We start from the raw sequence: 115,343 nt of genomic DNA, 5'->3' as shown, positions 1-115,343 counted from the left end.
TCCCGTCCGAACGGACGCAGGTCATCCAATCCTCCGACATGGTCATAATGTTCGTGTGAGATCAGGACGGCGTCCAGGTGGTATGTTTTACTTTGTATCATTTGCCAGCGGAAATCCGGTCCACAGTCCAGCAAGATACGCTTCCCCTCTGTTTCTACTAATACTGATGTACGCAGGCGCCAGTCGCGGGGATCTTTGCTTGTACAAACTTCACACTGACAGCCTATTTCGGGAACCCCGGTTGAAGTTCCCGTTCCCAGAAATGTAATTTTCATTATCCTACATATTTAACCTCAGGCATTATCTCGATGCCAAAACGATCTTTTACGGCAGTACGGATACTTTCCGCCACCAGAGCAATCTCGTGTCCCCGGGCTTCTCCCAGGTTGACCAGGACCAGCGCCTGTTTTTCATATACACCGACCGGACCATGCGATTTACCTTTAAAGCCGCATTGTTCGATCAACCAGCCGGCAGGAACTTTCACTTTCCCCTCACCAGCCGGATAAGAAGGCATACCGGAATATTGCTCCTTCAGTTTCTCAAACTGTGCAACAGGAATAACCGGATTCATAAAGAAACTGCCGGCATTTCCCAGCTTGTCCGGATCGGGCAGCTTCTCCTGACGGATCGCGATCACGGCCCGGCGGATTGCTTCCAATGTTACTTCCGGACATTTAGCCAGCTCTTCCTTCAGGTTTCCATAGTTAATGGAAAAGGATGGGCGTTTATCCAACCGTATTATTATATATGTAACAATGTGCGGGTCGTTATGTTCGTTTTTGAAATAACTGCTGCGATAGCCATACTGGCATTCTTCGTTCGTAAATATCCGCTTTTCAAAAGTCAACTGGTTGTATGTTTCCACACTTTCTATCACATCTTTTATCTCCGCCCCGTAGGCTCCGATGTTCTGGATAGCGGCAGCGCCAGCTTCACCCGGGATCAGGGAAAGATTTTCTATTCCTCCCCACCCGTTGGCAACGGCATGCGCAACAACATCGTCCCACCTTTCGGCGGCACCGACACGCAGCCAAATATGTTCGTCGGTTTCCTTCTCCACACGGATACCTTTGATGGCCGAGTGCAGGATGATACCGTTGAAGTCATTTATAAACAGCAGATTGCTTCCGCTGCCGATATGCAGCGACAAACACTCCTGAAAATACTCGTCCCGTAGAACCCGTCCTAATTCTTCTTCATTCGTATATTCCATGAACCACCGCGTCTTAACCGGCAGGTGAAATGTATTATGCTTCTCCAGGGAGTAATTCTCTTCTATCCTCATAATATCTGTTTATTTATTGCGGGACAAAAGTAGTAATAATGTGCTAATATGCCAATGTGCCAACATGCCAATTGAGAAATATCTTTATAATTGGCACATTGGCATATTATTATAAGGTATCTACGATTTCACGCTGTTTCGTGAAAAAGATCATCCGCTGTATCTCTCCGCTCTGCGAGATTAAAGTAGAATAGCGTTTCAACGACTGGATCCATTCTTTCTGGGCACGGCAGATTTCCGGATGTTGCGAATCCATATAGTTGATAGCATAAAGACGGAACATGCACAACTGGAAGCTCCCTTTTTCCAGGAATGTATATGTAGCCTCAAAATTAATATTGGAAAGATACAAATAAACTTTGTTACCGTTCGGATATTCCCCCCGGGCAGCAATCTGTTCCATTTCATCCAATAAACGATTCAGCTCCTGTTTCATCACTTCGATATCATCATCGCTCAGCATGTTCAGCCCTGCAAAATACTTGATCTCCCTAACCAACGACTGGAAAATATTATTATCAAGAATCGTATAGGTAGACGGAACCTGGCGGCACTCCTGCATCAGTTTACGCTGGGACTCCAGTATTTTCTCCGTCACAACGATATCCGACATACTTGCAGTGATCTTCATCCCGTTATTCTGATGCATCCACCGGCAAAGACGGAATTTGGTCAGACGCTCATACGGAGAATAAAATGTAAACGGAACGATATTACAAGCGGCACTGAGTACCGATTTGGGATCTTCCTTGGCAAATGTAAATAATTTATGATAACGTTTGAGTATATCATGGTAACTTTCCATCTGACTCATATTATTAGAGACATTCAGATTAAAAACGGCTCCTTCCGCCCGGTTGGTTCCAACGATCTGGTCCAGGGAAATCCCCAGACTCTGAGACAATAATGATACTTCATAAAATGTAAACGGAACCTCCCCACGCAACCGGCGATAAACGGCTTCCTTACCTATAGATATAATATCCATAATATAGTTAGCCAAATTTGTCTCCTCCGGGAGATGTTCCCTCATGGCTTTTATCAGCCCGTTATTCAATGCATCTTTCATAATTATTAGTGTGTTATTTACTATTTCTACTCATATATTCTTCTCACAATACAATAAAAATAAAGTGTGGTCAAATAGCATTAACGCCTTTCTTCGTTTCGATTATCGCAAACCAATGTGAATTAACGTTTTTTGTTTCTAAAATCGTAACAAAAGGCTACAGCTATTGTTTAATAAGAAATGCAAGCAAATTTTGTTGTCTGAAAAAAGACACCATATAAAAAAATCAATGCTTACATTTGCAATGTATATAATCATTAAAAAGAAACACTCATGAACAAAGCAGAACTTATCGAAGCCTTAGCAGATAAGGCAGGGTTACAAAAGCAAAAAGCAAAAAAAGTATTAGATGCTTACATCGAGATTGTAACCGAAAAAATGTCGCAAAAAGAGGAAATTACTCTTATCGGTTTTGGTACTTTAATACCTAGACCGCAAACTAGTCGCCTGGCTCGTAATCCTAAAACGGGTACTCCGGTACAGATTCCAGCTAGAACAACGGTAAAGTTCAAACCCGGTAAATTCTTGCTGGAGGCTATGAACGGCACTGGCGAAAAAAATAATATGATTTATTTCTTTAACTTCCTTCTTGCTTCGGCAGGAAGGAAGTTTTTTACACCTCCTTTTTCTGTTTACTTTATCATATCTGCAAAAATACATACAGAAATCCACTAAAAAGGGGTGTTTTTAATGAATATCGAAACCGTAAGGTTCTAATTAAACAACCGCAAGCATGTCCCCAATTCAATTATCGCAATTTTAGAATCCGAACAGCACCTCTTGTTTCGGAATGTGAAACTTTTGCCCTATACCTGGAATTTTACAGAGAAACATTTGTATGATGCTCTAATTATATCTAATTTCGACACCGGAAATTTTAGTCTGCATATACAATATAATACACATGAAAATAGTTAATCTCGGAGAGTCAAACTCCATACTGAACAGGTTCGTATCCGAACTTAGAGATGTAAATATCCAGAAGGACAGCCTTCGTTTTCGTAGAAACATTGAACGCATCGGCGAAATCATGGCTTATGAAATCAGCAAAGATTTTGCCTACAGCCAAAAAGATATTCAAACCCCTTTAGGAGTCGCACCGATGAATACACCCGACGACCGGATAGTAATCAGTACTATATTACGTGCAGGACTTCCTTATCACCAAGGATTTTTAAGCTATCTCGATTATGCCGAAAATGCCTTTGTCTCTGCCTATCGCAAATATAAAGACCGTCTGAACTTTGACATTCACATCGAATATATCGCATCCCCGAGACTGACAGAGAAAACATTGATCATCACCGACCCGATGCTAGCCACCGGAAGTTCCATGGAACTGGCCTATGAAGCATTGTTGACCAAAGGACATCCTTCGCATATCCATGTGGCCTCCATCATCGCCAGCAAACAGGCAATAGAATATCTGCAAAGAAAAATGCCGGATGACAAAACAACGATTTGGATCGCCGCACTGGATGACGAACTGGACGATCATTCCTACATCATCCCCGGCCTGGGAGATGCCGGAGATCTTGCTTACGGAGAAAAAGAATAAAAGAATATTTTATCGGGGTAAGGAGAACCAAAAGCAGGAACCTTTTCCAAGCTCAGAGCTTACTCCGATTTTTCCTTTCTGCTGTTCGACAATACTTTTGCAGATAGAAAGTCCTAACCCTGTACCTTGCTTAAAGTCATTTCCCTTATAAAAGCGGTCGAAGACATGGGCCTGCACTTCTTCACTCATCCCCTCTCCCGTATCCGTCACCGTAAAGACAACTTCATCAGGCTTTATTTCATAACCCAACATGATAGAACCTTTATCCGTGTGCTTGATCGCATTGTTTATGAAGTTGGAAAACAACTGGTTCAGGCGCACAGGATCGAAATCAAAAGTACAAGGCGACAAATCCGGCTGACTGCCAAGCACAACCCCCTCATGAAGTTTGATACTCAGCGACTTCACCAGATCATCCAAAAATTCTTTGAGCTCAATACGACTCGGTTTGAACTCAATTGTATTCGCTTCTATCTTAGCCAGATCCAGCACATCAGAGATCAACTGCAACAAAAGTTCATTATTCTTCTGAATAATCTCTACAAACTGCGACTGTTCCTCTTTATCATCCGTATCGACCAGTAAAGTAGAAAAGCCGACAATCGCATTCAGCGGAGTTCGGATCTCATGGCTCATATTTGCCAGGAAAGCAGACTTCAAGCGATCCAGTTCTTCTGCCTTTTCACGCTGTTGTTCAGTTTCTTTCAATTCCGTGATATCATAATTCACACAGATCATTTCCAGTTTATCCGGATCATTCGACTGAGGGTTACGCATCACATTTACACGTATCCACTTCCAACCGGAATCCGTCTTGATACGCAATTCCTTGCGGATACTGGTTGCCTCCCCTCTCTTAACCCGGTCAAAGAAGTCCATCATCACTTTACGGTCTTCCGGATGCACGGCGCTATATACACCAATAATCTGCTCCAACGGCGTGCCATCTTGTTCCCCCAGATTTTGATACCACTGGCTGATGGCATATCCTTCGCGTGTCAGCAAATCGAATTTGGCATATCCTACTTTCGCATAATGACTAACCAGGGTGAAGAAATATTCAAACTCCTCAATACGGTTATAAGCGACCATCTTATCCGTATTATCCAGATTAATGAATAGGTAATTGATCAGTTCACCTTTACTGTCATAAAGCATACTAACCTTGGTTATCAAGTCTATAACTCCGTTTTTCTTCGTCGGATAATACCCATTGGATATAATATCGCTAAAAGAATAAGTCAGGCGGAAAGAGACAGGTTTCCTCTTTCTCATCTTTTCCAGCACGTCAGGGGGAATCTGAGGATTATCAAAGATGTTAACACCTAGGGCCTCTTTTTTCGAACCGAGTCCAAAAATATCTACATCCTTATTATTCATATCGACAAGATATCCGTCCTTATCATACAACTCTATGCCGACCGGTATATTCGTATAAATATTACGCAACAACTTTCCACTATGGTCGAGCGCTTCGTTGATTCTCGCCATTTTTGTAATAATACTGATAATATTGGCGATGGACGAAAGCCATTGATAGTCTTCCAGCGTCCATATGCGATATTTATCTACAATATCGATCCCGATATATCCCAAAGCTTTTTTCTTTATGATCAAAGGAATCAGAACAAACGAAAGCACTCCTCTCTTCTGCAAATACATTTTTTCAGATTCCGCATCTTCCGGCAACTCGTTCAGATTGTTTATCATCACCGGATAAAGATTCCGTATTTTCCGTGTCGACCAAACCAGCGTGGAGACCGGTATATTCTGCAATGAGGAACGGACAGCGGCAACACCTTTGCTGCAAACTTCATACGTACAACTAAGCCTCTGCTTGTCATCACTGTATTCCATGATACAGGCACGCCCCTTTGTATCGATCGAAAAGAGAATTTCAGTCAGCACCAACTGGATAGATTCAACCAAATCGTTTGTCTGGATAAAAGAATGTAAGGCACGCGAAATACTCCCCAAATGCCTTAACAAACCATCTACCTGGCTGCCTTCCGTTGCCGGTTTATTCGTTTCTTCCTCGCTATATGGCACCAACTGAAGAATGCCTAACACATAAACACGTCCGGAAGGTTCGATCTCCCGCTTGCAAATTTTAGAACGAACAAACTTAAAGCCATAACAAGTCTTGATCGGAAATATCTGTTCGTAAATACCGACCTCCCTGAAATAAGCAAATTCATTGGCAATCCGGGCTCTATAATCTTCACGTATCAACTGGAGGAAATCTCTGGTCGGAATAATTTTATCTTTCAGTTCCAACAAACTGACCAGATAATCCGAACATATATAGACTCTCTTATCAAAGTCAATTTCCCACCAACCGACTTGCGCCGTATCCAGCAATAACTTATATTGAGCTGTATCCATTTTTTTAATACTAGTAAGCAACAAAATTCGTTATAATAAATCAGACCAGCAAATTTTATTTCTGTTTATATTCAACGGTTTTCAAAGATTCACACAAAAAAAGCGGAGACCAGTAAAAACCGATCCCCGCTTCCTTTCAGACTATATAGTCTGTTATTTCAATTCTTTTATACGGATATTACGGAATTTCACAGGAGAACCATGTCCCAGGAACCCGATATGTCCTTTCTTATTGAACAAGCCCGGATGTTCCTTACCGTCAGGAGTACCGTTCTTTACAGCGTCGCGAATGTTACCTTCCAATATCACTACACCATTAACTGTTACCTTGATATTATCTCCGTTTGCAACAATCTCTTCCTCATTCCATTCACCGACAGGCTTAAACGCTTTGTGGTGATCGGCATTCGTCGGGATGATGCCATAAACAGAACCATGATGCTGATATTTGGTAATATTCTTATAGATCGGATGTTCACAATCCAGAATCTGGATTTCCATACCTACATAAGCGGCATCACCTTCCATCGGAGTACGGATACCGACTCCGTTATTGGCTCCCGGTGTCAGCTGGAACTCGAAACGATAAATAAAGTTCCCGAATTCGTCCTTTGTATACAGGTTCCCACCATAGCTCTTGCTCGGTATCATGGAAATACAACCATCTTCCATCGTATAATCTACCGTGTTACCAGTCCACTGATGCATATTTGTTCCGTCAAACAATAGTTTGAAACCTTCTTTCTGTTCTTCGGCAGATAATTTGTAAGGTTCTTTACGTTCCAGTTCCTTTACATATATATTACGGTAGTAAACCTTGCTACCATGAGCCTGCAATTCAATCTGTTCAACCGGGAAGATCGGCTGCTTGCGATCCCAATAGTTTTCAAGGATCACATCATCCACCACCTTCTCTCCGTTCAGAATAACTGTTACGCGGTCACCAACCATCTTGATATAGAAGCTGTTCCATTCGCCCAGCTTGTTATCAGCCACTTTAGACGGCTTGCTTTCATTTACCGAGTTATTATACAGACCACCTGAACCTACCTGGGCACCCACATTCACACGTGAAGTATCCCAGATCTGCACCTGAGGCGTTCCGCGCAAATAGATACCGGCATCGGCTTCAGGACCTGCGGGGTCAAGCATCCAGTCTACGTACATTTCAAAATCACCATATTGTTTATCCGTACACAGGTTATCACCTTTACCGTTGAAGACAAGCATACCATCATTCACACTCCAGCCGCTACGCATAATCTCGTCAGCCTTTTCCTGAGCTTTCTCCAATTGGGCCGGTTTCATTTTCGCACGGGCAATCGGGTTCTGTACCAATCCTTTCCAGCCCGACAAATCTTTGCCGTTAAAGATAGAAATGAAACCTTCTCCCTGCGGCATTTCAGCCAGATGCTTCTTGATCGCTTCCTTCTGATAACCGGCATCCGGATTGTCGAGTACCTGCATTACCTTGTTCAGCAATTCACGCACATTGGCTCCATAATATTCCTTATTACCCAAAGCTATATTCATAACAGCATTGGCGGCAGCCTGCTGAACAGGTTTCTGATTCAGGAATTCGCCGGCATAGAGCATACCCAGGAAGGTGCCTGTCCGTTCAACCTGTTTCAGAATTATATTTTTCTGTTCGTCTGTCTTTGCCACTTCCATCGCTTTGCGCAAACTCAGCAGACGATTCTCACCTGTAAATGCAGGATTTGAAACCAGCTTAACGTATGCTTTCAATGCACGATCCAAATAAGCGGAAGAAGAAGCATCTTTACAGATAGCATACAATTCGTCGGCAGCCTCAATACCTTTCCAGTTCAACAACGCTTCGAAAGCAGCATCGCGAGCAGCGCCCGATCCCTTATGGAAACCGTCTACGATAGTAGCCAATGCATCTTTCTCACCGGTTGTCGCCAGAACGATATAATACAAATATTTCTTGCTCTCGCCAGCCTGAAGCATACGGCGGGTGATCGTTTCTTTTTGTTTCGCAGGAGACATGGAAGAAATAGCAGAGATAACAGCCTGTTGGATCGGAGCAACGGCCGATGCATCCGCTGTTTCCAGCATACCGCACAGATTAACCAGATCGCCTTCCGACACAACATCTTTCAACGCTGTATAAGCAGCTTTTTTCACTTCCGGTGAACCGGACTTGATCAGTTCGAGCACTGTAGTCAGGTTAGCAGTCGCTTTACGCATCGCCAACAACTCAGCACCGGCAATCTTACCGGCATCCGTAGCAGACGGAATGGCACGGGCAACAGCCTGGTCGATATCACCATTGAATGCAGCCAAAGCATCCTGTCCCAGCAGGATTACATCTTTATTGTCGCTGGTCAGCAGTTCAGCAAGCACAGGTATCACCTGTTTGTCACCGATCTTCACCAATGTCCATACGGTTGCCTGTTTTACGTCGAAGTTGCTGTCTTTCAACTGAGCCAGCAGCACCTGCATGGCAGTCAGGTCAAAACGGAGTTCCAAACTCTTGATCACATCATGTTTTGACGGGCATTTGGCTTCGCGGCCGATCCAGTTGATAATATCGACTTTCACTTCCGGTTTGGCCTTCTGCATCGCTTTCATGACTTCGATATAAACTTCCTTATTGGCAAAGTCGGAAGCAAAGTTCAATGCTGCATTCCGATATTCCTTATTGCCATCCTTCAAAGCGGAAAGCAACAATTTGGTACTGTTTTCTTTCTTCAGTGACAAAAGAATTTGCAAAGCAGCGTCGCGGGTCTGCGTCTGATTAGCCTTGGTAGCCTTCTTCAGCAGGTCGTTGGCCGCTTTTTCCACTTCTTTCACATCGCCCTGTGCGGCAACACGTTTCAATAAAGCGATATAGGCTTCGTTCGCATTCGTTTTGGTCATTGTGTAACCCGATGCGGCGGCAGCTTCAGCCATATCTTTGATGGAAGCCTTGCTTCCCACACGGCTTAATGAGTGCAGGACAGCCTTTTGCATATTTTCATCGCCCGAACCCAGCAGCGCCTTCAGCAATTCTTCCGAATCAGCCACCTGCGCTTCGCCGATTGCTACGATGATATCTTTTTGTGTCTTCGGAGTACCCATACGGCGCATCAGACCAGCCTTCAACGCTTTGCCGGCATTTTCAGAACCGATAGCAGCCAGTGCACGTGAAGCCGGGCCACTCAGACTTTCATCACCCAGGTAAGCCGACAACGCATCGATACATTCATCCTGTCCCAATATCTGTAACTGGCGGATGATAAACGCTTTCGTTTCGCGTTCAGTCACCAGGTCAAGCGCTTTCAGATAAGCGTTAGCCGTAGCCAAACGGGCGCTTTCTTCCCCTTTCGCCATCACATAATGGGTCAGGCCGCTCAACGCGTAATCCACTTGTGCATTGCTTCCCTTTCCGGGAGCATTTATCATGTTGACCAACATCAGTACCCCTTCTTCGCCGGTACCTTTCAGGTCATTGATCATTTTATTGTATTCAGCCTGTTTCTCAGCAGGCATCTGTGCCAATACGTCAGCCGCAATTGTTTTAGCTGTACGGTTCGCCGGAGATTGGGCCATCAGTACGCTGCCGAATAATAGCAAGCTGGCAATCGATATATATGCTTTTCTCATTGTCTATAATTTTATAATTCTCCCCTAATTTTCAATTCTCAATTTTCAATTTTCAATTATTAATTATCAAATGTTCCAGGGTGAACGCATCGGCTGATCCAGCAGACGGTTAGCGGCCTCGTCATTGATAAATTCCAGTTTCACAGGATCGAACTCTAATGTACGATTCAGACGAAGTGCCGTAGCACCCATATTCACGATCGTAGCCGAGCGGAAACCATTCCGTTCATTCAGGGCAAAAGGCTGGCGTGTTTTCACACATTCGATAAAGTCTGTCACCTGAGGTTCAGGTTCCGGATAATCGGCCAGTTTCTTTTCCCAATCAGGGATATCACATACAAAATTCTTATAGACATTACCGTTCGGACCGGAGATATACGGAGTATTAGGATCTCCGAAGTCGCCACCCCAAAGGACGATCTGGCAACCGTCATCATAGGTATAGGTAATAGAGCGCCATGTTCCTACGGCATCCGGATGCTGTTGCGGAGCATCCACTTCCACTTTCACAGGGCTTGTGTTGTCTTTTCCGAGGAAATACTGTACCGGGTCGATATAATGCTGTCCCATATCACCCAGTCCGCCACCATCATAATCCCAGTATCCGCGGAATGTCTGGTGCACACGGTGTGCATTATAAGGTTTATAAGGAGCCGGGCCTAACCACATGTCATAATCCAGTTCGGAAGGAACTGTTTGCGGTTCGAGATATTCTTTACCTACCCAGTAGAATTTCCAGTCGAAACCGGTATGTTTACTGATCGTCACCTTCAACGGCCAACCGAGCATACCGCTCTGAACCAGTTTTTTCAACGGTTTAACGGGAGTACCCAATCCATAGAAAGGGTCAGCAAAACGGAACCAGGTATTCAGACGGAACATACGTCCGTTCTGCTTCACCGCTTCCATCACCCGTTTACCTTCACCGATCGTACGTGTCATCGGCTTTTCACACCAGATATCTTTTCCCGCCTTGGCAGCCTCTACCGACATGATTCCATGCCAATGAGGAGGTGTAGCGATGTGTACGATATCTACGTTCGGGTCCAGAATCAAATCGCGAAAGTCATGATAAGCGGCAATTTTTTCCTTTACCAATTGTTTTCCTAATTCAAGATGTTTCTTGTCAACATCACAAACGGCCACCAAGCGTGTTCCGGCATAGTTCACGTGACCGCGTCCCATCCCGCCTGTACCGATAATACCTTTAGTCAACTGATCGCTTGGAGCGATAAAGCCTTTCCCAAGCACGTGGCGCGGCACAATCGTAAAGGCCGCAATTCCTCCAAGGGTTTTAAGGAAGTCCCTTCTGTTTGTTCTCATAGTACAAATTAATATAATATTGATTAGCAATTTTATTGATTTTTTCCGCTTAAAAAAGACGTTAGAAAGATTAATTGCCTCCTAACGTCTCACAAAGATATTATTTATCCCATAATTTTCGCAAATATTTACGAGTTTTTATGACATAATCGTTCAAGACTGTTCATTCCATAGTCGGGTTGAACTTTCCTCCCCAATTGTTATTTTGTTCGAGATTAGGATTTTCCAATATTTTACTTTCCTGGATCGGGAAAAAATAATACGATTCCTGAATCAAAAATTTATTCTCGGCTATGGCACTGATCGGCACCATTCTAAGAATATATTTAAAATTATCGGGAGTCAACGAATATGTCTTGGCTTTCCGGGTAGCTTCGGCAATATCCATTTCTGAACCGTCTTCATTGATAGCAATGGCCTCGACTCCATATTTTTGCAGTCCGTTTAACTGCATCATATTACGGGTTCTACGAAGATCCATAAAACGATGCCCTTCAAAACATAATTCTACATTGCGTTCATCAAGAATAGCCTGCCGGATCTCTTCACGATTAGCAACTTTCAATCCATACAACCCATTTTCGCCGGCTTCGATACCTGCACGTTTACGAATTTGCTTCAGCATATCTACAGCCACATCCTGATGGTCCGTTTCATTGGCCGCCTCCGCATAGATAAACATGACTTCAGCCAATCTCATAAACGGATAATCATGATCATACGTAGATACCAAATCCTGACTCAAAGACAAATCAGATCCTTTACGCACATACATGCCGCTAATAGCATCATTCTGTGTAGCAGTGCTGCCCACATTGGGATTGATTCCATATGAATCTTCTCTGACAGCTATACCGACCGAAGTATATTGGCGATATCCTGAAGCCGTTCCCGACACCGGATATAAATCCGCATTATACAGGATACAATCCTCAAATCGGGGATCCCGATTTTGCCAGAATTTCTGTAAAAAGTCAGATTCAGCACCTGCATAATATTTACCGGCCGGATCATCAAACCGCTTTCCATCCAACATCGGAAACGCTTTTACCATATCCCAGGTCGGAGTATTACCGGCATTACTACGACTCAAAGAAGAGGGACGAATCGTGTTTTCCCAATTGGCCGTTTTATCCGGATTACTATAGATAATAGGAAAAACGACCTCGGAGTTGCCGTCCACCAACCAGTTATCTGCATAATTCGCAGTCAGTTTAATCCCCTGAGCTATACAGAAATCGTATGCCTCCTTCGCCGCCGTATAAGCTTCGTTCCAATATTTATTATCATACATATTACTTGGGTTAAACTGCGGAGAAGCCTTATAGAGCAACATCTTTGCCTTATAAGCCTTAGCAAAACACTGGTCTATACGCCCATAATCGTTACCGGTTGCTTTGGCCGGAAGCAACGCAATAGCATCATCCAGGTCCTTAATTATTAAATCAAAACACTCTGCCGTGGAAGTACGAGTCACATACAAATCATCTTCATCCTTATCCTGGGCTTTTGTAATATACGGCATACCTCCATGATAAACAACCATTTCACCATACTGATATGCTCTCATAAACAGCATTTGTCCCGTCAGGCTATTCTTAACAGATTCGGTACATCCTCCTTCTGCCAGATACTCAAGTCCTAAATTTATATTACGGATATTGGTATAATTCCATCGCTTATAACCACTGCCCGACGTTGTAATAGTACTCAACATAAAAGGAATACCCGTTTGCTGCTCAGCTGTATTATCCGCACTTGTAGACCAACCGCTAAAGATATCGCCATAGAGATCAGTCACATAAGCAGTTGCTAAGTTGTCATCATTCCAAACCAGGTCTGCATCATAGTTCCACAAGTTCGAGATATCCAAACTATTGCATCCATTGACCAGCAATATAGTTGCCAAACCAATCGATAATTGTTTTATTTTATTCAGTTTCATATTTTTTTAATTTTAGAATGAGAAGTTAAGTCCGAATGTAAATGATCTCATCAAAGGGAATGAATCATAGTATTTCTGTTCAGGGTCCATGAACTCATTCATCGCCGAGATAGAAAATAAGTTAGTTGCATTCATAAATACCTGGGCACGAGTCAATCCTAATGGACGAAGAACAGCCATAGGCAAATCATATCCTACATTCAGGTTTTTTAAACGAACATAGGCTCCATTCCGCATCCAGAAATCAGTATCGCCATAACCTGATTCATACTGGTTCTTACCGATTACACGGGGATAAATACCATCAGGATTCTCCGGACTCCAGCATTTTTCACTTGTCCAGATAGGATAATACGGACGTGTGTTACCACCATACTGCGGCATTCCCTTGGTTGCCTCACATCCGACCAACCGGTCATAGTTGCCAACACCCTGAAAATGCATATCAACAGTAATACCTTTCCAACTGAAGCTACCACCGAAACCATAGTTAATACGGGGAGTCCCGTTTGTGGACAACAAGTTATACGCGTCATTTCCATCAATCTTTCCGTCCGGCCCCGGAGCATAACCATCACCACGGGTATCCTGGAACAAAAGACCGCCAAGATACGGATCGCGTCCATACTGTTTGAATCCTTTGGCAATCAATTCATCTACTTCCGCCTGATCGGTCAACAAATGATCGACTTTCAACCCCGTGATACGCCCGGCCGACATTCCGACCAAAGACAAATCTTTCAGGTTACCAGTCATATAAATCACCGATTCATCCAATACGTCCCAACGATCTTTCGAGTAACCGATATTCATATAAAGAGAATAATTTATTCCATGTTTAGCCTTATCTCTCCAACCCAGCGTCACTTCACCACCTCTCCATGAACGTTCAGCATAATTTTCAGGAGCCAACGATGCCCCATAAGTACTTGGCAAAGTAGATGTTCTTGAACCTAAAATATCGGTTTCCTTTCTGTAGAACCCATCAACTGTTCCACTCAATCGATTATTCAAAAAGGTAAAATCCAAACCACCATTGATAGTCGATGAAGTAGCCCAGGTCAAATTATAAGTTGGCATACTGCCTGTCTGTATACCGTTTGCCAATCCATTTCCAAACATATAACTGCTACCGGAAGTATATCTTTCTATATACTGGAAATATCCAATCGACGCATTCGATGTATTCAAATCGTTACCGGTTGTACCATAAGAAGCACGTATTTTTAAGTCGTCAAGCCAATTAGAAGCGCTCTCCATAAAGGCTTCTTTACTGATACGCCATCCAAGTGAGGCCGAGGGGAAAAAGCCCCATCTGCTTTCTTTAGGAAACTTATTATTTCCATCATAACGGAATGAGAACTCTGCTATATACTTGGAATCATAATTATATGTAGCACGTCCGATCCACGACAAATGCGAACCTAAGTTCTCCGATTCATTTACTGAAACTGTCCGTCTTTCCGGATCGGTTGAAAACACGAACCATTGGTCATAAGCCGTCAGCGGATCATTCGCTGTTGCATAGATGGCTTCACCCTGACTTTGAGCCTGCTCAAAAGTGATCATTCCGCCTACTTCATGCTTACCGAACTTATTTTTATAATTCACCGTCCAGTCAAACTGTTCATTCCAGAATTGGCGGGAACCATAAGTCAGATTCTCATAATTGGAACCAAACGTGAAGATATTATATTTATTCAAATCCAGCGGTCCCGGAACAAAACGGTTATTAGGATCAGCCGATTGAAAATTGTAGGCCTTCTGATGAGTAAGATATTTCTTGCGGGCATAGTCATTGATTATGTAATTTCCGGTTACTTTGGTTGATAATCCGGGTAAAAGCTTGCTCAAATCGATGTTTAATGATAAAATACCATTTACATTACGTCTGCGGGTTTTGATATAACGATCACCCAATATCACATCTGCGACATTCCAACCTTTAAAATTACTGACATCCGGATAAACAGGATAATCAGTCTTTTCGTTTGCCGGAGTACCATCCAGATACGCATAAGACGGAACCGTCCTCAAACAATTAAACGTAGTTCTGTAAAAGTCGAATATATCCTCACTGTCATCACCACTACCAGACCAATTAAAGCGTCTGTCATCTTTCTGATAACCGGAAACATTCGCATTCAAGGATATATATTTACTCAGATTCACTGTCAGATTGGATCGAAATGAATATTTATTATTTTCCAGATTCTTATAAGATCCTTCTTCCCTGATAAAACTACCTAAAACATAGTATTTGACTTTTTCCGTACCACCTGTCGCACTAATAGAATGCTTTGTATTCCATGGATTTTGCCAGATCAGATCATTCACATTATAATCATGTGTCTTGGCATACTCCATCTCTTCATCGTTGTTAGGCCGGGCAAGTCCGTTAGCCTCAGCCACTAAATTTTGATACACCAACTCTTTGTAAGCGCTCATATCATCCGTGAACAGCTTGCGGGTAGGTCTGTTGAACGTATATGATCCCTGATATTCAAATTTAGGTTTCCCCATGCTATCCGCGCCCGACTTAGTCGTTACCAGGACAACGCCATTACCGGCTTTAGAACCATAAACAGAAGCTGTCGCAGCGTCCTTCAAGAAGCTCAACTGATCGATTTCGTTCGATTCAAGCGCATCGAATGCCGCCTTGTCCCGAATGATTCCATCGATAACAAATAACGGGTCACCGAATCCGCCACGCATACGGATTTCCGAACTTGCTCCCATGAAACCGGAACTACCGACAATTGTCAATCCCGGTGCACGCCCCGCCAAAGTATTAGATAAGTTGGTAGTCGAAATGCTAGATAACTCCTCTGTTTTTACATTTGTAATAGCACCGGTCATATTTATCTTTTTCTCTACCCCATATCCGATAACGATTACCTCATCCAGTTTTTGGGTATCTTCATGCAATGTAATCTGATAAGAACTCTTACCATCCTCCACCTGTACTTTCCGTTCCAAATAACCGATATAAGAAACAAGCAAAGTCGCCCCGGCCGGAATCTCGCTCAAGATGAATTTACCTTCGGCATCCGTCACCGTTCCGACTCCTTTGTTTCCTTCAAGAGTAATGTTTGCACCGATAACCGGTGTCCCTTCCTCATCGACAATAACTCCTGATATCTTCTTTTTATTCTGCTGAATTTCATTTACGATCAGCTGTTCTACCGTCCGAACATTCTTCTTTACATTATTATCTTTTAAAAACACACGGTTATTTACGATCTTATAAGAAATACCGGTATTCTTAAAAACCTCTTTGAGCACTTTTTCGATGTGTTCATTTTTAAAATTAACAAATACGTTGGAGATTTTCTTATTCAACAAGGCTTCGTCATAAGAAAATTCATATCCGGTTTGTTCACTGATACTCTGTATAACTGCACCGACCGTTGTGCTATTCAACGTCAGTTCCAGATTCACATACAAAGAATGCGCATCGCTTATTGCCATGGCGGGCGATGCAGAAGTCAAAAACATTGCTAATGTAGCAATAGAAACTTTTTTAATCATACATGTGATTTAATAATGTTAGTACTATTTTTTAGTTACATTTCTGTGTGTGTCAGTTTTTTCAATCATTTTCTCATAGGCATTACTTTTTAAATTGTTCGTATATGAAAACTTCGTTTTCTTCTATCTTATAATGTATTGGAGCCAGGTATTCCAATAATTTCAGGATATCGACCAACTCTTCATCATCATTAATCACACACCGGAATTTACGTTGTGCAAGAGCTGAAGACTCGATATTTATGTTTACATTAAATTTTACGGATAGTTTATTGACTATTTCACGCAGGGTCGCGTTTTCAAAGACAAACTGTCTCAGTCGCCAGGCTGTCAGAATATTCACATCGACAGTTTCTGTAGTATATTCATTCTTGTTTTGGTTATAAGTTACTTTTTCTCCGGGGGATACATCCAGCAGTTTATTACGGTTCGCATCCAGCAATTCTATTTCTCCGCTGACTAAAACAGCCTCTACTCTTTTATTTTCTACATCGGTCTTTACATCAAAAGAAGTACCTTTTACCTGGATATTCACATATCCGGTAAAGACATTAAATAGAGAAAATTGTTTCTGCTTTCTTTGAGACTTCAAAGAAAGCTTCTCCTTGCAAGGAGACCTGACGATTCTCGTCAGAGAAAGATTCCGGGTATTTCAATGTCGATCCACCCTTCAACCAAACGGAAGTTCCGTCAGCAAGCACGACCTTTTTCACGTCTTGCCCGGGTTTGACCACAATACTTATATATTTTTCAGGCTTTAAATATTCATAGCCCCCATAAAAACAGGAAAACAATATCAAAAAGACGGCAGCATACTGCAACACGTTACGCATTAACTTAAAACGGTTGGAACGATTGATCTTCACATTCAGTTTTTCCAAAGCCTTTTCAATATGGTCCGAACTTTTATAATACATCATATTATAGGAAACACGAAGACGCACCACTTCAGATAATATCTTTTTATTATCCTGTGACAAGTTACTCCACTCCTCCATCTTCTGCATTTCATCGGAAGAGATATTTCCTGCCAGGTATTTTGCCAAAAGTCCGTAATCAAATTCCATTTTTCATCTTTTATACAAGCTAAACGTATGAGAGGTAAAAACTACGGAGCAATCATTCATTTTTTTTAATTTCACTGACGAAAAAAATAAAGAAGAGATAATATGTAGAAATCATTTTTAGATAAATGTGCCCTAAGATACTTAATCGCCAGGTAAATATGACTCTCTACCGTGCGCTGTGGGATTTGGAGACGCTCGGATACTTCCTTTGCCTTTAAGCCTTCAATATAAGTAAGAATAAATACCTCACGCCGCTGGGTTGGCAATTTTTCCAGTAAATTATGTAGTTGCTCGTAAAAATCTTTTGAATAAATTTCTTCCAGGACAGACGCATCTGAACGTAATAAGGCATTATACTCTTCCAGATATGCGCCCTCCATATGAAGATTATACTTGTCGGCTGACTGTGTTTTTCTATAATAATCAATACAGCGGGTATAAGCCGCCTGAAACAGATAAGAATGAAACCCTTCTCCGGCGTATAGCTTTTTTCGATTTTCCCAAACATGCAAGAAAACATCCTGAACGACATCTTCCGCCACTTCCTGTTCCACCATAGCTGCGACATACGCCATAACACGGGGATAGTAATGACGAAACAAGCTGTTGAAAGCCTCACGGTTCCCTTCTCTTAACTGACTTAATAAAGAAACATCAAACATAAATATATTCAATTTATAAAGAAAGCTCTAAGTTTGCAGTAGCGTGAAGCATACTGGATAATATATAACACTTCTACGTTTTTAGTACGCCTGACAAAGGTAATATCAAAATAAATAAAAATAAAGGTTGCATAAAAAATATTCAGAATCTGTTTTGAATTTATTGTCAGATTTCATTGTTGAAAGATTTGGACTATCAAAACGTGTATTTCATGCAACTCTTCTTTAGCTCACATCTCCCCGAAATATCAATTTGATCTATTAAGTCACAATAATCTATCACAAAGTTTATCATATAGCCATTTTAGTATCTGATGTATTTGACAGATTGATTGAATCAGAAAAAGAATAATTACAATATTTAACACATTTACCATTAATATCAATTCCAAGATCTCGTTTTAAATAAATTTGAACTTCGTTTAAAACGAAAATATTTTCCTTTTAAACAAAATAGAGGTTCGTTTAAAAGGAATTTTTTGTTAATTGCAGTTGAATTTAGCCGTTTTTGGATGGTTTTATCACTTGAAATGCATGTTTTTTAGCAGAATTATTTTCTGGAAGAGATAAAAACACACATACAATTCAAACAACATATTTACATGTATACAACTTTATTCACTCACTTTATCTATTTTATATCGATAAAACAAAGCAAAAAGGCACACCAAAATCATAAAAATCAAAATAAAGACACTTTCAATCCTCTTTAGAATCGAATAAAAAACAATATACCCAAGCCCTGACACATACAACCTGCTGACAACAGAGGTAAAATGACATTTTGATAAACAGAGTCAAGGATGACGGTAAAGACAATTGAATCCGGATATAAAGGATATTATACAAAAGATCATTTAACCTATTAAGAAAAGACGTATATTTGTCATAACAAAGAAAGATGATATGGAAAGAATTTCAGTTACTGATTTTGGGCCTATTCAACATGCGGAGATAGAGATAAAACCGTTCTGCATTTTGATTGGGCATACTTCAAGTGGGAAAAGCACGGTGGCGAAGCTGCTGGATTTATTTAATAGTCAGGAATTTTATTTCATTGAGCCGAAAGACAATCTCGTTCCTTTTATTTCTTTGCTGAAAAAATACGATATCGACTTTGATTTTAAAGAGCATACATGTATTGTGTATAAAAAAGGTGAATATACATGGACTATATCAAAAAAAGGGATAGAAACGGATTATCCTTTTACAGATATTGCCAATGAATGGTATCATGGGAATGTCCTATTTACAAAAAGCCATAGACCTTTTAGAGCACGAATAATCAAACTGCTGAATCTCTTAAATGAGGATATCCGTTTACCGGAGTTGCAGAATTTTGAACATATCGAACAATTTCCTGATGAAAAAATACGGGATAATCAATACATTCAATTCTATTCCCGATTAATGCATACTTATGTTTATAACGAAATCCCATCTGTTTATATTCCTGCAGAACGAATATTAATGTCAGTTCTTTCCAAAGCAATATTCAGTTTTTATGAAAAGGGAATAAATATCCCGGATTGCTTAAAAATATTTGCAAATAAGTATAGCTTGGCTAAAGACAATCAGGAACAGTACAAAATAAATTTTCTTAATTTGGAAGTGCATTTTGATAGTACTACCAATGATAAAATCAGACTGGAAAATGGAGAAGAGATTGAATTGACCCAGGCATCGAGCGGTTTGCAATCAATTATCCCATTATTGTCTGTTTTTGATCTTGGTTTAGATACAGATACCTGCACTATCATCGAAGAACCCGAACTCAATCTGTACACCCAGGTACAGAAGGACCTGACAGAATATCTTGTCAAACGAACAAAAGAGATGAAGGCGAAGTTATTCATTACCACCCATAGTCCTTATATATTAAGTACTGTCCAAAATCTTTTGCAAGCCGGCAACGTTGCCGCAGAAAGTCCGGAAAAAGCAGAACAGGTTGCTAAACTCGTCAGTCCTGATAAATGGATCGATTACAAGGACCTGACTTGTCAGTTCTTTTCCAGCGACGGTACAAGCCACAATATTCTAGATGATGAATACCACACAATAGGTATTAATCAGATGGATGATGTTTCTGCCGAATTATCCGAAATTTACGATTCGCTTTTAGATATAAAATACAATGAGTAGCTGTAAATGTTTTAACCAAGAAGTAACTGGAAGAAGTTTAATAGAACGCCTCCCGGCAAGTACATGCCAATGCACATCAAAAGCACGTTTGATGGTTGAAGAGAATGGGCGCAAGTTTGTTTTGATTGTTTCAGACTGGAAGAATGTCGAAAAGATTAAAGTCGATGGTGCCCTTATCTGCAATCAGGAAAAAGAGAAATGCGATTATATTTTCTTTTATTATCCTTCGGGAAAAACGAAAAATGATCGTCATGCTTATTTTGTGGAGCTGAAAGGTAAGAATATCGGTAAGGCGATGAGCCAGATCATTTCAACGATTCAATGCTTTATGCAAGAAGGGTTGCTCAAGAATATTTCTTTGCAAAAGGCGTTTATTGTCAGTTCGCGTTTTCCTCAAAAAGACCGGACAACCGAAAAATTGCAGGAAGATTTAAGAAAGAAATATAAATGTCCGCTTGTCATTAAGAACAATATGATAGAATATCGACCATAACGACCTGTCTATGCATACCTACTTTCTTATCCTGATTATATTTTCTTAAATATATTCGATACCTTTGTCCCCAAACGAATAAAAAGTAAAGAATATGAATTATTACGAACTGAAATTCACCTATGAATCGCCTATCGAGGCAACAATCATCAGTGATGTACTGGCGTCCGAACTGGGCGAAATCGGTTTCGAGAGTTTTACCGAAGACGAAGACGGCTTGCTGGCCTATGTATCCGACCAATTATATAATGTAAAAGCATTACAGGATAAACTGAATGAATTTCCGCTGGAAAACGTAACCATCCGATACACCGAACAACTGGTGGAAAGCAAGGACTGGAACGAAGAATGGGAAAAAAACTATTTCAAGCCCATCCGTATCGGTAACGACTGCATCATCCGCGCTTCTTTCCACGAACCGGAACCGGGTTATACATATAATATTATAATAGACCCGAAAATGGCTTTCGGTACAGGCAATCACGAAACGACTTACCTGATGATCAGCGAAATGCTGAAACTCGACCTGGAAGGCAAAGACCTGCTGGATATGGGATGCGGAACAGCCGTACTGGCCATCCTGGCAAAAATGAAACACGCCAATAAAGTAGTCGGAATCGACATCGACGAATGGGCTTACAACAACGCGCTGGAAAATACCCGGTTGAACCATACGGAAGATATACAGATTGCCTTGGGCGGTGCCGAACAAATCCCCGCATTCGGCACATTCGATATTGTATTCGCCAATATCAACCGCAACATCCTGCTGAACGATATCAACCAATACGTCGGCTGCATGAAACCGGGAGCCACCCTTTTCATGAGCGGATTCTACACTGAAGACATTCCCGCCATCCAGGCAGAGTGCGAACGCAACGGATTGAAATTCATTTCCCACGCAGAGAAAAACAATTGGGTTGCCGTTAAGACACAGAAGCCATAACTTTATTTAACAGTAAAAGTTAACACAGAAGTAAACTATCATTCGAATAAAAGCGTTATTTTAGTAAACACATTTAAATATAAGAGTTATGAAAAATGTAGATTCTAAATTATTGCTAGGTTTGGTAGTTGGAGCAGCAGTTGGTGCAGCAGTCGGATATCTGGCAGCTACCGATAAGAGAGAACAGTTACTGGAAGAATTGAACGGTGTAGTTGGAAAAGTAAAAGAAGGCTTTAATTCCGCTCTCGCCAAGTACAAAGAAGGTAAAACTGAAGTTGTAAAAGCTACCGAAGAAATCGTAGCTGAATAATTATTTATGGAAAAAGATTCAGGAAAAATCTTTCGTGAGCTGAAAGATGATGTTTCAACTTACGTAGAATTAAAGCTTGAACTTTTAAAGTTAAGCACATACGAAAGAAGCGGCCAACTGATCGCAACTCTTTCGTATGGCTTAATTTTATTGTTTCTGGCTTTCTTTGCCATCCTGTTCATATTCCTGGCATTAGGGTTCTTTATGGGGGATATCTTCGGTTCGATGGGAACCGGCTTTGCTTTCGTGGCAGTGTTATATCTCCTATTGATCGGGCTCATTATAATGAATAAAGGCAGAATCTGCAACACGGTATTGAACGTAGTGATTGCAGCATTAAACGGTAATGACGAAAAAGATGATGCAACAGATACAAAACAAGCCACTGACGCCACTGGAGAAACTGATTTCTGACAAGGAAAGAATCCGGAAGCAATGTGTTATACAGGAACAAAAGCTGAATGACGACTTTTCTTATATCCAGGAAAATGCAGGCAGCCTTTTGATATCCGGTTTCACCACCTTACTATTTCCCAACACTAAATCAAAAAAAACAGAATCTACAGAAACAGCAACAACAGCCAGCCAGCCGGTAACCCCGATCGGCTTCTCGGATTATCTGAGTATCGCACAAGGCCTGCTGCCGGTAGCCTGGGATGTAGTCCGCCCATTCTTGCTGACATGGGGAATCAGAAAGGCTCAAAGCTGGTTTACAAACCTTCTGTTTAAGAAAAAGAAATAACTCCTAACATTTAATTTATGTTAGAGGGCATATTTTTCTCACATTAATAAAGGCAGAATAAAAAAACATGACTAAATTTGCAGTCGTTAAAAACAAGGATAAAATGAAACGTAATTTGATTCTCTTTATGGCATTCACCGCAATGCTGACGATATTGGCTTCATGCGCAACTCCTTGTGGCTGTTAAATGGATTTTATGTAATATTTTTAATAAACCCATAAAAGTTTTATTACAATGATTAAAGTAGGTATTAACGGTTTCGGCCGTATCGGACGTATGGTGTTCCGCGCTGCAGTTAAAAACTTCGGCAATGATATTCAGATTGTAGGTATCAACGACTTGTTGGATGCTGATTACTTGGCATACATGCTGAAATATGACTCAGTACACGGTCGTTTCGATGGTACAGTTGCTGTAGAAGGTAACAACCTGGTTGTAAACGGTAACAAAATCCGTTTGACTGCAGAAATGGATCCTGCTAACCTGAAATGGGACGAAGTTGGTGCTGAAGTTGTAGTTGAATCTACAGGTTTCTTCCTGACAGACGAAACTGCTCGCAAACATATCCAGGCTGGTGCTAAGAAAGTTATCATGTCTGCTCCTTCTAAGGACGCTACTCCTATGTTCGTTTATGGTGTTAACCACACAACTTACGCAGGACAGGACATCATCTCTAACGCTTCTTGTACTACTAACTGCTTGGCTCCTATCGCTAAAGTATTGAACGACAAGTTCGGTATCGTTAAAGGTTTGATGACTACAGTTCACGCTGCTACTGCAACTCAGAAAACAGTAGACGGTCCTTCTAAGAAAGACTGGAGAGGTGGCCGTGGTATCCTTGAAAATATCATCCCTTCTTCTACAGGTGCTGCTAAGGCTGTAGGTAAAGTTCTGCCGGTATTGAACGGTAAACTGACTGGTATGGCTTTCCGCGTTCCGACTTCTGACGTTTCTGTTGTTGACCTGACAGTAGTTCTGGAAAAGGCTGCTACAATGGACGACATCAAAGCTGCTATGAAAGAAGCTTCTGAAGGCGAATTGAAAGGTGTACTGGGTTACACAGAAGATGCTGTTGTTTCAACTGACTTCCGTGGTTGCTCTAACACTTCTATCTTCGACGCTAAAGCTGGCATCTCTTTGGATGACAACTTCGCTAAGATCGTTTCTTGGTATGACAACGAATGGGGTTATTCAAACAAAGTTTGTGAAATGGCTCGCGTTATCGCTGGTAAGTAATCAAATACAAATCAGTATATGGAAGCCGTCCTCCGCAAAGGGGACGGCTTTTTTTATTATCTTTGCACTAATGCGAAGACAGGCTGCATCTCGGCATAAAAAATGAACGAGTTCATTTTATTCTGCACTCAGTTTGCACTATCTTTGCTCCATAATGAGAACATATCAACTTATAACGATACTAGGCCCGACCGCTTCCGGCAAAACGCCTTTTGCCGCAGCATTGGCCGACCGGCTGGATACGGAGATCATCAGTGCCGATTCACGCCAGATTTACCGTGGCATGGATATCGGTACCGGGAAAGACCTCGCCGATTATACAGTGAACGGTAAAGCAATCCCCTATCATCTGATCGATATCTGCGATCCGGGATATAAATATAATGTATTCGAATATCAGCACGACTTCTTCCGTGCTTACCAGGCCGTACAGGAAAAAGGCAAGCTCCCTATCCTTTGCGGTGGAACCGGCATGTATATCGAAGCGGTATTGAAAGGATACAAGCTGTTGGATGTTCCCCAAAATCCGGAGTTAAGGGAATCTTTGCAAGGCAAGTCGCTGGAAGAACTGGAAAAAATACTGGCCGGTTACAAAGTATTGCATAACAAGACAGACGTAGATTCCGCACAAAGGGCGATACGGGCTATCGAGATTGAAGAATATTATAAAACCGAGGCCCCCGATGCAAACGAATATGATCCGATCAACAGCCTGATCATTGGCATAAACATCGACCGGGAACTAAGGCGCGAAAAAATATCCAGACGTCTGCGTGCCCGTCTGGAGGAAGGCATGGTAGACGAGGTAAAAGGCATCATTGCCTCCGGCGTCAAACCGGAAGACCTCATTTATTACGGATTGGAGTATAAATATCTCACACTATACATCATTGGTGAACTTTCTTACGAAGAAATGATTTCCCAATTAGAGATAGCCATCCACCAGTTTGCCAAACGTCAGATGACCTGGTTCCGCGGAATGGAACGCCGGGGTTGCACGATCCATTGGATAGATGCCACGTTACCGACAGAGGAAAAGATCAGGCAAACATTGGAGTTGTTGGAACAAAACAATATATAACAATTATGATAACAGTTAACGATTTTAAGAATAAAGATAATTTCTTCCTGATGGCGGGTCCTTGTGTGATCGAAGGGGAAGACATGGCGCTACGTATCGCCGAAAAGGTTATCGGCATCACCGAGAAGCTGAATATTCCATATATCTTCAAAGGCTCATACCGCAAGGCAAACCGCTCCCGTCTCGATTCATTTACCGGGATCGGCGATGAGAAAGCCTTAAAGATTTTACGCAAAGTAAGCGAAACATTCAACGTCCCGACCGTTACGGATATACACGAAACCCATGAAGCCGCCATGGCTGCCGAATATGTAGATGTTCTGCAAATCCCGGCTTTCCTTTGCCGTCAAACGGACCTGCTTGTCGCCGCCGCACAAACCGGAAAGATCGTCAACATCAAGAAAGGACAGTTCCTTTCTCCCGGAGCCATGCAATTCGCCGTACAAAAGGTTGCCGATGCTGGAAATGACAACGTCATGATCACCGAGCGGGGAACTACATTCGGTTATACAGACCTGGTTGTCGATTACCGGGGCATCCCGCAAATGCAGGATTTCGGCTATCCGGTCATCATGGATGTAACCCACTCATTACAACAGCCCAACCAGACATCCGGCGTAACAGGCGGTCTGCCGGCATTGATAGAAACAATAGCCAAAGCCGCTATTGCTGTCGGCACCGACGGTCTCTTCATCGAAACCCATCCGGAACCTTCCAAAGCGAAATCCGACGGAGCCAATATGCTACAATTAGATTTGCTCGAAGGCTTATTGACACGTTTAGTCCGCATCCGTGAAGCAATCAAATAAATGTCATGACTTTTGAAAACAAAAGAAGGGACTTTCATTTGCGAAGGTCCCTTCTTTTGTTTTCAAAAGTCATATCTTCGTTATCCCATCTTACTTATCTTTCTCAGCTTATCCTCATCTATCAACTTGATCTTTCTACCGTCGATAGCAATGATACGCTCAGTTACAAATGTCGATAAGGTACGGATAGCATTGGAAGTAGTCATATTCGACAAGTTTGCCAAATCTTCACGAGACAGGTAAATACTCAATGTAGCCCCGTCTTCTTCCAGACCGTAACTATCTTTCAGGAATAATAAAGATTCCGCCAGACGACCCCGGATATGTTTCTGGGTAAGATTAACGGTACGTTCATCCGCCACTCCCAAATCAAACGACAACTGACGAATAAAGAACATTGCCAGATTAGGATTACCCATCAGCAAGTCCGTCACTATTGTCATCGGTATCAGACAAACAACAGATGCTTCAAACGCCGAGGCATTTGTCAGGTAATTTTCCTGAGCGAAATTAGCACGGTAACCAAAATACTGCACGGGTTTGATCATGCGGATGATTTGGCTGCGACCGCCGACACCTTCCTTAAAAATCTTTACCTTACCTCTCAGCAAACACATCATGTCCCTTGGTTCGTCGCCCTCGCAATAGATCAACTCGTTACGTTTGAAATGCTGGATCGTCGAATTATTACGGAGAACTTCCCGCTCTTTGTCGGTCAGTACTCTCCATACTTCTGCTAAACTGGCCGATAGATCGACCTCTTCTTTTTGTTGCTTAACCACGACTGTTTTATAACATACTTATGAAGCACAAATGTACAACTTTTCTTTTGAAATAATAAAATGTTTAATACGATAAATTGTATTTATAATTACATTTTACTTTCTTTTACTACTAATTTGAATTTTATTCGTTACGTTTGTAGCAAAAGGGGTGATATTTTGTTGAAAAGGTACGTTTTGATATTTGCTCTGATTTTATTGACTATAAATGCTGCCGCCAAACAGGAAAGCACTTATAGAAGTAAAGTGTTGCCTGATTTAAAAGAAAAAACAGAATCGTCCGTAAAGGCCGATTCCATTATGAAAGAGGTAATTAAAAACGCTGAAAAATACCAGCATGTCCTTTCAAAGTACGAAGCGGAAATATATATAAAAGGGCGTACGGAAATACTGAAACAGAACTTTCTGATACGTTTCGCACATCATCTCTTCCCGGTCGACAGGAAAAACAAGGATATGATCTTCGAAATGGTAAGTGAGTCGAAATTCAATGCTCCCAACAATTTCCTGCACAACTTCCAGGCCGTAAACGGAAATAGTATCCCCAACAACAAGAAACAGCAGGAAGCATTGAGTTTTCTGAACCTCAATGTCTATTCTTCTACCATATATAATGAAGGTATCATCACTCCTATGACCAACCAGGCTTCCAAATTCTATACATTCGACCTGGAAAGTGTCAGTGACACCAGCGGGCTCAGGATCTATAAGATACGGTTCATGCCCAAATTATGGAGCCAGAAGCTAATCTGCGGCGACCTGTATATCCGCGACCAATCCTGGATCATCGACAAGATAGATGTGAACGGACGTTTCGATTTTGCCGAATTCAACCTGATCATGACTTTCGGACGCGATTACCGCCGCTTTATCCTTCCGGATAAAGCCAGCCTGTATCTGCGCTACCATGTCCTGGGAAATGCCATTGCCACCAGCTACCATTCTTCTTTCAAATACAAAGCGGTGGAATGGGTAGAAGAAGATAACGAAACGCAAAGAAAAAGATCACTGGACCTGACCGGATATTATAAATTATCCTCAGATACGGTTCCCATCATTTCAGACACGACATTCTGGAACAAAAAACGCGATATTCCTTTGACAAAAGAAGAAGAGAAATTATATCATGTCGCCAACAATACGAATGAACAGAAAATAGATTCTGCGAATATCACCAAATACCTGAAACTGACAGAAAAGTTCACGAATACCATCAGCATGGACTATAAAACGACCCGCCTCAAATATTCGGGAATATTCAACCCGTTCCAACTGGGATATTCAGGGCATAACGGAATAACGTACAGGCAACGTCTGCGCATCAGCAAAACTTTCGACAAAGATCGCCAGCTCCGTTTCCGTCCGGACGTCGGTTTTGTATTTAAGCGGAAAGAAATCTTTTTCACCGTGTCCGGAGACTGGGAATATCTGCCGGAGAAAAAAGGCATATTGAGCCTCTCGATCGGTAATGGTAACCAGAGTTATTCTTCAGCCATTATGAAAGAGATAAACGAGCAGTTGAAAGACTCTACATTTAATTTCGATGACCTAAATCTGGAATATTTCAAACACTACTATGCTGAAATACGCAACAACATCGAACTGTTCAACGGATTCCAACTATGGACCGGCGTTTCCTACCACCGCCGGATACCGGTAAAAAAGAAAAGTGATATTTCAAATCCCGGAGAAGGGATAGAAGAAATCATCAATGATAACTATCATGACTTTACTCCCGTCGTCGGCTTTTCCTATACGCCACGCCAGTATTACTGGATGGACGGATATCGCAAAGAATATCTGTATTCCTACTATCCGACCATTTCAGTCGAATTTGCCCGTGCAATCCCCGGAGTAGGTAAAAGTTCCGGTGATTACGGACGGATCGAAGCGGATATTCACCAAAGCATCGCACTCGGTTTGTCCAGAAAACTCAATTATCACATCAGCGGAGGCATTTACCTGAATCCCAAATCTATTTACTTTGCCGATTTCCGTTATTTCTCACGCCGCCAGTTCCCTGAATCGTGGGGAGATGAATTCGGAGGAGTCTTCAACCAACTAAGGAGTTTCTGGTTCAATGCATCCGACAAATATGTGCAAGGACATATTATGTACGAAAGTCCCTTCATCCTGTCACAACTTTTCAAGAAGAAAACATCTAAGTACATTCTGTCTGAACGCTTTTATTTCAGTCAACTGTGGACACCCGTTTTGCCGAGTTACACAGAGGTAGGATATGGTTTCGGTAACCATATTTTCAATGTTGCCGCCTTTGCCGGATTCGATAGATGGAAATACCAGAATATCGGCCTCAAGTTTGCCTTCGAATTATTTTAATAGGACATTTGGGCGAACGATCATTATACCGCTGTTACGCTTGATACTTTCCACGTATTCCTGTAAAGGAGCGTCGTTGACTATCACTTTCTTTTGCGTAGTAGAGGCATGGATAAAGGTCAGTTTATCCCCTACCCGGCAAACGACACCGACATGAGATATATCCAGACCTTTGATTGTTGTGACAAAACAAACGATATCTCCGTCTTTTATGCCTGTTGCGTTCCGGTTTATCTCGGTTTCCGGTATATAATAATAAGGACGGGCGTTGATCTCTTTCTCTTTCGCGGCAATCCGGGCTGTCAATTCCGGATTTTCTTTCAATGGCTTATAACTATCGGGATGCGTCGACATAAAAGAGACATTCACCGGCAGGGAGACGCCTCCGGCTGCTGAAGTAACATCTTTCACTATTCCTTTGCGCTGGTTCTCGAAAATCCAGTCGGTGGTATAATGCAAGCGATCGGTATAGTCATGAATCTCTCCATTCCGGTAACGAAGTGCCTGTAAATTCTTACAAAAGGTTTCAAACGAAGGGTTCTCACTTTGAATTGTCCGTGTCAGGGCAACTACATTCTCCACCAATGTCATGCAATCCATCTCACGCAGGTTGACAACCAACCTTTCCGGCTCCATCTCTAATGTTGCAGCCACATAAGGAGTGCCTAAAAAGAAACGTGCCGTTTTAACCATCAATTCACCGGTGGACAAAGATTTATTTGCTTTCATCTCTGAAACATACCGGTCAAAGACAACCCGGTCAGCCTCTGTATAAGAAACCTTATCCGCCGCTTGCCCACAGAAACAAATTAAACAGGCTAAGAATGTCAAGAAAATCGTTTTCATAAATTCAATATTTATCAGGTTTGAATGTTACTTTTCTCTTGATAGAAAAGTAACCAAAAGATCAAGGCTGCACTTTCGTTTTCAACAATTCCTCCAACTTAATCAACTCGTCCCTGAACTGAGCGGCCTCAATAAAGTCTAACTTCTTGGCAGCTTCCGTCATTTGCTTTTTGGTACGTTCGATTGCTTTTTCCAGCTGCGGACGAGTCATATACTTAACAACAGGATCGGCAACCAGACTTGGTTCCGGTTCGACATAAGCATACGGTTCGGCTGTAGCCGGCTGTTTCTCACCCAGAAGAGAGACGCTGGTCTTGACAACCTGCCGGGGAGTAATGCCATGCTTTTCGTTATAGGCAAGCTGCTTTTCTCTGCGACGGGTCGTTTCGTCCATTGTCAGTTGCATACTGGCGGTTATCTTATCTGCATAAAAAATAACCTTTCCATTCACATTACGGGCAGCACGTCCGGCAGTCTGCGTCAGGGAACGGTGAGAACGAAGGAACCCTTCTTTGTCTGCATCCAGAATAGCCACCAGAGAGACTTCCGGTAAATCCAGTCCCTCACGAAGCAAGTTTACCCCAATCAGCACATCAAACAAACCTTTCCGCAAATCATCCATAATCTGGATACGTTCCAGAGTATCCACATCACTATGGATATAATTACAACGTATTCCCATCCGGGTCAGATAAGCGGTCAACTCTTCCGCCATACGTTTAGTCAGCGTCGTGACCAGGACACGTTCATCTTTAGCCGAACGCTGCGTTATCTCTTCCATCAGGTCATCGATCTGATTCAATGTCGGACGAACCTCGATAACCGGATCGAGCAATCCGGTCGGACGAATCACCTGGTCGACAACAATCCCCTCACTCTTCTCCAGTTCGTAATCAGCCGGAGTCGCACTGACATAAATAGCCAACGGGGTCATCGATTCAAATTCATCAAACATTAGCGGACGGTTATCCATCGCCGCCGGCAGACGGAAACCATATTCTACCAGGTTCTTTTTACGGGAATAATCTCCCCCGTACATGGCCCGTATCTGTGGGATCGTGACATGGCTTTCATCGACTACCAACATAAAATCTTTCGGGAAATAATCGAGCAGGCAGTAAGGACGTTCACCGGCCATCCGGCCGTCAAAATAACGGGAATAGTTTTCTATACCCGAGCAATGTCCCAACTCGCGAATCATCTCCAGGTCGAAGGTTACACGTTCATACAAACGCTTCGCCTCATAATGCTTGCCAATCTCTTTCAGGAAATTCACCTGCGTACCGAGGTCGACATCGATCTGGCCGATAGCCATATTTATACGTTCCTGGGTGGTGACAAATAAATTGGTCGGATAAATATTCAGTTCATCCTGCTCATCAATCTCCTGTCCGGTCTTCGGGTCGAAAGAAGACAGACGGTCTATTTCATCGCCCCAGAACTCGATACGGTAAGCCACTCCGTCAAACGATTCGATTGCCGGAAATATATCGACCGTATCTCCGTTTACCCGGAAACATCCACTGTTAAACTCCAACTTATTGTTTACATATAAAGCATCGACAAAACGGCGTAACAACTTGTCGCGGTCAATCTGCATTCCTTTTTCCAGATGGGTCACCTTTTCGGCAAACGCCGTCGGATCGGCCATACCATACAGGCAGGATACGGAAGAAACAACAATCACATCCCTTCTCCCCGACAACAAAGAAGCTGTCGTACGAAGACGGAGTTTATCTATCTCTTCATTAATCTGCAAATCCTTCTCGATATAGGTATCCGTAATAGGCAGATAAGCCTCCGGCTGATAATAATCGTAATAGGAAACAAAATATTCTACGGCATTATTCGGAAAAAAGGCTTTGAACTCGCTATACAACTGCGCAGCCAGCGTTTTGTTATGACTTAATATTAAAGTAGGACGTTGTACCTCCTTAATCACATTGGCAATAGTAAACGTCTTTCCCGAACCTGTTACTCCGAGGAGCGTCTGGAAAGGCACACCACTCTGAATGCCCTCCGAAAGAGCCGCTATTGCTTCCGGCTGATCTCCCGTCGGGCTGAATGGTGATGATAACTCAAAATTCATTATTCGTATAGTCCTTTTTTAGGTATAACTATCCAGAGTATCAAATAAGCTATAACCCCGGAAAACACAGTAAATATACTCAACAGTATATAGCCGACACGTACCAGCGTCGGGTCCCAACCAAAGTAATCTGCAATACCGCCGCATACTCCGGCAATCATTCCATTATTCGAACGATAAAGTCTTCTTGGTGCTTCTTCTTCCATGATGTCTTATTTTTTGTTTCGTAAAGATAGTATATATATCTATATGGCAGAAGTAATCCGGTTACAAATTGAACCAGTAATTCATCTTCAGCATAAAAGTATTCGTTGCCGGAAGGCCGAACATACGGTCCAGGTTATTCCCCCAGCCTGTCACCCGGTGGTTGTCCTGGTTAGACATGCGATGCTCCCAGACAAAATAGATCGTAGAACCCGGCAAATATTCCCAACGGGCCACCAGGTTGGAACGGAACTCATTAAAACTAAAGTCCGGATTCCTGAAGGATGCTTCTCGTCCCCCACTTTTTAGATGATAGCTTCCGTCCGAATAACCGATTTCATCTCCGGAAAAGAGATGGAAACGTTTGTCATACGTACGGGATTCCGTATCCGCTGCCTCTTTAAAATCAGAGAACTTCGCGGTCGAGGTAAACGGGGAACCATAGAACTGTATGGAGATATCCGGAGTGAGATTGACCTGCAAACGCATTGTCAAGCCATACGTTTTCTGGTCCATATGCCCCATCAGATAGATCAGCGAAGGGTCTGTCCGGGCGGGAGATGCCGATGCCGTTAATGTTCCGACATACTGCATATTGTCCGTATTCCAGGCATAATCCACCTGCCCCGACAAATACACATGGTTTCCTAAGCGGAAAGTCAGGCTGGGCGACAACGTATTAAAACGGTTATACCCGTCCAGATTATGATTTCCTTCATATTTCAACATGAACATCATCCGCTTTGCCTTATCCGTATTCACTTTAACCGAAGTCTGGAAATAAGGATTCAACCGCATATCCCAGCCTCCGCGAAGCAAACGGCTATCCAACCGGTTCCAGACGAAAGTTTCCTTCATATCCATTTCATAACGGCTCATTGTCATACTCTGCCAGCGAAGGGCGACATCGTTGCTGAAAGGAGTTCCCCCATAATTCCACTGGTTTTTCTGGGTAAACGTAAAGGCATTATAACGGAATAACTTCCAGATATCCGTTTGCCGGTACACCACTTCCGTTTCATTCGTCCGGTTATCCGCTTCTTTCATATACCCCATGTCATTCAGGTCGAAACCGGGAGACGACCAGCTAAAGGTTTCCGAGAAAGCCCACTTGGCATTTCCCTTCCGTCCGACTTTCACATAACCGCCGGTTCCGTTCAGAGAACGGCGGTCAGGGTCCACTCCCAGATAACCGGATGCCGATGCACGCTGATAATAATGAACCGGGCTGGTTTGCCGGACAGCTATCGCCTCTTTGCTTCCGTTCAGGGAACTGAACATTCCCTTTACATCTATATAATAAAGACGGTTCTTGAAATACTGGGTAAAATCTATTCCTGCCGTAAAAGCGTTACGAACCATAAAGTCTTCCAGATAAGGCTGGTCCAATGCCCGATTGACGGATGTGACCATTCCTCCAAGCAGGCTATTTCCTTTCCAGTTTTTCTGTACGCGGGCTACTGTATAGTTTGTCAGCGGCTCCACTACTTCAACATCTTCAATCCCGTTACGGGTCACGTTAGCGGAAGAACGGGCCGTTACGCTCTGCACCACGCCTACTGTCACTCCGCGTCTGTTCGTCCCGGTCAGCTTCAGGGCACCGATGATAGGAACATTGTCTTTGCTGTCCGCAAAACTGTTGATATTGTCGATTCCCTGCGGAGTATATGAGGGAGCGGCACCGATACGACGGGTATAAAACATCATGTCACTGCCATTGGCAAAATCAAGGATATGTTTTCCCTCCAGGAAGAAAGGACGTTTCTCGTCATAAAATGTTTCGTAAGCCGTCAGGTTCATCACCGAAGGGTCCAGTTCCACTTGGCCGTAATCCGGATTGACCGTCAGGTCCAGCGTAAAATCCGAAAGGGCGAACTTCGCATCCAGGCCGACATTTCCACCCCAGCTATGTCCTTTCTGATAAGGACTTCCGGCAACCTTCGGTTCATTCCGGTATTTTCCCATCACATACGGAAGAAATTCAATGCCACGAGGTTTCGGCAAATCGTCCATCCCGTGCATCTCTCCGAAAGAAAAGACATGTCCGTTATTCTTCAGAGGAATCATGCTCCAGTTCTGAACCTCATTATTCTGACGTCTGATACGGCGGACATGAAGTCCCCAGATGCCATCATCGGAATGCTGGTTATATCGTAATTGGCTGAACGGGATACGCAATTCCGCCGTCCAACTGGAATCAGCCATGTCAATATGAGTCTTTCCTTCCCATACGGCATTCCAGCTTAAATTGACATTCAGCTTATCGGTCACGACCAGGTCAGTCTTGTTTCCCCCCAGATTGATATTAAACTCCGGAGCGGCCCGGTAATCATGATACGTATCAAAGGCAACACTGATAAGGTCGCCCATGCTGTTATCGTCGCGGTTGCCGATAAAGCGGTTCATCTTTTCCGGATGGCTTTCCTTACAATAGACACCGACATAGATATACTTATTGTCATAGAATAGTTTCACACGGGTAGGCGCATCCGGCATTTGCCGTTCATAAGGAATAATCTGAACAAAACGGTCGGACCACTCGCCCTGCTTCGTCCAGAAATCTTCATCCAGGCGCCCATCCATAACCGGCTTCGCCCCTGTCACTTTCGTTATATTATAAACACGTTTGTATGCCGCTTCAAAAGGGACAATAGAATCTTGTTGCGCCTTACCCAGGGCACAAGACAACAACAAGGTAACAAAGGACAATCGGTATTTCATCTCATCAGTTACAAATAAGCAGCCACTTTATTCCGGTCGGTTTCTACCGTTTCAAACTCCGAAGAGACAATACTGCTTCCCATCGGCACATTTTCATTCCGGTACTCCATTTTACTGTAAACGATGCTACGGGCGGAAGTATGAAACTCCTTCGCTCCTGTTTCCGCTTCGAGTTTCGCGATATTGCTTTCACGGACACCGCATCCCGGCATGATAATGATGCGTCCGTCAGCACGCTTCACCAATTCGGCAATCAGAGGAATACCTTTAACGGCATCCGATTGCTGGCCGGAAGTCAGGATACGGTCGCATCCGAGTTCAATCAGTTGTTCCAGTGCCGCAAACGGGTCACGGCAGACATCAAATGCCCGGTGGCAGGTTACCGACAACGGTTTGGCAGCCTCCATCAGTCTGCGCATCAACGGAACATCTATATCTCCCTCTTTAGTGAGGCATCCGAAAACGACGCCGTGTACTTTCAGTTGTTTACATAATTCAATATCCAGCAGCATAGCATCTATCTCCGCCGGAGTATACAGAAAATCGCCGCCACGCGGACGGATAATGACATTTATATCAATGGTAGAAGTCAATGCCTGCGCTGTTTTAATCTCACCATAACTGGGAGTCGTTCCCCCTTCAGGGATACCGGCACAAAGTTCCACACGTTTGGCCCCTCCGGCTTCGGCCTCTACACAACTTTGTGCCGAGTTGGCACATATCTCGATTATACGGGTTGGTTTCATAGGTTTGTCTTTATGTTTGTTTTCTTCCATACATTAATTATAATGATACAAAGGTACGATAAATTCATAAGACGATTGGTTTTGTAGGTGTCATTATTTATCCTATCGGATTACGACATTTATTAAAAAATTGTATTTTTGCACCCATGATACCGGTGTTTCCAGACTGGTGTCATTACATATTAATTATGCCAACGTTAAAATGATTATTCAAGACACTCAGGCTGCTGGTGCTTGAAGCACTTTGATTAATCTAATAAAACGTCTGGTATGAATTTCTTAAAAAGAAAACGGGAGCTACAGCGCTTACAAAGCCTTCCCTCCCTGACTAAAATTGAAGTCTGCGACAATCTACACCCCTTTGTCGTGCAGCTTGGGTTAACTTTTACGGAAAACGAAATCTGTTTTCCCCAACCTATCTGTTATATACAACACCGAATAAATGCCTCTGCTTATTGTGAGGAACTGTATGCAAAAAGTATCCGGTTTACCGATATTATCAACATAAAAAAGAAAAATGACGGTACATATTTCACATTAAGAACCGGACATATATTCTATTTTTCAGACAAATACCAGTATTGGTGTATCCGTAATCCACTAAGCTATAATAAGCCAGCCATTATCACCGGATGGTGGTGGATGTTCACCGGATGGCTCGCCGGTTGGTGGAGAAAACTGTTTCACAACAATGACTCACCACAAAGAACATAAATATCAATAGTGGGAATAAGGATAGAAAAAATCATGTATCTTTACCGGTGTATAACATAAAATTTGAAGTGCTTCATGAAAACGTCTTACTCCCACTTACCCGAATACGCTAAAAACGATTTGAAACAGATCGTCAACCTAGTACTGGAGAAAGTACCTCATTGCGAAATGATTATCCTGTACGGAAGTTATGCCAGGGGTACATTTGTGGAATATGATGAACGGGATGAATTTGGTATACTTACTTCATTTATGAGTGACTACGATCTGTTGGTAGTTACCAGCAACATGGATGTACAGGAAGTGGGACATTTGCTGAATACTGTGGACGACAAATATTACAAACGTCCTGACTACCAAGTTCCTATTCAGTTCATCAACGACGATATAGAAAAATTGAACTCAGACCTGTCGGAAAGGAGATATTTCTATACCGGAATTAAAAAACAAGGAATTATGTTATACGATAGCGGAAACTATAAACTGGAACGTGCTCGGAAGCTAAACTTTGAGGAGATCAGGGAACAAGCACAGGAGTATTTTGATGAGAAGTTCAATTATGCAAATGATTTTCTGTCTGGTGCAAAATATTATTATGGATTAGAGAAGTATAAAATGGCATCTTTCCATCTGCATCAAACCTGCGAAAATTATTTTTATACGCTGCGCTTAGTTCATACCCTGAAAAATAGCAAACAACACAATTTATCTAAATTATTGGGCTCTACTCACAAATATTCACCGGAACTGCAAAAAATCTTTCCTCGAAACACAAAGGAAGAAAAGCGATTATTTGAGCTACTCCGGCTTGCCTATGTAGAAGCAAGATATAATTCTAAATTCGTTGTGACTAAAGAAGATATAGATGCTTTATTTCCCAAAATAGAGAGACTACGCGACATAACCAAACAAATCTGCCAGTCTCAAATCGAAGCGTATCGGCAGATGGATAGTTAGTATTTTGTTTTTGAGGCCCTCGTGAACAGAAAACTACCGAATAAGTCCTATCTTTGCTTCCAGAAACAAATTGAAAATAAAAGAATGCTTAACGGAGAGAAGCTGAAAGGGCATATATTGATTTTGATAACAAATATATTGTTTGCTATCAATATGCCCATATCCAAATATCTGTTACCTTCCCATGTGCAACCCGAGGCGCTTACCATCATGCGGATGGGGTCTGCCTGCCTGTTGTTTTGGTTAACTTCGTTATTTATCAAACGGGAAAAGGTGACGATAAAAGACCTGGGACTACTTTTTATCTGCGCCATGTGCGGGGTAGGCATCAATCAGGGACTGTTTATTGTAGGGCTGAACCGAACCTCGCCGGTGGATGCTTCCATCATCGCAACAGGCGTCCCTATCTTCGTCATGCTACTGGCAGCCGTTATCCTGAAAGAGCCGATCACCAAGATGAAAGCCTTGGGCGTATTGATGGGATGCATCGGGGGGATATCTTTGATCCTGGCATCCACACATGCTACGGGGCAAGCCAGCAGTCTGGAAGGTAATCTGATGATCATCGTCAGTGCTTTCGTATATTCCATCTACCTCGTTTTATCCAAACCTTTGAGTTTACGTTATTCAGCGGTAACGATGATGAAATGGATGTTTCTTTTTTCCACGTTGGTATTATTGCCTTTTACTTATCGACATGTTCTCGATACCCCTGCTTTCCAGCGGGAAACACTCAATATGCAAGAGCTTGGAGCCATCAGTTTCGTACTGATCGGTGCGACATTCATTCCTTATTTATTAATACCTATGTCGCTGAAACGCATCCGTCCGACAACAGTGAGCATGTATAATTATATACAACCGATTATTGCTTCACTGATTGCGGTCATGATAGGGCAAGACACATTCTCTTTACAAAAAGTATTATCGGCAGTCCTTGTTTTTACCGGGGTTTATCTGGTTACACAAAGTAAGAGCCGGGCAGATTTGGAAAAGGAAAGCCATTGAAAAAGCTTTTGTACAAACTTGTTAATCACCTTTATAGCCAGAACCTTTATATATTTTATTTGTTTTAAGCAGAAAAATATACGTCACAACTATGGATAGTGTAAGTACTTCTAACAAAACACCCAACAAAAGTATGATATGGCTTATTGCCATATTGGTTATCGCCGTCATTATTGCCTTTCTATGGTGGTGGAACTATCGCAAATATATTTCGACTAATGACGCCAACCTTGACAGTTACCGGGTAAGCGTCGCATCACAGGTCATGGGACCGATGGTCAGGCAATATGCCTGGGAAGGCGATACGGTCAAAGCCGGCATGCTCCTTGCCGAACTTGACAGCAGCGGTATCGTTGCAGAGTTACAGGAAACCATTGCCCGCCGTGAACAGACGATAGCCAACCTGAAACTGGAAAAAGAGAATCTCAACACTGCCATCAAGAACCTCCAACTGGCAGAAATCGCTTACCATCAGGCAGAAGTGAACTATCTACGTGACCAAAAACTATACAGCACCAATGCCGTTTCGCAGGAAACATTCCAGGATGCGGAAGACTCCTGGAAAAGTACAGGCATAAAAGTAGAAGTAGCCAAAGATCAGATCAAGGTCTCACGGGCACAGATCACATCCGGTGAAGCGGCAATCGCCTCAGCTGATGCAGCGATAGAATCCACCCGTGTTTCATTGGGATATTATCGCATCACAGCTCCGGTCGACGGCGTGATTGCCAAACGGTGGTCGCTTCCGGGTGACATGGTTCAACCCGGACAGACACTCTTTACAATCAATGAAGGGAAAGACCTTTGGGTAGCCGTTTATCTGGAGGAGACCAAGTTCCGGACGCTCCGCCTCGGACAGAAAGCCGATTTCACGCTGGACGCCTACCCCGGACTCACCTTTTCCGGAAAGATATTCTATATAGGTACAAACACAGCTTCGGAGTTTTCATTGATCCCTCCTAATAATGCTTCCGGCAATTATACCAAAGTTGCCCAGCGCATCCCGATAAAAGTCTCCGTCGACCAGGTAAAAAAAGGAAAAGAAAATACCCGGATGCCGAAACTGGTATCAGGCATGTCTGCAACCGTTAAGATTATCAAGGAGCAATAATGGGTAAGAACGGAAATACAAATGATAATGCCTACAAATGGCTGGTGTTGGGCAACATCATGATCGGGACATTTATGGCCGTGCTCGACTCCACCGTCGTGAACACCGGACTTCCGGCTATCATGGGGACGCTCGGTGCCAGTATCAACACTGCCGAATGGGTTCTGACAGGATATATGCTGGCTATTGCGAGCATCCTTCCCGCAGCCGCCTGGCTGTCCGACCGGTTCGGATACAAACGGATTTATTTCCTTTCTTTATTGGTATTTACTTTCGGTTCGTTCATGTGCGGAAACTCCACCTCGATCGAAGAACTTATTTTCTGGCGTGTAATCGAAGGCCTTGGATGCGGAGCAATCATGCCTGTCGGAATGGCGATTGTCAGCAATGTTTTTCCTCCGGAGCAGCGGGGAACGGCACTCGGTTTCTGGGCCATCGCTTCGGCAGCATCCGTCTCGTTCGGTCCTTCCATCGGCGGTTATCTGGTCGACAATCTGAACTGGAACTATATATTTTATGTAAATGTACCGGTCGGGGCTCTCGCTCTCTTTGTAACAGCCATCCTGCAAAAAGAATATAAGGCGGAGACAGTACAGCCTTTCGATATTCCGGGATTCATCACTTCCGGCATCTTCCTGCCTCTGTTCATGTACGGGTTATCGGAAGTCAATTCGTCTACCAACACACAAGGCTGGAACAGTCCTGTCGTATTAGGCTCGATGTGGATTTCCGCACTTATGTTCATACTCTTTATTTATATCGAACTGACGGTGAAGCATCCGTTAATCAACCTGCGTATATTCAAAGACCGCAATTTCACCCTGGCAAACGTGATGATGTTCATCTTCGGGGTCGGCATGTTCGGAAGCACTTTCCTGATTCCCCTTTATTTGCAGAACAATCTGGGATATTCAGCCCTCCAGGCCGGCATGTTCTTTATTCCCGTAGGAATCATCCAGGGATTTTGTTCTCCCACTGCCGGAGCATTGGGGCAGAAGATAAACCCTAAAATACTGATTGCAGGCGGACTGATCCTGATGGCACTCAGTTTCTATCTCAACATCTTCCTCTCCTTCCTGACCGAAAAATGGTATATCATGATGAGCCTCTATCTTCGCGGCATCGGCATGGGAATACTTTTCACCCCATTATTAACTTTATCATTAGCCCGTATCAGTGTCGTACAAATGGCACAAGCATCGAGTATCACCAATATCGTCCGCCAAATGGGCGGCAGTTTCGGTGTTGCCATCTTCAGCCATATGCTTACCCAACGCACCAGTTACCATACCCAACGCTACAGCGAAGCATTAAATTATACTGGTGAGATATATCACCAGACAATAGATAAACTGAGTTTCTTCGCCTTACAGACAACCGGCACCACCGAAGAGACAGCCAAATCACTCGCCGAACAGCTAATAATCAAACGTCTCGAACTAGAAGCATACATAGGCGGCATCAACGATGATTTCTATATCGCATTCATCGTCACCTTGCTTTGTCTGCTCCCGGTGTTCTGGTTACGGCAGGTGAAAAAGGGCAAAATAAATAAACAATAGTAATCATCATACCCTCTTTTCCTATCAACTTTCCACTATTTTATCACTTTCTACTGAAAAAATGCTTGCATTTGAAAAATAATGTGTAATATTGCCCCTGCAATAAGATATGAAAACTAGAAAAGTAAAAGAATGATTGCAGGTATAGCATATTATACATGGGCATTGATGACCCCTTGGGGGGTTAGAATTTACAAATAAACAAGAGCAGCGGCCACGTCCTGCATTGTTGCAATCATTTGTATTGCATCCTTTATGCCGGTTCTTTCCGGTTCTTTTTATCAATTAATTTAGTTACAAATATATTGTCAGTTGTCAACCGTCAGCTGTCAATTAAAATAATACATACCGATGAAAGTATTGAAATTCGGCGGAACATCCGTAGGTTCCGTGAATAGTATTTTGAGTGTTAAGAAGATAGTAGAGGCTATTGAAGAGCCTGTAATCGTTGTCGTATCTGCATTGGGCGGCATCACGGATAAGTTGCTGGCAACCTCATCCATGGCTGCCAAAGGGGATGTCGGATACGAAAGGGAGTTCTCCGAAATCATAACACGTCACCTGGATGTGATTCAGGGTGTTATCCCCGACAAGATGCAGCGCATCGAAGTGCAGAAAAAGGTCATGAGCCTGCTGGACGAACTGGGTAATATTTTCAAAGGTGTGTACCTTATCAACGACCTGTCTGCCAAGACTTCCGACACAATCGTCAGTTACGGCGAACGCATTTCTTCACTCATCGTGTCGAATGTCATCGAAGATGCCAAGCTGTTCGATTCCCGTAAGTTTATCAAAACGCTCAAGCAGTTCAACAAACATATCGTTGATTTCGAACAGACAAACCAGCTCATTAAAGAGACTTTCAACCCGCTACCTAAAGTATCGCTGGTTCCCGGCTTTATCTCTTCCAGTACGGAAAACGGAGAAGTAACGAACCTGGGACGTGGCGGTTCCGACTATACTGCCTCTATCCTGGCTACTGCGCTCGATGCCAACGTTTTGGAAATATGGACGGACGTAGACGGTTTCATGACTGCCGACCCGCGCGTCATCAGTTCAGCCTATGTAATCGACCGGCTGACGTTTACCGAAGCGATGGAGTTATGTAACTTCGGAGCCAAGGTCATCTATCCGCCGACGATTTATCCGGTATATCATAAGAATATTCCGATCCGTATCCTGAACACATTCAATCCGGAAGCGCCGGGTACTTATATTTCCAAGGAAAAGGTAAAAGAAGAAGGGAAAGCCATCATCAAAGGTATTTCCTCTATCAACGACACCTGCCTGATTACCGTTCAGGGACTGGGCATGGTTGGTGTGATCGGTGTAAACTACCGTATCTTTAAGACATTGGCAAAAAGCGGTATCAGCGTATTTATGGTATCACAGGCCAGTTCCGAAAACAATACGACTTTCGCTGTCCGCAATGCCGATGCCGACCTGGCCGTGCAGGTGCTGGATGAAGAGTTCGCATTGGAACGCGCCCAGGGTGATATGAACGATACGGTGGCCGAAAAAGACCTGGCAACAGTCGCCATCGTCGGTGAAAATATGAAACGTACGCCGGGTATTGCCGGTAAGCTGTTCGGTACGCTGGGCAGTGCCGGTATCAGCGTGATTGCCTGTGCACAGGGTGCTTCCGAAACAAACATATCATTTGTTATCAAGCACAAATATCTGCGCAAGGCACTGAACTCTATCCATGATTCATTTTTTCTGTCACAATATAAGGTGTTGAACCTGTTCATTGCAGGTGTCGGAACGGTAGGCGGTAACTTACTGGAACAAATCCGTATCCAGCAACCTAAACTGATGGAACAAAACGGCCTGAAACTAAATGTTGTCGGTATCGCCAACAGTAAACGTGCCCTTTTCCTTCGTGAAGGACTGAACCTGGAAAACTGTATCGACGAACTGAAAAAGAACGGCGAAGAGAGTTCTCCCGAACATCTGAAAGAAGAGATTCTGAAAATGAATATCTTCAACTCCGTATTTGTGGATTGTACGGCAACCCCGGCTGTCTCCGACCTGTATGAAACGCTGCTCAACAACAACGTTTCAGTGGTAGCCGCCAATAAAGTAGCCGCCTCGTCCTCTTACAGCAATTATATCAAACTGAAAGAAACGGCCCGCCACCGTGGCGTCAAGTTCCTGTTCGAAACGAACGTCGGAGCCGGACTGCCTATCATCAATACGATGAACGACCTGAGAAACAGTGGCGACCATATCCTGAAACTGGAAGCTGTTCTTTCCGGTACATTAAATTATATATTCAATACGCTGAGTGCCGATATACCTTTCAGCAAGGCAATCCTGATGGCAAAAGAGGAAGGTTACTCGGAACCCGACCCCCGCATCGACCTGAGTGGAAAAGACGTATTGCGTAAACTCGTCATCCTGGCGCGTGAAGCCGGTTACAAAGTGGAGCAGGAAGATGTAAAACGCAACTTGTTCGTGCCGGATAAATATTTCGAAGGTTCGCTCGACGATTTCTGGTGCAAAGTGAAAGAACTGGATGCCGAATTCGAAAACAAACGCCAGCAACTGGAAGCCGAAGGCAAACGTTTCCGCTTCGTTGCCAAAATGGATAAAGGTGTTTGCGAAATCGGCCTGCAAACAGTCGACAGCCATCATCCGTTCTACGAACTGGAAGGCAGCAACAACATCATCATGATTTCCACCGAAAGATACCACGAGTATCCCATGATAATAAAAGGCTACGGAGCCGGAGCCGATGTAACGGCTGCTGGTGTATTCGCCGATATAATCTCTATAGCCAATATTCGGTAAGAAAAGGAATGAATTAAGTTAATACGAAATGAAAAGTATAATAATCCTGGGCGACGGCATGGCCGATGAACCCATTGAGGCACTTGGAGGTAAGACTCCCATGCAATATGCAGATACCCCTTATATGGATAAGCTGGCTGCATTGGGTGTTACCGGACAAATGAAAACGGTTGCCGACGGATTCCATCCGGGCAGCGAAGTTGCCAACATGGCCGTATTAGGATACGACCTGCCGAAAGTATACGAAGGACGTGGCGTACTGGAAGCTGCAAGCATCGGTGTCACCCTTCAACCGGGTGAAATGGCGATGCGCTGCAACCTTATTTGTGTTGAAGGAGATATCCTGAAAAACCATTCGGCCGGCCATATATCCACCGATGAGGCCGACGAGTTAATACAATTCCTCAACGAGAAATTAGGCTCCGACAAAGTAAAATTCTACACTGGTGTCTCCTACCGTCACCTTTTGGTTATCAAAGGAGGCGACAAACGGCTGGATTGCACGCCGCCCCACGACGTTCCCCTCCACCCCTTCCGCCCGTTGATGGTCAAACCGGAAGTGCCGGAAGCACAAGAGACTGCCGACCTGTTGAATGACTTGATTCTGAAATCCCAGGAAATATTGAAAGACCATCCCGTCAACCGGAAACGTATGGCAGCCGGAAAAGACCCGGCAAACAGTATCTGGCCCTGGTCGCCCGGTTATCGTCCTGCCATGCAGACCATGCAGGAGATGTACGGTTTCAATAAAGGGGCCGTTATTTCAGCCGTCGACCTGATTCGCGGCATCGGCGTTTATGCCGGTCTTGAAGTTATCAGCGTGGAAGGCGCCACCGGATTATATGATACCAACTACGAAGGCAAAGCGCATGCCGCCCTCGAAGCACTGAAAACAAATGATTTCGTCTACCTCCACGTCGAAGCCAGTGATGAAGCCGGACACGAAGGAGACGTAGACCTCAAAATAAAAACAATCGAATATCTGGATAAACGGGCCATTCGCATTATCTATGAAGAGTTGCAGACATGGGACGAACCGGTTGCCATTGCCGTACTTCCCGACCACCCGACTCCCTGTTCGATTCGTACACACACCAATACCCCCGTCCCCTTCCTGATCTACAAACCCGGACAAGAGCCTGATGCAGTGACCTGCTTCGACGAGTTCAGTGTCCTGAACGGTAAATATGGAGTTTTGGAAAAAGATGAATTTATAAAAGAATTATTATGAAATATTACAGCACAAACAAACAAGCTCCCCTCGCCACCCTGGAAGAAGCCGTAGTAAAAGGCCTTGCCGGTGACAAGGGATTGTATATGCCCGAACGTATCGTCCGTTTGGATGAGGGCACAATCAACAATATGAAAAATCAGTCTTTCCACGAAATAGCTTGTACGGTTGCACAGGCTTTTTTCGGTGAAGACATCGAAACGGAAACGTTGAATGAAATCGTAAAAGATACTTTATCGTTCGATACCCCTGTGGTAAACGTCTCTGAAAATATTTACAGCCTTGAACTTTTCCACGGTCCGACACTGGCCTTTAAGGATGTCGGCGGACGCTTCATGGCCCGTCTGCTGGGATATTTCATCCAAAAAGAAGGACTGAAACAGGTTAACGTACTGGTTGCCACTTCGGGAGATACGGGAAGTGCCGTTGCCAACGGTTTTCTGGGTGTACCGGGTATCCACGTGTATGTCCTTTATCCGAAAGGAAAAGTCAGTCCTATCCAGGAATGCCAGTTCACAACACTGGGGCAGAATATCACCGCCCTTGAGATAGACGGGACTTTCGACGATTGCCAGGCGTTGGTAAAATCGGCTTTCATGGATGACGAACTGAACCGCCACATGAAACTAACATCAGCCAATTCCATCAACGTGGCCCGCTTCCTCCCGCAATCATTCTATTATTTCAATGCCTACGCACAGCTGGATAAGCTCGGTAAAGCCGATAACCTGGTCATCTCCGTCCCCAGCGGGAACTTCGGAAATATCACCGCCGGTCTTTTTGCCAATTGGATGGGACTGCCCGTTAAACGCTTCATCGCCGCCAACAACCGCAACGACGTATTCCTTGAATATCTAAGAACAGGCGTTTACACCCCACGTCCTTCCGTAGCCACGATAGCTAACGCGATGGATGTCGGCGACCCGAGCAACTTTGCCCGCATCATGGATTTATTCGATATCTACGGCGACAAACATCATGAAATATGCCAGCACATCACCGGCTACCGTTTCACCGACGAAGAAATCGAATACACCATCAGATATGTATATGAAAACGATGGCTATCTACTTGACCCGCACGGTGCCTGCGGCTATCAGGCTTTGATACAATATGCACTCGAATCTGACGAAACCGGCCTCTTCCTTGAAACTGCCCATCCGGCGAAGTTCAAAGGAACCGTCAACCGTATCCTCGATGCAGACATTGAAATTCCGGCCAAGTTACAATCCTTTATGAAAGGGACGAAACAAAGTGTCGAACTCAGCAAAGACTTCAAAGCGTTCAAGGCTTACCTGATCACGCAGTAGTCATAGCCTGTACCGCCCGATATAGAGATTGTCCCTAGCGGTAGGTACGTTGTATCCCTATCCCTAGGGACAACCTGTACTTACCGCTAGGTATGATCTGTCCCTACCAGTAGGTACAGAGTGTACCTACTGGTAGGGAGCATCCCGATGTAGCACGCTTCCTACCCTCCGTACAGTACAGATGACACATTACCTATCGCCAACCATCAGTTCCCCCAGGTACTTTTTCAAAATAAGTGCATGATTATGGTCCGGACTCTTAGAAGCATATAGCAACGTGACGACCGGATATTGCCTGATCTTCTCCACAAATACCCTTGCTGCCTCCGAACCGTTCAGCTCTTTGCTATACAATGCGGCAAACTCATTCCACCTTTCATCGGGTGCCTGATGAAACCACTTTCGAAGTTCTGGAGAGGGAGTTACATCTTTTTCCCACAAATCGAAATGTGCCGCTTCCTTTTTCATACCTCTGGGCCATAGCCGATCCACAAAGACCCTGTAACCATCCGTTGGCTCCGGATCTTCATATATCCGTTTCAATTTTATCTGTGTCATAATTATTTATCCATATTCCATTTATAAACAGCTTTTACAACCTTATTGTTACCATAAATCATCTTCAAATATTTTCTAATATTCCCGTAAACTTTCCTGTTGCCTATGATGTTTATTAAGTACAAAACATAAATAAACAAAATTATGAGTACAACAGTAAAATCAGAACAAAAAGAAAAAGCGACCCGCACTTCCAATAAAGAGATCGCAGCATTTATCGGAGAACTTTTCTCATTCAACAGCAGTCTCAAACTTTTTCACTGGAGCGTAACCGGAACCGGCAGTTATGCTAAACATATGGCACTCGATGAAGCCATCGCCTCCTTGCTGGACGTGATCGACAGAATCACCGAAACAACATTCGCCATGGTAGGCGACCTCCAGATTGCCATCCCGGAAACCAAAACTCCGAAAGACATCGTAAAACATGCATCAGATTTCTACAACTACGTAGAAAAACACAGAGACCTGTTCCCTGAAGCATTCTCACAATCCATCATCGACGACTATCAGGAAGCAATCCAGCAATTACTTTACAGATTAGTCAGATTGCAATAACATTACCTGGTGATCTGCCAGTTATTTTTTAGAGTTTATATATTTACACGGAGGAGTTGTTTTCAAAGACAACTCCTTTTGTATTTTTTTACCCCGGAGTATCTTTAGTTTCATAAACAAAACTATCTTTGTCCAATGGGACAGACAGGAACAAAGAAACTCGAAACAGATATACAGACCCGTAATGACTTATGCGTTACGCAAAATCCCTACGGAGAATTTGATCTGACCGGTATTTATACCGAGACTCAGTCTAAAGGCGGCCGTAACGTACTCCAAAACTGGGTTACCCATCCTGTTAACAATATCCAAACACTCCACTACCGCATCGAATCCATTCGCGCCGGTGGAATACCCAGCTTCGAAATAGACGGGAACACCCTGGACTTCATCGAATATTACCTGAATTATAATGAGCCGTCCCCCACAACCGTATTAGGCGTCCTCTCCTACTACCAATGGTTAAAAAACAAATTGCAGAAAAATCCGTGGAACTATATTAAAAGCCGTGGATGCTTATATTTATGTGAATTGATCCGGGAATTACGCCAGATCTCATCTCCCATAGAAGAGTCCGCACAACCGGACATTATCAAACAAACGCTCCGGATGATACGTTCCTATGTGGACAGTAATGTTTTTGCTTCAATCCCAAACAGGGAAACCAGATTAACATGTTACGAAATCGACCAGTTCGACTACATTTTCCGCAATAGGGGAAAAATCGCTGTACAGGGGATACTTGATATTGTATACGAATTGGACGCCTTTCGTTCCGCGCATCAAATAGCTAAAGAGAAAGGATTTTGTTACCCGGAATTACATTCCGGCGACACTGAGTTGGTCATACACAACTTTTTCCATCCGGCTTTGCCGCAAGCCGTACGTAATGACTGGCATTTGGAGGAAAAACATATCAATATTTTCACAGGGTCCAATATGGCTGGCAAATCGACAACCCTGAAAGCGTTATCGTCGGTTATTTGGTTGGCTCACGCCGGATTACCGGTACCGGCAACTTATATGCGTTGCCCGGTATACAAGGGTATTTTCACTTCCATCAATTTACCGGATTCTTTAAAAAGAGGAGAAAGCCATTTCTATGCGGAAGTATTACGTATCAAAAGCATACTGGAAAAAGTCAAGGAAGGAGATGCTTATTTCATCGTGTTCGACGAACTCTTCCGGGGAACAAATGCCCGCGATGCTTATGAGGCTTCGGTCATCGTTCTCAATATGCTGAAAAAATATCCGCAAAGCAAATTCCTTCTCTCCACCCATATCATAGAACTTGCGGAAGCCTTTTATACAGAAAAAACATGTCAGTTCAACTACATGGAATCTGAAATAAAAGACGACCGTTTCATTTGTAGCTATCGGTTGAAAGAAGGAATTTCCGAATCGCGCATCGGCAGCTGGTTAGTCAGAAAAGAGCTAAACACGCCTTAATCGAGTGCCCACTGCTTCATCTCATACATATCCAGATACTCTTCCCATTCGGGATCGACTTCCGTATAAATAGAAATAGGTAACAGATCGAACGGAGCGAGTGCCTCATTCAGACGTTCGCCGAAAACGCGGACTGTACGGGTGTAGAAAACCCATATCTTCTCTCCTGCCCCGGTATAGACAGCGGTAAGGATGGAGAGTTTATCTTTTTCCATGGCTTTGCGTAAAGTTTCCTGTACATTCTCCATCTGTTCGGCAAGTACGTCTATGGGCATTCCTTTCTCATCCCCTTCATATTTCCAGGTTATTTCAACACGTTCCTTGAATTTACCGGACTGGATAAATTCCGTCAGTTCATCGCGTCCGCTTACTGTTACCAAATGCCCGTCTTCGTCTTCCGACAAGGCTGTGAACCATTCATTACTTAATCTCATATATTTTATTCTTTGTTATTTACATTTTAGAATCATTTTTCCGTTTCTTCCACAGCTGCCAGCTATTAAATATATTCTGCCACAACACATAAGAACCCGGACCGACCGAAGAAACCGGGTCGAGATAAGTATAAGACATCCAGATGGCGAGCACCGTGTTCTTTTGTCCCAGGGCCTGACCGGCACTGATGCGGTCTTTATAAATAGTTCCGATCCGTTTTCCGAGAAAGAATTGAAGGGCGCAAGTGACAAAACCGGCCAATGCGATCAATATCTCGACCTCTACCGGAATCGTACTGTGGGCAAGCGATTTCACGGTCTGAGCCGTTACGATGGCCAGCGCCATCCCCCACATATAAAAAGCCAGGTCATGGAAACCTAACAAAAAATGATGTATCTTCGGAAGACAATACCGGAAAAACAATGCCAGAAAAAACGGGAAAAGCAACAACGGAAATACTTTACTCAAAATCTTCAGAAAAGCGGTGAAGAAAGTAACGTCCGTATGAGGCTCGACCAAAGGAAAGATCAACGGCACAGCTACCGCCGCCAGAATATTCGATAACAGGGTATAAGTCGTCAGACTGGAGGCACTCCCGCCCAACTTACCCGTAATAACAGCCGCCGCTGTCGCCGTCGGACAGATCAGGCAAACCATCGCTGCTTCAAAAACCTCCCGATAGGAACCTCCCATAGGAACAAAAATCAACAGGGCAGCCAGGGCACATGAAGAAACAATCTGAAACAGTAACAGCCATCCATGCCACGGAGACGGCATCAACTCCCGCCAATCCACTTTACAAAAAGTAAGTAATAACTGACCAAAAATCAATAAAGGAGTAAGATACGCAATAAGCGTGTTCATAAACGGTTTTGTCGGCTCCAGAAAGGTGAAGTTGGCAAACATCAAATAACCCAATACACCGGTCAGCATTGCAACAGGCAATGTCCAGTTCTTCAGAAAGTTCAACATGAGACCTATCTTTATATTTTCGGCGCAAAGATATATAAAAAAGCCCCATCCGGTAACGAATGAGGCTTCTTATTTACATATGCCTGTTTTTCATTATTTTCTGAACGGCGCTTTGACCACCTGTGCTTTCAGATTACGGTTACGTACTTTCACAAAGAATTCTGAACCGGCTTTTGCATATTCGGGCTTCACATATCCCATACCGATACCTTTCTTCAACACCGGCGACATCGTTCCGGATGTTACAACACCGATAACCTGATCCCCTGCATCCACAATTTCATAACCATGACGGGGAATACCTTTGTCTATCAATTCAAACGCACACAACTTACGGGTAACGCCTTCTTTCTTCTGGCGTTCCAGTTCTGCCCGGTTTGTAAATTCTTTCCCGTCCGCAAACTTAGTGATCCAACCCAATCCAGCTTCGATCGGAGAAGTCGTATCATCCAGATCATTGCCATACAGACAGAATCCCATTTCCAGACGAAGTGTGTCGCGGGCACCTAAACCAATCGGCTTGATACCTTCCGGCTTGCCGGCTTCAAAGATTGCATTCCAGATAGTCATTGCATCATCCGGATAGAAATACAATTCAAAACCACCCGCACCGGTATAACCCGTATTGGAAATGATTACATTCTTACAACCGGCAAACTCTCCGGTCACAAAAGAATAATAAGGGATAGACGAAAGATCGACCGGAGTCAGGCGTTGCAACACTTCAGTTGCTTTCGGTCCCTGGATAGCCAGCTGGGCAGTACGGTCGGAAGAGTTTTCAAGCTCTGCTCCCACTGTGTTGTGACTGACACACCAATCCCAGTCTTTTGCAATATTTCCTGCATTTACGACCAACAGATATTTTTCCGGTTCATAGTGATAAACCAGCAGGTCATCCACAATACCACCTTTATCATTCGGGAAGCAGGTATATTGCGCCTTGCCCAAAGGCAAAACAGATGCATCATTGGAAGTGATACTCTGGATAAAAGCCAGCGCATTCGGGCCTTTTACCCAAAACTCTCCCATATGAGATACATCGAATACACCTACACCATTCACAACGGTCATGTGTTCATCGATTATGCCGGTATATTCGATCGGCATATTATAACCTGCAAATTCATGCATTTTTGCTCCCAATGCGATATGTACATCGGTAAACGGAGTCGTTTTCATGTTATTATTACGTTTAAGATTTTTGAGCCAGAAGCTCGGTTATTTTTATAATTGTTTGCATACTCTTTTCCAATGAGTTGACCGGAAGGAACTCATAACGTCCATGGAAATTCAACCCGCCGGCAAATATATTCGGGCAGGGCAATCCCATAAATGACAAACGGGCACCGTCCGTTCCGCCGCGAATCGGTTTAACCAACGGTTTAACACCGACAGACTCCATGGCTTCAAAGGCCAGGTCTACGATATATTTCTTCGGTTCAACCACTTCACGCATATTATAATATTGGTCACGAAGTTCCAGCGTTGTACTGCCCGGATGGATTTCGTTCATACGTTTTACCCACATCTTCAACTGTGCTTTCTTTTCTTCAAACAAAGTGCGCACATGGTCGCGGATGATATAGGACAAGGAGGCTTCCTCTACCGTACCCGACATATTGGTCAGATGATAGAAACCTTCGTACCCCTGCGTATGTTCCGGACGTTGTGAAGCCGGCAGCCACGAAGCGAACTCGATAGCCAGCAACGAAGCATTCAGCATCTTGTTCTTCGCATAACCCGGATGAACGTTCAGGCCTTTAAAAGTTATTTTGGCAGCTGCCGCATTGAAGTTTTCATATTCCAGTTCGCCGATCTGTCCGCCGTCGATCGTATAAGCCCATTCACAACCGAATTTCTCCACGTCAAAATGGTTGGCCCCTTCCCCGATCTCCTCGTCCGGAGTAAAACCGATACGTATCTTGCCATGTTCGATTTCCGGGTGATCTTTCAGATATTTCATAGCAGCGATGATGGCTGCCACACCGCCTTTATCGTCGGCTCCCAGCAAAGTCTTACCGTTGGTTACAATAATATCCTGGTCTTTATAATCATTCAGTTCAGGAAACATCTGGGGAGAAAGAACTACATTCTCTTCGGCGCACAGGACGATATCTCCTCCTTTATAATTTACAATCCGTGGAGTCACATCTTTTCCCGACATATCCGGACTGGTATCCAGATGGGCGATAAAGCCGATAGCCGGAATCTTCTTATCGGTATTTGCCGGAAGTGTTGCCATCAGATAGCTGTTTTCATCCAGCGTGATGTCTTCCAGACCTATTTCTTCCAGTTCCTTTACCAATTCTTCTGCAAACACCCACTGTCCCGGAGTACTTGGTGTTGTCCCGGTCTCTTCACTCGATTGTGTTTCAAACGTTACATACTTTAAAAATCTATCTAATACTGTCATAAGGTATACTTTTATATTTAAAGCATAAAAGTAGGTAAAGAGCGACGAATAACAAAATAATAAAGAGAAATAATTACCCAACGATTGTTTTGTAATTATTTCTCTTTTTATCTGGTTTGAACTATCTTGTCCCCGTGCTTGACACGGGGCCGCAAGAGAACTGGCGGTATCAAAAGATATTATAGGATATGGTCTGTGCCGTTGCGATCCCGTGTCAAGCACGGGAACGGGATAGTTCAATTCTTTCTATAATTAACCCCTCTTAAAAACAGCCATTGCCATTATAACAATGTGTACAAACACATTCCTTCGGCAGGCCGATCGAAGCGATCAGGTCTTCTACTGTATTGAATTTAAGTGTAGTGATATTCAGCTGCTCACGGATACGTTCCACCAACATATTATATTGCTCGGTACCTGTTGTTGCATATTTATCCAGATCTTTTGCATCATCCCCTTCCAGTTCCTTGACAATCCGGCGGGCAATCAGTTCCAGGTGGGACTTGGAAGCAGAAAAACCGACAAACGGACAAGCATGCAGGATCGGAGGACATCCGATTCTCATATGCACCTCTTTCGCTCCATATCCATATAATATATTTACATTATCGCGAAGCTGTGTTCCGCGAACAATCGAATCGTCACAGAAAATCACCCGTTTCCCTTTCAGAAGGGCACGGTTCGGGATCAGTTTCATTTTAGCAACCAGGTCACGTACGGACTGGTTGGCCGGGGTAAAGCTACGGGGCCATGTCGGTGTATATTTAACGATAGCACGACGGTAAGGAATCCCTTTACCTTCAGCATATCCCAGCGCCATACCAATACCGGAGTCAGGGATACCCGATACAAAATCAGCATCCACCTCATCCTTCTTCGCCATAGCCAGACCGCTGGCATAACGGGAAGCATCTACGTTCACCCCTTCATATTCAGAGACCGGATAACCATAGTACACCCATAAGAAAGAGCAAACCTGCATTTTCTTATTCGGCTTACGCAACTGCGTCATCTTGTCTGCCGTAAGCATAACCACTTCGCCTGGGCCTACATTATAATCTATTTCATATCCCAGATTCGGGAAGCTGCAAGGTTCGCTTGATGCCGCATAGGCACCTTCTTTCTTACCGATCAGGATCGGAGTACGCCCCCATTTGTCGCGTGCGGCAATAATGCCTTCCTCTGTCAGAATAAGCATCGAGCAGGAACCTTTAATCTTTTCGAAAACAATTTCCACACCTTCAACAAACGTCTTACCCTGAGAGATCAGTAATGAAATCAATTCAGTCTGATTGATCTGCCCGGAACTCATTTCTGAAAAGTGACATCCCTTATCCAGCAATTCATTCTGTAGTTCCTCCAGATTGTTCACCTTGGCTACGGTCACAACGGCATATTTACCTAAGTGAGAATTAATGAAGATTGGTTGAGGATCTGTATCGCTGATGATACCTATACCTGAATTTCCCTGGAATTTCTCCAGTTCACTTTCAAAACGAGTACGGAAATAAGAATTTTCCAGATTATGGATAGAGCGTTTGAAGACGCCTTCGTGTAGGGTTGCCATACCGCCTCTGCGGGTTCCCAGGTGAGAATTGTAGTCTGTGCCGTAAAATAAGTCAGTTGCACAAGACGAATTAGAAATAGTTCCGAAAAAACCACCCATTGTTCTTAGTGTTTTTGATTTTTGAATTAGGGTACAAATGTACAAGAATATTTATACATATACCAAATGTAAAGTTGAATCTATAGAAAAAAAGATAACTGCCGAAACAATTGATAAAATACCTCCTTCCGAAAATCTGTTTCATCCTATTGAAACATTTGTTTCATTAGGTAGAAACACTTGTTTCATTACAATGAAACACTATCTATACTGTGTTAATGTTTTTAGTTGACTACTTTCAGCCTCATCTATAATAGAGGTTGACTCGATATAGAGTTTACCGGTAAGATAAATCAAGCCGGCAATAAAGAATAAACACTTTTTAACCACAACTAAAATAAAAGGTTTACAGCCACTTAGAAACAAATATCACCTGTAATGCATAAAAACGCTTGCATTGTAAAAAATAATATCTACTTTTGCACCCGGGTAAGTCCTACACGGCATGCTCCCTCGGAATCCCCCAGGGCTTGACCGCAGCAAGGGTACTTGGTTGTAGCGGCGCGATGTAGTAAGCTTACCCACCTGCCTCTTTAGCTCAGTTGGCCAGAGCACGTGATTTGTAATCTCGGGGTCGTTGGTTCGAATCCGACAAGAGGCTCAGAAGAATTGAAAATTGATAATTAACAATTGAAAATTCAAAAATTTGGAAGAGGAGGTTTATGACAATAAACTTCCTCTTTTTTTATTGTTATACATTGCATATTATAACAAAAGGATTAATTTTGCTGATAGAAACTTTAAAACAGCAGCACAAATGGAAGAAAATAAAGGTCTACTATTAAAAAGCGCGATGACTTATGGTTTAGCCATGGGAATTTTCTGGGTGATCAAGTACCTGTTCTTTATTTTCAGCAATACGGTTCCTGCCCTAAACATTATATATATAGTGCTTACACTGACAGTACCGTTCATCGCCTATTATCTGACAAAACGATACAAACAGGACATCGGCGGAAAGATCAGTTTCTTTCATGCCTGGCGCTTCGGCACAATGCTTTACTTTTTTGCCGCATTGATCGTCGCCCTCGAACATTTCGTGTTCTTCCAGTTTATCGCTCCGGCCGATTTTCTGGCAAACTCCGTAAACCAGATGATCGAAGTACTGAAAGATTCACAGGTAAGCACCGAAGTCATGGAAGCAATCGGAAAAACCAATTTCACTCCTATCCATATGGCTATTCAGGGTGTTTTCAATAATATATTTTATGGTATTATACTTTCGATACCGGTAGCAGCCATCCTGTGCAGGAACAATGAAACCGGTGCGATCAGACAAGAACAATAAGGAGAAACAATACAAATAATGGATATATCAGTAGTTATTCCGTTGTACAACGAAGCCGAGTCTCTACCGGAACTGGAAGCATGGATAGAGCGGGTGATGAAAGAACATAACTTTACTTACGAAATTATATTTGTAAACGACGGCAGTACGGACAATTCATGGGAAGTGATCGAGGGTTTACAGCAAAAGAATTCTTGTATCAGAGCCATCAAGTTCCGTCGCAATTACGGCAAATCACCCGGACTGCATTGCGGTTTCGAGCGTGCCCAGGGAGATGTCGTCATCACCATGGATGCCGACCTCCAGGACAGTCCGGACGAAATCCCGGAACTCTACCGTATGATCACGGAAGACGGATACGACCTCGTTTCAGGATGGAAAAAGAAACGGTACGACCCGTTATCCAAGACGATCCCTACGAAACTATTCAATGCCACGGCCCGCAAATTCTCCGGCATAAACAACCTGCACGATTTCAATTGCGGCCTGAAGGCTTACAAAAATGTCGTTATCAAAAATATCGAAGTGTACAACGATATGCACCGGTATATTCCGTACCTGGCAAAGATTGCCGGTTTCCATAAGATCGGTGAAAAAGTCGTACAGCATCAGGCACGCAAATACGGAACAACCAAATTCGGACTGAACCGTTTTGTCAACGGCTATCTGGATTTGATCACGTTATGGTTTACTTCCAAATTCGGAAAAAAGCCGATGCATTTCTTCGGTCTGTGGGGAAGCGTGATGTTCTTTATCGGTTTCATCGCATTGGTATTCGTATTAAGCATGAAACTGATCTCCATGTTCTCCGGCGATTTACGTCCGTTGGTAACAAACTCTCCATATTTCTATATATCGCTTACTGCGATGATCCTCGGAACGCAAATGTTCTTAGCCGGATTCATCGGCGAGTTGATTTCCAGGAATTCATCCAATAGAAACAACTATAAGATAGAATCAGAAATATGAGTACACCCGGGGTGGAAACTTTTTAATTTATGTCAATTATAGAAATAGTGTTACTAGCCATCGGATTATCGATGGATAGTTTGGCCGTGTCCGTAACCGGTGGAGCAGTAATCCGGAATTGCACTGTGTGCAATATGGTTAAGATCGGCTCTTTTATGGGTATCACACAGGCCACAATGACAGTTCTGGGCTATCTGGCCGGTGTCGGATTCCAGAAATACATTACAGCCTTCGACCACTGGATCGCTTTCGTCCTGTTGCTTTACCTGGGAGGTAAAATGATATACGACAGTACGCAGGAAGAAGATGAAGACTGCAAAACAAATCCGCTCTGCAACAAAACATTGTTCGGACTGTCCATAGCAACAAGCATCGACGCACTGGCTATCGGTATCTCGCTGGCTATCCTGAAATCGGATATCATCATCCAGGCTTCCCTGATCGGAATCATCACATTCCTTATGTCTGTTTCAGGCGTTTATTTCGGAAGTCGTTTCGGACGTAAGGTGGATTTGAAACTCGACCTGATCGGCGGACTGATACTAATCGGTATCGGAGCAAAAATATTGATAGAACACCTGTTCTTCTGCTAATAAAATAAATGTATATGAAAAGTCAGGAATTACGTAAATTGGCACCGGAACTCGATTCACTCCGCCTCGGTAGTGGTTGGAGCATTGAAGATCTCAGCAAACCGCAAATCATCGTTGAGAGCAGTTACGGACACAGCCACCCCGGAAGTGCCCATCTGAACAAGCTGGTGGAAGAAGCCGGCAAAGGTATCAGCGATGCCGGAGGACGGGCTGCCAATTACTACGTCACTGACATTTGCGACGGCGAAGCACAGGGCCACGACGGAATGAACTATTCGCTCGTATCCCGCGATATCATGGCAGCCATGATGGAGATACACGTAAAAGCAACGCCTTTCGATGCGGGAATATTCATTACCAGTTGCGACAAATCGGTACCCGCCCACCTGATGGCGATCGCCCGGCTGAATATGCCGGCCCTGCTCCTGCCGGGAGGTATTATGAAAGCCGGCCCCAACCTGCTGACTTTAGAACAAATCGGAACATACAGTGCACAATACGAACGGAAAGAAATAAGCGAAGAGCAATTCCTCGCTTATAAAAAAGATGCCTGCCCGACTTGCGGAGCCTGTTCATTTATGGGAACAGCCTCCACAATGCAGGTAATGGCCGAAGCGCTGGGTATCGCACTGCCGGGTTCGGCCTTAATCCCTACGCACGTACATTATATAAAAGAGATATCCCGGTATGCCGGCCAGCGTTCCGTTGAATTAGGGAAAGAAGAGTTACTGCCTTCCGATATCCTGACAATCGACGCTTTCAGAAATGCTATCATGGTGCACGCCGCGATAGCCGGCTCCAGCAACAGCCTGCTACATCTGCCGGCCATTGCGCATGAACTAGGCATCGACCTGCCGCCTGAATTATTTGATGAAATCCATCGCCAAATTCCTTTTTTACTGAATATCCGTCCAAGCGGATTCTGGCCGGGCGAATATTTCTGGTATGCCGGCGGCGTTCCCGCCATTCTGGAAGAACTGAAAGACGTACTTAACCTGGACGTCCGGACAGTAACAGGCAAAAGCCTGGGAGAAAATCTTGAAACACTCCGCACAAACGGATTTTATGAAGGATGCCGCAAATACTTGTCCCCGCTTGGAGTAAAAGTCAGCGACATTATCAAACCTTTTAAAAGTCCGATCCGGAAACAAGGAGCGATTGCCATATTAAAAGGGAATCTCGCCCCGGAAGGAGCCGTTGTCAAACATGCCGCCATCTCCCCCAACCTGATGCAGGCAACATTAACGGCCCGTGTATTCGATAGCGAAGAAGAAGCATTGCAAGCTGTATTGCAGAAAAATATCCATCCGGGAGAAGCCGTCTTTATCCGTTACGAAGGCCCGAAAGGCAGCGGAATGCCGGAAATGTTTTACACGACCGAAGCCATCGCCTCCGACCCGGAACTGGCAGAAAGCATTGCCCTCATTACCGACGGACGTTTTTCCGGAGCCACCCGCGGCCCGGCCGTCGGACACGTCTCCCCGGAAGCATACGACGGCGGTCCTATCGCCCTGGTTGAAGACAATGACCTGATCCGTATCGACATTCCTGCCCGTAAGCTCGAGATCATCGGAACCAACGGCTTCCAACAATCACCGGAGGAAATAGACCGGATTCTGTCGGAGCGTCATAAACAATGGACACAGCCTGTATCCCGCCATAGCCGCGGTATCCTGGATATTTTTACACGCAACTGCGCATCTCCCATGAAAGGGGCTTATATGGAAAACAAAAAGGCTTGACAACTGACATTGATTGAATTACAATAAATTTTAGTATCTTTGCTGCGCTAAAATTTAAAGAGATGTACAAGAAGATCATTCTGGCGGCCGGTTTATGGATACTTATGTTCACTGCCTGTACAAAACAGAAACAATATTTTGAAGAAAGCGGTTCCGTTTTTCATACTATCTATCATATTAAATATGAAGGTTCTGAAATACTGACAGAAAAGATTGATGCCGAATTTCAAAAGTTCAATCTTTCGTTAAATCCGTTCAATCCGAACTCTATCATATCAAAAGTGAACCGGAATGAGGCGGTCGAAGCAGATGACTGGTTTATCGAGGTGTTCAACAAAGCAAAAGAGGTATCCGACCATTCGGAAGGCATTTTCGATATCACCTGTGCTCCTCTGGTCAATCTTTGGGGATTCGGATTCAGTAAAATGGACAGTGTGACTCCCCAAATGATCGACAGTATCAAACAATTCGTCGGTTATCAGAAAGTCAGACTGGACGGACGGAAAGTAGTAAAAGATGATTCCCGTATCCTGTTGAATTGCTCCGCGATTGCCAAAGGATATGCAAGCGATATCATAGCACGTCTGCTCGAACGTGAAGGCATTGAAAATTATATGGTCGAAATTGGTGGCGAAGTAACGATGAAAGGCGTCAACCAGAACGGAAAATGCTGGCGTATAGGAATCAATAAACCGGAAGACGATTCAACCGGAGTAAAAAACGATATAGAAGAAGTAGTCCAGTTATGCAAAAAAGGAGGCGTTGCCACATCCGGCAACTACCGTAACTACTACGTCAAAGATGGAAAAAAGTACGCCCATACGATTGACCCGCGTACCGGATACCCATCCGAACAAAGCATATTAAGCGCAACAATTGTAGCTGAAGATTGTATCACCGCCGATGCTTATGCGACAGCCTTCATGGCAATGGGGCTGGAAAAAGCACGTGAAGCGGCAAAAAATATTCCCGGTATTGAATATTATGTAATCTACTCCGATGAAAACGGTAAACATCAGATAGAATACTCTACCGGTATGCTTCAATATCTGCCAAACAGGCCGATTGAAGCAATGCTGAACGAGTAGCAATTTTTTATGAAGAATTTTATTAATCAATTTGAATGCAAAGAAGTAAAAGCCGGTGAAGTAGTATATGACACAGAACAAATGGGAAACATATTACTTTTTGTCACTACAGGCAAACTTCTCATCTGTTCGAAAACGGCAACCCCGGTAGTAGAAGTCGATGAAGGGTATTTCGTTTTATTGCCTACGGAAAAACGTCATATCATAACGGCTATCACAGATGCACAGACAGTACTCATGCATGCGGGAACTTTATCCACAATGATCACGGAAGATCCGGAGTGGAATCCGGAACGTCCGGTCGTTCTACCAACTTTCCCGTCATTAGCAAAAACACTATTTTTGCTTGAATCCTATCAGAAAGAAAAAAGGTCTAATATAAATTAGACCTTTATTTACTTTCATTATTTTCTCCTTTTAAAACTGCTTGATCAGGAACGATGGATTGATCCGGAAATAAATCCCTGCCGAAAAACTGGTAGCACTGCCGGATTTACCGACTTCACCAGCCCCCGGTCCAAACTTATCGACAGACAGATGCTGATATACATCCACATCTACCCCCAGGGAAAAACCTTTCCCAAAACTCTTTGAGTATTCCAACCCCAGATAAACCATATTTTGCCCGCCAAAAGAAACATTTTCATCCGATGTCGATACCGCCCCATAAAACGGACTGCCGAACATGGAGATGAATTTATTACTGTTCCAATAAGATGTTTTCACCCGAAAATCGTAAATATCCGCAGATGCCCGGACATAAAAACCGGAGCCGCTGCCATATGGCCATAAATTACCGGCCTGCTGATAATAACCAGCGACATCAAATTCAAGATTTACATTCCGGAATATCGGATTACCTGTGTTCCAAACCGTACCGACTCCCACAGCACCATTCATCAATGTCTGTACAGAGTTAGTAAATATCGTATCGATCTCCCCTCCCCGATGTTGGGCCAATCCCTGCACCGGTGCATAAAAATGAAAACGCGCATCCGGATCATTCAATTTATAACGCCCCGACAACCCGACAGTAAAAGCCTCCTGATGCGTATCTTCACGGAAAATAAAACTTTCCCAGTTCACCCAGACATCCAGATCAAACCTGCGGGAGTCATACAACAACTGAAGTCCGGCTTCAGGATCAGCCGTCAGGTTCAACTCCGGATTATATAAAGGTTCGATCAGGTTATGATTAGCACCGCCATAGATATCACCAAGAACAATATTCACATGATCGGACAAAGCCATCTGCGCCCGAAAAAAAGGAAGGACATGGAAACCATGCTGATACTGGTCGCCTTTCCATTCGGCAATATCCTGATAAGCCAGGCTCGGATATTTCTTTGCCCCCCAATAACGGAGCATATGTACTCCCAACTCAAGTTTTATATTACCCAGCGGATAAAAAACAGCCTTCGGTTGTATCCAGAATCCCGGCAAAGAATATCCTTTCATAATCGAACCGGTATATTCATTATCTTTAAAGAAACTTATATTATCCAACTCGACAGATAATTGCCCTTTCTTTTCCGGATCGATCCGGTGGTCCGACTTAAACACCCGGTCGGAAATTTGTGCCTGGGCCGAACATACAACAAATAGATTTGCAATCAGAAAGCAAATACCCGGCAGAAGCAGACGGGTAGATTTCAAGGGAAGAGTTTTCATTTATTTCAAAATTTGCAGCAAACGTAAGAAATTATCAGCAATAAAAAAAGGGATACGGATGTTTAGCTTCCGTACCCCTTCTCTTATACTATTTGTTAAAACTAACTCAACGTCTTGGAGTAGCTTCTTTAACAACCATCTGACGGCCTTCGTATTCAGCACCGTTCAATTCATTGATTGCATTTCTTGCTTCGCTTTCATTTGTAAATTCTGCGAATGCAAAACCTTTTGATCTGTTAGTGTCGCGATCAATGATTAACTTTACTGATTCTACAACTCCATACTCTTCTAAAACCTGCTGTAAGTCAGATTCTCTAACCCGATAGTTCAGGTTACCAATGTAAATATTCATACAAAAATGATATAAAATAATTAATAAAAAAACTGTAACAAATAATCTTGGAAAGGTCCATTACTACAAAATAAATTCACTTGTTGAATATTACATCGGAGATAAAAGAGCAATTTCTGAAAACTATGTTGTTCACATGCCACAAAGGAAAGTATTTTTATTCGATAAACAACTATATTCGTCAAAATTATTTGTGAAACCAATCTATTTTTATAGTTTTGTAACAAAATAGTTCAAGAGATAGATATTTTTTATCTTACGTACAACTCAAAAAACAAGCCTTTAGTACGAAGAGAATAGTACTTTTGTACAGAAAGACTGGCAAGTTATTGGAAATTATAGTATTTTTGACCAATTATATCGCATATTTATCCTTTTTAATTCAATTAAGAAGGCCTAAATTTGCACAATTATTTTTGAACTTAAATTGACATGGAAAAAATCGAAGTAAAAGAAGCTAAAGGGAAACTTGGCATTCTCGTTGTGGGTGTAGGTGGAGCAGTATCAACCACCATGATTACAGGTACTCTGGCTGCTCGTAAAGGAGTAGCGAAACCAATCGGCTCAATCGCCCAGATGGCGACTATGCGATTGGAAAGCGGAGAAGAGAAAGCAATCAAAGACATTGTGCCTTTGGCTGATCTGAACGATATTGTATTCGGCGGTTGGGATATATTCCCCGATAATGCATACGAAGCTGCCATGTATGCTGAAGTATTAAAGGAAAAAGACCTGAACAATGTGAAAGAAGAATTGCAGGCCATCAAACCGATGCCGGCTGCATTCGATCACAACTGGGCTAAACGCTTAAACGGAACGCACATCAAACAGGCTGCCACCCGTTGGGAAATGGTAGAACAACTGCGCCAGGACATCCGCGATTTCAAGGCTGCCAATAATTGCGAACGTATCGCTGTTTTATGGGCTGCAAGTACTGAAATCTACATTCCTCTGTCAGATGAACACATGTCGCTTGCCGCATTGGAAAAAGCGATGAAGGAAAACAATACGGAAGCTGTTTCCCCGAGTATGTGTTATGCTTACGCTGCTATCGCAGAAGGCGCTCCGTTCATTATGGGTGCTCCTAACCTGTGTGTAGACACGCCGGCTATGTGGGAATTCTCCAAACAGATGAATGTTCCTATCTCCGGAAAGGACTTCAAGAGCGGACAGACATTAATGAAGACTGTATTGGCTCCGATGTTCAAAACACGCATGCTGGGTGTAAGCGGCTGGTTCTCCACCAACATCTTAGGAAACCGCGACGGCGAAGTATTGGATGATCCTGCAAACTTCAAGACAAAAGAAGTTAGTAAACTGTCTGTGATCGACAATATCTTCGAACCTGAAAAATATCCGGACCTTTATGGTGACGTATATCATAAGGTACGTATCAACTATTATCCTCCCCGCAAGGATAACAAGGAAGCATGGGACAACATCGACATCTTCGGATGGATGGGCTATCCGATGGAAATCAAGGTAAACTTCCTTTGCCGTGACTCTATCCTCGCCGCTCCTATCGCTCTCGACCTGGTATTGTTCAGCGACTTGGCTATGCGTGCCGGTATGTCCGGTATCCAGACTTGGTTGTCATTCTTCTGCAAGAGCCCGATGCACGATTTCGAACACCAGCCTGTTCACGACCTGTTCCAGCAGTGGAGAATGGTTAAACAGACTTTGCGTGATATGATCGGAGAAAAAGCACCTAGCTATCTGGATTAATACACACATATAAAAAGACTTCTTCTATCCGTCCAAAAACGATTTTTTCCTCGGATAGAAGAATTTCTTTTTCATATATCAATCATCTTAATTCAATTAGTTTCTGACAAATATGGATTATGCAATCATTGCAGCTGGCGAGGGTTCCCGCTTGGTGCAAGAAGGAGTAAAATGGCCCAAACCACTGGTACAACTAAACGGTACGGCGTTAATTGATCGTTTGATCAATGTTTTTCTGAAAAACGATGCGTCATCTATCAATATTATTGTAAATGAAGAAATGACGGAAGTGCAGGAGCACTTGCGAAAACTGGAACTACCTGTTCCTTTTTATCTGCTGGTTAAATCCACGCCCAGTTCCATGCATAGCTTTTATGAGCTCAGCCATCATCTGGACAGCGATCATATCTGCCTGACAACCGTCGACACGATTTTCAAAGAAGAAGAGTTCGGCGGATACATCCAGGCGTTCCTGAAAGATAGTCAATTGGACGGGTTAATGGCAGTAACCGATTTTATAGATGACGAAAAACCTTTATACGTAGATACAGACAACGATTTAGTAATCCGGGGCTTTCTGGATAAACAAGGAGAACCGCCATGTTCTTATATCTCTGGCGGTATTTACTGCCTGCGACGTTCCGGACTGAAAGTTCTGAATAATGCAATCGGACAAGGCATGTCACGTATGCGCAACTACCAACGTCAGCTTATTGCTGAAGGATTAAAGCTGAAAGCTTATCCATTCAGCAAAATCGTAGACGTCGATCATGCCGAAGATATCAAAAAGGCCGAAGATTTTTTAAACAGTTGATAGTTGACAAGTGACAACTAAATAAAAAAGTAATGAGTAAACTAACAATAGCAGGCATCCGCCGGGAAAATCAATTTTCCCCCAACCATATTGGTAACGATGCCGCCATCTTCTCTCTGACCGTCCAACATCTGCGCGATCTGGGATGTGAAGTAAACGAATACATAGAGTCAGATCTGATAATCCATCACTTTGAAGAGACAGCCATCTTCAATATGGTCAGAAACTGGACTTCTATCCATAAACTACAGCAGATGGAAGATCAGGGTTATACCGTTATCAACTCCGGCTATGGAATAGAAAACTGTACACGCGAGAAAATGACCCGCCTGTTAATGTCGAACAACATCTCCCATCCGGCCAGCTTGATCCTTCCCACCGATGAAGACCCGACAGCCGCACTGGAAAAAGCCGGATTTTATAACTGCTGGATCAAACGAGGCGACTTTCACGCCATCCACCGGGAAGATGTCACCTACGTCAGGAATCCGGAAGAAGCCAAAACAATCCTGAAAGAATACGCCATCCGCGGAATCAAGACTGCCGTAGTCAACGAACATCTGGTTGGCGACCTGGTTAAGTTCTATGGCGTGACCGGAACTGATTTCTTTTATTGGTTCTACCCCTCCAACCAACATCACAGTAAATTCGGGTTAGAACAGATAAACGGAACGGCCAAAGGCATTCCGTTTGACGATTCAAAGTTGCAGCAACTTTGCAGCCAGGCGGCAGAAGTACTGAACATTCATATTTACGGTGGTGACTGTATTATTTCAGATGACGGATCGATCCGGCTGATCGATTTCAATGACTGGCCCAGTTTTGCTCCCTGCCGGAACGAAGCTGCTCCCCAAATTGCCCGCCGCATCTATAATTTAATCAGCAAGTAATGGAAGAAACAAAAAAGAAACCCGATATAGAGTCTACACTCAAATCCCTGGATACCGAAGAGTTCATCGATATCCACTTCTATCGCCCGATCGGTTATCGTTGGGCTTTATTCTTCAATAAGCTGGGAGTATCCCCCAATGCAATTACCGTAGCCAGTATATTTATAGGTATTGCAGCCGGTATTTGTTTCTATTACCAGAGCCTGACAATAAATATCATCGGTATGTTATTGCTTATCTGGGCAAACTCATACGACAGTGCCGACGGACAGCTGGCCCGCATGACCGGTAAGAAAACGCCATTGGGCCGTATTCTGGACGGAACAGCCGGCGACTGCTGGTTTATTGCTATCTATGCCGCCATCTGCCTCCGGTTGACACCGGAATGGGGTATCTGGATCTGGATATTTGCCGCTATCACCGGATTTTTCCACAGCAAACAAGCCGCCATGGCTGATTATTACCGGAATATCCACCTGTTATTCCTGAAAGGAAAAGCCGGAAGCGAACTCTCCCACTCTCCCGCCCTGAAAGAGAAATATAAGACGATGAGTTGGAAAAAAGATTTTATCTACAAACTTTTTGAAACATTTTATATCAACTATACCGTCGGGCAGGAAGCATTGTCGCCGAAGTTTCAGAAAATGATGAACATCATCCGGACCAAGTATCACGATGAAGCTCCGGAATGGTTCCGGAAAGCCTTCCGTGAAAAGAGCCTTCCGATGATGAAATACACGAATATGCTGTCATTCAACACACGTGTCATTGCTTTATTCGTCAGTCTTTTCATCGATATGCCCTGGTTGTATTTCGTATTTGAAATGACAGTATTGAATATCATGCTGGCATATATGATCGTAACACACGAACGTTTCTGTGCTCAATTCACTAAAGAACTCGAATCAAAATCATAAATATATGTTCGAATCAGACAAGATAAAAGGAATCATATTCGATTATGGCGGTACCATCGACAGCAATGGCATGCACTGGGCCGAAGTGATTTGGATGGCTTATCAGGCCGAAGAAGTACCGGTGAGCAAAGAGATCTTCCGGAATGCCTATGTGCACGGCGAACGGACGTTAGGTAAAAATCCGATCGTAAAGCCCCATCACACTTTCCTCGACATGCTGCGCCTGAAGACAGACATACAGATCGAATGGCTCAAAGCCGGCGATTTTATCCCCGAAGCGTATGCCACTCCCGGATTAAAACAGCGGCTGGCCGACTGGTGCTATGCTTATGCACGGAAGTCGATCGACACAGCCCGTCCCATACTGGAGGCATTGTCTCAAAAATACCCGCTGGTACTGGTCTCCAATTTCTATGGGAACATCGAATCCGTACTAAAAGATTTTCATCTGGATACTTATTTTAAATCGATTGTCGAATCAGCAGTTGTCGGTATCCGCAAACCCGATCCGGCTATATTCGGGTTAGGTGTAAAAGAATTATCATTACCGGCAGAAACGATCGTCGTAATCGGAGATTCTCACGATAAAGACATTATCCCCGCTACGTCTATCGGCTGCAAAACAATCTGGCTGAAAAGTATCGGCTGGAGCGATTACCGGGGGGATGAATCGGCCGACCTGGTTATTACCGATTTCACAGAACTGGAACAGGCATTCAGCCTATAGACTTTCTGACCATCAATAATTCAATAGAAACCTTTCCAATCATAAAAGTAGTCCTATCTTTGTTACCAAAAAGACAGGACTACTTTTATGATAAAAAAATATGCACTAGTACTATTCGTACTACTCACATCATGTGACCTGATAGACTACCATCCATACGACGGCAGAATCACGTACAAGGAAGACAAAGATATCAATGAAATGAATATTTTTAAAATCCGGAACGCCTGCCAGGATAAAGACACCATCCGTTTTATCTTTACAGGCGACACTCAGCGCTGGCTGGATGAAACGAATGACTTCGTGAAGCATGTCAACCAACAGGACTCTATCGATTTTGTCATTCACGGAGGTGACCTGACCGATTTTGGTATCAAAAAAGAATATATCTGGCAACATTCAATTTTATCCAAGCTAAAAATACCTTATGTTGCCCTGATCGGCAATCATGACATTATCGGCAACGGGGAATTGGTATACGAGGATATGTACGGTCCTAAAAACTTCTCATTCAGCGTCGGCCCCTCACAGTATTATGGTGGAGGTGGTGCAATCCGTTTCATCTGCCTGAATACGAATGCGCTTGAATACGATTACTCTATTCCTGTACCCGATTTCTCCTTTATAAAGGGCATACTGAACAGTACAACAGAAGATGATAAATGCACGATCTTTGTTATGCATGTGCCGCCCGGAAGCGAGCAATTCAATAACAATGTGGCAGATATCTTCCAAGAAAAGATACGGGAATTTCCCAATCCTCTTTTCTGCTTGCATGCCCACGATCATAACATTGCCGCCCGCGACCTGTTCGATGACGGGATCATTTATTATTGCTGCGACAATATCGGCAAACGTACTTATTTACTCTTTACCGTAACACCTGATGACTACTCATATGAAATCGTTAAATTTTAAATTACTACTGCTCTTAACCTTGCTTTTTCCGTTTTATACAAATGCTCAGGACAGTATCCCTGCCCCGACTTTGTATGACAGACATATAGAAAGATATACCTCACTATGGGAAAATCTTATCCCCCGGTACAGTAAAATACAATTTGCCGGTTCCATGGGCATGTTCTCTTTCGGCATCGGATGGGACTACTACCGCCATCACTGGGAAACAGACCTTCTCTTCGGATTTGTTCCCAAAACCACCCGTAACCTGAAAGCTGAAAGTTCAAAAAAACGTCACACCATGGCAACATTCACGATAAAGCAAAATTATATCCCCTGGAGAGTCCCTTTGCATAAAAACATTGATTTTGAACCGTTAACAACAGGGTTATACATTAACACCCTGCTTGACAGAGATTTTTGGGTACAAAGCCCTGATAAATACCCTAAAGGTTATTACTTCTTTTCAACAAGAATACGAACCCATATTTTTCTTGGTGAACGTGTCACCTTTAAATTCAATAATCCGGGAAGATGGCATAAATCAGTCACGCTGTTTTACGAACTCAGCTCATGCGATCTGTATATCCTTAACAAATTTGGAAACAAATATCTGAAGCCGAAAGACTATCTCAGCCTGTCATTTGGCCTGAAGTTTCAGATATTGTGATAAGAAATATTATACTTCCATAAGAGATTACTCATCACTACATTATAATAAATACAAATATTTGTATATGCCACAGACTATATTTATTATTTTTAACCAGCAACCGCACACTGCTTATTGTACAGTTTAACACATAAAAACAATCTTCGAAAAAACTGCAAGACAAGAGGCTGAACCACCTTTCACAACACATAATAACAAGCTATAACCCACAGACATACCATAAAAAGTAATGACTAAAAAAAACGATCGTTTTTTTTAGTCACCGCAAAGGTATGCATTTTATTCATATCTACAACAAAGAAAAAATATTTAGATTTTAATTTTCAAAACTTATATAGAAATTGCTTCAATTGTTAAAATAGACAAAATAATGACTACTTAAAACGATCGTTTTAGCTAGTCATTGTTTTTCGTGAGCTCACTTCTGTGACTGACGAACTTTGTTGTGTCAATACCTTATAGTTTGTTATGATTTATATATTCATTGCTATTTCTCTATTTATATCAATAGTTCTATCAGCGCTTATTATTCCAAGGATTCTCGTCGTAGCTTTCCGAAAAAAGTTATTCGACATCCCCGACGAACGAAAAGTCCATAGCGGAATAATTCCCCGTCTGGGCGGCATATCATTTGTCCCCACCATCCTATTTTCATTGGCTTTCACCACCGGATTAAGGTATCTTATCGGTTATGAAATCGCCATTGACAGCCTTCATTTCATAGTTCCTGAATTTTATTTCTTAGTCTGTGGCTTAACGTTATTGTATTTATCAGGCATAAAAGATGACTTGGTCGGACTGCGTTACCGAAGCAAATTCGTTATACAGATCATAGCAGCCTCCCTTATCCCCCTGTCCGGCCTATGGATCAACAATTTATATGGTCTTTTCGGTATTGAAGAACTGACTCCCTGGCTAGGAATTCCTTTTACAATCCTATTAACAGTATTCATTGTCAATGCGATCAATCTGATAGATGGCATTGACGGATTAGCATCCGGGTTAAGTAGTATATCACTGTTAACTCTCGGCAGCTTATATATCTATTATGGCCAGTGGATTTATGCCATGCTCGCTTTTTCTACACTGGGAGTACTACTTCCCTTCTTCTATTATAATGTTTTTGGTAATGTAGATCGCTGTAAAAAGATATTTATGGGGGATACTGGGAGTTTGACACTAGGATATATATTAGCTTTTTTGGCCATTTCCTACACCAATAATAATCCAGAAAGAGCTCCATATTCAGAGGGGGCTATCGTTATTGCCTTTTCTACTTTAATAGTTCCTATGTTTGATGTGATCCGGGTTATATTGGTGCGTGCCCGAAATCACAAAGGGTTATTTGACGCAGACAGAAATCATATACATCACAAATTTTTGGATATGGGTTTCAGTTCTCGTAAAACTATGATCTGTATATTGGCAATGGCGTTGTCTTTTAGTATTGTCAATATTATATTAGCATCTGTCATAAATAACAATATATTGCTTTTGGCTGATATAACTATTTGGATTGGACTGAATTTATGGTTTGATAAAATTCGTGATCGTAAAAAGAAAAAAATATACGCAAAGAGTACTATTGACAGAGGCTAATTGGAATGAAATTGTCTCTATCCTCGAAAGTCAGCTGTAAAAGAGCTCTAAATGAAGGAGAAGAATGATTGAATATTGTATTAAGTTATTATTAATGGATTAAACAAATATATTTCAATTTATCTCACACATGCAAACGTAAAAAAAGAAGTGTTTTCCAAATTACGAACGTCCAAATAAGACGCAAACAACTAAAAGAAATAAAAATATTAATCTATAATTAGATTAAATGAATAAAATGCAAAGTAAAATTATCAATTTGCCTAAAATATTCGACAGACGAGGTAATCTTTCTTTTATTGAGGTTAATAATCATATTCCATTTGTAATAAAAAGAACTTACTGGATTTACGATGTACCTGGTGGAGAAACACGTGGAGGACATGCTTACCGAGAAAATGAAGAATTCATTGTTGCCTTAAGCGGTAGCTTTGATGTTGTATTAAATGATGGGACACATGAACAGCATTATCATTTAAATCGCTCTTACAATGGAATTTACGTACCCAAAATGATATGGCGATCTATGGAAAATTTTTCAACTAATTCATTGGCGCTTGTTTTGTCTTCAAAAGATTATTCCATAAATGATTATATACGTGATTTCGATCAGTTTAAAAAGGAGGTTCGTCATGTCTAAATCTTCAACGGCTTATGATTGCACGTTAGTCTATTTTGATAAGCATCATAGTGAAAAAGGAAATATAAGCGTAGCCCAGAATATGAAAGATATTCCTTTTGAAGTTAAACGGGTTTATTATTTGTATGATGTTCCGGGAGGAGAGAGCCGGGGAGGACACGCTCATTATGAATTAAAACAATTGATTATTGCTGCGAGCGGTAGTTTCGATGTTATGATAGATGACGGTAATGTTAAACGTACATTTACTTTAAATCGTCCTTACCAGGGGTTGCTTATTTCTCCGGGATTATGGCGGGAACTGAATAATTTCAGTAGTGGTTCGGTATGTCTGGTGCTTGCTTCAATGGAATATGACGAAGCGGATTACATACGTAATTATGAAGAATTTATAGCGTATAAGAAATGAAAGAAAAGAAATTAAGATCAATAGAGATAAGTGAGCCCTGGCAGGTTGAAATAATGCGGCATATTTATAATGATAATTTGGATATGTTATCAACCAGACCGCTTCAAGCGAATGATTATTATACCCAGCAAAAATGGTGGAATGAAAATAAAGATAAATTATGTGGGTATTTGTATGAACCTCTTGATCGGCCGGGAAAATTCGTAGCCTTCTTGGTTTTGACCGATAGGGGCAATTTCGATACGCCGATCATTGCAATTCAAAAAGAAGAATGGGGAGCGGGGTATGGTCAAGAAATTATTAATGATTACATAGAGAAAGCCAATAGACCATTAGCTGGATCACAGTTGCAGTCTAATGGGGCAATATGTCATATAAATAAAAAAGTAGGATGGCAAATTGTAGGACATAGAATACTTGAAAATGGACAAATTGTTGATTTGTTGTATCATAAAGGAATAAATCCTTCCATTGAAAATCCAGAGAAAATATATCAAGAAATTATTAAATACCATTCGTTATAATGAGACAGGTTGTAAAAAATGTAAAAATAATAGGGACGGGATCATACATTCCTGAAACAATCTACACGAATCAATATCTTGAAACAATAATCCCGACTAACGATGCCTGGATTCGTGAGAATCTTGGAATTAAAGAACGGCATATTGTTGCTGATAATGAAACAACGAGTGACCTGGCTGCACAAGCTGCAATACGTGCTGTTCAGGATGCCAGATTGACTGTTGACGATATCGATTTGATAATCGTCGCTACTGCGACTCCTGACAGAAAAGCTCCTTCAACTGCGGCAATTGTTCAGGATAAAATAAAGGCATATAATGCCGCTGCATTTGATATTTCTGCTGTGTGCAGCGGTTTTTTATTTGCTATGTCGGTTGGTTCGCAATATATAGCAAGCGGTGTGTATAATCATGTATTGGTGATCGGTGCCGATACGTTTTCTCGAATTATTGATTGGGAAAGACGTGATGCTGTGTTCTTTGGTGATGGGGCGGGTGCTGCTGTTCTGTCTGCTGCTAATGTGACGGAAGGTTTTCTGGCATATCGGTTATATACGGATAGCAGCAATAAAAAATTTGGTTTTACAGTTCCGGCAGGAGGTTCCGAGATGCCTATAAATGAAGAGGCGCTTGCTAAAAGGTTACAGTATTTTCAAATGGATGGTAGAGCTGTTTTTGATTCGGCCGTTTCTGTATTGCCTAAAGCTATTTCACAGGTTCTTGCCGATACTGGATTATCGATTGAGGATATTGACTTGATGATTCCTCACCAGCCCAGTATAAAAATTCTTCGAAAAACTGCGGAAATAATAGGTTTGCCTTTTGAGAAGGTGATGACAAATATGGATAAGTATGCCAATACTTCCGGTGGAACCATTCCTATATTATTGGATGAAGTTAGAAAGTCCGGTAAAATAAAATCAGGAAACATTATATTGTTTGCAGCTGTTGGTAGTGGTTGGACATATGGAGCTGCAATAATTAAATGGGAATGATGGAAAATAAAATAGTTTTTATAACAGGTGGCGATAAGGGCATCGGTAAGGCAATCGTATGCCGTTTTGCTGAACTTTATAAAACGGTTATTTTTACATATAATAAAAATGTAGAGGGGGCGAAGGAAGTTGGCGAGGCTTTTTCTAATGTATTTTTTTATCAATGTGATCTTGCTAATGCCGGTCAGTGTGAAAATCTTGCTAAAGATATAATCCGGACTTATGGGAAAGTAGATATTCTAATTAATAATGCCGGATATGATAATGATTCCACTTTTCTAAAAATGGAGAAAGATCAATGGGATACTGTTATTGATATAAATTTACGCTCTATATATTATTTTACACAGTCTTTTAGCCGCATTATGTCTGAGTGTAAGTGGGGAAGGATTATTAATCTTACGTCTATTGCGGGGTTTACCGGCGCATTTGGAAAATCGAATTATGCAGCAGCAAAAGCTGGAGTGGTCGGGTTTACAAAATCTTTGGCAATGGAGTTGGGTAAAAAAGGAGTGACGGTGAATGCAATAGCTCCCGGTGCGATTAAGACTGAAATGCTCATGCGTATTCCGGAAAAATACAGAGAGGGAATTATTGGAAATATTCCTGCCGGAAGATTTGGCGAACCGGAGGAAGTTGCTGATTTAGCGGAATTTTTAGTTAGTGATAAAGCTAAATATATTAATGGACAGACCATCCATATCAATGGGGGATCTTATTTATAGGAATGATACATTCTAACCTTATAGATCATATTAAGTATATAAAATTATCATCTGGAAAGGGTAATTTGCTCACTTCTTCCGACGTTGAAGTTTTACGTGAAATTTTGCGTGAAAGTGCTCAGAATAAAGACATTTCAGGATTGGTCATTTCCGGAGAAAGGCATTGTTTTTGTACAGGTTTTAATGTGGGTGGTACTGGAAATACAGATTTGCATTTTTCTAATTTCGATGGCTTTTTAATCGAACTATTCTCTTTTCCGAAACCGGTTGTGGTTGCCATTGACGGTCATTCGATAGGAGGTGGGCTATTACTGCAATGCTGTGCGGATTACGTTGTTGCATCAGATAGTAAAATGACAAAAATAGGTCTTCCGGAACTGAAGCTCGGTCTTACTGTTGATAAATTAATGATAAGTCTTTTAAATTATAATTTAAGGAGGCCGAGGCTATTGCAGAAACTGTTATATAGTGGAGACTATATAACGATACAACAGGCAAAAGAAATGGATATTGTAGATGACATTATAGAGGGAAGCGTTCTTGAAACGGAAGCCCGGAAGGCTTGTTTGAAACTCTGTGAATATGCCCCGGTAGCTTTTGGAATAACAAAATTGAAGCTGCGTGAACATACGCTTCAACAAATGCAGGCTTCGTTAAATGATAAATGTTATAAGGTATTTAATGATTTGATGAAATGATGATAAAATTTTTAGACCTACAAAAGATAAATGCTCAATATGCGGAAGAATTAAAGTCTGCTGCTGCTGACGTGATAGATTCCGGTTGGTATTTACAGGGAAAACAGAATGAAGAATTTGAAAAAAATATCTGTCATTTAACGGGTTCTCCGTATGCTGTTGCAGTTGCCAACGGGCTTGATGCTTTAAGGTTGGTTTTACGTGCCTATATAGAAAAGGGTGTAATGAAAGAAGGGGATGAAGTTATTGTTCCTGCGAATACATATATTGCGACTATTTTGGCGATCACAGATAATAAATTGAAACCTGTTTTAGTAGAGCCTTTAATTGAAACCTATAATATCGATATCAATAAAATAGAAAGTGCCATAACCTCCCGTACGCGGGCGATAATGGTTGTGCATTTATATGGGCGGGTGGTTTGGAGTAAAAAGCTGGAATCGATAGCTCAAAAATATAATTTGAAAGTAATTGAGGATAATGCACAGGCTATAGGGGCAGAATATGAAGGAGTGAGGACAGGACACCTCGGGGATGCTGCAGGTTTTAGTTTTTATCCTGGTAAAAATTTGGGAGCATTAGGAGATAGTGGTGCGGTGACTACGAAAGATCCGGAAGTTGCCAGAATTGTTCGTGCTGTTGCAAATTATGGATCTGAAAAGAAATATGTCAATACATATATGGGTTTAAATAGTCGAATGGATGAAATTCAGGCTGCATTTCTTAATGTTAAAATAAAACATGTTTTACAAGAGAATGCTTGTCGTCGGGAGATTGCAAATTATTATTGTAGTCACATAAAGAATTCTAAGATTATTTTACCCGAACAACCAGTCGATCCCATGGAAAATGTGTATCATATTTTTGCTGTGCGTACGGCAGATCGTGATGCGCTACAGAGTTATCTTGCAGAGAATGGAATTCAAACATTAATCCATTATCCATTGCCTCCACATAAACAGATTTGTTATAAAGATTGGAATAATCGATCTTATCCTATTACTGAAAAAATACATAGGGAAGTATTATCGCTGCCAATGAGTGCAGTACTGACAGAGGATGAGGTTAAAGCCGTCGTGGAGATTATTAATAAATTTTGACCCGTATGCCGAGGATTTCTGTGGTTATGCCAGTCTATAACGGAGAATCCTATCTTGAAGAGACTCTCGATTCCTTGTTAGCTCAAAGTTTTCAGGATTATGAGGTTGTGTGTGTGAATGATTCATCGACAGATCGTTCCCTTCAAATTCTTGAACGGTATGCCCAACTTGATTTACGTATTAAAGTTTATACAAAACCGAATCAAGGATTAGCTTCTTTTTCTGTAGCTTACGGATTAGAACGTGCGAGAGGTCAATATTATATGTATTCCTCGCAAGACGATCTTTATGATGTAGATTTGTTAAAAAAGGGGATTGAGCTTGCAGATAAAATGAAAGCAGATGTGGTGATCCCTAATTTAGTATGTTATTCTGGCAATAAAGATGATATTTCAATAAGGACTTTTTGGCGGGAAACAGTCCCCGATTTTGAACATGTGACCCCACATGATGCGTTTGTTTTAAGTCTTGATTGGAGAATTCATGGATTTGGTTTATATCGTACGGAAATAGTTAAGCGTGTAGGGATCGAAACATTTAATTATAATAGTGACGAATATACTACACGTAAATTATTACTTAATTGTTCTAAGATTGTATTTAGCGATGCAATTTTTTATTATAGAATAAATAATCCCAATGCGATTACTAAAAAAATGTCATTTAAACTATTTGATGTTTTTTATACAAATCAAAAATTAGAGGAATTAGCCCTTGAACAAAAGGTTCCTATGGAGGCAATCATAAAATTGAGAGAATTAGCTCTTAATGATGTTGCAATCAGGCAAAAGCTTTTATTTATCTATGGAGATAGCCTTTCTGGATATGAACGTCGCGAAGCTGCCTTGAAAGTGAAAAACGCCTATCGGAACATCCGGGATAAAAAAGAATTGTATAAAAATGATAAATTCAGGCGTCTGCTGTTTACTCATGGTTTTAAATTATTGAAGTTCTCAATGAGAGTACGTGCTTTTATCAGTAAATAAGCTATGAGAGAAAAGATAAAAAAAATATTTTTTTCAGCTTTAAAAAATGATTTGATAAAAGTATTTTCACTCACAGCGTTATCGACTTCAGTAAAAATGGTAACGGCTTTGATTACAACCAAAGTTGTAGCTATTATTGTTGGTCCTTCCGGAGTGGCTTTGTTAGGTCAGCTTACCAATTTTGTAACCATAATATTGAATCTTGCTTCAGGCGGTATTAATAATGCTATTACTAAATATATAGCAGAATATAAAGAATCCGATTCGAAGATTACAGCATTATTATCTACGGCATTTCGTATCATCGCTGTTTGTTCTGTTGTAACAGCAGTTATTATGGTGTTGTTTAACGAACGTATAAGTCGGTGGATCCTGTTTTCTGAAGAATATGGTTTTGTATTTGTTGTTTTTGGCTTGACTGTAATCTTTTATGCAATAAATAATATGTTGATTTCTGCAGTAAATGGTTTTAAATGTTTTCGTTTATATACCATTCTAAATATTGCAGGAAGCATATTAGGGGTGATTTTTTCTGTGATTTTTGTTTTAACGATGGGGCTTAGTGGGGCGATGATTGCAACTGTTACGTATCAAAGTATTGTATTGGGGGTTACCTTTGTTTTATTGCGTAAAGAATTATGGTTTAAAATTAGCCGTTTTACAGATAAATTAAACAAAAAAATATTTTGGCAGTTTTTAAAGTTTTCGTTGGCTTCTATTGTATTTATTGTTTCGGCACCTATTTCTCAGATGTTACTTAGAGGTTATGTTATTGCAGATATATCAGAATCTCAAGCTGGGATATGGGAAGGGATGAACCGAATTTCAATGATGTATATGATGGTTATAAGCATGTCTCTAACGGTGTATTACATCCCCCGATTGTCGGAATTACAAACAAAGGAAGAAATCAGAGAAGAAATTATAAAAGCTTATAAATTTCTTGTTCCTCTTCTTTTGGTTGGTTTTATTTTAGTCTATTTCTTGCGTCATATTATTATCTGGATTTTATATACTCCTGATTTTGTATCGATGGAAAGGTTGTTTGGGTGGCAATTGCTTCTCGATATGGTAAAGGCTGTCAGTTTTGTTGTTGCTTATTTACTTATAGCTAAAGCTAAAGTATTTATATATACTGTCACAACCCTTGTTTTTTCTGCATTGTATTTATCTGTAGGTTATATTTTATTGAGAATTCAAAACGATGTAGTTGGAATAATACAGGGGGAGTTATTAACACAAACACTTTACTTCGTAACTATTGTTTTTATATTGCGCAAAACGTTGTTTAGACGTTATTATAAATTTTCATGATGAATCCCCGGCATACTATATTACTAATTACTTACCGTCAAGCTTCTACCATCGAAGCATGTTTGGATTCTATTTTTTCACAATCCGTTGCTCCTTACGAGGTTGTGATTGCTGATGATTGTTCTCCTGACAATACATGGGATATCATTCAACACTATGCCTCTAAATTTCCGACTATAATAAAAGCTATTAGACATCCTCAGAATCTTGGTGTTTTCGGGAATTTTAATGAATTGATAAAATGTGTTTCTGGAGATTTTGTAAATATTGTGGCTGGGGATGATCTTTTACCTCAGGGTATTCTTGAAAAATATAATTATTTTATAGAAAAACATCATTTGAATTGTAATGATTCATTTGTAATTTATACGAATAGCCTTGTTCTTAAACCTGATGGAGAAATGATTTTTAAAAATAATAGAATCAATTTTAAAGAAGATATGTTTGAGGCCGGAGTGGAACAAGGTATGTGGAGTTGGGATACAGGAATGAGTGCAGGGCTTATGCGTAGGATGCAGGAAGGTATTCGTACAGATTTGGGATATCAGGCGGATTTACTATGGCATTTAAAAAAGGCCGTAAATAGCGATAATAGTTATTTTATGGATGAGATCGGATATATTTACCGGGCTAATATTGGTGTTTCTGTCGGTACAAAATATCAAAAACATTTGGAAAGTAAGCGTCTTGTCGTTGCTGAAATTATGAGGCAATTTCCAGACCGAATTACCCCTAAAGTAAAACGGTATTTTGAATTTGATGATTCATGGATGCTTTATAATGCTCAACCTTCGTTTAGAACTTATTGTAATTTTGTCAAACATTACTTCAATTATGGACGATTTCCTCAGGGGAATATTCATCATAATCCCTTCAAAGTCTTGTTGCCTATATGGGCAAAAAACATAATTAAAAAATTGATTAGACGTAGTTATTAATGCATATTGCTATTGTGACTCCACAGATGATCGTCGGTGGAGCTGAAACTTATATTATTATTAAAAGTCGTTGGCTGATTGCTCATGGTCATCAGGTAACTGTCGTATCTGCTGGGGGATGTAATGTGAGTAATTTACCATCACAGGTTGAACATGTTGAATTTATTACAGAAATTTCTCCCGGTGCTTTTAGTTGTAATGAATATGAGGATTATTTAAAAAAACTGGCAAATATATTGATCGCTCGGAAGATCGAGGTTATTGAAGCGCATAATACTTCTCCTGCAATTCATGTCGCTCAGGCTTATAAATATCATAAAATTCCATTTTTAATTAATATCCTCAATGAGCGGACTTATTTGTATAACCCTTTTCTTAAGATATTGACAAAACGACTTGCAATGACAGGAGTATTATATACTCTCACGAAACAAATGGTCGTTTTTATTGAATCTCAGTTGAAAAGAAAGATAAAGGCTAATATAATACCGATTCCCGTAGAGGGGGTTCCGCTCATGGAACAAATGGAAGGGAAAGAACAGAAAGAAATGTATATTTTGTCTGTATGTCGGATGGAGGCTGATAAAATGTATGTTAAATATCTTATACAGGAATTTGGGGTATTATTACAAACTCGACGTTTACCTATAACTTGTAAACTCCATCTTGTGGGAGAAGGGAAATTACTTGATACTGTAAAAAAACTGGTTCAAAGGGTGAATGAGAATGTAGGTGCTGAAGTTATTACGATGTTAGGAACTTTAGTAGGGGAAAAGTTATGGCAGGAGTATCGTGGAGCGAGCCTATATGTAGGGACAGGTACTTCATTGCTTTTGGCTGCATCCTGTGGAAAGCCTGCATTGATACCGGGATATACCATAAAGTCTATGCCTTATGCATGGGGGGTATGGGGAGAACGTGAGAGCGATGTAGAAGTTTTAGCGACAACAGAAAAACAAAATAATCCCCGAAGTAAATATTGCGACATTATTGAAGAATTATTGGTGAAATGTCCGTCGAGGGCAATTGAGGCTGGTCGTAATGCCCATAGAATTTATAATGCTTATTATAGTATCAATAGTTCGTTAAAAATTCGCCACGCCTAAGCGGCTCTGGCAGTAAATAAAATGAGTTCTTTGAAAAGTTTGTCAATAACTTGCATGTCTGGGTTAATCCCGAACACGCAAATAAATCGTTCAAGCATATAAGCATTGTGTATGAAAGACTTGCAGGAGGATATGGAATAGGTTATTCCGAGCCTCTTACATGCGGCTTTGGCCAAGTTGACAGCTGCAAGCGACGCATTGAAGTGAAAATCCAACTTTCTGAAGTCGGTTGACTGACAGTTGGTGATTCCCGCATGCTGCTTGCCATCTCTAAAGCAAAATTCCAGCTGGAACCTGGTTCTGTAATAATCCAGAACCTCACGTCCATCCATCGAATCGTCTGTAGAGAAGTAAAGTTGCCACTTGTCTGTCCTTCCGTCCATCGGATACCAGACGGATAAGGAAACATACCTTTTGAGAGCTTTTGCATATACCCTCAATCCGTATAGTTTTCCCTTGTTCACCTCGTATTCCTTGCACCGGGTCAGATCCAGATTGGCAAAGTCAATCCTGCCGTCAAACCACTTGGGATGACCACGTTTCCCTGTTTTCTTTTCCAATGTCGGATAGTACAGGATTACATCATTCCTAAAGCGGCTGATGACATGGAAATCGTTCTCACACATAGGCGTTATGAAAGTTTCCTTGGAAAAGAATGCGTCTGCAACCACCGTTCTGGATATGCTCTGTATCTTGTCTTTTTTGCTGATAAGATAGCTGCTGTACCAGTCAACGAGGTTTTTGCCCATATTATCCAAGGTCTTACAATCCGGCGTCTGAATGGAACCTAAAGTCATGCAATCATGGTTGTCGATGTCAATGACCCCGATGCCCAAGATTTCCAATCCTCGCTTATAATCTCCTGCACAACCAGACCAGAAGTAACCTATCCAAGGTGTCTTCTTGCCTGATTTGGGGATATAGGAAGGATCGATGGCGATGGCTTTTCTTTTACCTGTGAGATGCTTGCTGATGATAGAATCATTGAACGCAAACCAGTCGAAAGTTTCATTCTCAAAAAGGCTACGGTATGTCTGTTCCGAAAAACGTCCATACCTGCCCAATTGGAGGAAGTTTATACGATCAGGGATAGCCATGAATAATTTCATTGCATCCATGAACGTTTTTTCAAAAGGTTTTTGTATATTCACGACTGATTTGAGAGCCGAGAGGCACTCAAATTGGTATTGCATAAGGAGTGTTTCTTTAGTCATAATCAGATGAGTGCAAGATTTCTAATTTACTAAAAACCAATGAATTATGCAATACTTTTCACCTTTATTATCAGCAGGTTAGCACTCTTTTTTCAGCACATTTCTTCATGCTTAACCATTCGTTTTTGACAACATTTCAATGACCTCTTTAGTGTTTTCGAACCAGCTTTTGCCGGTTCTATTGTTTAACTTTTAATTTTTCGGTAAAAATTTACCGAAGTATTGATAGTATAGAACCTATAATGGAGCGCTGGCAAAAAGAATATGGAAACATTGTTATGATTTTTTCTAAAAAAGCAGTTGAAATAGAGAAAGCTATAGATATCACGTTCCATGTGAAACTATACCGTATTGTCTGGAAATGTTATAATATAATTCGCAAACGATGAAAAAAATATTACTTGTTTTTGGTACACGTCCGGAAGCAATAAAAATGGCTCCGTTAGTTAAAGCTTTTAAAGCAGATACTGACTTATTTGACTGTAGGGTTTGCGTTACAGCTCAGCATCGGGAAATGTTAGATCAAGTGTTGGAATTTTTTGATATACATCCTGATTATGATTTAAATTTGATGAAGCCTAATCAGACATTAAATGGTATTTGGGCTGATATTTTACTTCATATGAAGCCTATTTTGGATACTTGGCGACCTGATTGGGTGCTTGTTCATGGTGATACAGCTACTTCGACTGCGGGGGCATTGGCCGCTTATTTTAGTGGTTGCAAGGTTGGACATGTTGAGGCGGGGTTAAGAACGTTTGATAAATGGTCTCCTTTCCCTGAAGAAATGAATCGCCAATTGACAGGAAGGTTGGCAGATATACATTTTGCTCCAACTTTACAATCTAAATGTAACTTGCTTAGAGAGGCTATAGATGAAAATAACATTGTGGTTACTGGAAATACGGTAATAGATGCTTTACATCAGAGTGTTGATAAAGTCAATTCATTGAACTATACCAATTCTGAAATTGATAATTTGAAAAAAATTCTCGATCCCCAGAAAGATTTTGTTTTAGTTACAGGACACCGCCGGGAAAATTTTGGGCAAGGATTTATCAATATATGTAATGCACTGAAAGATATAGTTGAAAAACGTCCTGCTACACAGATCGTTTATCCGGTACATCTTAATCCGAATGTAAAAGATGTAGTCAATAGTATTTTAATGGATGTTCCCAATATTCATTTAATCTTACCACTGAGTTATCCGAGTTTTGTATGGGCGATGGATAAAACGAAACTTGTAATAACCGATAGTGGAGGGGTACAGGAAGAGGCTCCTTCGCTTGGAAAACCGGTTCTTGTTATGCGCGATACAACTGAACGTCCTGAAGCTGTCGAGGCTGGTACTGTGGTATTGGTTGGAACGAATCGGGATAAAATTGTGAGTGAAGCTCTTGATCTATTGAATAATACTTTACGATATGAAACCATGAGTCGTATAGCTAACCCTTATGGTGATGGAAATGCCGCAAATAGAATAGTTGAAAAACTAAAATATTAAAAGTTGAAAATTACTATTGTGCGTCGATGGGCGTTATGGCTATTGACAGTATGGTTGATTTTTTTTATTAACCCTTTTGTCGATGCAATAACAGGATATATTGTTATGTCTGACAGTAGCGAAGTCGGAGGTATCGGATCTCCTTCTCAAATGTTTCGGTTGCTATTGTCAGGTCTTATGTTGGTGCAAATTCATAATTCCCGTCATTTGATTTTTATTTTGTTGTTTGTCTTTTATCTTGTTGTTCTGGAGTTATTTAATTTTATTTTCCACACAGACTTGATGGGGTTGACAATAGGAATAACTTATTCTTATAAGTTAGCCTTTGGGATACTGATGTATTTCGTAATAGATAAATATATCCAGAAAGGATGGTTAGAATTTAATAGATTGCTGGATTATACAATTTATTCTGGAGTTATCTATTGTGGATTGGTTTTGTTTGCCGATTTGTTAGGAATAAGCTATCCTTCATATAGTGGAGTAAATTTAGGTTCCCGGGGAATTTTTGCTTCTGCTAACGGGCTTGGTATATATGTAGGGGTATGTTCTTTATTGGTAATTTATAAGTATTATAAATCACCTCAAAAAATATATTTATTCTTTTATTTATTGATGGCTTATGTATTACTGGGATTAATGACTCGTGCTGCAATTGGTATTTTGCTTGTGGGAGTGACATTATGGTTTATCAATATGCCTTGGAAATATAAGCTCATGAGTTTAGGAGTTGGTTTTATTTTAATTGGGATATTTATAGAGCCTGTCTCTAAGGTGGTTCGTTCATCAACAGAAATGATCGTTTACCGTTTACAGGATGCAGATATATCATTTCAAGGTTTAGTCATAGGAGGACGGCAGGAATTATTTGATCGGGCGACGAAAAACTTTACAATAGAGAATGGATTGTGGTATAGGCTTGTTGTCGGTGGAGGATATTTTCTTTCTTACCGGAACCCGTTTAGTATGGCTTCTGAATACTCTCCAATACTGGAGGCGGATCTATGGGATGTCTTCTATATGTTTGGGATTGTTGGATTACTTGTATATGGTAGGCTATTTATCTATGGTTTGTGTATAAGTAAGCATGCAACATTATCTTATATATTAAAAATTGCCTGGATAATGCTTTTTTTCCATTCTGCTTTTGCCGGACATGTTATACAAAATGGAATGTCTGTAATGGTAATGGTGTGTTTGATGATATTATTGAAATACATCGGGTCGGAGAAAGTTCAAGGTCAATTGTGTTCTTGATGATTATAATTCCTTTCTAAATATTTTTTCATAATAAAGTAATGATAGGGAAACTTAGCTCTGTTGGCTTTATTAAACTTTTTATGTCAGTGTATATTCCTGTGTTTCTCAGGATGTTTTATGATGTAGGTTTTTACTCTATTATATATATCAGAAAATGATATTGTTTGTGTGTTATTTCTGATTATCCATAAAAGGAAAATTCAAAATGAAAGTTTTATTTCAGTCTAGAAAGACTCTTTTTTCTGCTCCTGGCGGAGATACAACGCAATTGTTAAAAACGAAAGAGTATCTTGAGAAATTAGGGATAGAAGTGGATATCTCACTTGAACTTGAACCGGATTTAAGAGAATATGATATTATACATGTCTTTAACCTAATGAGACCCCAAGACTTGTTTCTACAGGTTCGTAACGCTAAACGTCAGGGTAAGAAAATTGCATTGTCGACAATTTATGGTCCTTATACAGAATATGAAAAAAAAGCACGGGGTGGTATGCTGCAAGTCATGAATCAAGTGTTGAGTATCACTCAGATCGAATATCTTAAAGTAATTGCCCGGGCGATTTTGAACCGTGAGTTTAGCAAAGGAACATGTATTTATTTATTGAATGGACATAAAAGATTACAACGGAAAATCATAAAAATGGTGGATGTCTTCCTGCCAAATTCTCATTCAGAAATGAGACGTGTTGAAAATGATTTCCACTTGACTAATTTAAAATATGTTGCAATCCCTAATGCTGTGGATGTTAATAAATTTGATTATGATACAGTGGAAATTGCATCTGAAAATGAAAAATACCGGGATTGTGTTTTATGTGTGTCTAGAATAGAAGGGCGTAAAAATCAACTTAACGTAGTGCGAGCGGCAAAGCAATTACCTTACAAATTTGTTTTTATTGGTAAGGCCGGGGCTAATTTTATGAAGTATAGGAAGCAATGTGAAGAAGAAGGAGGAACAAATTGTGAGTTTATAGGACCTGTAGACCATGAACAATTACCTCAATTTTATAAGCTTTGTAAAGTTCATGTTTTAGCTTCATGGATGGAAACTCCTGGACTTTCGTCTTTGGAAGCGGCTGTTATGCGGAGCAATATTGTTGTGACCAAGAAGGGCGATACTGAAGATTATTTTGGGGATAGGGCATTTTATTGTGACCCTGATAATATTGATTCTATTCGAGAGGCCATTAATCGGGCTTATGATACTCCTTTTGTTGAGTCGTTAGAACAAAAAATAAAAATGGAGTATAAATGGGAAGATACTGCGCGTGAAACACTAAAAGGTTATGAAGCAATCATATAAGAGAGTTGCAATTATTGGAATTGTCGGAGTTCCTGCTTCTTATGGAGGATTTGAATCCTTAGTTGAGAATATTATTGGAGAAAATTCATCACAATTTATAGAATATACAATTTGTTGTAGTTCATTGAGCTATTCTCAAAAAAAAGATGTCTATAAAGGAGCTAAATTGAAGTATATACCTTTAAAAGCTAATGGTGTTCAAAGTATTTTTTATGATATAATATCAATTTTCAGAACTATCCTAAAAGTAGATGTATTGCTTATTTTAGGTGTTTCCGGATGTATTATTTTACCTGTCATTAAGTTGTTTTCTGCGAAGAAAATTATTGTTAATATTGATGGACTGGAGCATAAGCGCGACAAATGGAAACCTTTAGTAAGGCGTTTTCTAAAATGGTCGGAAAAACTTGCTGTAAATTATGCAGATGTTATAATTTCAGATAATAAAGCCATTCAGGATTATGTAAAGGCCCAATATAATAAGGATTCTGAATTAATAGAATATGGTGGGGATCATGTGTTATGTGATGTATCTGCAATAGAATCTACAGTATTGGAACAATATGGGCTTGAAAAAATGAATTATAGTTTTTCTGTGTGCCGTATTGAGCCTGAAAATAATATTAAAATAACCCTTGATGCTTTTTCCAGAATAAATGAAAATATAGTGTTTGTGGGTAATTGGCAAAATAGTAATTATGGGCAAATGCTGAGGAAAGAATATTCTCAGTATAAAAACATAATGTTACTCGATCCAATATACGATATTAAGGTTTTAAATGTATTACGTCAAAATTGTAAATTTTATTTGCATGGTCATAGTGCCGGAGGTACCAATCCTTCTCTTGTTGAAGCGATGTTTTTTGGGAAACCCGTTTTGACCTATGATGTTGAGTATAACAGGGAAACTACAGAAAATAAAGCATATTACTATAATGATGCACAGAGTTTAATCAATCTGATTAATATGCCATATACTGATTTTATGGATAGTGGTCGGGTTATGGCTAAGATTGCTTATCGCCGATATCTTTGGAAATATATAGCACAAAAATATGAAGCTTTGTATTTAGAAGATTAAAGTATTTATTAGAATTAAAATAGAAATATAGTCATAATGAAAGGAATTGTTCTTGCCGGAGGTTCAGGCACACGTTTATATCCTATCACTAAGGGAGTTTCTAAACAGTTGCTTCCGATTTTTGATAAGCCGATGATTTATTATCCGGTTTCGGTGTTGATGTTGGCAGGGATTCGGGAGATACTCATTATTTCAACGCCACAGGATTTGCCGGGATTCCGGCGGTTACTGGGAGACGGTTCTGATTATGGTGTGAAATTTGAGTATGCGGAACAGCCCAGCCCTGACGGCTTGGCACAGGCTTTTATTATCGGGGAGCAATTTATCGGAGATGATTCTGTTTGTTTGGTATTAGGGGATAATATTTTCTATGGGCAGAGTTTTACCCGGATGTTGAAAGAGGCTGTACAGACTGCTGTACTGGAAAACAAGGCTACGGTTTTCGGGTATTGGGTAAGTGATCCGGAACGGTATGGGGTGGCTGAGTTTGACCGGGAGGGAAATGTACTGAGTATCGAAGAGAAGCCTGCGCAGCCTAAATCCAATTATGCTGTGGTAGGGCTTTATTTTTATCCTAATAAAGTCGTTGAAGTGGCAAAAAATATAAAGCCTTCGGATAGGGGGGAATTGGAGATTACTACCGTAAATCAACAATTCTTGCAGGATCAGGAGTTGAAAGTGCAGTTATTGGGGCGGGGTTTCGCGTGGCTGGATACAGGAACACATGATTCATTGAGCGAAGCTTCTACTTTTGTAGAAGTTATTGAAAAGCGACAGGGGTTGAAGGTTGCTTGCCTGGAAGGAATTGCTTTGCGACAAGGGTGGATTACTTCCGGTAAAATGAGAGAGTTGGCACAACCTATGATTAAAAATCAATATGGGCAATATCTGTTGAAAGTAATTCAAGAACTGGAGGGAAAATAATGGAAGTAATTCGAACTGATATAGAAGGCGTCTTCATATTACAACCTCGCGTTTTTGGAGATGAACGTGGTTATTTTTTTGAGTCGTTTTCACAACGGGACTTTGAAAATCAGGTCTGTAAAACCATTTTTGTACAGGACAATGAATCGAAATCATGTTATGGCGTATTGAGAGGATTGCATTTCCAGAAACCACCTTATGCACAATCTAAGTTAGTGCGGGTGGTAAAAGGTAAGGTTTTGGATATTGCAGTAGATATACGAAAAGGTTCACCGACGTTTGGAAAGTATGTCGCTATTGAATTGAGTGAAGAGAATAAGCGGCAATTTTTTATTCCGCGTGGGTTTGCTCATGGGTTTGTGGTATTAAGCCAGGAGGCTATATTTCAATATAAGTGTGATAATTTTTACGCGCCGGATTGCGAGGGGGCTTTGGCCTGGAATGATCCTGATCTGGGAATAGATTGGCAAATATCTGTAGAAAAGGTTATGCTTTCTGAAAAAGATAAGCATCATCCTTGTTTGAAAGATTCCGAGTGGCTATTTGATTATAAAGAGAATCTTTATGAATAATATATTAGTTACAGGAGCGAACGGGCAGTTGGGGAGTGAGATGCGCCGTCTGGCCGGGAGGGCTACTCCGGATCATTATGTTTTTACTGACGTTGCAGAGTTGGATATTACCGATTTGCAGGCATTGCGGCAATGTATGACAGAGAATCGGATAACGATAGTGGTGAATTGTGCGGCTTATACGAATGTCGATAAAGCGGAGGATGATTTTGAAACGGCCGACCTGATTAATCATAAAGCTGTGGAGAATCTGGCCGTTGCCTGTAAAGAGGCTGGGGCTACCTTGATTCATGTGTCTACGGATTATGTATTTCAGGGAAGTGGTAATTTGCCCTGCCGGGAAGATGAGCAGACAAATCCGCTGGGCGTTTATGGAAAAACGAAATTGGCCGGTGAGCAGTCGATCGAGAAAATCGGTTGCAGATATTTGATTTTTAGGACAGCTTGGTTATATTCTTCTTTTGGAAATAATTTTGTGAAAACCATGAGACGCTTAACTTCAGAACGCCAACAGTTGTCTGTTGTATTTGATCAGGTAGGTACTCCTACCTATGCAGGTGACCTGGCAGCTTTGATTGGGTATATTATTAAGGAAGGAAAATATAAACAGCAGCAAGGTATTTATCATTTTTCCAATGAAGGGGTATGCTCCTGGTATGATTTTGCCAAAGAGATTGCTGTGTTGTCTGGGAATGTATGCGATATCCGGCCCTGTCATTCGGACGAATTTCCGAGTAAGGTAAAACGTCCTGCTTTTTCTGTGCTGGATAAAACAAAGGTGAAAAATGATTTTGATTATGTGATTCCTTATTGGAAAGATTCTTTGGTGAAATGTATTAATGAATTAAATTAATAGGTTATGGAGTTTAAAAAAAATATTTTAATCACCGGAGGTGCCGGGTTCATTGGCTCTCACGTCGTGCGGCTGTTTGTGAACAAGTATCCTGAATATCGTATTATTAATTTGGATAAACTGACTTATGCGGGGAATCTTGCCAACTTGACAGATATTGAAAATATGCCTAACTATACGTTTGTGAAGGCTGATATTTGTGATTTTGAGAAGATTGTGGAGATTTTTAAGCAATATCGAATTGATGGTGTTATTCATTTGGCTGCGGAAAGCCATGTGGATCGTTCAATCAGGGATCCTTTCACATTTGCGAATACGAATGTTATGGGAACTCTTTCTTTGCTGCAGGCGGCGAAGGTATGCTGGGACGGGAATTATGAAGACAAACGTTTCTATCATATTTCGACGGACGAAGTGTACGGTGCTTTGCCGTTTGACGGTACTTTCTTTACGGAAACAACCAAATATGATCCTCATTCTCCCTATTCTGCTTCCAAAGCATCTTCGGATCATTTTGTACGGGCATTTCATGATACTTACGGATTACCCATCGTTATAACGAATTGCAGTAATAATTATGGTCCTTATCAGTTTCCTGAAAAATTGATACCGTTGTTTATTAATAATATCTGTCATGGCAAACCTCTTCCGGTGTATGGAAAAGGGGGAAATGTTAGAGATTGGCTTTATGTGGTAGACCATGCAAGAGCTATAGATATCATATTCCATAAAGGGAAAATAGCCGAAACATATAATATCGGAGGTTTCAATGAATGGAAGAATATAGACCTGATCAAAGTGATTATAAAAACCGTAGATAAGTTGCTTGGTAACCCGGAAGGGACCAGCGAACAATTGATAACTTATGTGACCGATCGGGCCGGACATGATTTACGATACGCCATTGATTCAACAAAGTTGAAACATGAATTGGGTTGGGAACCCAGCCTTCAATTTGAAGAAGGGATAGAAAAAACAGTTCGTTGGTATTTGGATAATCAGGAATGGATGGACAATGTTACGTCAGGTGATTACCAAAAATACTATGAGTTGATGTATAAATACTAACTTTTATTCCCTTCTAGTTAATCCGAATCAAATCTGTGTATAATAAGCTGCTGCGTCTTTATGCATGTCGAGATGTTTTACCAAGTAGAAACTTAAGGTCATAATTTTAATTGAAAATTTGAAGGTCCCTTATTTTGGAGATAAAAGATATATGTTTTGAAGATAAAATAAGGGACTTTTGAATGCAAAAGATATATGTTTTTTAGAGGGAAAGGAGATTCTTACTGTTGACAGGAAACATCTGTTGTACAGCATCAACTTAAAAGTTATGCTGACAGAAGAATTAAAACGCTATAAAAAAAAATTGGTGGAATTGTAGGAAAAAATTTGGCTTTGGATAAATTGGAAGCCTATATTGGAGAGTGCCCGGACCGACGGACCGAAATAATGAAACTGGCCTGGCTGTTGGGGAGTGATGAGTGTCACCCAAAAAAGGGTTGGACTGATTTGGCAAATAAGTTTTTTGACAAATTCCGACCGGAAATATTGACTTGGTGTGGTTTTGACCTGGTAGACCCGTGGAAGGAGAGAGTACCGGTGAACGACCGGAAATTTTTGAGTGACCTGCTGGGGCAAATGAAGGTATATTATTTCAATGATGTGTCTTTCGACTTCCTGGCTGAGCACTTTTATCTCTGTTTTCGTCTGGAGGGAACGGTCGGTTCTTTTTGTACCGAAATGAAAGTACATGACTCCGATTATTCGGATTGTATCAAACATTTTTTGAATGAAATAAATAGGATTAATAACAAAAATAAGAAATAATAATTGATTAATACGCTGTATAACAGGTTTTTCTGTGCTTGTTTTTGCTGCGATTTTAGTAATTGCCGTCTGGTGCATACCCTCTACCTTTGCAGGGTGAAAGTGAATGATACCGGATGTTGTTAATCTTTGAAATCTGAAAAAAATGGCCGTAGGCCCTTATTTAGTTATAAATATTTATATTCTATATTAAAAGAGGAATTTCAGGACATTCCCGGGCGACTTGAAAAGTCTTCTATTAATAGGCTCAATATCAGAGATGTATAGACACGAAGCAAATTCATTTTCATCTTGATATCAATTTCAAACTTAATTTGTATAGGGCATGAAAGATTATTGTGCTGAAAATGAGAAGAATACGTCCGATATTTTTGGAAGTGCATTCCTGAATGTTCTTAGGATCATCCTGAACCAATTACAGGCAAATCTCATCACTATCATTGATTCAAATTTTTCAGAAATGAAACTTATATCTAAATTAATCATTTGGGGAAGTATTTTATTGCTCCCCTTGAACTCTTACGCTCAGATCACGAAAGGACTGAGTTATCAGGCAGAGACTGGAATCAGTTTTAGCGGAGGGGAACATACTCCTTTCTGGCTGACAGCAAATAAACAAGGACTTTCGTCCATTGAGAAGAATAACGGATATCTGCGTGCCGGAATCTTCCGGGAGTTGGAAAACGATAAACGCTTCTCATATGCTTTCGGGGCGGATTTGGCTGTAGCCTATAATTTTACATCGACTTTTGTGGTGCAACAATTGTATGCGGATCTGAAATATCGTTGCCTGGGAGTTAGTATAGGTAGTAAAGAAAGACACAGTGAATTCAATAATCCGCTTTTAAGTAGCGGGGGATTGACATTTTCGGGTAATGCTCGTCCAATCCCGCAGGTTCGTATCGGCATTCCGGAATATACCGTTGTACCGGGAACAAAAGGATGGATGGCTTTCAAAGGACATATCGCTTATGGCATGTTTACAGACGATAGCTGGCAGAAAGATTTCGTGGTTCCGGGGAATAAATATACGGAACATGTACTCTATCATTCCAAAGATTTGTATGTGAAAATCGGTAATCAAGAGAAATTTCCACTGATTTTGGAAGGAGGTTTGGAAATGGCAGCCCAATTCGGAGGAAATGCATTTATTGGAGACCAAAAGATTGATATGCCGAATGGGATAAAGGATTTCTTTAAAGTGTTTATTCCGAGCGGAGGTGGCAGTGAAACTCCAACAGGGGAACAAACAAATGTTTACGGAAACCATTTAGGTAGCTGGAATTTTTCGTTAACCTGGTATGCTCCACAAAATTGGACAATTCGCCCTTATTACGAACATTATTTTGAAGATCATTCACAGATGTTCGGGGAATATGGATGGAAAGATTGCCTGGCGGGAATAGAAATAACATTTCCCAAAAATCCTGTCGTTAGCAGTTTCGTTTACGAATATATTTCAACAAAAGATCAGACTAGTCCCGTTTATTGGGATCATACACCGGAAATACCGGAACAGATAAGCGGAGCAGATAATTATTATAACCACTATATCTATAGCGGATGGCAACATTGGGGAATGGGAATCGGAAACCCTCTTGTCATGTCTCCCATCTATAATAACGACGGAGATATTGTTTTTAAAAGCAATCGGATGCAGGGACATCATTTTGGAATAATGGGTAACCCTTGTGCCGATCTGCAATACCGTATCCTTTTATCTGTTACCCGCAATTGGGGGACCTATGCGTTACCTTTTTATGAGATCAAAAAAAACGGCAATGCTCTAGCCGAGTTAAAATATACGCCTCATCAATTGAAAGGTTGGGATTTTACAGCTTCACTAGGGATAGACAGGGGAGCTATGTTGGGTAAAAGTGCCGGTGGTATGTTAACAATCAGAAAAACAGGATGGATACGATGAAAAGATATATAATAGCTACGCTGCTGGTACTGATAGTTAGTGCTTGTGGAAAAACACCTATCAACGGAGACCTGGATGGGCGTTGGCAAATAATGAAAATAGAATATACTTCCGGAGAAGAAGAAACACCGGAGCGAGCTTACTACAGTGTGGCTTTGCATACAATCAACCTGATGCAAGTCGGAGGAACCAGTCAAACTGGAAATATGGAATATACCGGAGATTCACTATTTGTAGTCATGCCGATCAGTACAGTTGAAAACTTATTACCATTTGGCATGAACGGGACGGAACAACGTTTCGGTGTCAAAGAATTAACATCGAAACATCTGGTTTTACAATCAGATTATGCGCGGTTGGAATTCAGAAAGTTTTGATACTACTCTCTCCTAAATCGAAATAATAAAAACAAATAACAATATGAATATCATAATCAGAAATGTATTATTGGGGGGATTGCTATGGCTGGCAGTACCATTGGCGGCACAGGTTCCCCAGGATTTGATTGATAAGGCAAAAGCTGCGGGAATGACAGATGATCAGATACAGCAGGAAATTGCTAAGAGAATGGGACAATCAGGCGCAAGCCAAACAACTTCCAGGGCCTCCGATGCAGTAATTTCTGACCGGGTTATTGCTACTACTCCGGGCGAGGATAGTATCTCTCCGGAAGAACAACGCAAAAGGAATCTGCCGGAAAACGATTTGAAAGAAACTGTTTTCGGACGAGAGATATTTTCTAATAAGAATCTATCTTTTGAACCGGATCTGAATATTCCGACTCCTAAAAACTATATCCTGTCAGCCGGAGATGAATTGCTGATCAATGTCTGGGGAGATTCAGAACTGAATCTGAAACTGAAAGTTTCTCCCGAAGGAACAATTCTTATCCCTAATCTAGGTCCGGTATCTGTCAGCGGACTGACTATCGAAACTGCCGAAAACCGTATCCGACAGGAATTGGGACGGATCATGTCTACCCTATCGGAAAATACCGATGGAGCCAATACATTTGTATCTGTCAGTCTAAGTCAGATACGCAGCATCAAAGTCAATATTGTAGGTGAAGTCGTTGCTCCGGGAACCTATACCCTACCCTCTTTTGCCACTCTGTTTAATGCTTTGTATGCGGCAGGTGGAGTGAATGAGATCGGTTCGCTTCGCGGAATCAAAGTATACCGCAACAGTAAGGAAGTTGCAAAATTAGATGTATATGATTATCTCCTGAATGGCAAATACAATACGAATATCCGTTTGGAAGAGAATGATATGGTGATCGTTTCACCTTACGATCAGTTGGCTGTGGTTCGTGGAAAAGTAAAACGTAACCGCATTTTCGAAATGAAAAAAGGGGAAACTTTACAACAACTGTTGAACATGGCCGGAGGTTTTACCGGGGATGCCTACAAAAAAGATGTCCGTATTAAGCGAAAAGCCGATAGCCGTTATCAAATAGCGACTGTTACGGAAGATAAATATCCGACCTTTGCGATGATGGATGGCGATTCTTTGTTGGTAGACTCAGTGATCCCTTTTTACGAAAACCGTCTGACAGTGACAGGAGCAGTCTGGCGTCCGGGAGAATATGAGTTGAATGGTGCAGTACATACCGTAAAAGGATTGATCAACCAGGCAGCCGGCCTGAAAGGTGATGAATTTACCGGCCGTGCCCAGATTACCCGTTTGAATCCGGATTTCACAACAACAGTTATAGCCCTAGATATCCGTGGAATCCTGAATGGTACATCTCCGGATATAGAACTCAAACCGGAAGACATACTAAACATTCCATCCCTGTTTGATCTCCGCGAGCCTTATACGATCAAAATAAGTGGAGCAGTGAATTATGTAGATACAGTCCTGCCCTACCGAAACAATCTGACGGTTGAAGATGCCATTATGATGGCCGGAGGTTTGAAGGAATCGGCAGCAACGGTCAATGTGGAAGTAGCCCGAAGAATTAAGGATACAAAAACTTACGAAAACAGTAATCGTACAGCCGAAGTGTTCAACTTTGAGTTGAATGACAATTTGGGACTGATATCCGTTGATGGAAAAAACAGCAATTCAGTCTTTACCCTTGAACCTTTCGATGAGGTGTATGTGCGTTTCTCACCAGGATATCAGGAACAGCAAGTAGTAAAGGTTGATGGTGAAATTACTTTCTCCGGTGATTACGTATTGGCAGAAAAGAATTCCCGTTTGAGTAATATCATAGCCAAAGCCGGAGGGATAACCCCTGATGCCTATGTAAAAGGAGCAAGTCTGAAACGCCAGTTGACAGAAGATGAGATGCGCCGCCTGGAAACTCTGCTGCAACTAAGTTCCAATAAGCAAAGCCGTGACTCGGTGGCTTTGTCACTGAAAAATATCAAAAATTATTCAGTCGGTATTGATTTGGAAAAAGCATTGGCTAATCCGGGAAGTGCCCACGACGTGGTATTGCGTGACGGGGATGAACTTTATATTCCTCAATTACAAAGTACAGTTAAGATAAATGGAGCCGTAACCTATCCGAACAGTGTGACCTATACTGAAGGAATGTCTGTCGGAAATTGTCTTTCACAAGCCGGTGGATACAATGATATTGCCCGCAAATATCCGATCGTAATCTATATGAACGGCAAGGTTGCTACAACGAAAAAATGCTTTATCTTCTTCAAACGATATCCAAAGGTAGAACCGGGATGCGAAATCGTCGTTCCGACTAAGACGCAGCGCGATCGTAAAACCAGTCTGGCAGAAGTTCTGAGCATAGCCAGTTCAACCACTTCGATGGCAGCCATGGTCACCTCTATTATTAATACAATGAAATAATTTTCAATTTTCAATCTTTAATTTTCAATTAACAAGGTGGATATGATTCAAATGAACACTCCTGACATAGATAATGCACAGGAGATCGATTTAATAGAATTGGCTAAGCGGTTGTGGGGGGAACGTAAATTTATTTTTAAATGTTGCGGAATTGCAGTTGTTGTCGGTCTTGTCGTAGCTTTCAGCATACCGAAAGAATATAGTACAACCGTAAAACTGGCACCCGAAACTTCCGACCCATCCAAAAAGATGGGAAATCTGGGAGGATTGGCTGCTATGGCAGGGATTAACCTGAACAGTACTTCAGGAGCGGATGCCATCTCTCCGGACCTGTATCCGGATGTAGTCAGCAGTATTCCTTTTTTACTGGAGTTATTCCCCGTACAAGTAACAAATGAGAAAGGTGATTATTCTGCATCCTTATATGATTATATGAATGATCATCAGAAAAGTGCGTGGTGGAGTTATGTGGTACAGACTCCGTTCAAGTTGTTGGGTGTTGTGAAAGATTTGTTCTCAAAAGAAGAACCGGTAAGTAATGGAGAATTGACTTCTTTTAGACTAACCAATAAACAAGCCGGCGTTATCAATGCGTTACAACAACGCATCTCCGCTTCTGTGGATAAAAAGACATCGGTAATCACCGTATCCGTTCAGATGCAAGACCCGTTGATCTCGGCGAATATCACTCAAATTGTTTTGGAAAAACTTCAGGGATACATCACAAATTACCGTACCCAGAAGGTAAAACAGGACCTGGAATTCACAGAGAAAGTATTTAGTGAAGCCAGGGAATCCTATTATAAGGCACAACGTGCCTATGCGGCTTTTGAGGATGCCAACAAGAATATTATCTCTGCCAGCTACCGTACGGAACAGGAACGTTTAAAGAATGAAATGACATTGACCTTCAATGTTTACAATACGCTGGCCCAGAAATTGGAACAGGATAAACTCCGGGTACAGGAACAGACACCGGTGTATACAATAATACAACCTGCCACAGTTCCTTTAAAAGCATCCTCTCCCAAGAAGCCGCTGATCCTGATTGGGTTTGTATTCCTTGCCATATTCGGAGGAATCGGTTATCTGTTTATCAAAGACCTTTTCAAACCCAAAGAGGAAACTGAGGTTTTAGATATTGAATGATTTCTAGTATTGACATATTTTCTGAATGTCACTCTGCGATCTTTATCATTCTTATCATTATTTTGTCACTGAAGAATCCGGCTGTCTGCTGGTAGGCTTCAGGGAGGACTCCGTTACTTTCATTGTGAAAGAGGTATGGAATAAGGAACCTGTCGGCTTGCCGGAAGTAGACAGGTTGTATACTGAAATGCAGCGTATCGGGGAAATGTCCGGCTGCAACCAGTTCCGTATTCTGGCTCATGGCGGTTATCTGCCGGAGGCACTTTCCTTTGAACTGCATGGACTGACTGTTTCGGATGAAAGCTATCTGAAAAGCTTGGAAACGGGAAAGCATATTGAACTGTTTTCACATAATGAAGCGGCTTACCGGGCCATCGAGGAAGGATTCAAAACAAACAGGATCGGAGCCGTTGTACAGGCTACCGGTACAGGGAAATCCTACCTGATTGCCCGCTATATTGTCAATCATTCGGAAGATGATATAGTGGTTATCGCTCCCAACGTTACGATCATTGCCGAGATCAAAAAAGCAATCGGCAGGACAATGCCACATGTCGCCTACCGGACTTTCCAGGCATTAGTCCTGAATCGCGGTACAGTCGGTGAACTCAAAGCGGATCATATCATTATTGATGAGTTCCATCATTTCGGAGCGGAGGTATGGGGACAGGCTGTACAGGAAGTAATAGATAACAATCCGGAGGCGCGTGTACTGGGAATGTCGGCCACTCCGATACGTCCAGAAGAGATGCTCGATACGGTAGAGGTCTATTTCAAGGGAAACCTGTTCCATGAATTGTCTTTGTCTATGGCCTGGTATTATAAGATACTGCCTGTTCCTGTTCTGGTGCAGAGCGTATTCGATCTGAATAACCAGCTGGATAAGGTACAGCGTATGCTGAACAGGAGCGACTGTACATCTGAAAGGCGTAAGCGTATTCAGGATAAGATAAACTTTGCCCGACTGGACTTTCGCGGTTCGTTGAGTGCATCGGAACTGATCCGGCGTTATTTGCCGAAAGAAGTAAAGAAAATGCTTGTTTTCTGTAAAGACAAGGAAGATCTTCAGCATATGATTCCCGAAGTATCGAACTGGCTCGGGCAGGCAGGCTTTGAGACGGAAACATTCGAGATCCATAACGGGCTGAGTAACCGGGAGAATGAAAAGACGTTGCGTCGTTTCCGTAGGGAAACGGGAAAACTACATGTACTTTTCTCTATAAATATGCTGATCGAAGGATTGCATGTGGAAGGAGTAGATGCAGCCATGTTCCTGCGACGTACAGAATCGTATGTGGTTGCCTTGCAACAGTTGGGCCGTTGCCTGAAAGCCGGTTCGGACCGTCATCCGGTGGTACTAGACTTCGTCAATAACCTTTCGGGCCGTTCTGTTTATGAAGCTATGTCAAGGGAGTTGGCTTATCATCCGGCGATCCGTGCCCCGAAGAGCTTTAAAGGCTTTATGGAGTTTGAAGTCACGGGATTCCTGTCCGATATCCGTGTCCGTGTGGATGATATGCTGGCGGAGTTGGATGCGTGGCCTGTGATGTATGAACGTTTGATTGAATATAAGGAACGTGAAGGACGTTGGCCACAGGCAGCCGAAGGGAAGCTGGGAAATTGGTGCAATACCCAGCGGATTGCCCGGAAGAAAGGGACGTTGTCGGAAGATTATATCTCGCAGTTAGACCGAATCGGTTTCGAATGGGAGGTACAGGACAGCCGCTGGATGAACTGCTTTGAAGAACTGAAAGCATTTATGGCTGTAGAACACCGTTGTCCCAAACGCGGCGAAAACAAACTGAATACCTGGTGCAATACCCAACGCCAAGCACGAAAGAAAGGTCTCCTTTCCAATGAAAGAATCCGGTTGCTCGATTCGATCGGCTTCTGGTGGGAACAGGATCTGGATTCGCTTTGGACGGAGAACTGGCAGCAGGTACTTGCCTACTACAAAAAACACAAACGTTGGCCCAAAAGCAATGAAGGTAAAGCCGGCAGCTGGTGTAACACCCAGCGTAAGAACCGGAAACAAGGTTTACTTTCGGCTGAACGCATCGCCCGGATGGAAGCCGAAGGTTTTATCTGGACTATCGATGATGTCTGGATGGAAAACTATGAAAAACTACAACAGTTCTTCTCAGAAAACAACCGCTGGCCAACCGCCCGTGAGAACAAGCTGGGCAGTTGGTGTTTCGTACAGCGCAGAGCCTTAAAAAAAGGTGAACTCCCTCCTACCCGTAAAAATCTTCTGGATAAGATCGCATTCCCCTGGAATTTAAAATAAAAAACGGGAAACTGCCGCTGCAGCCTCCCGCTTTCTAATAAACTACATAAAACACTTAAAAGAACAAACTTCTATTTTAGAACGCAACACCGAAGCGTACTCCCCAGTTGTTTATTCCGTCCATGGAATAAGTCAGGACTTTACTTTTGTTTGTTGCATAATTATAGTAAGCAGCTACGTGCAAACCGAATTTCTTTTCAGGAGTAAAGAAAATATTCATACCAACTTCAGGAGCTACATAGAATCCCCATTGACGGTCGTACACTTTCATTACATTCATATAAGTCGACATTTCACTGTATTCTGCACCTAATTTAGCTGAAACATAAGGTTCAAACTGTCCTTCGCGGGTAAAGCTATAACGGAATGCAGCACCAAAAGGCAACTGGAATAAAGAATGTTGCTGATCAGAAGTGATAGCAGATGTTTCGCTTACGTTGAGTGTCTGACGGTCAATATATTTATTGTTCGTGTGATAAGAAATAAATGCACCTACTGCAAAATTAGGAACCACATAATAACCGGCTTCACCATGAGCACCCCAACCGCTTGTCTTGTCGGCAAAGTCATTACCGAACGGAGAGTTGATATCCCAGTCGATATTGAAATACATATTGTTTACAACCTGGGCGCCAGCCAGTGAAGGAATCGCTAAACAGGCGATAAGTAAAGCGACTAATTTTATTGATTTATTTATCTTTTTCATAAGACTCAAATTTTACTGATTCGCGTTTAATTATTTCCTGATATATGGTGATTGAACAAATGCCTGATCAATTGCACGGATGGATAGCTGAGTATCGATCTTATTTGAACCGGACAATAAACCTGCCATATATGAAGTCCAGATAACCGGTAACTTTGCATCAGCAGTCTTTGGTGTCGGAGATTTCAGGTCGACCATTTCAGCAAGCAGTGAACCTACGCTGTAGCTGTAAACAACAGGGTACGGATAATACCAGTCGTGCCAGTCATAACCCCATGTCGGTCCCCATCCCGGTCTCCAGTAATTAGGTGCCCAATAACCTGGGTAACCCCACCACCAATAATTGTTGTCATACCAGTTTGTAAAATAATTTACATTTTCAACAAAAGAAACCTGCAAACCCAGATCCGCTGTTTCTTTGTCCATTGTGCGAGTGTAACCACGGCTTTCCATGTTACTGATAATTGTGGAAGTGATATCGTCTGCTTCAGTTGCTGTCCAGTACTGAGGCTTCTCGCTGTTGCCAATTACCAGTACACTATCAGGAATGTAGAATGTGGTGAAAGACTTGAAATCGGTCTTACTATCATGATTTGTGTACACCACGAAATCATTATCCAGCTTTGACATATCCGGATCTTTCTGACAAGATGCCAGTAAAAGGATCAACAAGAAAAAAGGAATAATCTTTTTCATCTCATTTTAACGTTTAAAACAGTTTATACTATTATTTGTGCTTATATATAAGTTACTCATGAAACAACAAGAAATTAAAAAAGGTTCTCTTCGATGTTATTTTGACTGTGTTAATTAACTTGTTGTAAGACTTCAAAACGCTCGTAAACGATAGTTAAAACGAGAAAAGGCCCGGAATAACTTACGCTATTCCAGGCCTTTCGATTATCTTTTAAAATAAATATTTATTTCAATGTCCCCTGTTGAGCATCCTGTATCATCTTTTCGTTGGCAAGGATCAGGATTTCCACACGGCGGTTCAATGCACGTCCTTCCGGAGTGTCGTTGCTGGCAACAGGATCGTGAACGCCTTTGCCTTCATATTCCATGCGGCGACCGCTTACACCCTGGTCGACCATCATATAGTCGTATACGCTTTTAGCTCGTTTTTCCGACAAAGTCTGGTTGTAGTCCACCTTACCGGTGTTATCGGTATAACCAACGATCTTGATGTCGGTATCCGGATTTTCGTTCAGGCTGACAGCCAGTTTACGCAATGCACTGCGCGAAGCATCGCTCAATGTACTTGAATTAGTCGCAAACAGGATACCAGAATCGAAAGTAACTTTCAAAGCTTCACCATTATTAATGGTCTCAACGGTTGTTTCGGGAGGAAGAGTTGCTTCCAGCTCCTTCTTCTGTTTATCCATCTTTTTACCAATCAAAGCACCGGCCGTACCACCGACAGCAGCACCGATAACTGCTCCTAATGCTGTATTACCGGCCAATGCACCAATACCTGCACCGGCGGCTGCACCACCACCTACTCCAATGGCTGTTCCTTTACCGGTATTTGTCCATGTTCCGCAACTCGTAAATACTACTGCCATACATAGCAGTACTGATAATAGTTTTAAATGTTTCATCTTTTTGCTCTTTTATAAACTTTATATGAATATAACAGTTTATCAATCGAACATGTTGATAGAATCGCAATATTCAAGTTCGCCCTGCACAATAAAGCCTATTGCCTCGGGATCGAATTTGCCAACACCATCCTTCTGCGCATTCTTTACTACATATTCAATCAATTCATCCTCATCTATTTCAATATCGGCATCATCGTCAGCATCATCGTTCAGATAACCACGTGATTCGTAGAAATCGTAGATCAGGTCTACAATATAATTGATATCGTCATTGCTGAATTTGCCTTTCAATTCCTGGGGAAGATAGTTCTGAATAAATTTTACAGATTCGTCTTCATCGTAAATCAAATCGTCTTTGTCGCTCATAACTTTTTCAGTTTAATTGGTTACATACTTATGCAAAGATATTGCTTTAATTGAGATTTAAAAAGAATTATATGCTATTTGATCAAATCGTCCAAAGCATTATTTCCTTCCTTCAATATGTTATCAATGATGCCATGCTTTGTCTGGATTGTCAGATAAGTGGCTTTCAACTTTGTGATACCGATCATTTCATCTGTAGAAAGTTCGGAACTATACTTATCATATTTTGTTTCGGCAAATTCGATATATTTCTTTTCCACTTCTTCCCAATCTGCCTTAGAATACTTATCGGCACCAGCCTGTACTTTTTCTACGAACTTCGTGAAGTCCTTTACATACGATTCTTTAGATTCCCCGCAACCGCTTAATGTAAAGAGAGCCATCACAGCAACCATCATCATTAAAAACCTTTTCATATTCTTTTCCTTTTTAGATTAATGTTGCAAATGTAAACAAAAAAAGACCCGGATTTACAACAAACCCGAGTCTTAATCAATTTTCAATTTTTAATTTTCAATTCTTAAACACCAGCCCATCCCCTTCGCGATCGATCGTGATCGGACGGTTCTTGTCAATCTTCATGCCCAGAATTTCCTTCGACAGTTCGTTGAGGACATACTTCTGGATGGCACGTTTCACAGGACGGGCACCGAACTGGGAATCGTAACCGGCATCCGAGATAAAGTCGAGAGCGGCATCGGTAAAGTTCAAAGCGATACCGTTGTTTGCCAGCATTTTTTTCACACCGTTCAACTGTAAAGTGACAATCTTACGGATCTCTTCCTCGTTCAACGGAGTGAACATGATGATCTCGTCGATACGGTTCAGGAATTCCGGACGGATGTTCTTCTTCAACAGTTCCAGCACCTGGATACGGGTTTCATCGATCACCTTTTCACGGTTGTCGGGCGTAATTTTCTCGAAACTTTCACGAATCAGCGATGAACCCATATTGCTGGTCATGATGATGATGGTGTTCTTGAAGTTTACGACACGGCCCTTGTTGTCCGTCAGACGCCCGTCATCCAATACCTGCAAGAGAATATTGAATACATCCGGATGCGCCTTTTCGATCTCGTCGAAGAGGACAACGGAGTATGGCTTACGACGGATAGCTTCCGTCAACTGACCACCTTCATCGTAACCGACATATCCCGGAGGTGCACCGATCAAACGAGTCGCACTGAATTTTTCCTGATATTCGCTCATATCGATACGCGTCATCATATTTTCATCGTCAAACAGATATTCAGCCAACGCTTTGGCCAGCTCTGTCTTACCGACACCTGTCGTACCGAGGAAGATAAAGGAACCAATCGGACGTTTCGGGTCCTGCAATCCGGCACGGCTACGACGTACGGCATCGGCTATCGCACTGATTGCCTCATCCTGACCGATCACACGGGTATGCAGTTCGTCTTCCAAACGAAGCAGTTTCTCCCTTTCGCTCTGCAACATCTTATTAACAGGGATACCTGTCCAACGGGATACTACATCGGCAATATCTTCGCTGTCGACTTCCTCCTTGATCATGGCAGCAGCACCCTGCATCGTATGCAATTTGGCCTGTACTTCCTTGATCTCTTCTTCTTTGGCTTTTACTTTGCCGTAACGGATTTCGGCCACTTTACCGTAGTCGCCTTCGCGTTCAGCTTTGTCGGCTTCGAATTTCAGGTTCTCGATGTCTATCTTGTTCTGCTGAATCTTGTTGATCAATTCTTTTTCGCTTTCCCATTGAGCTTTCTGTTTTCTCTCTTCTTCTTTGAGATTGGCGATTTCCTTGTTCAACTGCTCCAGCTTGCCTTTGTCGTTCTCACGTTTGATCGCTTCGCGTTCGATTTCCAACTGTTTGATACGACGGGTTACTTCGTCCAATGATTCCGGTACGGAATCTACTTGCAAACGCAGACGGGCGGCAGCCTCATCCATCAAGTCGATTGCCTTATCCGGCAAGAAACGGTCGGTGATATAACGGCTTGAAAGCTGGACGGCCGAAATGATCGCATCGTCTTTGATACGAACCTTATGGTGGTTTTCATATTTCTCCTTCAAACCACGCAGAATAGAAATAGTATCCAGTTCATCAGGCTCTTCGACCATGACAACCTGAAAACGACGCTCCAGGGCTTTATCCTTTTCAAAATATTTCTGATACTCATCCAGGGTAGTCGCACCAATGGAACGCAATTCGCCACGTGCCAGTGCCGGCTTCAGGATATTGGCAGCATCCATAGCACCGTCGCCCTTTCCGGCCCCTACCAATGTATGTATTTCATCAATAAAGAGGATAATCTCACCTTCCGATTTGGTTACTTCATTAACAACCGACTTCAGACGTTCCTCAAATTCACCTTTATATTTGGCACCAGCAATCAAAGCTCCCATATCCAAAGAAAAAATCTGTTTCGATTTCAAATTCTCCGGAACGTCGCCACGTATAATACGATGTGCCAAACCTTCGGCGATAGCGGTCTTACCCACCCCTGGCTCACCGATCAGGATCGGGTTGTTCTTTGTACGACGGCTCAGAATCTGCAATACACGACGGATTTCATCGTCACGGCCAATCACCGGGTCGAGCTTGCCGCTACGGGCACGTTCGTTCAGGTTGATAGCGTATTTGCTCAATGAGTCGTATGTATCTTCTGCAGACTGACTGGTTACCTTATTACCTTTACGCAATTCTTCGATCGCTTTTTTCAGTTCATTTTCCGTCACACCTGCATCTTTCAAGATCTGTGAAGCAGTACTCTTTACGGTGAATAAAGCGAGGATGATATGTTCCAGGGAAACATACTGGTCGCCCATCTTACCGGAATAGTCGATTGCTTTCTGCAAAACGGCATTCGATTCGCTTGACAGATAAGGTTCACCGCCGGATACTTTCGGATAGGATTCTATCTGACGATCCAGCACCATGTTCAGATTCTGGATATTCACACCCAGTTTCTGGAAAAGGAAGTTCGTTACGCTCTCGCCCGTCATAATGACAGCCTTAAGCAAATGAACAGGCTCAATCACTTGCTGGTTGTTCTTCTGAACCAACTGAACGGCCTGCTGAACAGCTTCCTGTGATTTGATTGTAAAATTGTTTAAATTCATATGCTATATTATTTTCTTGTTATCTTTATTATTTTCAAATTTCACTGATATATCTACAAAAGAAATACCAGAATAAAAATAAGACATTTTGTCATATTTATACAAAATCAGAGAAAGATACCATGTCGTTCAGTCGGAAGTAACGACACATTACGTACTTTCGAAGAGAAAACAACAAGAAAGCAAAAAAGGTTTGCCGGATAGTGTTATATTCGTTCCAAGATAAAAAAACTGCATATTGTGACTTTTTCATCTGTCGGGTTACTAATCCAATACAAACTAAAAGAGAAAAGAATATGATAAAACGTGAAACAGACTTCCTTTCCGCCCTGGAATCGAATATAAGCATCCTCATCAAAATCGCCCGGGTGTATGCTTATACCACACAGGACCGAAAAGACCTGGTCAACGATATCATCCTCGAATTGTGGAAGTCGTACCCCAAATTCAAAGGCGACTCCAAAATATCGACCTGGATATATCGTGTCTCGCTGAACGTGGCACTGAATGTCAAACGAAAGCGGGACAACAGCAAAGTATTGTTTTTCGATGAGTTGAAAGTATTGGACGGCAGCGATATCCTCGATATCCCCAACGACAACTCCTCGGAAATAGGACTACTCTATCAGTGCATAGAACTTTTATCAGAACAGAACAAAGCAATTATTCTGCTTTACCTGGATGATAAATCGTACGAAGAGATCTCTCAAATCCTCGGTATATCCCGGACAAACGTAAGTACCCGTCTGAACCGGATAAAAGAGCAATTAAGAAAACAAATGAATCCGCAAAAATGAATTAGTATGGAACTCGACGCTATAAAAAACAGCTGGAAGCAGGAAAACCTGCAAATTGCAGCAAACGTGCAATTGAATAAAAGTGCTTTAATGGAGAAGATCAATAAGGAAACAAGCTGGATGAAGAAAAAGAATCTCCTGGTCCTCCTGTTCAGAATTCCTTTTCCAGTGATAATCCTCATTCTGCTTTTTACGAATATACAGATCCAGAATATATTCAATTTTTATGTTGGACTGGGTTTATTCCTGGGGTTTGCCTGCTTTACCTTATGGGGACTGATCGGTTATTACCTGAAGCTCCGGAAACTAGACCTGACGGAATCATATCTCGAGAATAAGAAAAAAGTCAGAGAACTCGAATTATTCAAGTTGGAAATGACAAAAAGGAATTATTGCAGCAGCCCGGTAGGCATAGCCGGTATCTTCCTGATGATCAACATGCCTCTATTTACAACAACCGAAGGGGCCATCATGTTACTTCTTATTATGACGATCATGGCAATCTCTATCTTTGTAAATCTGAGATATATTTTACCTGCACAGTTCAAACGGCTGAATAAAGAGATGGAGGAAATACGGAAGTTGGAAGAAGAGGGATAAAATCCCCTCTTCTCCCAACTTCTATTTTCTCTTTTTACTTACCAGCGTTAACCGTTTCAAGACAACAGTGCTTCTCATCATGCCGAATGCAACAGTGGCCTGTTTACCCTGTAACTCCAGGATAACGCCGACTGTCAGTTGACCGTCCAGTTTCACGCTATCTCCTTTTTCGATAACGGCATTTTCCAAAGATTGCTTCTTTACAGGATTCACCGCTTTATCTTTTGATGACTCAAGAGACCCGGCAGCTTCTATCGCCCTAGCTTCAATCACTTTATGTTCAATGGCTGTTATCTCTTTCCGCTTATCTTCCCAATACAATTTATCCCGTGCGATAGATTGCAGGAAGTTATCCATATTGATAAAATCCTCACCCATTTTAGCAGACGAATCAACAATAATATCTTCCGGAAGACCGATCCTGCGAGCTACTTCAACAGCAAACGAACTTCCCGGACTGCCGATGGAAAGCCTGTATAACGGCTGCATGCGTTCAGCATCGTAAAGCATGGCTCCGTTTACAACCCCGTCGGTCTCATAAGCAAAATGCTTCAGGTTCTGGAAATGGGTTGTTATCACCCCGAAGCTATGCTTCCGGTTAAAACGGTCGAGTATGGTTTCAGCGATAGCACCTCCGATTTGCGGTTCCGTCCCACTACCGAACTCATCTATCAGGATAAGCGTTTTATTATCACAGTTTTCTACAAAAAACTTCATATTAGTCAGATGTGAAGTATAGGTACTAAGACTGTTTTCTATACTCTGCCCGTCTCCTATATCGACAAAGATATGATCGAATATACCTGTCCGGGAACTTTCATCCACAGGGACAAGAAGTCCGCACTGCAACATATATTGCAGTAAGGCAACCGTTTTCAGACAGAGGGACTTACCACCTGCGTTTGCTCCGGAAACGATCAGTAACCTGTCCTTCCTGTTCAACCTGATCTCCAAAGGGAACGCTTCCTTATTCTGTTGACGCAACTGTATATTCAGCAACGGATGCACAGCCTGTATCCATTCCACCTGTTGTTCATTTTCAAAGACCGGCTTAATGCCATTGATACGCAGGGCAAATGAAGCCTTGGCACGGATAAAGTCCATTTCGCCCATAAAATTGTAAGAGCGCATCAGATTAGCAAGATGCGGACGTACCAGATTTGTAAATTCGATCAGTATCCTTGCAACCTCACGGCGTTCATCGTTCTCCAATTCACGAAGACGGCTACTGGCTGCTGCCACTGCTTCCGGTTCGATAAATACCGTTTTACCACTGCCTGAATCGGCATGTACCACGCCTTTGATCTTTCGTTTATTGGCTGCATTGACCGGAATCAACATATGACCTTCACGCAGACTGGGTTGTGCATCCCTGCCGATAAGTCCTGCCGCCTGTGCCTCCCGTATCGCTATCTGCATATTACGGGTAATGGCTTTTGACGCTTCGACCTTGTCCCTGCGTATATCCGCAAGCCGGCGCGAAGCATTATCTTTCACCTGGCAGGATTTATCCAATATGGAATTGGCTTTATCAATCAACAAGGGGAAAACGGTTATCTGACCGGCCATAAATGTCAATGAGGGATACTTCATTCTTCCGGTATCCGTCCTGGCATTATGCAGAAAGGCTACTATATTGCTGATAGTCTGAAGAGAATTCATCAGCCCGGCTATTTCTTCTTCCGAAAGCCATGCTGTTATATCCTCTCCTATCCGTTGCAGGGTATCGCGGACATCCAAAAAGAAATCGACCGGGAAATCTTCTTTATTACGCAAGATTTGTAAAAACTCCCCTGTTTGCTCCAACCATCTGGCAATGGTGGCATAGTCTGTCGAAAAGTCCATCGCTGCGACCTTTTCTTCTCCCAGAGTACTTAAACATTTTTCTGTAACAAACTGACGAATTGTATCTATACCTATTCTTTGTTCAAAATTATTCGGGTAAATCATGTTCTCATTACTATATAGCATTGGCCGTCCATCAAATTTATAGACCAATATCTGTTTATAAAATAGTTTATTTAGAAAATGAGATTATCCATATTCCGACAGAATACCAACAAAACGATTGATCCGCCTCTCGCAAATATGCGAAGCTGACCGTTAGTATAATGACATCTCAAAGACCGGAGATGTGAACTCGAAATACGGATTTATACCGATGCACTAAACATAAAAAGGTTATTATATTGTTTTATTTACTCTGTTCGTGCCGCAAAGATAGTTTGTTTTTTTAGATTTACAAGAGGCTTTCTGTCTTTGAGTCATTTTTTTAATACCTTTGCGCTCAGATATATCCAGTTTGAACGCATTATCTATTATGCTATTATGATGAAAAATGGAGTAAAGTTTCTACCTTTCTTTAATATCTAATGATTATTTATTTCTAAATTCACTTACCACTTTTAGGAATTCATTCGGTAATTTATTGTAAACCTGTTGTTTTATATCTTCCGGCATCCCATAATAAGCCTCTGCAATCCCTCCTGTTATGCAAGCCAGCGTATCGCTATCGCCACCCAGCGAAACTGCCAGGCGAATGGCATGCTCGAAATCCGAACTATCCAGAAAGGCAATGATCGCTTCGGGAACGGTTCCCTGGCAACTAACATCAAAAGAATAATCCGGACGAATGTCATCGCAGGTACGGTCCAGGTCGTAAGAAAAGGCGGTTTCTATATATTGCTTGATCTCCTGTTTGCTCTTTCCGCTTCGTGCCAGGTAAATAGCGGCAGCAGTGGCTTGTGCTCCTTTTATCCCTTCGGGGTGATTATGAGAGACAATAGCCGTTTCCTTAGCCACTTCCAATGTCTTTTCCAATGAATCGAATTTCCATCCGACAGCACTTACCCGCATCGCCGAACCATTTCCCCAACTATTATAAGGTAACGGATTCTCTTCCATAAGCCAGTAACTAAAACGGCCACCATAACCGCCCATCGGACAAGGATATTCAGCTGAATACCGCTGCATAACCTTCACCAGGTCTCCCCCATTCAGCAACCAGTCCGCAACGGCCACTGTCATGATTGTATCGTCGGTATAATCGCTTTCGTCCGTAAACAGCGGGAAGTCCGTTGTCTTTATATTATCAAACTCATAAACGGAGCCAATGATGTCTCCAGCTATTGCACCTGTCATAATTCTATACTTTTACAAAGTTTCAATTTATTATTCACTAACAATCCTATCCAAACAAAACTTTTTCCGTTTACAGGTCTTACAGGGAATCCCCATCCACAAACAGTCAAATTGGTCGACAGCCTCTTTCACCAGTTCTTCCACCGAAGTAAATATTCCTGCTTCAAAGTTGCGGTTATCTTTTCCTTTCATGCCCAAAGCGGCTCCCGTTAAGTTTGCCGACCCAATATAGGCCTGCTTCAAATCGAATATCAACAGTTTGAAATGGACACGCGGACACAATACACGTTCCATCCGGCTCCAAAGCAAGGGATATTTATCGAAGTCGTCCCGAAAGTTTTGTCCCGGTTCTTTGGCATGGATCAGACGGACCTCCACACCTTCCTTCACCTTTTGTTCCAGTAGTTTCAACAGAGGGACAGCATTTTTTCCTTCCTTGATATAAAGGTCCTTAATATCAGCCGTCCCGATCCAGATCGTCCGCCTGGCTTGCCGGATAGCTTCGATAAAGAAGGTATAATGTTGTTCGTTTTTGATGTACTGTAGCATAAATAGTAACTTCTCTGATATTGGCCGAATTAATCGGTTGGTGGCGTTACAGTAAAAGGAGCATTACAAGCATTTATAGCTGCCTGCTGGCATATTCTAAAATTCTTTTCCGTAACGGGGGTATCTCCATATGCATTAAAGAAAGGAGTATCAGAAAGTTCGACTTTGTAAACAGAGGCTATTAATGCTTGAAACAGCGTGCAAGAGGCAGTGTACCGGCCTATACCGCAATCAAGATGACGATAATCTCTCGTTATATCCAACGGAGAATTATTCAGGCTCGTATTTCTTAAGTTCTGGATTGCGGTACCGACCGGCACCAGTATATCCACCTCAGATTGGCTCATCATTACTTTCGTCGCATTGGTGATGGCTTTGTACATCTTCTGTTGATTATATCCGTACTTACCAAAATACTCTTCCTGACATCCGGTTCCATATGCCCAGGGCATTTGCCAGGCAATAACAGGTTTGGATTTACGGCATTCATTTTTTGCAATATCGATCAAACTGGAAAAAACAGGCTGATAAGTCTGATACCTTCCCGCATCATAAGAAACTTGTTGAAAGGTTATGATATTCCAGTCAGCATATTGTAATGCTTGCTTCAATGTAAAATTATCCGATATAGTCGTCCACTCCATTTGATCATTTGTAACTTGATATATACCGATGGGAGAATTCTCCATATAACCTTCATAAAACTTTCTTAGAGAAGCTCCTCCCGCAATGAGGTGACCGATACAAATATGACTCAAACCGACTGATTTAATAATCCTGGGTAGCCCACTTGTCGCATCTTCCGTAAAACTATTGCCAATACATAATATTTTCAACGAGGCAGGATGGGCAGGAAGATGTTGCTTCTTATCAGACAAATGATTATTACTATTCTGCCTCATAAACCGGAGGATCGTTCTGTCAGAATAATAAAAATAGAAGAAATGCCTTGACTCTATTATATTTTTAAGGACAGGGATGTCAGGCATATCCAAAGGCATACCGGCCTGTATAGTCGTACTTTTTTCGTTTATCGACCAATTTCCTCTGCCATCGACATCTATAGACTGAAGGTTTGATTCGGAATTTGGTATGTTCGATAGGGCCTTTATATCGGTATTGACTCCATTGATCAACCAATTATTATTGTTTCCGATGGTTGTATAAAAGACTTTCTTTCCGCCGGGAAAAGAGATGACACTATTATCGCTGAACAAAATCTCGAAGGAACCGGACGTTTGCTTAATTTCCCGAATGGACAAATCATTTTGCAAAGCCTGAAATAACAGCTCCTGGGAGACTCCAACCCAATCATCGCCTTCCTCTTTTTCCGCACATGAAATATTCAAAAGGAAAAACAAGCAAACGAACAAAACATGTATCCTCATACCCACATTCATTTTATGCAGGCAAATATATAATATAACTTGATTTAACGGATTTCTGAATAAATAAAAAAATTAAACGCATAAAGATTTAACAACAGCACCAAGTTGTATTTGTTATTGTTACTTTTACCTGTTGAAACAGATAACTAAATTAGTATGCTGATTATATTGACCTCGGCCAAAACAATGACCGGTACATCCAAAATAAAAGCTCCTGCCGGGACGATGCCCCGTTTCGCACAGGAAGCGAATGAGATAGCCCTGAATATGGCACAGTTCTCTACCGACGACCTGAAAAAGATTCTGAAACTGAATCCCAAACTGGCATTGGAGAATTACAACCGGTTTCAGGAATTCCATACCGCAGAGGTACACTCCTTACAGGCATTACTGGCTTATACCGGAGTGGTTTTCAAGAATATCAACCCCAAAGATTTCACGGAAGATGATTTCCTGTATGCAAACGACCATCTGAGGATTGCCTCCATCTGCTACGGGCTGCTGCGTCCGCTCGACCTGATCAAGCCTTACCGGATGGAATATGAGGTGAAGCTGCCGGAGTTGGGAGAAGGAAATATGTATAACTATTGGCGTCCGCGTCAGACAGAACTGCTGATCGACGAAGTAAAAAAGAGCGATAACATCCTGATAAACCTTGCCAGCCAGGAAATACAGGGGGCATACGACTGGAAGAAAGTCGGGAGCACCGTCCGCATCATCACACCGGAGTTCAAGGTATGGAAAGACGGAAAAGCGCAGACTATCGTGATCTACATGAAGATGGCCCGCGGACAGATGACACGGTATATACTGAAAAACAGGATCACTGATCCGGAAGCTCTCAAAAATTTCTCCTGGGAAGGATTTACCTACGACGAGAGTCTGTCGAACGGGGATAACTGGGTTTTCCTGCAAAGCTAAATGAAAAGAAATTGCCGCTTTGTTCAATAATCCGGAGATAAAAACGTTATATGTATGTTCCTTTTTAAATGAATGATGAAATGAAAAAGACCTGTTTGCTATTACTTTTGCTCGTTGGAATAATCTACATAAACGAAGGTTACAAGATTATAAGCGAAGATATGCCGGTGAAAAGCACCACCGAAGGCTCCCTCTCAGACGTTGCCGACGAAGTGATCGCCATTCCGCTGGAAACAACATCCGACTGCCGGCTGAAACATGCCACACAGATCAAGCGCGACAGGAATGAATTGTTCCTGGTAAGCAACGGCCAGCTTTTTCATTTCGACTGCTCCGGCAAATTCCTTAGCCGGATCACCAGTAATAAGCATTTCCTGGTTACCGATTACGTCATCGATCCGCTCGAAAAGCAACTGATCGTCATGGACGACCGGGAAAACGTTTATTATTATGATTACGACGGGACATTGCTGGAAAGGAAAAGCCTTGCCGGAATCAATCCATTGAAAACCCCTACCCGCCTGATGTACCATAACCGCCATATATGGATGACGGCACAATCGTTGTCGCCCTCCGAAGAGGGGACCGGCAAACAATGTGTCAACGAGTGGCTTTATAAGTTCGATACGACATTCAACCTGCAGGATGCCCGCAAACTGACGGCTGCCGACCTGGGACGGTTCTATCTGGGCGCCTGCTTCTCTACCGAACTGTCCGTTACCAACGGGAATGTCTACGCCTATTCGCCTTCCACCCAGCCGGACGAGTTACTGGCGGATACGCTTTACCTGATCAGACGGAACAAACTGAATATACATGAGGAATATTCTTCAATCTTACCCCTCTGCATAGCCGGACGTTATTTGGTTTCCACTTACTCGGACGCAACTGATACGGATAAGAATTATACGTTCTGTTACGATCGCCGGGAAGACTATGCCTATAATGTAACAGGAGGCTTCGAAGATAATTTCTACCATACGGGAAGGGTTCCCGACCTGAAATCACTGGATATTTATAACAATTCTTTCTGTTATTGCCGTTCAGGAGAAGAAGTAAAGAAAGCATTCCCGGATCGCACGGAAGAAGATAATCCGGTGCTGTTCATTGTTAGGATGAAGGCATAATGAAGGATAAGGTAATTATAGCAAAATAGATATTTCAAATATTGTCAAGTTTGAGCTATCCGATTATTGATCGGTTGTACCTGGCTCCTCTCTTGAGAGGGGGAAGGGGGTGTGTTATTGTTTAGCCCTATAACTAGCTTTAACACACCCCTTATCCCCTCTCAAGAGGGGAATTAGTTACTCCCGTCACTATAAACAGATAGTTCAATTTTTCCTAAATTGGCACATTGGCATATTACCACATTGGCTCATTATTTCCTAAGAATGAAATTATTCTACTACAATTACCCCCCTCTTTATCAGAACAATCTGCCGCAAAAGCGCAGTTTCATAACCGGATAAACAGTCAGTTTATCTATGATTTTTGTGAAACTGTCGTCTCCGTCGGTTGAAGTACTACCCAGGATTCCGGCATCCGTATACACTTTGGGAGTTCCGTGGAACTGAACACCTAATTCAAACTGTACGCCGATACGCTTTTTAGGAACTGCACGTCCGAAACCTACTCCCAGATAAGGACGGAATCCGGCTGCTTTAAGACCGCCGGCGATATTACCATCCTTGTCTACCGGGATTGTCTGATCACCGATAACAATACCGGCCTTTCCACCTTCGTTCACATATTCCTTCAACTCATCGCTGTGGCCAGTGATCTTCACTAACTTGGAACCGCCGAAATAAGCACCGGCCGTCACAAAGAAAGAAGAACTCAGGAACGGATAGTAGTTCACCAATAATTCTCCGGAAGCACGGCTCATACTACCTTTAAGGTCAAGCGTACTCGGATAGCTTCCCAGATCGGGATCATTCAGTTCCACATCCACATCTGTGCTGATTTTAATACCCGGCATAAACGAAACACCTCCACGGATGGCAAAATGGGGAGTGACCGGAGTCGCTACATCAACGCCAATACCTGTTGTTCCGGCACTTACACCAACTGAGAGAGAATTAAAAATCCCCAGCTCTTTCTGAGCGGAGACATAAGAAGAAATTACACTCATAGCTATGAGTGCACACATAAAAATTACCCTTTTCATAATCCAATAGAGTTATTATTAATACTAGCGGCTGCAAAAGTAATGAAATAAATATAACTTACATAAAAAAAGAAGTGGTACCGAAATTAATCCGATACCACTTCTTTTTTCTTATAAGGTCAAAGCGAATGTTATTCTTCTCCGCTTTCGTCTTCCTTCATATTATGGAATACATTCTGTACGTCGTCATCTTCTTCCAGCTTTTCAATCAGCTTATCCAATGTTTCACGCTGTTCGGCTGTCACTTCTTTCAGATCGTTCGGGATACGAACAAACTCGCTGCTTGTGATTTCGTAACCGTTCTCTTCCAAATATTTCTGGATAGCGGAGTTCTGAGCAAATTCGCCGTAAATAACGACTTCTTCTTCGTCTTCGTCTACTTCATCCACTCCATAATCGATCAGTTCCAGTTCCAGGTCTTCCAACGAAATACCATCTTTCTTGTTGATATGGAATACACATTTATGATCGAACAGGAATTCAAGGCTGCCGCTTGTACCCAGTGAGCCGCCATGTTTATTGAAATAACTGCGCACATTGGCAACCGTACGGGTTGTATTATCGGTCGCTGTTTCCACGAAGATAGCAATACCGAACGGGCCGTAACCTTCATAAGTCATCTCCTTATAACCGGAGAAATCTTTTTCTACAGCACGCTTAATGGCACGTTCCACATTTTCTTTCGGCATATTCTCCTTCTTTGCATTCTGCATCAAAGCACGCAAATGGGGGTTATTCTCCGGATCAGGACCACCTGCTTTCGCAGCAATAGTGATTTCCTTACCCAGTTTTGTGAATACGCGGGCCATATTACCCCAACGTTTAAATTTTCTTGCTTTACGGAACTCAAACGCTCTTCCCATATTATATCTGTATTATATTATTATAAACTTTTGTCTTATCTCAATGATGCACCCAGTTTGCTTTCCAGATTCTTGCGAATCTTCTGCATGATCGCGTCGATCTGTTTGTCGGTCAATGTCTTTGTCTCATCCTGCAGGTAGAAACTTACGGCATACGATTTCTTTCCGGCCGGCAGGTTCTTGCCTTCGTAAACGTCGAACAGGGAAACCTCCTTCAACAGTTTGCGTTCGCTTTCTTCGGCAATCTTTTCGATCTCAGCAAACTGAACGGACTTGTCCAGCAACAAAGCCAGGTCACGTTTTACTGCCGGGAATTTAGAGATCTCGGAGAATGTCACCTTATTCTTCTTTGTCTCCTTCATCAGCA

General features: G+C 42.0%; 103 protein-coding genes, 1 tRNA gene and 1 pseudogene (2 of these 105 cut by a window edge). 66 read left to right on the top strand and 39 right to left on the bottom strand.

Features of this window, described 5'->3' with window-relative positions; genetic code table 11:
* The 3 genes from HMPREF1535_RS15235 to HMPREF1535_RS15225 form a co-directional block, all read right to left on the bottom strand.
* Positions 1-275, bottom strand: partial view of an MBL fold metallo-hydrolase gene (locus tag HMPREF1535_RS15235; protein WP_046146767.1) — the 5' portion only. Its footprint begins 493 nt before the window's first position; the window shows 275 of its 768 coding nt (coding positions 1-275); it begins with the start codon at positions 273-275; its stop codon lies off the left edge, out of view.
* Positions 275-1,288, bottom strand: a complete 1,014-nt coding sequence (gene murB, locus HMPREF1535_RS15230; RefSeq protein ID WP_007652952.1) for a UDP-N-acetylmuramate dehydrogenase — start codon at positions 1,286-1,288, stop codon at positions 275-277. Before murB ends, HMPREF1535_RS15235 begins: the two co-directional genes overlap by 1 nt.
* Before the next feature lie 109 nt (positions 1,289-1,397).
* Complete coding sequence (locus HMPREF1535_RS15225; protein ID WP_007652951.1) at positions 1,398-2,357, bottom strand: hypothetical protein; 960 nt, start codon at positions 2,355-2,357, stop codon at positions 1,398-1,400.
* A 273-nt stretch (positions 2,358-2,630) separates the two neighbouring features.
* On the opposite strand from HMPREF1535_RS15225, the pseudogene HMPREF1535_RS15220 reads away from it, so the two are divergent.
* Together HMPREF1535_RS15220 and upp are read left to right on the top strand one after the other, a co-directional pair.
* Positions 2,631-2,903: pseudogene (locus tag HMPREF1535_RS15220) on the top strand (HU family DNA-binding protein); the annotation flags it as partial.
* Between the two features lie 358 nt (positions 2,904-3,261).
* On the top strand, positions 3,262-3,915 hold the full coding sequence (upp, locus tag HMPREF1535_RS15215; protein ID WP_007652949.1) for a uracil phosphoribosyltransferase: 654 nt from the start codon (positions 3,262-3,264) through the stop codon (positions 3,913-3,915).
* A gap of 9 nt (positions 3,916-3,924) precedes the next feature.
* Here the strand turns inward: upp and HMPREF1535_RS15210 are convergent, their stop codons facing one another.
* From HMPREF1535_RS15210 to HMPREF1535_RS15175, 8 genes are all read right to left on the bottom strand, one after another.
* The gene (locus tag HMPREF1535_RS15210) at positions 3,925-6,300 is read right to left on the bottom strand and encodes an ATP-binding protein (RefSeq protein WP_046146766.1); all 2,376 of its coding nucleotides are present in this window, start codon (positions 6,298-6,300) and stop codon (positions 3,925-3,927) included.
* 153 nt (positions 6,301-6,453) lie between these two features.
* Positions 6,454-9,909: a DUF1080 domain-containing protein gene (locus tag HMPREF1535_RS15205; protein ID WP_007652946.1), complete on the bottom strand. Its 3,456-nt coding sequence runs from the start codon at positions 9,907-9,909 to the stop codon at positions 6,454-6,456.
* Between the two features lie 66 nt (positions 9,910-9,975).
* Positions 9,976-11,232: a Gfo/Idh/MocA family oxidoreductase gene (locus HMPREF1535_RS15200; RefSeq protein WP_046146765.1), complete on the bottom strand. Its 1,257-nt coding sequence runs from the start codon at positions 11,230-11,232 to the stop codon at positions 9,976-9,978.
* A 163-nt stretch (positions 11,233-11,395) separates the two neighbouring features.
* Positions 11,396-13,177 carry a RagB/SusD family nutrient uptake outer membrane protein gene (locus tag HMPREF1535_RS15195; protein WP_046146764.1) on the bottom strand — a complete coding sequence of 594 codons (1,782 nt, stop codon included), beginning with the start codon at positions 13,175-13,177 and terminating at the stop codon, positions 11,396-11,398.
* Between the two features lie 12 nt (positions 13,178-13,189).
* Positions 13,190-16,708 carry a TonB-dependent receptor gene (locus HMPREF1535_RS15190; protein WP_007652941.1) on the bottom strand — a complete coding sequence of 1,173 codons (3,519 nt, stop codon included), beginning with the start codon at positions 16,706-16,708 and terminating at the stop codon, positions 13,190-13,192.
* Positions 16,709-16,790: 82 nt separating this feature from the next.
* Entirely contained in the window at positions 16,791-17,300 is a 510-nt protein-coding gene (locus HMPREF1535_RS15185) for a FecR family protein (RefSeq protein WP_154278286.1), read from the bottom strand.
* The gene (locus HMPREF1535_RS15180) at positions 17,260-17,775 is read right to left on the bottom strand and encodes a FecR domain-containing protein (protein ID WP_010799861.1); all 516 of its coding nucleotides are present in this window, start codon (positions 17,773-17,775) and stop codon (positions 17,260-17,262) included. Before HMPREF1535_RS15180 ends, HMPREF1535_RS15185 begins: the two co-directional genes overlap by 41 nt.
* A 71-nt stretch (positions 17,776-17,846) precedes the next feature.
* Complete coding sequence (locus HMPREF1535_RS15175) at positions 17,847-18,437, bottom strand: RNA polymerase sigma-70 factor (protein ID WP_010799862.1); 591 nt, start codon at positions 18,435-18,437, stop codon at positions 17,847-17,849.
* A 906-nt stretch (positions 18,438-19,343) separates the two neighbouring features.
* Here HMPREF1535_RS15175 and HMPREF1535_RS15170 point away from each other — a divergent pair.
* From HMPREF1535_RS15170 to kdsA, 9 genes are all read left to right on the top strand, one after another.
* On the top strand, positions 19,344-20,579 hold the full coding sequence (locus HMPREF1535_RS15170) for an ATP-binding protein (RefSeq protein WP_046146763.1): 1,236 nt from the start codon (positions 19,344-19,346) through the stop codon (positions 20,577-20,579).
* 91 nt (positions 20,580-20,670) lie between these two features.
* Positions 20,671-21,072, top strand: coding sequence for a hypothetical protein (locus HMPREF1535_RS15165; protein WP_052716721.1), 402 nt, complete (start codon positions 20,671-20,673; stop codon positions 21,070-21,072).
* A gap of 94 nt (positions 21,073-21,166) precedes the next feature.
* Positions 21,167-22,018 carry a 50S ribosomal protein L11 methyltransferase gene (prmA, locus tag HMPREF1535_RS15160; protein ID WP_046146762.1) on the top strand — a complete coding sequence of 284 codons (852 nt, stop codon included), beginning with the start codon at positions 21,167-21,169 and terminating at the stop codon, positions 22,016-22,018.
* 88 nt (positions 22,019-22,106) lie between these two features.
* Positions 22,107-22,328, top strand: coding sequence for a YtxH domain-containing protein (locus HMPREF1535_RS15155; RefSeq protein ID WP_007652933.1), 222 nt, complete (start codon positions 22,107-22,109; stop codon positions 22,326-22,328).
* Positions 22,329-22,334: 6 nt separating this feature from the next.
* Positions 22,335-22,742 carry a phage holin family protein gene (locus tag HMPREF1535_RS15150; protein WP_046146761.1) on the top strand — a complete coding sequence of 136 codons (408 nt, stop codon included), beginning with the start codon at positions 22,335-22,337 and terminating at the stop codon, positions 22,740-22,742.
* A complete protein-coding gene (locus HMPREF1535_RS15145; protein WP_235438464.1) occupies positions 22,687-23,070 on the top strand; it encodes a hypothetical protein in 384 nt (127 codons plus the stop codon). The genes HMPREF1535_RS15150 and HMPREF1535_RS15145 overlap by 56 nt, the downstream gene beginning before the upstream one ends.
* A gap of 235 nt (positions 23,071-23,305) precedes the next feature.
* Entirely contained in the window at positions 23,306-24,307 is a 1,002-nt protein-coding gene (gap, locus tag HMPREF1535_RS15140) for a type I glyceraldehyde-3-phosphate dehydrogenase (protein WP_007652928.1), read from the top strand.
* A 154-nt stretch (positions 24,308-24,461) separates the two neighbouring features.
* Positions 24,462-25,388 (top strand): tRNA (adenosine(37)-N6)-dimethylallyltransferase MiaA, encoded by a 927-nt coding sequence (gene miaA, locus HMPREF1535_RS15135; protein ID WP_007652926.1) that lies wholly within the window; start codon positions 24,462-24,464, stop codon positions 25,386-25,388.
* 5 nt (positions 25,389-25,393) lie between these two features.
* The gene (gene kdsA, locus HMPREF1535_RS15130) at positions 25,394-26,197 is read left to right on the top strand and encodes a 3-deoxy-8-phosphooctulonate synthase (protein ID WP_007652920.1); all 804 of its coding nucleotides are present in this window, start codon (positions 25,394-25,396) and stop codon (positions 26,195-26,197) included.
* Between the two features lie 80 nt (positions 26,198-26,277).
* Here the strand turns inward: kdsA and HMPREF1535_RS15125 are convergent, their stop codons facing one another.
* Positions 26,278-26,916 (bottom strand): Crp/Fnr family transcriptional regulator, encoded by a 639-nt coding sequence (locus tag HMPREF1535_RS15125; RefSeq protein WP_154278289.1) that lies wholly within the window; start codon positions 26,914-26,916, stop codon positions 26,278-26,280.
* Between the two features lie 123 nt (positions 26,917-27,039).
* Between HMPREF1535_RS15125 and HMPREF1535_RS15120 the strand changes: the two genes are divergently transcribed.
* Complete coding sequence (locus HMPREF1535_RS15120) at positions 27,040-29,319, top strand: DUF5686 family protein (protein WP_007652917.1); 2,280 nt, start codon at positions 27,040-27,042, stop codon at positions 29,317-29,319.
* Here the strand turns inward: HMPREF1535_RS15120 and HMPREF1535_RS15115 are convergent.
* The 5 genes from HMPREF1535_RS15115 to HMPREF1535_RS15095 form a co-directional block, all read right to left on the bottom strand.
* Positions 29,311-30,165: an N-acetylmuramoyl-L-alanine amidase-like domain-containing protein gene (locus HMPREF1535_RS15115; RefSeq protein WP_007652916.1), complete on the bottom strand. Its 855-nt coding sequence runs from the start codon at positions 30,163-30,165 to the stop codon at positions 29,311-29,313. The genes HMPREF1535_RS15120 and HMPREF1535_RS15115 overlap by 9 nt on opposite strands.
* 61 nt (positions 30,166-30,226) lie before the next feature.
* Positions 30,227-32,254 carry an excinuclease ABC subunit UvrB gene (uvrB, locus tag HMPREF1535_RS15110; RefSeq protein ID WP_046146759.1) on the bottom strand — a complete coding sequence of 676 codons (2,028 nt, stop codon included), beginning with the start codon at positions 32,252-32,254 and terminating at the stop codon, positions 30,227-30,229.
* Positions 32,254-32,460 (bottom strand): PspC domain-containing protein, encoded by a 207-nt coding sequence (locus HMPREF1535_RS15105; RefSeq protein ID WP_007652914.1) that lies wholly within the window; start codon positions 32,458-32,460, stop codon positions 32,254-32,256. The genes uvrB and HMPREF1535_RS15105 overlap by 1 nt, the downstream gene beginning before the upstream one ends.
* A gap of 61 nt (positions 32,461-32,521) precedes the next feature.
* Positions 32,522-35,179 (bottom strand): DUF5916 domain-containing protein, encoded by a 2,658-nt coding sequence (locus HMPREF1535_RS15100; RefSeq protein ID WP_046146758.1) that lies wholly within the window; start codon positions 35,177-35,179, stop codon positions 32,522-32,524.
* An 8-nt stretch (positions 35,180-35,187) separates the two neighbouring features.
* Complete coding sequence (locus HMPREF1535_RS15095) at positions 35,188-35,925, bottom strand: copper homeostasis protein CutC (RefSeq protein WP_046147569.1); 738 nt, start codon at positions 35,923-35,925, stop codon at positions 35,188-35,190.
* Positions 35,926-36,195: 270 nt separating this feature from the next.
* Here HMPREF1535_RS15095 and HMPREF1535_RS15090 point away from each other — a divergent pair, with 270 nt between their 5' ends.
* The 8 genes from HMPREF1535_RS15090 (at position 36,196) to thrC (ending at position 46,611) form a co-directional block, all read left to right on the top strand.
* Positions 36,196-36,639, top strand: coding sequence for a hypothetical protein (locus HMPREF1535_RS15090; RefSeq protein ID WP_046146757.1), 444 nt, complete (start codon positions 36,196-36,198; stop codon positions 36,637-36,639).
* 75 nt (positions 36,640-36,714) lie between these two features.
* Positions 36,715-37,596 carry a HEPN domain-containing protein gene (locus tag HMPREF1535_RS15085; RefSeq protein ID WP_046146756.1) on the top strand — a complete coding sequence of 294 codons (882 nt, stop codon included), beginning with the start codon at positions 36,715-36,717 and terminating at the stop codon, positions 37,594-37,596.
* Positions 37,597-37,680: 84 nt separating this feature from the next.
* Positions 37,681-38,604, top strand: a complete 924-nt coding sequence (locus HMPREF1535_RS15080) for a DMT family transporter (RefSeq protein ID WP_046146755.1) — start codon at positions 37,681-37,683, stop codon at positions 38,602-38,604.
* Between the two features lie 133 nt (positions 38,605-38,737).
* Positions 38,738-39,715, top strand: coding sequence for an HlyD family secretion protein (locus HMPREF1535_RS15075; RefSeq protein ID WP_244275636.1), 978 nt, complete (start codon positions 38,738-38,740; stop codon positions 39,713-39,715).
* Positions 39,715-41,277, top strand: coding sequence for a DHA2 family efflux MFS transporter permease subunit (locus HMPREF1535_RS15070; RefSeq protein WP_007652898.1), 1,563 nt, complete (start codon positions 39,715-39,717; stop codon positions 41,275-41,277). Before HMPREF1535_RS15075 ends, HMPREF1535_RS15070 begins: the two co-directional genes overlap by 1 nt.
* Positions 41,278-41,628: 351 nt before the next feature.
* Entirely contained in the window at positions 41,629-44,070 is a 2,442-nt protein-coding gene (thrA, locus tag HMPREF1535_RS15065; protein ID WP_007652897.1) for a bifunctional aspartate kinase/homoserine dehydrogenase I, read from the top strand.
* Positions 44,071-44,098: 28 nt separating this feature from the next.
* Positions 44,099-45,301, top strand: a complete 1,203-nt coding sequence (locus HMPREF1535_RS15060) for a cofactor-independent phosphoglycerate mutase (protein WP_046146753.1) — start codon at positions 44,099-44,101, stop codon at positions 45,299-45,301.
* Positions 45,298-46,611, top strand: coding sequence for a threonine synthase (thrC, locus tag HMPREF1535_RS15055; RefSeq protein ID WP_046146752.1), 1,314 nt, complete (start codon positions 45,298-45,300; stop codon positions 46,609-46,611). The genes HMPREF1535_RS15060 and thrC overlap by 4 nt, the downstream gene beginning before the upstream one ends.
* Before the next feature lie 189 nt (positions 46,612-46,800).
* Here the strand turns inward: thrC and HMPREF1535_RS15050 are convergent, their stop codons facing one another.
* Positions 46,801-47,169, bottom strand: a complete 369-nt coding sequence (locus HMPREF1535_RS15050; protein ID WP_007652892.1) for a DUF488 domain-containing protein — start codon at positions 47,167-47,169, stop codon at positions 46,801-46,803.
* Positions 47,170-47,313: 144 nt separating this feature from the next.
* Here HMPREF1535_RS15050 and HMPREF1535_RS15045 point away from each other — a divergent pair, with 144 nt between their 5' ends.
* Positions 47,314-47,727, top strand: coding sequence for a DUF5856 family protein (locus HMPREF1535_RS15045; protein ID WP_046146751.1), 414 nt, complete (start codon positions 47,314-47,316; stop codon positions 47,725-47,727).
* Positions 47,728-47,862: 135 nt separating this feature from the next.
* Positions 47,863-49,176, top strand: a complete 1,314-nt coding sequence (locus HMPREF1535_RS15040) for a MutS-related protein (RefSeq protein ID WP_046146750.1) — start codon at positions 47,863-47,865, stop codon at positions 49,174-49,176.
* Here HMPREF1535_RS15040 and HMPREF1535_RS15035 read toward each other — a convergent pair.
* The 5 genes from HMPREF1535_RS15035 to HMPREF1535_RS15015 form a co-directional block, all read right to left on the bottom strand.
* Positions 49,173-49,610, bottom strand: a complete 438-nt coding sequence (locus tag HMPREF1535_RS15035; RefSeq protein ID WP_046146749.1) for a DUF695 domain-containing protein — start codon at positions 49,608-49,610, stop codon at positions 49,173-49,175. The two genes, HMPREF1535_RS15040 and HMPREF1535_RS15035, sit on opposite strands and share 4 nt — an antisense overlap.
* A 19-nt stretch (positions 49,611-49,629) precedes the next feature.
* On the bottom strand, positions 49,630-50,583 hold the full coding sequence (locus HMPREF1535_RS15030; RefSeq protein ID WP_007652882.1) for a hypothetical protein: 954 nt from the start codon (positions 50,581-50,583) through the stop codon (positions 49,630-49,632).
* Between the two features lie 93 nt (positions 50,584-50,676).
* Positions 50,677-51,762: a glycine cleavage system aminomethyltransferase GcvT gene (gene gcvT, locus HMPREF1535_RS15025; protein ID WP_046146748.1), complete on the bottom strand. Its 1,086-nt coding sequence runs from the start codon at positions 51,760-51,762 to the stop codon at positions 50,677-50,679.
* A 13-nt stretch (positions 51,763-51,775) separates the two neighbouring features.
* Positions 51,776-52,996 carry a peptidase T gene (pepT, locus tag HMPREF1535_RS15020; RefSeq protein ID WP_046147568.1) on the bottom strand — a complete coding sequence of 407 codons (1,221 nt, stop codon included), beginning with the start codon at positions 52,994-52,996 and terminating at the stop codon, positions 51,776-51,778.
* A gap of 262 nt (positions 52,997-53,258) precedes the next feature.
* On the bottom strand, positions 53,259-54,662 hold the full coding sequence (locus tag HMPREF1535_RS15015) for an amidophosphoribosyltransferase (protein ID WP_010799878.1): 1,404 nt from the start codon (positions 54,660-54,662) through the stop codon (positions 53,259-53,261).
* 527 nt (positions 54,663-55,189) lie between these two features.
* On the opposite strand from HMPREF1535_RS15015, the gene HMPREF1535_RS15010 reads away from it, so the two are divergent.
* The 7 genes from HMPREF1535_RS15010 (at position 55,190) to HMPREF1535_RS14980 (ending at position 60,729) form a co-directional block, all read left to right on the top strand.
* Positions 55,190-55,263 (top strand) — tRNA-Thr (locus HMPREF1535_RS15010).
* A gap of 156 nt (positions 55,264-55,419) precedes the next feature.
* Complete coding sequence (locus HMPREF1535_RS15005; RefSeq protein WP_007652877.1) at positions 55,420-55,950, top strand: DUF4199 domain-containing protein; 531 nt, start codon at positions 55,420-55,422, stop codon at positions 55,948-55,950.
* An 18-nt stretch (positions 55,951-55,968) separates the two neighbouring features.
* Positions 55,969-56,919, top strand: a complete 951-nt coding sequence (locus HMPREF1535_RS15000) for a glycosyltransferase family 2 protein (protein WP_046146747.1) — start codon at positions 55,969-55,971, stop codon at positions 56,917-56,919.
* A gap of 29 nt (positions 56,920-56,948) precedes the next feature.
* Complete coding sequence (locus tag HMPREF1535_RS14995; protein WP_007652875.1) at positions 56,949-57,512, top strand: manganese efflux pump MntP; 564 nt, start codon at positions 56,949-56,951, stop codon at positions 57,510-57,512.
* A 14-nt stretch (positions 57,513-57,526) separates the two neighbouring features.
* Positions 57,527-59,254 (top strand): dihydroxy-acid dehydratase, encoded by a 1,728-nt coding sequence (ilvD, locus tag HMPREF1535_RS14990; protein ID WP_046147567.1) that lies wholly within the window; start codon positions 57,527-57,529, stop codon positions 59,252-59,254.
* A 62-nt stretch (positions 59,255-59,316) separates the two neighbouring features.
* On the top strand, positions 59,317-60,342 hold the full coding sequence (locus HMPREF1535_RS14985; RefSeq protein ID WP_046146746.1) for an FAD:protein FMN transferase: 1,026 nt from the start codon (positions 59,317-59,319) through the stop codon (positions 60,340-60,342).
* A gap of 9 nt (positions 60,343-60,351) precedes the next feature.
* Entirely contained in the window at positions 60,352-60,729 is a 378-nt protein-coding gene (locus HMPREF1535_RS14980; protein WP_007652871.1) for a cyclic nucleotide-binding domain-containing protein, read from the top strand.
* A gap of 30 nt (positions 60,730-60,759) precedes the next feature.
* On the opposite strand, the gene lpxZ is transcribed toward HMPREF1535_RS14980, so the two are convergent.
* Both lpxZ and HMPREF1535_RS14970 read right to left on the bottom strand, forming a co-directional pair.
* On the bottom strand, positions 60,760-62,013 hold the full coding sequence (lpxZ, locus tag HMPREF1535_RS14975; RefSeq protein ID WP_046146745.1) for an LpxZ family protein: 1,254 nt from the start codon (positions 62,011-62,013) through the stop codon (positions 60,760-60,762).
* Between the two features lie 106 nt (positions 62,014-62,119).
* Positions 62,120-62,365 carry an RNA-binding regulator gene (locus HMPREF1535_RS14970; RefSeq protein ID WP_007652869.1) on the bottom strand — a complete coding sequence of 82 codons (246 nt, stop codon included), beginning with the start codon at positions 62,363-62,365 and terminating at the stop codon, positions 62,120-62,122.
* A 432-nt stretch (positions 62,366-62,797) separates the two neighbouring features.
* On the opposite strand from HMPREF1535_RS14970, the gene HMPREF1535_RS14965 reads away from it, so the two are divergent.
* The 19 genes from HMPREF1535_RS14965 to HMPREF1535_RS14875 all read left to right on the top strand — a co-directional run bounded on the left by HMPREF1535_RS14965 (position 62,798) and on the right by HMPREF1535_RS14875 (position 80,045).
* The gene (locus HMPREF1535_RS14965) at positions 62,798-64,090 is read left to right on the top strand and encodes an inositol-3-phosphate synthase (RefSeq protein ID WP_007652868.1); all 1,293 of its coding nucleotides are present in this window, start codon (positions 62,798-62,800) and stop codon (positions 64,088-64,090) included.
* 112 nt (positions 64,091-64,202) lie between these two features.
* Positions 64,203-64,904: a nucleotidyltransferase family protein gene (locus tag HMPREF1535_RS14960; RefSeq protein WP_046146744.1), complete on the top strand. Its 702-nt coding sequence runs from the start codon at positions 64,203-64,205 to the stop codon at positions 64,902-64,904.
* A gap of 32 nt (positions 64,905-64,936) precedes the next feature.
* Positions 64,937-65,794 carry an ATP-grasp domain-containing protein gene (locus HMPREF1535_RS14955; RefSeq protein WP_046146743.1) on the top strand — a complete coding sequence of 286 codons (858 nt, stop codon included), beginning with the start codon at positions 64,937-64,939 and terminating at the stop codon, positions 65,792-65,794.
* A complete protein-coding gene (locus HMPREF1535_RS14950) occupies positions 65,794-66,711 on the top strand; it encodes a CDP-alcohol phosphatidyltransferase family protein (RefSeq protein ID WP_046146742.1) in 918 nt (305 codons plus the stop codon). Before HMPREF1535_RS14955 ends, HMPREF1535_RS14950 begins: the two co-directional genes overlap by 1 nt.
* A 4-nt stretch (positions 66,712-66,715) precedes the next feature.
* Positions 66,716-67,438, top strand: coding sequence for an HAD family hydrolase (locus HMPREF1535_RS14945; protein ID WP_007652863.1), 723 nt, complete (start codon positions 66,716-66,718; stop codon positions 67,436-67,438).
* Positions 67,439-67,525: 87 nt separating this feature from the next.
* The gene (locus tag HMPREF1535_RS14940) at positions 67,526-68,356 is read left to right on the top strand and encodes a metallophosphoesterase family protein (RefSeq protein ID WP_046146741.1); all 831 of its coding nucleotides are present in this window, start codon (positions 67,526-67,528) and stop codon (positions 68,354-68,356) included.
* On the top strand, positions 68,337-69,008 hold the full coding sequence (locus HMPREF1535_RS14935; RefSeq protein WP_046146740.1) for a hypothetical protein: 672 nt from the start codon (positions 68,337-68,339) through the stop codon (positions 69,006-69,008). The genes HMPREF1535_RS14940 and HMPREF1535_RS14935 overlap by 20 nt, the downstream gene beginning before the upstream one ends.
* Before the next feature lie 471 nt (positions 69,009-69,479).
* A complete protein-coding gene (locus HMPREF1535_RS14930; protein ID WP_046146739.1) occupies positions 69,480-70,610 on the top strand; it encodes an MraY family glycosyltransferase in 1,131 nt (376 codons plus the stop codon).
* A gap of 229 nt (positions 70,611-70,839) precedes the next feature.
* Positions 70,840-71,250 (top strand): sugar 3,4-ketoisomerase, encoded by a 411-nt coding sequence (locus HMPREF1535_RS14925; protein ID WP_046146738.1) that lies wholly within the window; start codon positions 70,840-70,842, stop codon positions 71,248-71,250.
* Entirely contained in the window at positions 71,243-71,659 is a 417-nt protein-coding gene (locus HMPREF1535_RS14920; RefSeq protein WP_046146737.1) for a sugar 3,4-ketoisomerase, read from the top strand. Before HMPREF1535_RS14925 ends, HMPREF1535_RS14920 begins: the two co-directional genes overlap by 8 nt.
* Positions 71,656-72,183: a hypothetical protein gene (locus HMPREF1535_RS14915; RefSeq protein ID WP_046146736.1), complete on the top strand. Its 528-nt coding sequence runs from the start codon at positions 71,656-71,658 to the stop codon at positions 72,181-72,183. Before HMPREF1535_RS14920 ends, HMPREF1535_RS14915 begins: the two co-directional genes overlap by 4 nt.
* Entirely contained in the window at positions 72,183-73,178 is a 996-nt protein-coding gene (locus tag HMPREF1535_RS14910; RefSeq protein WP_046146735.1) for a beta-ketoacyl-ACP synthase III, read from the top strand. Before HMPREF1535_RS14915 ends, HMPREF1535_RS14910 begins: the two co-directional genes overlap by 1 nt.
* Positions 73,175-73,903, top strand: a complete 729-nt coding sequence (fabG, locus tag HMPREF1535_RS14905; protein WP_046146734.1) for a 3-oxoacyl-ACP reductase FabG — start codon at positions 73,175-73,177, stop codon at positions 73,901-73,903. The genes HMPREF1535_RS14910 and fabG overlap by 4 nt, the downstream gene beginning before the upstream one ends.
* A 2-nt stretch (positions 73,904-73,905) precedes the next feature.
* The gene (locus HMPREF1535_RS14900; RefSeq protein WP_046146733.1) at positions 73,906-74,601 is read left to right on the top strand and encodes an enoyl-CoA hydratase/isomerase family protein; all 696 of its coding nucleotides are present in this window, start codon (positions 73,906-73,908) and stop codon (positions 74,599-74,601) included.
* Complete coding sequence (locus HMPREF1535_RS14895; protein ID WP_046147566.1) at positions 74,601-75,701, top strand: DegT/DnrJ/EryC1/StrS family aminotransferase; 1,101 nt, start codon at positions 74,601-74,603, stop codon at positions 75,699-75,701. Before HMPREF1535_RS14900 ends, HMPREF1535_RS14895 begins: the two co-directional genes overlap by 1 nt.
* 5 nt (positions 75,702-75,706) lie before the next feature.
* Positions 75,707-76,687, top strand: a complete 981-nt coding sequence (locus HMPREF1535_RS14890; RefSeq protein ID WP_046146732.1) for a glycosyltransferase family 2 protein — start codon at positions 75,707-75,709, stop codon at positions 76,685-76,687.
* Positions 76,688-76,690: 3 nt separating this feature from the next.
* Positions 76,691-78,001 carry an O-antigen translocase gene (locus HMPREF1535_RS14885; protein ID WP_046146731.1) on the top strand — a complete coding sequence of 437 codons (1,311 nt, stop codon included), beginning with the start codon at positions 76,691-76,693 and terminating at the stop codon, positions 77,999-78,001.
* On the top strand, positions 77,998-78,939 hold the full coding sequence (locus HMPREF1535_RS14880) for a glycosyltransferase family 2 protein (RefSeq protein WP_046146730.1): 942 nt from the start codon (positions 77,998-78,000) through the stop codon (positions 78,937-78,939). Before HMPREF1535_RS14885 ends, HMPREF1535_RS14880 begins: the two co-directional genes overlap by 4 nt.
* Positions 78,939-80,045 (top strand): glycosyltransferase, encoded by a 1,107-nt coding sequence (locus tag HMPREF1535_RS14875; RefSeq protein ID WP_052716720.1) that lies wholly within the window; start codon positions 78,939-78,941, stop codon positions 80,043-80,045. Before HMPREF1535_RS14880 ends, HMPREF1535_RS14875 begins: the two co-directional genes overlap by 1 nt.
* On the opposite strand, the gene HMPREF1535_RS14870 is transcribed toward HMPREF1535_RS14875, so the two are convergent.
* Positions 80,042-81,259, bottom strand: a complete 1,218-nt coding sequence (locus tag HMPREF1535_RS14870; RefSeq protein ID WP_046145492.1) for a transposase — start codon at positions 81,257-81,259, stop codon at positions 80,042-80,044. The genes HMPREF1535_RS14875 and HMPREF1535_RS14870 overlap by 4 nt on opposite strands.
* 385 nt (positions 81,260-81,644) lie before the next feature.
* Here HMPREF1535_RS14870 and wecB point away from each other — a divergent pair, with 385 nt between their 5' ends.
* The 14 genes from wecB to HMPREF1535_RS14800 all read left to right on the top strand — a co-directional run bounded on the left by wecB (position 81,645) and on the right by HMPREF1535_RS14800 (position 98,772).
* Positions 81,645-82,766 carry a non-hydrolyzing UDP-N-acetylglucosamine 2-epimerase gene (gene wecB, locus HMPREF1535_RS14865; protein WP_046146729.1) on the top strand — a complete coding sequence of 374 codons (1,122 nt, stop codon included), beginning with the start codon at positions 81,645-81,647 and terminating at the stop codon, positions 82,764-82,766.
* A 3-nt stretch (positions 82,767-82,769) separates the two neighbouring features.
* On the top strand, positions 82,770-84,023 hold the full coding sequence (locus HMPREF1535_RS14860) for an O-antigen ligase family protein (protein ID WP_046146728.1): 1,254 nt from the start codon (positions 82,770-82,772) through the stop codon (positions 84,021-84,023).
* A 208-nt stretch (positions 84,024-84,231) separates the two neighbouring features.
* Positions 84,232-85,332: a glycosyltransferase family 4 protein gene (locus tag HMPREF1535_RS14855; RefSeq protein ID WP_046146727.1), complete on the top strand. Its 1,101-nt coding sequence runs from the start codon at positions 84,232-84,234 to the stop codon at positions 85,330-85,332.
* Entirely contained in the window at positions 85,316-86,413 is a 1,098-nt protein-coding gene (locus HMPREF1535_RS14850; protein WP_046146726.1) for a DUF1972 domain-containing protein, read from the top strand. Before HMPREF1535_RS14855 ends, HMPREF1535_RS14850 begins: the two co-directional genes overlap by 17 nt.
* Positions 86,414-86,449: 36 nt before the next feature.
* On the top strand, positions 86,450-87,337 hold the full coding sequence (rfbA, locus tag HMPREF1535_RS14845) for a glucose-1-phosphate thymidylyltransferase RfbA (protein WP_046146725.1): 888 nt from the start codon (positions 86,450-86,452) through the stop codon (positions 87,335-87,337).
* Positions 87,337-87,909: a dTDP-4-dehydrorhamnose 3,5-epimerase gene (rfbC, locus tag HMPREF1535_RS14840; RefSeq protein ID WP_046146724.1), complete on the top strand. Its 573-nt coding sequence runs from the start codon at positions 87,337-87,339 to the stop codon at positions 87,907-87,909. Before rfbA ends, rfbC begins: the two co-directional genes overlap by 1 nt.
* Entirely contained in the window at positions 87,902-88,762 is an 861-nt protein-coding gene (gene rfbD / locus HMPREF1535_RS14835) for a dTDP-4-dehydrorhamnose reductase (RefSeq protein ID WP_046146723.1), read from the top strand. The genes rfbC and rfbD overlap by 8 nt, the downstream gene beginning before the upstream one ends.
* 6 nt (positions 88,763-88,768) lie before the next feature.
* Entirely contained in the window at positions 88,769-89,830 is a 1,062-nt protein-coding gene (rfbB, locus tag HMPREF1535_RS14830) for a dTDP-glucose 4,6-dehydratase (RefSeq protein ID WP_046146722.1), read from the top strand.
* Positions 89,831-90,163: 333 nt separating this feature from the next.
* Entirely contained in the window at positions 90,164-90,595 is a 432-nt protein-coding gene (locus tag HMPREF1535_RS14825) for a hypothetical protein (protein WP_046147564.1), read from the top strand.
* Between the two features lie 460 nt (positions 90,596-91,055).
* Complete coding sequence (locus HMPREF1535_RS14820) at positions 91,056-92,519, top strand: capsule assembly Wzi family protein (protein WP_046147563.1); 1,464 nt, start codon at positions 91,056-91,058, stop codon at positions 92,517-92,519.
* On the top strand, positions 92,507-92,896 hold the full coding sequence (locus HMPREF1535_RS14815; protein ID WP_052716719.1) for a lipocalin-like domain-containing protein: 390 nt from the start codon (positions 92,507-92,509) through the stop codon (positions 92,894-92,896). The genes HMPREF1535_RS14820 and HMPREF1535_RS14815 overlap by 13 nt, the downstream gene beginning before the upstream one ends.
* 43 nt (positions 92,897-92,939) lie before the next feature.
* Positions 92,940-95,336 (top strand): SLBB domain-containing protein, encoded by a 2,397-nt coding sequence (locus HMPREF1535_RS14810; protein WP_046146721.1) that lies wholly within the window; start codon positions 92,940-92,942, stop codon positions 95,334-95,336.
* Between the two features lie 42 nt (positions 95,337-95,378).
* Positions 95,379-96,485: a Wzz/FepE/Etk N-terminal domain-containing protein gene (locus tag HMPREF1535_RS14805; RefSeq protein WP_082207547.1), complete on the top strand. Its 1,107-nt coding sequence runs from the start codon at positions 95,379-95,381 to the stop codon at positions 96,483-96,485.
* Between the two features lie 25 nt (positions 96,486-96,510).
* Positions 96,511-98,772: a Helicase associated domain protein gene (locus HMPREF1535_RS14800; protein ID WP_046146719.1), complete on the top strand. Its 2,262-nt coding sequence runs from the start codon at positions 96,511-96,513 to the stop codon at positions 98,770-98,772.
* Positions 98,773-98,848: 76 nt separating this feature from the next.
* On the opposite strand, the gene HMPREF1535_RS14795 is transcribed toward HMPREF1535_RS14800, so the two are convergent.
* From HMPREF1535_RS14795 to clpB, 6 genes are all read right to left on the bottom strand, one after another.
* Complete coding sequence (locus tag HMPREF1535_RS14795; protein ID WP_046146718.1) at positions 98,849-99,478, bottom strand: outer membrane beta-barrel protein; 630 nt, start codon at positions 99,476-99,478, stop codon at positions 98,849-98,851.
* Positions 99,479-99,508: 30 nt separating this feature from the next.
* A complete protein-coding gene (locus tag HMPREF1535_RS14790; protein WP_007652832.1) occupies positions 99,509-100,174 on the bottom strand; it encodes a DUF4136 domain-containing protein in 666 nt (221 codons plus the stop codon).
* A 224-nt stretch (positions 100,175-100,398) separates the two neighbouring features.
* Positions 100,399-101,079: a YiaD family glycine zipper/OmpA-like lipoprotein gene (locus HMPREF1535_RS14785; RefSeq protein ID WP_007652831.1), complete on the bottom strand. Its 681-nt coding sequence runs from the start codon at positions 101,077-101,079 to the stop codon at positions 100,399-100,401.
* 42 nt (positions 101,080-101,121) lie between these two features.
* Positions 101,122-101,448 carry a hypothetical protein gene (locus HMPREF1535_RS14780; protein ID WP_007652830.1) on the bottom strand — a complete coding sequence of 109 codons (327 nt, stop codon included), beginning with the start codon at positions 101,446-101,448 and terminating at the stop codon, positions 101,122-101,124.
* Positions 101,449-101,522: 74 nt separating this feature from the next.
* Positions 101,523-101,864 carry a DUF6565 domain-containing protein gene (locus HMPREF1535_RS14775; RefSeq protein WP_007652827.1) on the bottom strand — a complete coding sequence of 114 codons (342 nt, stop codon included), beginning with the start codon at positions 101,862-101,864 and terminating at the stop codon, positions 101,523-101,525.
* Between the two features lie 97 nt (positions 101,865-101,961).
* Positions 101,962-104,550, bottom strand: a complete 2,589-nt coding sequence (clpB, locus tag HMPREF1535_RS14770) for an ATP-dependent chaperone ClpB (RefSeq protein WP_046146717.1) — start codon at positions 104,548-104,550, stop codon at positions 101,962-101,964.
* Between the two features lie 296 nt (positions 104,551-104,846).
* Between clpB and HMPREF1535_RS14765 the strand changes: the two genes are divergently transcribed.
* Both HMPREF1535_RS14765 and HMPREF1535_RS14760 read left to right on the top strand, forming a co-directional pair.
* Positions 104,847-105,347, top strand: a complete 501-nt coding sequence (locus HMPREF1535_RS14765) for an RNA polymerase sigma factor (protein WP_046147561.1) — start codon at positions 104,847-104,849, stop codon at positions 105,345-105,347.
* A 6-nt stretch (positions 105,348-105,353) separates the two neighbouring features.
* A complete protein-coding gene (locus HMPREF1535_RS14760) occupies positions 105,354-105,947 on the top strand; it encodes a hypothetical protein (protein ID WP_046146716.1) in 594 nt (197 codons plus the stop codon).
* A gap of 21 nt (positions 105,948-105,968) precedes the next feature.
* On the opposite strand, the gene HMPREF1535_RS14755 is transcribed toward HMPREF1535_RS14760, so the two are convergent.
* From HMPREF1535_RS14755 to HMPREF1535_RS14740, 4 genes are all read right to left on the bottom strand, one after another.
* A complete protein-coding gene (locus tag HMPREF1535_RS14755) occupies positions 105,969-107,897 on the bottom strand; it encodes an endonuclease MutS2 (protein WP_046147560.1) in 1,929 nt (642 codons plus the stop codon).
* A gap of 426 nt (positions 107,898-108,323) precedes the next feature.
* Entirely contained in the window at positions 108,324-109,088 is a 765-nt protein-coding gene (locus tag HMPREF1535_RS14750) for an ADP-ribosylglycohydrolase family protein (protein WP_007652821.1), read from the bottom strand.
* Positions 109,089-109,118: 30 nt separating this feature from the next.
* Positions 109,119-109,637 (bottom strand): phospholipase D-like domain-containing protein, encoded by a 519-nt coding sequence (locus tag HMPREF1535_RS14745; RefSeq protein ID WP_046146715.1) that lies wholly within the window; start codon positions 109,635-109,637, stop codon positions 109,119-109,121.
* Between the two features lie 29 nt (positions 109,638-109,666).
* The gene (locus HMPREF1535_RS14740) at positions 109,667-111,025 is read right to left on the bottom strand and encodes a DUF4886 domain-containing protein (RefSeq protein WP_046147559.1); all 1,359 of its coding nucleotides are present in this window, start codon (positions 111,023-111,025) and stop codon (positions 109,667-109,669) included.
* Between the two features lie 156 nt (positions 111,026-111,181).
* Here HMPREF1535_RS14740 and yaaA point away from each other — a divergent pair, with 156 nt between their 5' ends.
* Both yaaA and HMPREF1535_RS14730 read left to right on the top strand, forming a co-directional pair.
* Positions 111,182-111,946: a peroxide stress protein YaaA gene (gene yaaA, locus HMPREF1535_RS14735; protein WP_007652812.1), complete on the top strand. Its 765-nt coding sequence runs from the start codon at positions 111,182-111,184 to the stop codon at positions 111,944-111,946.
* An 80-nt stretch (positions 111,947-112,026) separates the two neighbouring features.
* The gene (locus tag HMPREF1535_RS14730; protein WP_046147558.1) at positions 112,027-113,073 is read left to right on the top strand and encodes a 6-bladed beta-propeller; all 1,047 of its coding nucleotides are present in this window, start codon (positions 112,027-112,029) and stop codon (positions 113,071-113,073) included.
* 299 nt (positions 113,074-113,372) lie between these two features.
* Here the strand turns inward: HMPREF1535_RS14730 and HMPREF1535_RS14725 are convergent, their stop codons facing one another.
* From HMPREF1535_RS14725 to pheT, 3 genes are all read right to left on the bottom strand, one after another.
* Positions 113,373-114,113: a hypothetical protein gene (locus HMPREF1535_RS14725; RefSeq protein ID WP_010799921.1), complete on the bottom strand. Its 741-nt coding sequence runs from the start codon at positions 114,111-114,113 to the stop codon at positions 113,373-113,375.
* 131 nt (positions 114,114-114,244) lie between these two features.
* Entirely contained in the window at positions 114,245-114,976 is a 732-nt protein-coding gene (locus HMPREF1535_RS14720) for a YebC/PmpR family DNA-binding transcriptional regulator (RefSeq protein WP_007652801.1), read from the bottom strand.
* Positions 114,977-115,011: 35 nt separating this feature from the next.
* On the bottom strand, positions 115,012-115,343 hold the final stretch of the coding sequence (gene pheT / locus HMPREF1535_RS14715) for a phenylalanine--tRNA ligase subunit beta (RefSeq protein WP_046146714.1). Its footprint extends 2,131 nt past the window's final position; 332 of the gene's 2,463 nt are visible here — the last part of the coding sequence; its start codon lies beyond the right edge, outside the window — the gene reads right to left on this strand; its stop codon occupies positions 115,012-115,014.

Source organism: Parabacteroides goldsteinii DSM 19448 = WAL 12034, from assembly GCF_000969835.1.
Classification (GTDB): Bacteria; Bacteroidota; Bacteroidia; order Bacteroidales; family Tannerellaceae; genus Parabacteroides; species Parabacteroides goldsteinii.
The sequence above is the reverse complement of the archived record's forward strand: the minus strand, read 5'-3'. Positions and strand labels throughout refer to the sequence as shown.

Coding starts and splice junctions, on each gene's coding strand:
- HMPREF1535_RS15095 (WP_046147569.1), bottom strand. CDS start 35,925: ATGAAACCAACCCGTATAATCGAGATATGTGCCAACTCGGCACAAAGT.
- HMPREF1535_RS14895 (WP_046147566.1), top strand. CDS start 74,601: ATGATAAAATTTTTAGACCTACAAAAGATAAATGCTCAATATGCGGAA.
- rfbC (WP_046146724.1), top strand. CDS start 87,337: ATGGAAGTAATTCGAACTGATATAGAAGGCGTCTTCATATTACAACCT.
- HMPREF1535_RS14980 (WP_007652871.1), top strand. CDS start 60,352: ATGAAGAATTTTATTAATCAATTTGAATGCAAAGAAGTAAAAGCCGGT.
- HMPREF1535_RS14820 (WP_046147563.1), top strand. CDS start 91,056: ATGAAACTTATATCTAAATTAATCATTTGGGGAAGTATTTTATTGCTC.
- HMPREF1535_RS15105 (WP_007652914.1), bottom strand. CDS start 32,460: ATGGAAGAAGAAGCACCAAGAAGACTTTATCGTTCGAATAATGGAATG.
- kdsA (WP_007652920.1), top strand. CDS start 25,394: ATGATAACAGTTAACGATTTTAAGAATAAAGATAATTTCTTCCTGATG.
- HMPREF1535_RS15035 (WP_046146749.1), bottom strand. CDS start 49,610: ATGAGATTAAGTAATGAATGGTTCACAGCCTTGTCGGAAGACGAAGAC.
- HMPREF1535_RS14890 (WP_046146732.1), top strand. CDS start 75,707: ATGCCGAGGATTTCTGTGGTTATGCCAGTCTATAACGGAGAATCCTAT.
- HMPREF1535_RS14885 (WP_046146731.1), top strand. CDS start 76,691: ATGAGAGAAAAGATAAAAAAAATATTTTTTTCAGCTTTAAAAAATGAT.
- ilvD (WP_046147567.1), top strand. CDS start 57,527: ATGAAAAGTCAGGAATTACGTAAATTGGCACCGGAACTCGATTCACTC.
- HMPREF1535_RS15090 (WP_046146757.1), top strand. CDS start 36,196: ATGAATTTCTTAAAAAGAAAACGGGAGCTACAGCGCTTACAAAGCCTT.
- HMPREF1535_RS14915 (WP_046146736.1), top strand. CDS start 71,656: ATGAAAGAAAAGAAATTAAGATCAATAGAGATAAGTGAGCCCTGGCAG.
- HMPREF1535_RS14870 (WP_046145492.1), bottom strand. CDS start 81,259: ATGACTAAAGAAACACTCCTTATGCAATACCAATTTGAGTGCCTCTCG.
- HMPREF1535_RS15200 (WP_046146765.1), bottom strand. CDS start 11,232: ATGAGAACAAACAGAAGGGACTTCCTTAAAACCCTTGGAGGAATTGCG.
- HMPREF1535_RS14745 (WP_046146715.1), bottom strand. CDS start 109,637: ATGCTACAGTACATCAAAAACGAACAACATTATACCTTCTTTATCGAA.
- HMPREF1535_RS15085 (WP_046146756.1), top strand. CDS start 36,715: ATGAAAACGTCTTACTCCCACTTACCCGAATACGCTAAAAACGATTTG.
- HMPREF1535_RS14935 (WP_046146740.1), top strand. CDS start 68,337: ATGAAATCGTTAAATTTTAAATTACTACTGCTCTTAACCTTGCTTTTT.
- HMPREF1535_RS15070 (WP_007652898.1), top strand. CDS start 39,715: ATGGGTAAGAACGGAAATACAAATGATAATGCCTACAAATGGCTGGTG.
- miaA (WP_007652926.1), top strand. CDS start 24,462: ATGAGAACATATCAACTTATAACGATACTAGGCCCGACCGCTTCCGGC.
- HMPREF1535_RS14960 (WP_046146744.1), top strand. CDS start 64,203: ATGGATTATGCAATCATTGCAGCTGGCGAGGGTTCCCGCTTGGTGCAA.
- HMPREF1535_RS14810 (WP_046146721.1), top strand. CDS start 92,940: ATGAATATCATAATCAGAAATGTATTATTGGGGGGATTGCTATGGCTG.
- HMPREF1535_RS15145 (WP_235438464.1), top strand. CDS start 22,687: ATGATGCAACAGATACAAAACAAGCCACTGACGCCACTGGAGAAACTG.
- HMPREF1535_RS15175 (WP_010799862.1), bottom strand. CDS start 18,437: ATGTTTGATGTTTCTTTATTAAGTCAGTTAAGAGAAGGGAACCGTGAG.
- HMPREF1535_RS14995 (WP_007652875.1), top strand. CDS start 56,949: ATGTCAATTATAGAAATAGTGTTACTAGCCATCGGATTATCGATGGAT.
- HMPREF1535_RS15155 (WP_007652933.1), top strand. CDS start 22,107: ATGAAAAATGTAGATTCTAAATTATTGCTAGGTTTGGTAGTTGGAGCA.
- HMPREF1535_RS15030 (WP_007652882.1), bottom strand. CDS start 50,583: ATGTTGAACTTTCTGAAGAACTGGACATTGCCTGTTGCAATGCTGACC.
- HMPREF1535_RS15210 (WP_046146766.1), bottom strand. CDS start 6,300: ATGGATACAGCTCAATATAAGTTATTGCTGGATACGGCGCAAGTCGGT.
- uvrB (WP_046146759.1), bottom strand. CDS start 32,254: ATGAATTTTGAGTTATCATCACCATTCAGCCCGACGGGAGATCAGCCG.
- HMPREF1535_RS14740 (WP_046147559.1), bottom strand. CDS start 111,025: ATGAGGATACATGTTTTGTTCGTTTGCTTGTTTTTCCTTTTGAATATT.
- HMPREF1535_RS15000 (WP_046146747.1), top strand. CDS start 55,969: ATGGATATATCAGTAGTTATTCCGTTGTACAACGAAGCCGAGTCTCTA.
- HMPREF1535_RS15115 (WP_007652916.1), bottom strand. CDS start 30,165: ATGAAAACGATTTTCTTGACATTCTTAGCCTGTTTAATTTGTTTCTGT.
- HMPREF1535_RS14910 (WP_046146735.1), top strand. CDS start 72,183: ATGAGACAGGTTGTAAAAAATGTAAAAATAATAGGGACGGGATCATAC.
- gap (WP_007652928.1), top strand. CDS start 23,306: ATGATTAAAGTAGGTATTAACGGTTTCGGCCGTATCGGACGTATGGTG.
- HMPREF1535_RS14790 (WP_007652832.1), bottom strand. CDS start 100,174: ATGAAAAAGATTATTCCTTTTTTCTTGTTGATCCTTTTACTGGCATCT.
- HMPREF1535_RS15080 (WP_046146755.1), top strand. CDS start 37,681: ATGCTTAACGGAGAGAAGCTGAAAGGGCATATATTGATTTTGATAACA.
- HMPREF1535_RS14875 (WP_052716720.1), top strand. CDS start 78,939: ATGCATATTGCTATTGTGACTCCACAGATGATCGTCGGTGGAGCTGAA.
- HMPREF1535_RS14900 (WP_046146733.1), top strand. CDS start 73,906: ATGATACATTCTAACCTTATAGATCATATTAAGTATATAAAATTATCA.
- HMPREF1535_RS14765 (WP_046147561.1), top strand. CDS start 104,847: ATGATAAAACGTGAAACAGACTTCCTTTCCGCCCTGGAATCGAATATA.
- fabG (WP_046146734.1), top strand. CDS start 73,175: ATGATGGAAAATAAAATAGTTTTTATAACAGGTGGCGATAAGGGCATC.
- HMPREF1535_RS14985 (WP_046146746.1), top strand. CDS start 59,317: ATGTACAAGAAGATCATTCTGGCGGCCGGTTTATGGATACTTATGTTC.
- HMPREF1535_RS14945 (WP_007652863.1), top strand. CDS start 66,716: ATGTTCGAATCAGACAAGATAAAAGGAATCATATTCGATTATGGCGGT.
- gcvT (WP_046146748.1), bottom strand. CDS start 51,762: ATGAAAACGACTCCGTTTACCGATGTACATATCGCATTGGGAGCAAAA.
- HMPREF1535_RS14720 (WP_007652801.1), bottom strand. CDS start 114,976: ATGGGAAGAGCGTTTGAGTTCCGTAAAGCAAGAAAATTTAAACGTTGG.
- rfbB (WP_046146722.1), top strand. CDS start 88,769: ATGGAGTTTAAAAAAAATATTTTAATCACCGGAGGTGCCGGGTTCATT.
- HMPREF1535_RS15045 (WP_046146751.1), top strand. CDS start 47,314: ATGAGTACAACAGTAAAATCAGAACAAAAAGAAAAAGCGACCCGCACT.
- HMPREF1535_RS15060 (WP_046146753.1), top strand. CDS start 44,099: ATGAAAAGTATAATAATCCTGGGCGACGGCATGGCCGATGAACCCATT.
- rfbD (WP_046146723.1), top strand. CDS start 87,902: ATGAATAATATATTAGTTACAGGAGCGAACGGGCAGTTGGGGAGTGAG.
- HMPREF1535_RS14965 (WP_007652868.1), top strand. CDS start 62,798: ATGGAAAAAATCGAAGTAAAAGAAGCTAAAGGGAAACTTGGCATTCTC.
- HMPREF1535_RS15015 (WP_010799878.1), bottom strand. CDS start 54,662: ATGGGTGGTTTTTTCGGAACTATTTCTAATTCGTCTTGTGCAACTGAC.
- HMPREF1535_RS14815 (WP_052716719.1), top strand. CDS start 92,507: ATGGATACGATGAAAAGATATATAATAGCTACGCTGCTGGTACTGATA.
- HMPREF1535_RS14725 (WP_010799921.1), bottom strand. CDS start 114,113: ATGAAAAGGGTAATTTTTATGTGTGCACTCATAGCTATGAGTGTAATT.
- HMPREF1535_RS14940 (WP_046146741.1), top strand. CDS start 67,526: ATGATAAAAAAATATGCACTAGTACTATTCGTACTACTCACATCATGT.
- HMPREF1535_RS14730 (WP_046147558.1), top strand. CDS start 112,027: ATGAAAAAGACCTGTTTGCTATTACTTTTGCTCGTTGGAATAATCTAC.
- yaaA (WP_007652812.1), top strand. CDS start 111,182: ATGCTGATTATATTGACCTCGGCCAAAACAATGACCGGTACATCCAAA.
- HMPREF1535_RS15120 (WP_007652917.1), top strand. CDS start 27,040: ATGTTTAATACGATAAATTGTATTTATAATTACATTTTACTTTCTTTT.
- HMPREF1535_RS14970 (WP_007652869.1), bottom strand. CDS start 62,365: ATGAATATTTACATTGGTAACCTGAACTATCGGGTTAGAGAATCTGAC.
- HMPREF1535_RS14950 (WP_046146742.1), top strand. CDS start 65,794: ATGGAAGAAACAAAAAAGAAACCCGATATAGAGTCTACACTCAAATCC.
- upp (WP_007652949.1), top strand. CDS start 3,262: ATGAAAATAGTTAATCTCGGAGAGTCAAACTCCATACTGAACAGGTTC.
- clpB (WP_046146717.1), bottom strand. CDS start 104,550: ATGAATTTAAACAATTTTACAATCAAATCACAGGAAGCTGTTCAGCAG.
- HMPREF1535_RS14795 (WP_046146718.1), bottom strand. CDS start 99,478: ATGAAAAAGATAAATAAATCAATAAAATTAGTCGCTTTACTTATCGCC.
- HMPREF1535_RS15040 (WP_046146750.1), top strand. CDS start 47,863: ATGGGACAGACAGGAACAAAGAAACTCGAAACAGATATACAGACCCGT.
- HMPREF1535_RS14805 (WP_082207547.1), top strand. CDS start 95,379: ATGATTCAAATGAACACTCCTGACATAGATAATGCACAGGAGATCGAT.
- HMPREF1535_RS15190 (WP_007652941.1), bottom strand. CDS start 16,708: ATGATTAAAAAAGTTTCTATTGCTACATTAGCAATGTTTTTGACTTCT.
- HMPREF1535_RS14755 (WP_046147560.1), bottom strand. CDS start 107,897: ATGATTTACCCGAATAATTTTGAACAAAGAATAGGTATAGATACAATT.
- HMPREF1535_RS14785 (WP_007652831.1), bottom strand. CDS start 101,079: ATGAAACATTTAAAACTATTATCAGTACTGCTATGTATGGCAGTAGTA.
- HMPREF1535_RS14760 (WP_046146716.1), top strand. CDS start 105,354: ATGGAACTCGACGCTATAAAAAACAGCTGGAAGCAGGAAAACCTGCAA.
- HMPREF1535_RS15180 (WP_010799861.1), bottom strand. CDS start 17,775: ATGGAATTTGATTACGGACTTTTGGCAAAATACCTGGCAGGAAATATC.
- HMPREF1535_RS15165 (WP_052716721.1), top strand. CDS start 20,671: ATGGTTGAAGAGAATGGGCGCAAGTTTGTTTTGATTGTTTCAGACTGG.
- rfbA (WP_046146725.1), top strand. CDS start 86,450: ATGAAAGGAATTGTTCTTGCCGGAGGTTCAGGCACACGTTTATATCCT.
- HMPREF1535_RS14800 (WP_046146719.1), top strand. CDS start 96,511: ATGTCACTCTGCGATCTTTATCATTCTTATCATTATTTTGTCACTGAA.
- HMPREF1535_RS15195 (WP_046146764.1), bottom strand. CDS start 13,177: ATGAAACTGAATAAAATAAAACAATTATCGATTGGTTTGGCAACTATA.
- HMPREF1535_RS14750 (WP_007652821.1), bottom strand. CDS start 109,088: ATGACAGGTGCAATAGCTGGAGACATCATTGGCTCCGTTTATGAGTTT.
- HMPREF1535_RS14930 (WP_046146739.1), top strand. CDS start 69,480: ATGATTTATATATTCATTGCTATTTCTCTATTTATATCAATAGTTCTA.
- HMPREF1535_RS14925 (WP_046146738.1), top strand. CDS start 70,840: ATGAATAAAATGCAAAGTAAAATTATCAATTTGCCTAAAATATTCGAC.
- HMPREF1535_RS14880 (WP_046146730.1), top strand. CDS start 77,998: ATGATGAATCCCCGGCATACTATATTACTAATTACTTACCGTCAAGCT.
- HMPREF1535_RS15205 (WP_007652946.1), bottom strand. CDS start 9,909: ATGAGAAAAGCATATATATCGATTGCCAGCTTGCTATTATTCGGCAGC.
- prmA (WP_046146762.1), top strand. CDS start 21,167: ATGAATTATTACGAACTGAAATTCACCTATGAATCGCCTATCGAGGCA.
- pepT (WP_046147568.1), bottom strand. CDS start 52,996: ATGACAGTATTAGATAGATTTTTAAAGTATGTAACGTTTGAAACACAA.
- wecB (WP_046146729.1), top strand. CDS start 81,645: ATGAAAAAAATATTACTTGTTTTTGGTACACGTCCGGAAGCAATAAAA.
- HMPREF1535_RS15225 (WP_007652951.1), bottom strand. CDS start 2,357: ATGAAAGATGCATTGAATAACGGGCTGATAAAAGCCATGAGGGAACAT.
- thrC (WP_046146752.1), top strand. CDS start 45,298: ATGAAATATTACAGCACAAACAAACAAGCTCCCCTCGCCACCCTGGAA.
- HMPREF1535_RS14780 (WP_007652830.1), bottom strand. CDS start 101,448: ATGAGCGACAAAGACGATTTGATTTACGATGAAGACGAATCTGTAAAA.
- HMPREF1535_RS14775 (WP_007652827.1), bottom strand. CDS start 101,864: ATGAAAAGGTTTTTAATGATGATGGTTGCTGTGATGGCTCTCTTTACA.
- HMPREF1535_RS14920 (WP_046146737.1), top strand. CDS start 71,243: ATGTCTAAATCTTCAACGGCTTATGATTGCACGTTAGTCTATTTTGAT.
- HMPREF1535_RS15150 (WP_046146761.1), top strand. CDS start 22,335: ATGGAAAAAGATTCAGGAAAAATCTTTCGTGAGCTGAAAGATGATGTT.
- HMPREF1535_RS14955 (WP_046146743.1), top strand. CDS start 64,937: ATGAGTAAACTAACAATAGCAGGCATCCGCCGGGAAAATCAATTTTCC.
- HMPREF1535_RS15100 (WP_046146758.1), bottom strand. CDS start 35,179: ATGAAATACCGATTGTCCTTTGTTACCTTGTTGTTGTCTTGTGCCCTG.
- thrA (WP_007652897.1), top strand. CDS start 41,629: ATGAAAGTATTGAAATTCGGCGGAACATCCGTAGGTTCCGTGAATAGT.
- lpxZ (WP_046146745.1), bottom strand. CDS start 62,013: ATGAAAACTCTTCCCTTGAAATCTACCCGTCTGCTTCTGCCGGGTATT.
- HMPREF1535_RS14850 (WP_046146726.1), top strand. CDS start 85,316: ATGAAGCAATCATATAAGAGAGTTGCAATTATTGGAATTGTCGGAGTT.
- HMPREF1535_RS15075 (WP_244275636.1), top strand. CDS start 38,738: ATGATATGGCTTATTGCCATATTGGTTATCGCCGTCATTATTGCCTTT.
- HMPREF1535_RS15005 (WP_007652877.1), top strand. CDS start 55,420: ATGGAAGAAAATAAAGGTCTACTATTAAAAAGCGCGATGACTTATGGT.
- murB (WP_007652952.1), bottom strand. CDS start 1,288: ATGAGGATAGAAGAGAATTACTCCCTGGAGAAGCATAATACATTTCAC.
- HMPREF1535_RS14855 (WP_046146727.1), top strand. CDS start 84,232: ATGAAAGTTTTATTTCAGTCTAGAAAGACTCTTTTTTCTGCTCCTGGC.
- HMPREF1535_RS15170 (WP_046146763.1), top strand. CDS start 19,344: ATGGAAAGAATTTCAGTTACTGATTTTGGGCCTATTCAACATGCGGAG.
- HMPREF1535_RS15050 (WP_007652892.1), bottom strand. CDS start 47,169: ATGACACAGATAAAATTGAAACGGATATATGAAGATCCGGAGCCAACG.